Here is a 114714-nt window from a genome sequence, read left to right as displayed (position 1 = left end):
ACTTCACCTTCGACACGCTGCTGCAACAGGAGGGCTTCCTGCTGCGCTACATGGGCTTCGTCGAGGTGATGGCGCCGATCTTCTCGCGCGACGCCCTGAGGCTCTGCCAGGAGTCCTTCCATCACAGCCGGATCGGCTGGGGATTGGACTTCGTGTGGCCGGGCCTGATCGACAACACGGACCGTCGCCGCATCGCGGTGCTGGATGCGACGCCGGTGTGGCACACGCGGCCGGTCCGTGGCGGCGATCTCTACAAGAATCATCCGGACGCGGATCCGCAGGAGGACGAACGCCGCGTGCTGGTGAAGTACGGACGGGAGGCGTCGCGCTTCTACGCGAAGTACCAGTTCTTCGGCGGTGTGCGCGAGGTGCGACCGCCATGGGGACAGCGCCTCGCGCTGGCGCTGCGTGCGTTGAACGCGAAAAGGCGCTGGCGGCGCCGGCGCCGCCAGCTGCTCGAACGCGGCATCGTGACGAGCCGGAGCGGGGAGACCAGCGGGACGGTGTGAATCCGGCAGGCGCATGGCCTCTATCCGTTCCCGCGCGAACCGGAGACCGCCGTCGAGTTGCCGGACCGAGTTGCTGAAGGACTTCAGCGGCGCTACCCCGACTGCCTGGGCGAAGTGGTCCAGCGCGCGCGTGAGCCGCAGGCGACCTATGCACGCGCCGGATGAACCGCGGCGAAGGGGCGGCATGGCCGCCGCCTTCGCTCAAAGGATCAGACGAACATGCCGCCCGATGCTTCCACGCGCTGCGCGTTGATCCAGCCGCTGTCGTCGGACAGCAGCGAGGCGACGACCGGGCCGATGTCGTCCGGAAGGCCGGCGCGGCCGAGCGCCGTGACCGAGGCGATGAAGCCGTTCACTTCCTTGCTGTCGCGCACCGCGCCGCCGCCGAAGTCAGTCTCGATCGCTCCCGGCGCCAGCGTGTTCACGCGGAGGCCGCGGGCGCCGAATTCCTTGGCCATGTAGCGGGTCATCACCTCGACGCCGCCCTTCATCGTCGCGTACGCGCCGTAGCCGGGAATCGTGAATCGCGCCAGGCCGCTGGACACGTTCAGCACGCTGCCGCCGTCGTTGATCAGCGGCAGCAGCGCCTGCGTCAGGAAGAACGGGCCCTTCAGGTGCACGCGCATCAGCTCGTCGAACTGCGCTTCGGTCGTGTCGGCGACCGGCGTGTGCACGCCCATGCCGGCGTTGTTGACCAGATGGTCGAAGCGTTCGCGCTGCCAGTGCTGCTTCAGCGTCTGCTTCAGCGCCTCGGCGAACGCGGGGAAGGCGCCGCTGTCGCCGACGTCCAGCTGCAGTGCCGCGGCCTGCCCGCCGAGGGCGCGGATCTCGTCGACGACCGCCTGCGCCTCGCCCGCCTGGCTGCGGTAGGTCACGATGCTGTCGATGCCGCGGCGCGCCAGATGCACCGCCGCATTGCGGCCCAGGCCGCGGCTGCCGCCGGTGATCAGTGCGATCTTGGGGGTGGATGAAGTCGTCATGGTGGGCTCCTGTGGGGCGTGTGGATCGGATGCAGGCACTTTATTGATCGACGAATGGCGTATAAACCGCCTAAGTCTGATTTGACCGTTCGTCCAAGGTGAACAAATGAACGTCAACGCCGCCCCGGCCGAGTCGCCTGCCTCGCCGCCTTCTCCGGCGCCCTCCATCGACACCCTCCAGGTCTTCGTCCGCGTGGCGGAGCTGGCCAGCTTCACGCAGGCGGCGCAAAGCCTGGGTCTGCCGAAGGCGAGCGCCTCCACCGCCGTCCAGCGGCTGGAGGCCAGCCTGGGCACCCGGCTGTTCCACCGCACGACGCGGCGCGTGCAGCTGACCCAGGACGGCCAGTCCTGCTACGAGCGCTGCAAGGACCTGCTCGCGGACCTCGACGACATGCAGACGATGTTCCAGCCGGCGGCCAGCGGCCTGCGCGGCCGGCTACGGGTCGACATGCCGATGCGGGTGGCGCACGACATCGTCGTGCCGCGCCTGCCCGAGTTCCTCGCGGCGCATCCGGGACTGGAGCTGGAGCTCAGCAGCACCGACCGGCGTGTGGACCTGGTGCGCGAGGGCTTCGACTGCGTGCTGCGCGTCGGGCCGCTGAGCGATTCGAGCCTGGTTGCGCGACCGCTGGGCGGCATGGCGATGGTCAACCTGGCGAGCGCGGAGTACCTGGCGGCCTTCGGGACGCCGCAGTCGCTGGAGGACCTGGCGCGTCATCGGCTGATCCAGTACGCGACGACGCTGGGCCAGCGCTGCCCGGGCTTCGAGTGGTGCGACGCGTCCGGCGCGACGCGCTTCGAGCCCATGGCGGGCGCGCTGACAGTGAGCGACTCGGGCTCGTACACGGCGGCGTGTCTCGCCGGTCTCGGCATCACGCAGGTGCCGCGACACGGCTTCGAGGGGGAGGTGCTGGACGGCCGCCTCGTCGAGGTGCTCCCCCAGTTCCGGCCTGCGCCGATGCCGGTGCATCTGCTGTACGCGCACCGCCGGCAACTGCCTCGGCGCGTCCAGGCCTTCATGCAATGGCTGGCCGACCTGATGGCGCCTCGCCTGTTGCCGCTATCCTCTGCATCTCCGGCTCCGGCCGCCTGACCCCCGTCGCCTCAATTGCGTTCCGACCCCGTCTTGGACCCGCATTCCGCCATCGCCCAACAAGCCCGCGCCGCGCTGCAGGCCGGTGACGCCGTCGCCGCGCAGTCGCCCGGCGAGGAGTGGCTGCTCCTGGCGCTGGAGGAGGGCGACGACGCGCAGCGCGCGCAGGCGCTGCTGCATCTGGCGCGCTGCGACCGCGTGCTGCACCGGCCCGGCGAAGCGCGCGCGCGCAGCGAGCTGGCGGCGCGGCTGTTCCGGCAGCAGGGCGACGCGGTCGGCGAGGCCGGCGCGCTGTCGGTGCTGGCGCACAGCGCCTCCACGGCAGGACACCACGAGGAAGCGATCGAGGCGGCGCTGCTCGGCCTGAGGCTGGCGCAATCGCGCGGCGACGGCGCGGCCCTGGTGGTGGCGTTGCAGGACCTGGGCGCCTGCCACGTGTGGGCGCGCAATTTCGACAAGGCGGCGGAAGTGCTGCGACAAGCCGTCGACGCGGCCAATGCGAGCAAGCCGCGGCTGTCTCCGCTGATCGCCTGCCTGTGGCTGGCGCTGGGGTCACTGCTGGCCTATGCGGGCGAGCGCGAGCAGCGCGGCCAGCTGCCGCCGCTGGGCCCGCTGGAGGGACATCTGATCAATGCGCGTCACCTGCTGTCCGAAGGCGACGCCGAGGCGAATTGCTGGTGGACTTTGATGCAGACGATGGCGCAGATATGGAAGGGCGCGACGGCCTATGCGCAGCCGGAGCTGCAGCAGACGCTGGCGCAGTTGCCGGAGCAGGAGCGTCACTGGTTGGTCGCACTGGCGGGCTGGGTGCAGGCGGAACTGGCCTGGGCGCGCCGCCTGTGGCCGCAGGCGCGGCGCGCGGCGGCGCAGACGGTGACGGCGGCGGACGCGGTGCAGCACGAGCCGCTGGCGCAACTCGGCGAGCTGATCGCCAGCCAGATCGAGGAACAGCAGGGGCAGCCGCAACGCGCGCTGCAGCGGATGCGCGCGTTGCGCGAGCGCGAGGCGCGCGTGCGCATCGCCAGCCTCGCGAGCCGCGAGGCGACGGTGCAATGGCAGCTCGACGCGCGCCGCAGCGAGCGCGACCGCGCGCAGCTCGCGGACGAGGCGCTCCGGCTGGAGAAGCTGTCGATGGAGGATCCGCTGACGGAGCTCGCGAATCGCCGCAGCTTCGAGGATCACGCGCGGGCGCAGCTCGCGGGCAGCGGCGTGGTGAGCCTGGCGCTGATCGACGTCGACCACTTCAAGCAGGTCAACGACCGGCACTCGCACCTGGTCGGCGACCAGGTGCTGAGCGAGATCGCGCGGCTGATGCGACAGCACGTGCGCGAGCACGACGTCGCCGCGCGCCTGGCCGGCGACGAGTTCGTGCTGCTGCTGCGCGGCGCGACCGAGGACATCGCGCAGCAGGCCTGCCTCCGGCTCGACGAGGCGGTGCGCAAGCACGACTGGTCGGCGGTATCGGAGGGCCTGCAGGTGAGCATCAGCATCGGCGCCGCACAGCGCCAGGAGGGCGACACGCTGGAGACGCTGATGGCGCGCAGCGACGCCGCGATGTACGCCGCCAAGCGCGAGCGCAAGAACGCCGCGATGGCGGGCACCTGGCTTACCGACGAGAGCGAAGGCGAGGGCGATTCGCCGGATTGATCATGCGCGTCGACAGCGCGCATTCCGATCAGATACACAAAAACTTGCGTGGCGATTCCGCCGAAAGGAAGCCGTGGGTCGAAGTCGACCCCTCCGATCCGAGCCAAGAATGAAGGCCTCTTCTGCAATTGCCGTTAGGAGGCTTCATGACTCTGCTGATGGACGCTGCGGCTCACAACACGCCGCTGCCCCCACCCAACTTCGCCCGTCCTGGATCGAGTGACGAATGCCTTCGACGTGATTCCGGGGCCGTACTCCATCACGGCCCGGCGTCAGCTCGAAGCAATCAATCGCCTCATCCGTCTTCGTGAGGAGGGGCGTTTCACGCCTCCGCCAGTCGGCGCGGGCAAGGGGCACATGCGCTACGACGCACCTGAACGAATGCTCGCGATCTACTCGAAGCACCGTCAGCTCCTGGAGGAGCCGCGGGGTGGCGGCGATGTCGTGGCGTGGACTCGGGAGACTCGCGATGAAGACCGTGGTCGTTGACTCGAATGTGGCGCTCGGGTGGCTGGCGCTGCGCAAGGACAGTGAGTCGCTCCACCGCTATGCCGGGCGCCTGGCAGAAGCATCGGCGACGAAGGAGGCTCGCCTCATCGCGCCCTATGTCTTCACCGCCGAGTGCGCCTATACGCTGCTGAAGCGGGGACGCGCACAAGGCTGGCCCGAGGAGGAGCTGCAGATGTACGCGGAGCTGCTCGACTTCTATCCGATTGCGATGGACGAGGATGTCATGCCGCTTCCGGAGCAGGTGGAGTTCGCCTTGCAGCACAACGTCCAGGGCTTCGACGCGCTGTACCTGGCGCTCGCGATTGAGAGGAATGCAGCGCTCGCCACGGCGGACAAGGGGCTGCGGGCCGCCGCGGAACTCGCCGGTGTTGAAGTGTTCTGACCCGCAGGGGCCTCAGTGCCCCTGCTCCCTCGCCCGCTTGAGCAGCAACTCCTTTTCGCGCTCGTTCCCGGTCATCGCCGCGGCGCGTTCGAATTCCTCTTTCGCCTCGGCGTTGCGGCCGAGCTTGGACAACAGGTCCGCGCGCACGCTGGGCAGCCAGTGGTACTGCTTCAGCGCGGGCTCCTCCCTCAGGCGGTCGACGATCTCCAGACCGACCGCGGGTCCGAAGGCCATCGACAGCGCCACGGCGCGGTTGAGTTCCACCACCGGCGACGGCTGCCGCAGCGCCAGCGCCTCGTAGAGCGCCGCGATGCGCGGCCACTCGGTGTCCTCGGCGCGGCGCGCCCGCGCGTGGCAGGCCGCGATCGCCGCCTGCAGCGCGTACGGCCCCAGGCCGTGGCCGTCATCGAGTTCAGCCGCCAGGCGATCGGCCGCCTCCAGCGCCGTCAGGCCGCGCTCGATGGCCGCCGCATCCCACGTCGACCGGTCCTGCTCCAGCAGCAGCACCGGCTGTCCCTGCGCATCGACGCGCGCCGGGGTTCGGGAAGACTGCAGCTCCATCAGCGCCAGCAGCCCCAGCACTTCGCCCTCGCGCGGCGCGAGCTTCACCAGCATGCGCGTCAGCCGCAGCGCTTCGTCGCACAGGTCCTGGCGTATCCAGCGCTCGCCGCTGGTCGCGGCGTACCCCTCGTTGAAGATCAGGTAGAGCACTTCCAGCACGGCGGCCAGCCGCTCCGACAGCGCCTCGCCGCGCGGCAGCTCGAACGGCACGTTCGCCTCGCCCAGCGTGCGCTTCGCGCGGACCAGCCGCTGCGCCACCGTCGGCTCCGACTGCAGGTAGGCACGAGCGATTTCGCCCGTCGTCAGGCCAGCCACCATCTTCAGCGTCAAGGCCACGCGCGCTTCCAGGCTCAGCACCGGATGGCAGGCGCAGAACATCAGCCGCAGCACGTCGTCGCCGATCTCGCGCGCCGCGCGATCGTCATCCAGACGCTCGACGAAGTCCGGCACGATCATCGCCTCGCGCGCGTCGAGCTCATGGCCGAGCTGCTCCAGCTTGTCGCCGCTCAGCTTCACATGGCGCAGCCGGTCCAGCGCGCGGTGCTTGGCCGTGGTCATCAGCCAGGCCGCGGGTTTGTCCGGCAGGCCCTGCCGGGGCCAGGTCTCCAGCGCGGCGACCAGCGCGTCCTGCGCCAGCTCCTCCGCCAGCGGCACGTCGCGGGTCAGTCGCGACAGGGCGCCGATGATCTTGGCGGACTCCTGCCGCCAGACGGTCGTGATCGCGCGATGGGTCTCGTCGGTCATGCGCGCGATCGTACGGCCTCGGAGGCGGGGATGCCGCTCCGCATGCCGGGCGATCGCGCCCGTCCGGACTCAGGCGCCTGGGAACTGCGTGATGTCCATGTACATCAGCTCCCAGATGTGCCCGTCCGGATCCGCGTACGCCTGCGAGTACATGAAGCCCATGTCCTGCGGCTCGCGCGGCACGGTGCCGCCGGCAGCCAGGGCCTTGGCGATCAGCTCGTCCACCTGCGCCTTGCTCTCGCAGGACAGGCAGGTCAGCACCTCGGTCGCGGCATGCGCGTCGGAGATCTTCCGCGGCGTGAAGGTCTGGAAGAACTCCTCGACCAGCAACATCGCGTAGATGTCGTCCGAGATGACCATCGACAAGGCCTGCTCGTTGGAGAACTGCGGATTGAACTCGTAGCCCATCGCGGCGTAGAAGCGCTTGCTGCGCTCGACGTCCTTGACGGGCAGGTTCACGAAGATTTGCTTGTGGCGCATGACGAGGCTCCAGAATCGGGTGGGGGGGAATGCGGAGAAGGTCCACATGTCCACGACGATCCGGCCGCGCCGGTTTCGACAGGCCGGCGCGCGGTCCTCGAAAAATCCTCCAGAAGCGCCGGGCGCGCCGGATGTTCAGGAAGCGCCGGCAGCTTCAGGCCTTGGACTCGGTGTAGCAGGGCACCATCGAACGGACCTCCACCGTGCACCACTCCGCCGCCGGGCATTCGCGGGCGATCGCGAGCGCTTCCTCGCGGGTCTTCACGTTCAGCCAGAAGAAGCCGCCGACCATCTCCTTGGCCTCGGCGAACGGGCCGTCGATCGTGGTCATGCGGCCATCGCGCTTCGCCACGCGCGTGGATCCGTTCACCGACTGCAGCGACTGCGCCGCGTGCAGCAGGCCCTTGGCCTGCAACTGGTCTGCATAGGCGGTCATGCGCTCGTAGGACTCGCGGCCCTGCTCCGGCGTGCGCGCCTCTCGCTGCCCGACAGGTTCGTTGATCAGCAGGATGTAGCTCATGCGGGTCTCCGTGGAATGCGTCCGGCGGATTATTGGCCACCCGGCGCTGTCGATCCATCCGTCACGCCGTCGATCCGTCGTCTCCCCCGTCCGGGGGACCCCGGCGTCTCCCTACACTGCGCCGCATGACTCCCGCTCCGTCCCGTCCCCTCTGGCGCGATGCCCGCCGGCTGCGTGCCTCCTGGCATGCCTGGCTGAGCAACGATGCCCGGCCCAGCGGCCCCGCTTGGCTGCAGTGGATCTGGACGGTGCTGTTCTCCTGCGCGCTGGCGGTCGGCTTCACGGTCCTGGGTTTCGTCCTGAACGCCCGCACCGCCCGCTGGACCGATCCCGCGATCTGGGCCTGGTGGTACTGGAAGAACGTCATCGTCTGCCTGACCATCGGCCTGCTCATCCAGACCCTGTTCACCGTCCTCGTGCCGCTCTTCGGCGGCCGTCCCCGCATCCGCGCCTGGGCGAACTGGAAGCGCACGGTGTTCTTCTCCGGCGTGCCGCTGCTGGGCGTGCTGATCGGCTGGGTGCCGGGCATGTGGATGGCGGGACTGGCGGGCTGGGTCCGGTTGGACTGGTCGCAGGGCGGGAAGATCATCGGCATCACGTCCGCGCTGTCGCTGTGCATCACCTTCGTGCTGCATCACTGGTTCGCGTCCAGGAACCGGCAGCTCAACGCCGAGCGCCGCGCCACCGAGGCGCAGTTGCGCCTGCTGCAGGGACAGATCGAGCCGCACTTCCTGTTCAACACGCTGGCCAACGTGCAGTCGCTGATCGACTACGACGCGCCCAAGGCCAAGGAGATGCTGGGCGCGTTCACCGCCTATCTGCGGGCGTCGCTCGGCGGTCTGCGCCGCGAGACCGGGCCTCTGGACGACGAGCTGTCGCTGGCCGCCGCCTACCTGACGGTGCTGCAGACGCGGATGGAAGACCGGCTGCGTGTCGAGATCAGCGCCTCTCCCGAGGCCCGCGTCGTCCCGCTGCCGCCGATGCTGCTGCAGCCGCTGGTCGAGAACGCGGTCCATCACGGCCTCGAACCGAAGATCGAGGGCGGCACCGTGCGCGTCGACGCCGCGTTGACCGGCGGTTTCCTGGTGGTCGAGGTGCGCGACGACGGCGTCGGGCCCGGTGCCTCGCGCCGCGCCGGCAACGGCATCGCGCTCGTCAACCTCCGCGAGCGCCTGATGACGCACTACGGCGACCGCGCGTCGCTGACCCTCGAAGCCGCCGAACCGGGCTGCCGCGTCACGCTGCGCGTGCCGCTGGATGTCTGATCCCGCCGACCGCCGACCGCCGACCGCCGACCGCTACGCCCAGTCAACGATCATGACCGTTCCCACCTCGCCCACCGCTTCCGCCACATTCACCGCGCTGATCGCCGACGACGAACCGCATCTGGCTCGCGCGCTCGCCGCCCAGCTGGGCGTCGTCTGGCCGGATCTCGACATCGTCCACATCGCCCGCAACGGCCAGGAGGCCGCGGAGCAGATCGCGGCGCTTCAGCCGGACCTGGCCTTCCTGGACATCCAGATGCCGGGTCTCACGGGACTGGAGGTCGCCGAAGGCATCGAGGGCGGGACGCGCGTCGTCTTCGTCACCGCCTATGACCAGTACGCGGTGCAGGCCTTCGAGCAGGAGCGATCGATTACGTGCTCAAGCCTGTCGAGGCGGACCGGCTGGCCCGCACCGTCGGACGGATCCGTCGCGCGCTGACGAAGCGGGCGGCGGGCGTGGCCGATGACAGCGGGGACGGCGTGGACGCCCGGCTGCTCGCCGCGCTGCAACGCCTGCATGCGCCGGGCGGGGCGATGTCCAGGCCGGTCGGACCGCTGCGCTGGATACGCGCGACGCAGGGCGACCTGATGCATCAGGTGCCCGTCGACGAGGTGCTCTTCTTCCGCGCCGACGACAAGTACACCTGCGTCCAGACCGCGACGACCGAATACTTGATCCGTACCTCGATCCACGAGCTCGCTGGACAACTCGACGGCGAGCGCTTCTGGCAGGTGCACCGCTCGACGATCGTGAACCTCGACCACGTGACCGGCACGCGGCGCGACGAACTGAGCCGCCTGTTCGTGCGCGTGCGCGGTCATGCGAGCGAGCTGCCCGTGAGCCGGGCCTACGTGCATCTGTTCAAGTCGATGTGAGTCGTCCCGTCCGACGCCTGGGAGCGGCGGGCGTCTCGCAGCGGCGGTGTTCGCCGACTCAGTGGGGGTGCTCAACTCACTGGATGAACGCCCATGTCGCTCAGGAAGCTCCTCCCGGCTGCCACTGGTCTGTGCTTGGCGGCGTATGCCACCGCCTCGCCTGCCGGGGAATTCGGCAAAGAACTGCTCGGCGGGGACGTACCCGGCTGGGCGCTGGGTCATCACAGATGCCAGGCCACGCTGATCTCGCCCCGGATGGCCCTGGCCAACGCACGATGTGTGAAGGCCTATCCGTCGGAGATATTCCTGCACTTGGACGACATGACACGCGCCAAGGGCACGGTGATCGCGCCGGCCACCGTCAGGGGGCCGCACGACGACATCGCCGCGATCGTGCTGGACCAGGCCGTCGACAGGCCGCTGGTCCCCATTCCGTCGTACCGGAGCGAGCAGCAGATGGTCGTCGAGGGGACGCCGCTGACTGTCTATGGACCGCTGAATCGAAGTGCGCCCTTCGACTGGCGTAAGCCCATCATGAAGGCCGAACCTCTGGGCGTGATTCGCTATGACTACTTCAGGGGCGTCGGAGGTCAGGTGCCGTTTGAGCCGGTGGCACCGGCCAGCGTCGCCGACTCCTTCCGGATCTGGAACTATGGCAGGCCGACGAATGCCGTCCTGGCGGACATGTTGGGCCACGCCGACTCGGTGATCGCCATCCCGCCTTGGCTCACCCGCGACGGTGCGATGTACTACTTTCCGCTCGACAACCGGGGCGGCGCCATCCTTGCGGGCAAGGGGGCGGCACAGGGCCTCGTGAGTCTGTCGACCGAATCGCAATTCCACGTCAGGGTCAGCAATTTCTGGCCGCGGGCATACCGGATCATGCTCGATCACGGTTTGCGTGAAGACGCGCTGTCCCTCGCGCTTCGCGTGTTGCATCCTTTCAATGGCGCCGACGGCCACGCCGCAGCGAAGGATTGGCGCGACTCGATGCGTGAATTGCCTCTGGGCAGCATATGGCCCCGCGAGCACAAGGACTCAAGGAAGATCGAGTTCTTCCGACTGGTGAAGGCTTCGCCGGATGGACGTCCGGGCCCGTTGCCACCCGGCTCGCGTGACGGCAACGGATGGGAATACCTGGGCGAGGAACTGCCCAGCCTCGCTTCGGCGACGACCCCGTTTCGTGGCTCGCCGCTGGCAGCGCCGGACGACGGGAAAACGCCGATAGGGACCATGGCCGTCAATGTGCGTCGGGCCGACGGTGGCGTCGAGTACTACCGCCTGCTGGCGATCGGCAACGATGGCAGATTGGCCCCCTTTCCGCGGCCGGGGCAACAGAGCCGTCATTGGGCCTATGCCGGAACCAATCTCACTGCCGTCAACTTGTCCAGGGACATCGACTTCCAGCAGAGCCTGCATCTGGACCAGTCCCGGCCGCCGATCCGAGTCGCGAATGAGGCGTGTGAGGGCGCGCTGATCTCGCGTCGCGCGATCATCACCGCGGCAGACTGCGTCGCGGACGGCGGGCCGACTCGATTCAAGCTGCTGGAGACGGGAGAGATCCTGGTCGGCAAAGGCTTCCGTTCGCAAGCGCCGGCTGACACGACCGGACTTACGGGTCTTGGTCTGGTGGTCCTCGATGATCCCGCATCCTTGAAGGATGGGCAGCGTCCCTATGTGAACAGCTATCAGCTGGAGCGCCAACTCCTGTCCGCCAGCGTTGGCGACAAGCTTCTGCAGCAACGGATGCCCATGACCAAGGAGGATTGGGAACAGCAGCTTGTCCTCTTCAGCTATCGAGCGCGGGCGACGGTCCGATACGGTCGTCAAGTCTTGGCGAACCCCTCCTGGACCTTGCCGCGTGGCAAGGTGATGTTCTTGAAGGGGGTCCGCGAAGAGCAAACCTGGGGTCCGTTCGCGGTCATGCGCGACGGCTTCGAAGGCTCGCCGCGCATGAGCCACCATTGGCCGTGGATCTATCGCACGTTGATGAACGCTGGCGCCCGCGAGGACGCCTTGATCCTGGCCTCGCAGGTGCTGAATCCGTGGCAGGACATCGAGCATGCGCTGAGACTGCCGCTGACGCGTCGGCGGGTTCAGCAATCACGGCTGGGCCACCTGCGTCCGGACCTGCTCGACTGGCAGTCGTTCGATCGGCGTGGCGTCGTCGGGCGGGTCTACGCTTACGACAACCCGTGGACGGCGGAGGTGGAGTTCTTTCGCCTCGCCGCCGACCGCGGTTCGAATGGCTACGGCTACTTCCCGATCGACCGGAAGGACAACGAAGAGTGGGAGTACCTCGGGACGGAATTGCCGTCCTGCGACGTGGTGCTGACGCCGGTCAAGGCCGGGTCCCCCGGAGGCAACGGCTCGGCTGGTGAGCTGTTCGTCCACTGGAGCGACGTCAACAGGCGCCTTGAATACTTTGAGCTCGTGGCTCCCTTTGCGGAAGGCGGATACGAGCCGCCGCCCTCCAATGGCACGGACAGCCGCCATTGGCGATATCGAGGGACGGACTTGCCGACACCGCCAGCCGATGAGGGCGGGCCCGGTGGATGCGCCTGACTTGCGCGCGAGCTGCCCGGCCATTCCTGTTCGCAAGGTCTGCGGATTGAACCTGTGCCTGAGTCGACGGGACGAAGCCTGGGGACTCACGCCGTCACGCAAGCAGGGGCGCCAGAGGTGCTGGGAGAGAGGGGCCGCCGTGGGCGCTGAAGTTCGCCGACTGACGCTCACTTGAAGAACCAGTACCCCACCAGGATCGCGCCGACCAGGCCGACCACGTCGGCCAGCAGCCCGCAGGTCAGCGCGTAGCGGGTCTTCTTGATGTTGACGCTGCCGAAGTAGACGGCGAGCACATAGAAGGTGGTCTCGGTCGAGCCCTGGATGATCGCGGCGAGCTTGCCTTCGAAGCTGTCGACGCCGTAGGTCTTGAGCACGTCCACCATCAGGCCGCGCGCGCCGCTGCCCGACAGCGTCTTCATCAGCCCGACGGGCAGTGCCGGCACGAAGTCCGTCGGCAGGCCCAGCGCGGCCACGCCGGCGGCGATGCCCTGCACGACGAACGCCATGCAGCCCGTGGTGCGGAACACCGAGATCGCCACCAGGATCGCGATCAGGTAGGGAATGATCTGGATGGCGACGCCGAAGCCCTCCTTGGCGCCTTCGACGAAGGACTCGTAGACATTGATGCGACGCCACGCGCCGACGGCGATGAACGTCGCGATGATGCTCAGGATCACGCCGCTGCCCAGCAGGCCGATGTACTGCGACATCACCTCCGGCGGGTAGCTGTGCAGCCAGCCGAACACGGCGGCCATGATCGCGATGAAGCCGCCGACGAACACCAGCACCGGTGCGCTGAACAGGTTGATGCGCTGCACCCAGGCCACCGCGATCAGGCCCGACATGAAGGAGATGAAGGTCGCCACCAGCGTCGGCAGGAAGATGTCCGCCGCGTTGAAGCCGACCAGACCCTGGTCCACCGCCATCGCCTGGCGGATCGCGATGACCGAGGTCGGGATCAGCGTGATGCCGGCGGTGTTCAGCACCAGGAACATGATCATCGCGTTGCTGGCGGTGTCCTTCTGCGGGTTGAGCTCCTGCAGCTCCTTCATCGCTTTCAGGCCCAGCGGCGTGGCGGCGTTGTCCAGCCCGAGCATGTTGGCCGAGAAGTTCATGACCATCGAGCCGCCCGCCGGGTGGCCGCGTGGCACCTCCGGGAAGATGCGGCCAAAGAACGGGCCCATCGCGCGCGCGAACAGCTGGATCACGCCGGCGTTCTCGCCGACCTTCATCAGGCCCAGCCACAGGCTCATCACGCCGACCAGGCCGAGCGAGATGTCGAAGCCGGTCTTGGCCGTGTCGAAGATGCCGGTGAGCACCTGCGTGAAGATGGTCAGGTCCCCCTGGACCAGCCGCGCCAGCGCGACCGCGAAGCCGATCAGGAAGAACCCGATCCAGATGAAGTTGAGCACCATGGGCGCGCATTATTCCGGCCCCGCGCGCGCCGGGCCGCCGCGACTGGGGATTGCGAGCATCACCTTGTGGGGGCGGGTCATAACCGGGGTCGTCCCTTGACGCCATGCTCGACGCTGTTCCCGGAGCTGGCCTGGCTGCGCTTGCTCCGGACACGGGGGGACCGGCACGCGCATGCAACGGCCTCGATCCGCGGTCGGACGCTCGATGTGAGGCGGTGCCGGATGGCGCCGGCCAAGGTCGAGGCCATTGAGGCGAGGGGCGCGTCTTCGAAGAATGGCCTCGCCCTCCAGCCCGGAGGGATTGGAGTGCCACCGATGACTTGCATCTTGAGATCCCCTCCCGATACGCGCCCCGTCCCGGATGCGCGCCTGAGCCGCCGTGACGGCCGACGCTGGCTCGCGGCTGCCGCGCTGAGCGTCCCCGCATGGGTGGCCGCCGCGCCGCAGGCCGATTACCGGATGGCCGCCTGGGCCCTCGGCGTTGAGGACTGTTCCGCGACGCTCATCACCTCGCGCATCGCGTTGACGACGAGCCGATGCGCCGATCGCGCAAAGTTCCCGGTGAGCGGCCTGGCGCTGAGCTTCACGCAACGCCAAACCGGGACTGCCTTTCCCGGACAGGTCGTGATGCATGCCGGGCTGGCGGAACTGCCGCCCAGCGGGCTGGCGTTGATCGCCCTGAACGCGTCGTCGGCCGCCGGCACGACCGGTGCGCCAATTGCGAGCTATGTCCAGGAAGCGGGACTGCTCAAGGACCCCAAGCCAGGCGCCACGCGTGAGCAGGGTCGCCGGCTCTATGCCTTCGCCACTTCGCGCGTCGACGGCTACGCCTGGGTCTACGGCGAAGGCGCGCGGGATCGCAGCTTCGACGACATGCGATTGCCGCTCACCTATCGATCCCTCGCGCGCCTGAAGTCGACCGAGCGGGGACGCTTCCAGCATTCGGGCCTCGATGTGCACTGGGACGACCTGTTGGGGGAGCGGGTGCAACGCGCGCTGCGGGGGTGGAAGGACCCCTCGGCCGACGAGCTGCTGATCCCTTTGGCCGGCACGATCGCGGACGGGATGACCCATCGTCGCCGCCCTCCCCCGATGCCGGGTTGGGGGCAGATGAGCTCGCCGTTCCGGTCCACCGACGAAGGCAGCGGGCTGCTGGCCACGGCCCGGCCGGCCGGCGATCTGGCGGTGGACGGCAAGCTGGTCGGGTTGGCCGGCGGCGGCGGCCTGCTGCACATGCGGCTGAGCGCCCACTGGCCCGCGATCTATCGGGCGATGATCGAGCAGGGATGGCGGGAGGATGCGGCACAGGTGGCCGCGCAGGTGTTGAACCTCAAGGCCTTCGAAGAGGCGCGCACCGGCAAGCCCGGACAGTTCTACTCACTGCCCAACCCGTCGACGGGCGAGGTCGAATTCTTCCGGCTGCGCCGGGTGGAGGCCGACGGCACCTATCCGGCACGACCGTCGCATGGGCAGGCGGACGACTGGTGGGAGTTTCTCGGGACGGAGCTGCCGACCCGCGCGTGGGTGATGAAGCGGCAGGCGGAGGATCGCGCGGCCGCAAAGGCGTCGGGTGTCGCGACGAACTCGCCGCTCACCCCTCTTCCAGGAACCGCTCCCGTACTTCCAGCACCTGCGGCAGCACGCTGATGAACTGCTCGACCAGCGCCGGATCGAAGTGCCGCCCGGCCTGGGCGCGCAGGTGGTCGACCGCCTGCTCGATCGGCCAGGCCGGCTTGTAGGGCCGGATGCTGGTGAGCGCGTCGAAGACGTCGGCGATGGCGACGATGCGGGCTTCCTGCGGAATCGCCTCGCCGGCCAGGCCTTCGGGATAGCCGCTGCCGTCCCACTTCTCATGGTGACCCAGCGCGACGCGGCGCGCCAGGCCCAGCAGCCCGGTCGTCTGGTCGCCGAGGATCTCGGCGCCGATGGCCGGGTGGCGGCGCATCACCGTCCACTCGGCTTCGCTGAGCGGCCCCGGCTTCTGCAGGATCGCGTCGGGAATGCCGAGCTTGCCGACGTCGTGCATCGGCGCCGCATGCAGCAGATCGTCGGCCTCCTGGTCGGTCCAGCCGGCGGCCAGCGCGAGCAGCTGGGCGTAGTGGCTCATGCGCACGACGTGCCAGCCGGTCTCGTTGTCCTTGTACTCGGCCGCGCGGCCCAGGCGCTGCACGATCTGCAGCCGCGTTTCGCGCAGCTCGTCGGCGCGCACCAGCGACAGGTGCGTGCGCACCCGCGCGCGCACGACCGGCGGGCTCACCGGCTTGGCGATGTAGTCGACCGCGCCGGCCTCGAAGCCCTCGGTCTCGTCGCGCGAATCGGCCAGCGCGGTGACGAAGATCACCGGCGTGCGCTTCGTCGCGGGCAAGGACTTCAGCACCCGGCAGACATCGAGACCCGACATGCCCGGCATCATGATGTCGAGCAGGATCAGCTGCGGCGATTCGGTTTTCGCCAGTTCGAGCGCCTTCTGCCCGTCGCGCGCGAACAGCAGCCGGTAGTCGTCCTGCAGCACGTGCCGCAGCACCTGCAGGTTGGCGGGCTCGTCGTCGACGAGGAGCAGCTTGGGGCGATGGTCGGCGGTCACGGTGTCATCCTCGCTCACCCGAGGCCGCGGCGGACGCCGTGCTCAGTTGCGTGCGCAGCGATTGGAGCAGCAGCAGCGCCGCGTCGAAGTCGAAATCATCCAGCGCCTGCGCCAGCGGAGCGACGCGCGCGGCGCCGAGCGCGCCACGCAAGGCGGCCAGCGATTCGTCGTCGAGCTCGCTGCGTTTGAGCGCCGCGGCGAGTCGATCGATCAGCGTCTTCTTCGCGCGCAATTCCTGCGCCACGGCGACCGCGGTCGCGGAGGGCTCCGGCAGGGGCATGGACGCGCTCGCCGCGAAGTCCGACGGCGTGCCGTCGAGCTCCGCCACCGCGTCCAGCGTGTGTTGCAGCGCCAGCGCCAGCGTGTCCACCAGCGCCATCAGGTTCTCTTCCTTGCCGAGCCGCAGCGCCGTCTCGACCGGCTGCGCCGCCGCGAGCAGGTCCGGCATGGCCAGGCTGCCGGCCACGCCGCGCCAGCGGTGCACCAGCCCGCGCATCTCGATCCACTGCCGGCTGTGCGTCAGCTGGTGCAGACGGGCGACGCCTTCGCGCTGTTCCTCGGCGAAACGACGCAGGCCACGCTGCCACGCGGTCACACTGCCCCAGAGGCGCAGACCCTGCTGCCAGTCCAGCGGTCCCGCCGTCGCGCCGGCCATGCGCGCGTCGGTCGAATGACGCGTCGTCGGCGCCGGCCCGGCCAACGCCGGCGAGCGGCCCGGCGTCAGGCCCAGCACGCGGGCGATCTCGGCGAACAGGCGCGCCGGCTCCACGGGCTTGACCGCGAAACCGTCCATGCCGGCGGCGAGGGCCGCCTGACGGTCCTCCTCCAGCACGCTGGCGGTCAGTGCGACGACCGGCGTGTGGCCGCGGCCCTGCGCATGTTCGAAGTTGCGGATCCGGCGCGTCGCGCCGAGACCGTCCAGCCCGGGCATGTGGACGTCCATCAGCACCGCGTCGAAGCGGCCGTCGGAGAAGGCCTTCAGCGCCTGCAGGCCGTCCGAGGCCAGGGTGACCTGATGGCCTTCGCGGCCCAGGATGATCTGCAGCAGCTCGCCGTTCTGCGCGACGTCGTCCGCCACCAGCAGGCGCAACGGCGGCAGCGTGACGGCGACTTCGGTTGCGTCGGCCTCGGCGCGCGCGGCGTCGCCCGCCGCCAGGGGCAGCCAGACGTGGAAGATGCTGCCCTGGCCGACTTCGCTCTCGACGGTGATGCGGCCGCCCATGCGCTCGACCAGCTGGCGCGAGATCGTCGTGCCCAGGCCGGTGCCGCCGAAGCGGCGCGTCGTCGAAGCGTCGGCCTGCGCGAAGGCGTCGAAGATGCGGTCCAGCCGGTCGGCGGCGATGCCGATGCCGGTGTCGATGACGGCCAGGTGGATGTGGCCGCTCTCCTGGCGCATCTGCAGCGTGACCAGGCCGCGTTCGGTGAACTTGATCGCGTTGCCGACCAGGTTCAGCAGCACCTGCTGCACGCGCAGCGGGTCGCCCTTGAAGAAACGTGGCTCCGCGCTCGGGTAGTCGAGGTACAGCGCCAGGTTCTTGCGTTGCGCCAGCAGCTTCAGCGAGTTCAGCGCCTGCTCGCACACCGTGCGCAGCGAGAAGTCGACGACCTCCAGTTCCATCGCGCCCTTGTCCAGCTTGGCGGTGTCCAGGATGTCGTTGAGCAGCGAGAGCAGCGAGCGCGCCGAGCCCCGCACCGTCGTCAGGTGTCGGCGCTGCGAGTCGGTCAGCGTGGTGTCCAGCAGCAGTTCGGTGAAGCCCAGGATGGCGTTCATCGGGGTGCGGATCTCGTGGCTCATGTTGGCCAGGAAAGCGCTCTTGGCCGCGGCGGCGGACTCGGCGCGTTCCTTGGCGTCCTCAAGCTGGCGTTGCAGGCGCTTGGGCTCGGTGATATCGAGGATCACGCCATCGATCCACTGCGCCGCGCCGCGGGCGTCGCGCACCGCGCGGCCGCGCTCGGAGACCCAGCGCTCGCCGGCCTCGCGGGTGTGGACGCGGTACTCGATCGAATAGGGCGCGTCGGCGGCCACGGCCGTTTCGACCGCGGCGTTCACGCGTTCCTGGTCATGGCGATGGATCAGCGCGGCGAAGTGCTGGCGGCAGTCCAGGAAATCCTGCGCGGGCCAGCCGGTCAGTTCCTCGACGGCGTCGTTGATCAGCAGCATCGACCAGTTGTCGTCCATGCGGCAGCGGAAGGTCACGCCGGGGCTGTTGGCGATGACGGTGCGGTACTTGGTCTCGCTGTCGCGCAACGCCTGCTCCATGGTGAGCATGCGGCGGCGTTCGTCCATCAGGTCGGTGTTGAGCCGGCGCAGCGCCAGCAGGCCGTTGGCGCCGGCGGTGATGGCGCTGATCGCCAGCGTCATCACGGTCACGGCGAGCGCGAGCCAGCCGGCGTTCTCGATGCTGCTGTTGCAGGGGCCGTCGCCCAGGCCGACGAAGCGCGCCGCGCCCATCGCCGTGTAATGCATGCCGGCGATGGCGCAGCCCATCACGACGCCGCCGAGCGCGATGGCCCAGTGGCGGGGGATCCTGCCGGCCAGGCCGAATCGGATCCACAGGGCCAGCATCGCCAGCAGCACCGCCACGACGATAGAGGCGCCGAACCAGACCGGGTCGTAGCGCAGGGCGACGCTCATCTCCATCGCCGCCATGCCCATGTAGTGCATGGCGCCGATGCCGGCGCCGACCAGCACGCCGCCGACGATCAGGCGCCAGACCTCCAGCTGATGGCGAGCCAGCAGCGCCAGCGCGACCCAGGACGCCACCAGCGCCGGGGCCATGGACATCGCGGTGATGTGGGCGTCGAAAGCGATCTGGGCACAGAGCTGGAAGGCCAGCATGCCGATGAAGTGCATCGACCAGATGCCGCCGCCCAGGGCCAGCGCGCCGGTGGCGAGCATCAGCTGGCGGCGCCAGCCCTTGGCCGGCTTGGCCATGCCCGCGACCTGCAGCGCCAGCGCCGAGGTCAGCGAGGCGACCGCCAACGACAGCAGCACCAGCGGCCAGTCGTAGCGGCCGGTGAGCAGCAGCGTCGGGGCGCCGTCCCGGAACAGGAAGAACTGCGGCAGGGCCGCGAGGAGTTCGGTCACGGAGGGGGCAGGTCGTGCGCTCGCGCGAACGCAGGACCTGGGCATGGGAGGAGTCCGCCATGGTGCCAAGAAGCGTCGTTCGCCATACGGCACAAATGCGCGGCATCCCGCCCGCAAATGAAAGCGCCCCGCGTGTGCGGGGCGCTAAGTGGCGGATATCGCCCAAACCTGCCCGACCTCCCGGTCGGATCCGGTCTTAGAACGCGGGAACGACCGCGCCCTTGTACTGCGTCTGGATGAAACGCTTGACCGCCTCGGTCTGCAGCGCGGCCGCCAGCTTCTTGACGGCCGGGGCGTTCTGGTTGTCGTCACGCGTGACCAGCCAGTTGGCATACGGCGACTCGCCGCCTTCGATCGCGAGCGCGTCCTTGGACGGATTCAGCTTCGCTTCCAGCGCGTAGTTCGTGTTGATCAGCGCCAGGTCGACCTGCGGCAGGATGCGCGGCAGCGTGGCGGCCTCGATCTCGCGGAACTTCAGCCTCTTCGGGTTGTCGGCGATGTCCTTGGTCGTGGACAGGATGTTGGCCTTGTCCTTCAGCTTGATCACGCCGGCCTTGTCCAGCAGCAGCAGCGCGCGGCCGCCGTTGGTCGGGTCGTTGGGGATCGCGACGGTGCCGCCTTCGGGCAGCGCGGCCAGGCTCTTGTGCTTGGTCGAATAGGCGCCGAAGGGCTCCACATGGACCGCCGCGACAGCGACCAGGTGCGTGCCCTTGCCCTTGTTGAACTCGGTCAGGTAGGGCTTGTGCTGGAAGAAGTTGGCGTCCAGGCGCTTCTCGGCGACCTGCACGTTGGGCTGGACGTAGTCGGTGAAGACCTTGACCTCGAGCTCGACGCCCTGCTTGGCCAGCTCGGGCTTGATCAGGTTGAGGATCTCGGCGTGCGGCACCGCGGTGGCGGCGACGGTCAGCTTCTCGGCGGCGGCGGTGCCGGCGGCCGCCAGCGACAGGGCCGCGACGGCGGCGGTGAACAGCTTCTTCATGGGTAAAACTCCTCTGAGGGACGGTGCCGGAAGCCTGCTTGGGGCGTCCGGCGATGAAAGGGGGAGGCGGGGTTCTGAGCGAGCCAGGCTCGCGGTGTGGCTCGGCGGATGGCGATGGCTATCGGTGGGACACGCGAGCCACGAGCCAGTCGCCGAGCATCTGAAGCAGTTGGACCAGCACCAGCAGCATCACGACGGTCACGACCATGACCTCGGTCTGGAAGCGCTGGTAGCCGAATCGGATGGCCAGGTCGCCCAGACCGCCGCCGCCGATGACGCCGGACATCGCCGTGTAGCCGACCAGCGTGATCGCGGTGACGGTGAGCGCGGAGACGAGGCCCGGGAGCGCTTCGGGCAGCAGTCCCTGCCAGACGATCTGGCGGGTGCTGGCGCCCATGGCGAGACCGGCTTCGACGATGCCGCGATCGACGCCGCGCAGGGCGGTCTCGACGAGGCGCGCCAGGAAGGGCGTCGCGCCGACGACCAGCGGCGGGATCGCGCCGGCCACGCCCAGCGAGGTGCCTGTGACCAGCAGCGTGAACGGGATCAGCACGATCAGCAGGATGACGAAGGGCAGCGAGCGCAGCACGTTGACGACCAGGGACAGCAGCGCGTACACCTTCGGCGATGAGACCAGCCGGTCGCGGTCGAAGAGGTAGAGCGCGATGCCCAGCGGCAGGCCGAGCAGCGTGGTGAACAGCAGCGATCCGCCCAGCATCAGCAGCGTGTCGCCGCCGGCGGTGGCGATCTCGGGCCAGTCGATGGCGCGGAGCGTGTCCAGCAGGGAAGGGGTGGCGGCGAGGCTCATGCGCGCAGCTCGTCGACCTGGACGCCGCGATCGGCCAGCAGTTGGCGCGCGGCGGCACGGTCGCCGCCGCTGACGGTGATCGTCAACTGCCCGTAGGGCTGCTTCTTGATCCGGTCGATGCGGCCGGCCAGGATGCCGAAGTCCAGATTCGCGTGGCGGGCGACCTCGCCCAGCAAGGGCTCGTAGGTGCGTTCGCCGAAGAAGGTCAACCGCCAGAGGCTGCCCGCGACATGCGCGTGGTCATCGCGTTGCTCGCCTTCGTCGACATGTTCCGAGGCCAGGACGAAGCGCTTCGCCGTGCCCGAGCGCGGGTGCAGGAAGACCTGCGCGACCGGCCCCTGTTCGACGATGCGGCCGGCTTCGAGCACGGCGACGCGGTCGCAGACGCGGCGCACGACGTCCATCTCATGCGTGATCAGCACGATGGTCAGCTTGAGCTCGTCGTTGAGCGCCGCCAGCAGATCGAGGATGGACCGCGTGGTCTCGGGATCCAGCGCGCTGGTGGCTTCGTCGCACAGCAGCACCTGCGGGTCGAGCGCCAGCGCACGGGCAATACCGACACGCTGCTTCTGACCGCCGGACAACTGCGCCGGATACTTGTCGGCCTGGTCGGCGAGGCCTACCCGGGCCAGCAACGCCCGCACGCGCGGAGCGATCCGGGCGGCGTCCCAACCGGCGATGCGCAGCGGCCAGGCGACGTTCTGCGCCACGGTGCGCGAACTCAACAGATTGAAGTGCTGGAAGATCATCGCGATCTTCTGGCGGGCGGCGCGCAGGGCGGCGGCGTCCAGCGCCTGCAAGTCCTGACCCCCGACGATCACCTGACCGCTGTCGGGACGCTCCAGCAGGTTGATCACGCGCAGCAGCGTGCTCTTGCCGGCGCCCGAAGCGCCGATGATCCCGAACACCTCGCCCGGTTCGATCTTGAGGTCCACGCGCTGGAGCGCCGGAACACGGCGACCCTCGACGTCATACGATTTGTGCAGGCTTTGAAGTTCGATCACGGGAAGAAGAAGGACGCTAGCGGCAGGTGACACCCGTTGCCGTCATGCGCCTCTTTGGGGCGGAAACCGTGATGCTTAGGGATTACCCGGCGTTTGGCAAGCAATCAATGCTTATATGCATATGCTGGGGTGGGAAATCTGCTGAATTCGTATAACGGGAAGGGCGACTTTCTTACGTCGGCAGAGCGAGCGAGGCCAACTCCCGGACAAGATCCGCAATGTTGTTGCGCAGCGCGGATTCCGTGGCAATGCGCAGCTGCTCGCTCGGGTTCAGGCTGTCGTCGATGCCCGCCTTCTGCGTCGTGCGCAGCGTCCGCTGATACAGCACCTTGCCGCCACCGGCGGCGCGTTCCGTCAGTGTGTAGCGGACGGAGAGGGCGACCTCAGGAAGCACCGGCACGTTGGGCTGCGCCAGCGCCAGGACTTCGACCTTCAGCTGATAGCGCCCCGTGTCGGGGACGTCGGGCATCAGCCCCAGGCGCCGCAACGACTCCTGGTAGGTCTGGTTCAGCGTCATCGCGTTGATCCGGCTGCCCCACCACATCGAGGTCTCCTGGCCGCCGGTGACCGGCAGCAGGTCGATGTTGCGCCGCAGCTGCGGACTGAGCCACGAGCGCAGCTGCAGCGAGTCCATGTCCGTGAGCGAGGACTCCAGCGGACGGGCCGGCGTGCCGCATCCCGCCAGCAGCGCGCAGGCGCACGCCGCGGCAGCCAGCACGGCCAGCGCGGAACGGGAAGGAGCGGGACGACGGTCGATCATGCCGGGCATCTTGCCTCCGCGAACCGGGCATCGATCGCCCGAAGTGGACCGCTTTCGAGGCCCAGTGTCCGGGCCTCACGCCGTTCGAGGGTCAGAGGCGCCGATGCTGCAGCGCCGGCAACTGCTCGCGCACTTGCGCGATGCGCGCGGGATCGACCTTGGCCATCGCCAGCCCTTCGCCCTCGGGCACGCAGGCCAGGACCTCGCCCCACGGGTCGACGATCATGCTGTGGCCCCAGGTGCGGCGGCCGTTCTCATGCGTGCCGCCCTGCGCAGCCGCGATGACGTACGCCTGGTTCTCGACCGCGCGGGCGCGCAGCAGCAATTCCCAATGCGCCTGGCCCGTCGTGAAGGTGAAGGCCGCCGGGACGCTGATGAGGTCGAGCGGACGGTCGCCGCTGAAGCTCATCGCGCGATACAGCTCCGGGAAGCGGAGGTCGTAGCAGATCGAGAGCCCGACGCGCAGCTCAGGTCCATCGGGGATCGCCGCGTCGACCGTCACCGGCGCCGCGCCGGCCTCCAGGACACGAGCCTCGTCGTAGCGCTCGCGGCCGTTGTCGTAGCAGAAGAGGTGGAGCTTGTCGTAGCGCGCGCTGAGCGAGCCGTCCGGCGCGAAGACGCAGGTGGTGTTGCGCACGCGCTGCGCGGGCGGGGTCGCGCCGTCGATCGCCATCGGCAGCGTGCCGCCGAAGATCCACACGCCGTGCTCGCGCGCCGCGCGGCTGAGCGCGCCCTGGATGGGCGCGTCGAGGTCGCCGTGACGCTCGCCGAAGGGCAGCTTGTCGGTGTCCTTGTGGCCCATCAGGCAGAAGTACTCGGGCAGCGAGACCAGCGCGGCGCCCTGCCGGGCGGCTTCGCCTATCCAGTGGCGGGCGCGTTCGAGGTTCTCTTCCAGCCGGGTGCCGGAGACCATCTGGATCGCGGCGACGGTGACCGGCGATCCGGCGGTCGTGGATGGCGTGCTCATGGGGCGGACTCTCCTTGCGCGGTGGCCGTGCTGTTGTAGCTGCCCTGCGGCTGGGCGCGGCGCTGCAACTGCTCGATGCGGGGGTCGGACCAGGTGCCGGTGACGCGGAATTCCTCGCTGCTGGCGGCGGCGAGCGGCTTGCGCAGCAGCCACTGCGCCAGGAAGGCGCCCAGCCCGATGGCGGGATTCACCGCGGCATAGGCGAGCGCGGCGCCGCCGGCGTTGATCTCGGGCAGCACCAGGACGTGCAGGTCCTGGGTCTCGGCGGCGAGGTCGGCGCTGCCTTCCATCAGGACCGCGGCCTGCAGGCCTTTCATGCGGAGGTTGTCGCTGCGCGCCACGCCCTTGCCGATCTTGATGTCGCCGGTGACGTTGTCGAACGCGAAGCCCTCCGAGAACACGTCGCGGAAGTCCAGCATCAGCCGCCGCGGAATGGACTGCAGGCTGAGCACGCCCAGCAGCCGCCCGACACCGGGCTCGGCCTTCAGGAACTGCCCCTTCTCCATCGCGACGTTCAACTGGCCGCCCATGCTGGCGTAGTCGGGCGACAGCGGCGAGCCCTGCCAGGACACCTGCCCGGTGAGCTCGCCCTTGCCGCCGCGCAAGACCTGGCCCTGGCCGAGCCGCTCCATCAGCTTGCCGGCGTCCGCGACCTCCAGCTTCCAGTCGAGTTCGGTCCGGCGCAGCGTCTTGCCGGGCTCGGGCGCCCACTTGCCGGAGGCGCTCAGCGTGGCGTCCGGGCTCTTGAGCAACAGCCGGCCCAGGCGCCAGTCGCGCGCGTCGTTCTGCTGCTGGGCGTCGATCTCGAGCCTGCCCAGCCGCTTGCCGCGCAACTCGAAGTCCTCGACGACGATGTCCAGGGTCGGCACGGAGCGCGGCTGCTTGTCGAGCAACTGCTCGACGCCGTCGACGTCGCTGCGAGGCACGGACAGCCGCGACAGCCGCGCGTAGACCCGGCCCGGCTGGTTGGGTTGCTCAGGCCGGACTTCGATGAGGCCGCTGAGCTGTTGCGCATCCATCGAGACGCGCCATCCCGCGCCGGCGTCATGCGAGATCCCGGCCGTGACGGCGTTCAACGTGCGGCCCGAGAGCTGCAGCGTCTGCGCCTTCAGGGTGAACTGCGACGGTGCATACCCGCCGTCGGCCATGCCGTCGGTCGCGCTGTCGAGCGCCGAACCGTCCTTCGCGCCGGTCAATCCCGGCAGCGCGGTCTGCCAGGCGTCGGCGTTGAACTGCTCGAAGGTGGCGCGCGCCACGACGCCCTGCGGGGGCAGCTCGGGCAATTTCTCGCGCACGGCGACCGCGCCGCGCAGGACCTTGGCCTCGTGCGTCACGTCGCGCTGGTAGAGCGCCTGCACCGGACCGGCCTCGACGCGCAGTTCGTCGCGCTGCGAGCCGGCCGGCGCCGCCACGGCGCGCGTGACGATGCGCAGGGGCCAGGTCTCGTCGACGGTCTTGCGCATCGGCGCCGGCAGGTTCACCGCGATGCCTTGCATCGGGCTGGCGACGGTGACCTCCGTCTGACCGCCCTTGAGCACGCCGAGTTCGAAACGCAGCGAGGTCTGGCCCGTCATCACCGAGGCGACCTGCTGCAGGCCCAGTTCCGGCGCGTTGCGCAGCGCGTCGGCCGTCACCGTGCCCAGCGCGGCGAAGCGCATGGCGCCGTCCGGCTGGCTGCCGCCGTCGAAGGTCGCATCGCCGCCCAGCACGCGCGCCTGGCCGTTGCGGATCTGCAGGCCCTTCTGGTCGAAGCTCACCAGCGCCTTCGCCTGGCCGAGCATCGGGGTGTCGGGCCGAATGCGCACGTCGTTGCCGGTCAGCGTGACCAGGCCCTTCACCGTCGTGTCGTCGATGTGCATCAACGGCAGGCGCAGGTTGAGCTTCAGCGCCAGCGGGCCGGTGGCGGTGGTGTTGTCCAGCACGTGGCTGGTCAGCGCCGCGACCGGCGAGTTCTTCACATAGCGCAGGCCGTCGACCAGCGCGCCGCGCGCCTGGCCGTCGATCTCCAGCACCGGCGCGTGGTGGTACAGGTCGGCGATCGCCCCCTGGACGTTGAAGACCTCCACGCCCATCAACTTCGTCCTGGCGTTGCGGATGCTCATCGAGGCGCGGTCGAAGATCAGTTCGGCGTCCAATTGCTCCATCACGGGCCAGGGCGACTGGAAAGCGGGACGGTCGTCCTCCGCCGGATGGCTGGGCACGTAGGCCAGGGTCAGGTTGCGGACCTGTCCGGCCACGCGGAACTGGCCCTTGCTGCGCGGCGCGTCGAAGGGGAAATCGAGCAGGTCGCCCTGCAGCCGCACCTGGATCTTGTGGACGGTGCCGTCGCGGATGGCGTCGCGGACATACCGCCGCGCCTCGTGGCCCATCGAGGCGGGCAGGTAGCGCAGCACGCGCGGCGCCTTGATTTCCTCGATGCGGCCGGTGAGGTCCAGCCTGCCGGCGTCGTGCGGGCGCTTGCCGTCGCCGCTCTGCCAGGCGCCGTCGATCTCGGCGCGCAGGTCGTCGTTGGCGAAACGGACGCCGTTGAACTGCACCGACCAGCGCGTGCGAGGGGCGTCCGGGGCGGACGCCGCGCTCGCGATCGAGGCGGCCGCGAGCGGGCCGGCGGCGGGCGTGGCGGCCGGCGCGCGCTTGCCGCCGGCTGGTACCGCCGGACGTTGCGCCTGCCAGCGCAGGGTGGCCTGTGCCTGCTTCAGCGGCACGGACGGCTCCTCGAAGACGCCGGGCAGTGTCACTTCGCCGTTGTTGATGGCCAGGGTGGCGGTGCCGCCCTGCTCGTTGGCGTCGAACTGCAGGTCGGCGCCGCTGACGCCGGGCCGGCCGGTGGGCGGCGCGGACCCCGGATCGGCAGGCGGCTCCGGGGTCGCGGCCGTCAGGTGCAGCCCTTGCAGCTGACCCTTGGCGCGGTAGCTGCGCGGCGCGTCCAGCGGGCCGTCCCAATGGAGCTGCAGGGCGTTGAGCAGACCGGCGGGTTTCATGTCGGCGATCTGCTGGCGTTGCGTCTCGGCCAGCGGCAGCCGGGCGAGGATCTGGGCCCCGAGGGTCAGGTCGAGCTGCTGCGCCTGGAAGTCTCCGCCGGTGAGCCCGCCGGTCTTGGGATCGCGCTTGACCTCGAGCGCCCAGTCCGAGCGCGGCCAGTCGAGGCCGTCCCCGGCCTGGAAACCGAGCGCCTGGGCTTCCAGCGACAGCGATTGCGGCGTCTGCTTCAGCACCAGCCGGCCGCCGATCTTGGCGAGCGCGAGCTCCGGCAAGCCCGGCGCGACGCGCAGCTTGACCGCGCGCAGGCCCATGTCCAGGGTCAGGCTGCGCGGCTCGCCTCGGTCGACGTCCAGCCAGGCGCGCAGCGCGCCGTCGCCTTCGTTGAGTTCGAAGGGCAGGTCCACATAACGACGCAGCTCGCTGACATCGGTGCGCGGCAGATGGCCGAAGAGCTGACCGCTCCAGCGCTGGACCGCGCCCGGCCGGTCCAGCAGCGACTGGGTGAACTCGCCGCGCAGCGTGAATCGCTCGCCCCAGCCCGCGGGCGGCGTGGCGTCCAGCCGCAGCCGGTGGCGGCGCAGGCCGTTGCGCAGGACGAGGTTCAGGTCGAAGAGCTCCAGCGGCGGTGCCGCGCGCAGCTCGTCGACCCAGCGGATGCGGCCGTGCAGGATGACGAACTCATGCTGCTCGAAGAACCAGTCGGCGGCGTCGTCGGAAGCCTGGGTGTCCGAGGGGCCGTCGACGCTGAGCCCGGCGATGAAGACCCGGCCCTTGGCGTCGCGGCGCAGCAGCAGCTCGGGGCTGTCCAGCAGCAGTTGCGAGAAGCGCAGTTCGAAGGCCAGCAGCGAGCGCGGCGACAGCGCGGCGCTGACGCGGGGCAGATGCAGCGCTTCGTGACCGGAGGCGTCGACGACCCGCACGTCGCGCAGGTCCAGCTTGGGGATCCAGCCCGAGGAGGTGGCGCTGATGGCGCCTATCCTGACGGGTACCCCCAATGCCTGGGTGGCCTGCTTTTCGAGCTCGGGTCGCCAGTCGTCGATGTGGGGCAGAATCGCCCAATGCAACGCCAGCCAGGCCGCGATCAGCAGGGAAAACACCCCTGCCGAAGCCACACCGAGCCAGAGGGCGCAACGTGCCCACCAGCGTCGTTTCGCGACCGCGGAACCGGAGTCAGGACTGGTGGCGGCGGACGAAGACATGTAAGGGTGGACGGCGGTCGTCGAATCTAGCACAGCCATTCCGGCCATGAGCCAGCGAGAGCATTCTTTACCGATGGATTCAGTTGCCTCGGCAACCTCAGACACGACGGGCGTTCCGACGCCGGCCGCGTCCGCGGACCACAGCCGTTTCGTTCAGCGCATCCGCCGCCGTTACGCGGCTGAATTGTCGTTGCTGCCGCCCGGACTGCCGGACGACGTCACGATGCGCGCCGTCGTGGACCAGCTCCGGCAAGCCGGGCGCCCGCTGCCCGCCGCGCTGCGCGTGATGCGCCAGCTGGTGATGGAGCGGCTGGCCGTGCTCGACGTCGAGCAGGGCGCCCCGATGACCGACGTGACGCAGACGATGACGCACCTGGCGGAGGTGGCGCTGGACATCGGCGTGATCGCCTGCCGCGCCGAACTCGACGCCCAGTACGGCGCGCCGCGCGACGCCGGCGGCCAGGACATCGACTTCTGGGTCGTGGGCATGGGCAAGCTCGGCGGGCGCGAGCTCAACGTCTCGTCGGACATCGACCTGATCTATGTCTACGAGGAGGACGGCCAGACCGAGGGCGGCGCCGGCGGCCAGAAGATCTCCGCCCACGAATACTTCGCCCAGCTGTCGCGGCGCCTGTCGACGCTGATCGGCGACGTGACCGAGGACGGCCAGGTCTTCCGCGTCGACCTCGCGCTGCGGCCGAACGGCAACTCCGGGCCGCCCGCGGTGAGCATGGCGATGCTGGAGGAGTACTTCCTTGTGCAGGGCAGGGAGTGGGAACGCTTCGCCTGGCTGAAGAGCCGCATCGTCGCGCCACGCGAGAGCGTCAAGAGCGGACGCGCGATGCAGCTGCGCAGCCTGGTGACGCCCTTCGTCTACCGGCGATACCTGGATTACGGCGTTTTCGAGGGCCTGCGTCAGCTGCATCGCAAGATCCGCGACGAGGCCCAGCGCCGTGCCGCCGGCCGGCCGGAGCGGGCCAACGACGTCAAGTTGTCGCGCGGCGGCATCCGGGAGATCGAGTTCATCGTCCAGCTGCTGCAGGTGGTGCGCGGCGGACAGTTCCCGGAGATCCGCACCCGGTCGACGCTGAAGGCGCTGACGCGCCTGGCCGCACGCGGGTTGATGAAGCCCGAGACCGCGACGGCGCTGGCCAAGGGGTACGACTTCCTGCGCCGCGTCGAACACCGGATCCAGTACCTGGACGACCAGCAGACGCATTGCCTGCCCGCGGCCGATGAGGACATCGGCTGGATCGCGCGCAGCCTGAACCTGACCTGCAACAGCCACGCCTGTCCGCTGCTGGACTGGCTGATGGAGGTGCGGGAGCTGGTGGCGACCGAATTCGACGCGCTGCTGCATGACGGCGTCGCGCCGGGCGGCAAGGGCAACTGCAGGAACGGCATGTGCGGCGGTCCGCCGCTGCCGATCGACAGCGAGGAGTTCCTCGACAAGCTGCAGCCCGAGCTGGCGGCCAATGTGCGGCGCTGGGCTCAGCAGGCGCGGGTGCAGAACCTGCGCGAGGAATCGCGCCTGCGGCTGGCCAAGCTGGTCGGTCGCGCGGCGCTGGCGGTACGCCAGGGCGAATGCACGATGGACGCGGCCCAGCGCTTCGTGGACTGGATCGAGCCGCTGCTGCGCCGCGAGAGCTACCTCGCCCTGCTGGTCGAGCGGCCCGCCGTACAGGGCCGGCTGCTGAGCCTGCTGGGTCTGGCGCGCTGGCCGATGCGCTACCTGATGCAGCATCCCGGCGTGATCGACGAACTGGCCGACGCGCGGCTGCTGCACGAGCGCTTCGACGGTCCCGCCTTCATCCAGGACCTGCAGGCGCGTCACGACGCGTGGGCCGAACACGGCGAGGCGAGCGAGGACGCGCTGCTGGACAGCGTGCGCCGCGCGCATCACGCGGAGGTCTTCCGGACGCTGGTGCGGGACGTGGAAGGGCAGATCAGCGTCGAGCAGGTCGCCGACGAGCTGTCGCTGCTCGCCGACGCGACGCTGCAGTGCGTGCTCGCCTGGGCGTGGGACCGGCTGAAGCAGAAGCACCGTCCGACGCCGCGCCTGGCGGTGATCGCCTACGGCAAGCTGGGCGGCAAGGAGCTGGGCTACGGCAGCGACCTGGACCTGGTCTTCCTCTTCGACGATGAGGACGAGAACGCGGCCGAGATCTACGGCGCCTTCGTCCGCAAGCTGATCACGTGGCTGACGATCCGCACCGCGGCGGGGGAACTCTTCGACATCGACACGGCGCTGCGTCCCAACGGCAACTCGGGGCTGCTGGTGACCTCGCTGTCGTCGTTTGAAAACTACCAGGGCGGGCGCGGCAGCAACACGGCCTGGACCTGGGAACACCAGGCGATCACGCGAGCGCGATTCTGCGCCGGCGACGCGTCGCTGGCCGAGCGCTTCGAAGCCACGCGCCGCGCGGTGCTCACCGCGCCGCGCGATCCGGCGGCGCTGCGCGAAGAGGTCGTCGCGATGCGCGAGAAGCTGCGCGCCGCCCGCAACGTGCGCGCCGGCTTCTTCGACATGAAGCACAGCCCGGGGGGCATGGTCGACGCCGAGTTTGCGTTGCAGTACCTGATCCTGGCGCACTCCGACCAGCATCCGGAACTGCTGGCCAACGCCGGCAATATCGCGCTGCTGCAGCGCGCCGAGTCCTTCGGCCTGCTGCCGGCCGACGTGGGCCGCCAGGCGGCCGACGCGTACCGCGAACTGCGTCGCGTGCAGCATCGGGCACGCCTGAACGAGCAGACGACCTCGCTGGAGGGCGAGGCCGCCGAGGCGCTCGCGCCGCAGCGCGACGCGGTGCTCGCGCTCTGGCGGGCCGTCTTCGGCTGAGATCGCGGAGCGGAACCGGATGCCGGGACGCGCGTGGCTCCTCGTCGCGATGGCACTGGCCATCGGCTCGCTGGTGGCCTGGGTCCAGGCGCCGCCTGTGCAGACCGCGCTCGAATGGCGACCTGAGCTCGCCGGGCGCGAGCCCTGGCGCGCCATCAGCGCGGCGTGGCTGCACTGGAGCCCGCAGCACCTGATCGCGAACCTCGCCGGCTGCGCGGTGGTCGGCCTGCTCGGCGTGGCCGCGCGCTTGACGGCGCGCGATGCCGTGGCCTGGCTGCTCGCCTGGCCGCTGACGCAATTCGGCCTGTTGATCGAGCCTTCCCTTGAACGCTTCGGCGGCGCGTCCGGCGTGCTGCACGCGGGCGTGGCGGTGGCTGCGATCGGGATGATGCGGATGCGGGCCTCCCACGGGCGGGAGCGCGTGATCGGACTGCTCATCGGCATCGGGCTCATCGTGAAGGTGGCGGCGGAGCGGCCCTTGTCGGCGCCGGCCTTGCGCCACTGGGACGGCTGGAACATCGCGATCGCGCCGCTGGCGCACCTGACGGGACTGATCGCCGGTGTGGCGACGGCGCTGCTGTGTGCGGTGGCCGCGCGGGCCTGGACACGCCGCGCCAGTGGGCGCACCAGCCGCCGGGCATGATCCGACCCCATGCAACGCAAGCAGCATCTCGACAGCACGGCGGTGGTCATCCTTCTGGGCTGCTGCGTGCTGTGGGGCCTGAACCAGGTCGCGGCCAAGGCTGCGCTGACCGAGATCGGCCCGCTGTGGCAGGCCGCGCTGCGCTCCGGGCTCGCCGGCGCGCTGGTCTGGGTCTTCGCCGCGGCGCGCGGCATCGCGCTGTTCCGGCGTGACGGCAGCCTGCCGGGCGGCCTGCTCGCCGGCGTGCTGTTCGCGGCCGAGTTCGCCTGCATCTTCGTCGGCCTGCAGTACACGACGGCGTCGCGGATGGTGGTCTTCCTCTACCTGTCGCCGTTCGTTGTCGCGCTGGGCATGCCCTTGATCTCGCCGGCGGAGCGGCTGACGAAGCGGCAGGCCGTGGGGCTGCTGATCGCCTTCGGCGCGGTGGCGTTCGCGTTCGGCGAGGGGCTCCACGGCACCGGGCAGACGATGCAGTGGCTGGGCGATGCGCTCGGCGTGCTGGCCGCGCTGCTGTGGGGTGGCACGACGCTCGCGATCCGCGCGACCAGGCTGTCCTCCGCGAGCGCGGAGAAGACGCTGCTGTACCAGCTGGCGATCTCCGCGGCCGCGCTGGCGGCCGGCGCGGTCGCGACCGGGGAAGCACTCCCGCTCGCCTGGTCCTGGCGCCTGCTGGGGCTGTTCGGTTTCCAGGCCGTGATCGTGTCGTTCGCGAGCTACCTGCTGTGGTTCTGGCTGATCCGGCACTACCCGGCGACCAAGCTCTCGAGCTTCACGCTGAGCACACCGCTCTTCGGCCTCATCGCCGGCGCGCTGCTGCTCGGCGAGCCGATCACCCCGCGCCTGATGCTCGCCCTCGCGGGGTTGGCGGCGGGGATCGTGATGGTGAATCGCTGAGGCTGGTCAGGATGAGGTGAGGAAGTCAAGGACCGGGTTCCGAGGCCGCGGCGGCTCGTCAAAGTGCCGATTCCCTCCAAATGGGAATGCGGGGACGGTTGAAGTCACCCCTTCGATCCTCGAATGGGGGAAGGGGCTATCGCTTCGCATCACCGTTCGCCGATTCGCCTGCGCGAACGCCGTGACGCTCTCGCAGTCCGACAGTGACTGCCTTGCTGCCGGATGAGGTTCGGGCGCCCGCGTGGCGTTCGACGTTCACGTCGTGAGGTCGCCGGCAGACCTTGTCTGCCAAGGAGGGCGCCCATGTTGTCCAACGTCCAGAACCGCGCCGTCCCGTCGCCGATCGACACGACGCCCGGCGCGCCGCCGAACACGCCGGTGTCGACGCCGTCAGGCGGGCAGGGCGGCGGCGCGGCGACGCAGTTCCCGGGACTGGCGGCGCGTCCGAGCGGTCCTTCGTCCTCCGGTGCCGGTGCTCCGCCGCGCCGATCGAATTCCCTGCCGACGCTGCCTTCGCAACAGACCGCGATGACGGCGTTGCCGTCGGGCAATCCCACGCCGGCTCGCCCGACGCTGAGGCTGGACACCAACATCCCGCCTGCCCAGGCGCAGACAGTCTCGCCCAGTCAGGTGCCCTTGCCAGAGACGCCGGTCTCGCCCAGCAAGGTGCCGCTGCCGGCAACCCCGGTGTCGCCGAGCAAGGTGGCATTGCCGGAGACCCCGGTGTCCCCGAGCAAGATCGCGCTGCCCGACAGTCCCGTGTCGCCGAGCAAGGTGCCCCTGCCCGAGACGCCGGTCTCGCCCAGCAAGGTGGCACTCCCCGAGACACCGGTCTCGCCGAGCAAGGTCCCGTTGCCCGAGTCGCCGGTCTCCGACAGCAAGCCTCAAGTTCCGGAGAGTTCGGTCGCGGCGGGCAAACGTCCCGCGACTTCGCTCGGAGGGCCGGCGCTGCTTGCTCCGAAGCTGCCAACGAAGACGTCCTCCGGCCCGCCGCGACTGAATCTCGCATCGCCGCAGACGACAACGCCCGCACCCACTCCGACCGCGGCCGCAGCGGCAGCGACGGCGACGGCGACGACAACCGCCGCGGCCAGTACGTCGACCACGGCAGTGGCAACGACTGGCACCCCGCCCGCCAACGTCTCCGGCAAGCAGCTCACCGACGCCTTGCTGGCCACGCTCGGACAGCGCGCGACGACTTACGGCGGCGGCCACGCCATCGCCTGGGCGGTGCAGGCGATCACGCTGATGAGCGCCGGCGCGGCGGGCGCGTCCAAGGAGGCGCTCGGCGTGTCGTCCAACGTCCTCGGCGGACTGGCCGCGGCACTGGGCAAGGAGTTCATCGGCGAGCACATGAAGACCAGGCCCTCGCTGGGCGCGACGATCAAGCTTCCCAGCGCCACGACCCTGCAGACCGAAGGCCCGCGTGTCATGGCCGGCTTCAACGACATGTGGACGGCCATCGCCGGCGGCATGAGCGGCGTGGCGATCGCCAGCAAGCTCACCCCCGCGCTGACCGAGGGCTTCAAGGCCAAGGGCATGAGCGAGCCGATGGCCCAGGCGACGGCCATGATGGTCACGGCCGTGGCGCAACGCGCCGTGAGCGCCGGCTTCGATACCGTGTCCGACCTCACCAGCACGGTGATGAAGAGCAGGCTACCCGGTGCCACCGGCGGGACCGCCGTCAACGACAAGGTCGACTACGCGACGATGAAGGCCGGCATGGCCGCGCGGATGATGATCAACTGGGGCCTGACCTTGCCGGTGGGCATTCCCGTGGGCCTGGGCAAGGCGCTGACGGACGGCAACGCGTTCGCCAAGGCGGCGGCCTCCAGCGCGCCGGCCTGGGCCGGACTCAACTTCTGGATCAACGCGAAGATGAACATGGCGCCGATGTTCAAGAAGGACGAGCCGGCGGTCGTCACGCCGCAGCCGCCTATCGCCATGACTGCCATGACGGCAACGACGCCGATGCGCCCCGGGAACGACAACAACGTCTGAGCGCCGGCGCGGCGGGGCCGTTCAGAGCTCGATGATCCCGCGCTTCAGCGCGATCGTGACGGCGTGGGTGCGGTCCTTCGCGGACAGCTTGCCGAGGATGGTCCGCATGTGGACCTTCACCGTTTCCTCGGTCAGGGACAGGTGCTCCGCCACCTCCTTGTTGGCGTGGCCCAGGGCCACCAGTCGCAGCACCTGCGTCTCGCGCAGCGACAGCGCGCGGCTGCCGGCGTGCTGCGCGATGGCGGCCTCGATCGCCGGGGGCACCATCATCCTGCCGGCATGCACGCCGCGGATGGTGTCCAGCAGCTCGGTGCGCATCAGCCCCTTGAGCAGATAACCCACCGCCCCCGCCTTGATCGCGCGCGCCGCCTGGAAGTCGCCGGGGAAGGTCGTCAGGATCACGATGCGCGCCTGCGGGAACTCGCGCCGGATCGCGGTCATCGCCTCGATGCCGTCCATGTCGCGCATGCGCAGGTCCATCAGCGTCACGTCCGGCTGGTGCTGGCGGAAGCGCGACAGCGCCTCCAGGCCGGTGGCGGCCTCGGCCACCATGCGCATGTCGGGCTCGGCGTCGATGACCGTCGTGATGCCGCTGCGCATCAGCGCATGGTCGTCGACAGCCATCACGGTGATGGGGGAGGAAATCGGGGCGGAGTCGTTCACGCGCAAGCAGCGGTCAGGTCGGGCGCGCCGGATCGGCGGCGCGGAAAGGCGAAGCGTAGCGGCAGCCGCCGCTCCGGATCACGCCGCGACCCGATGTCCCTCCCTCGAAAGAGTTAGCCCGCGCGTGTCGCGCCGTCGCCTCGCCTCACCCCCGCGGATCGCCCGTTCCCGGCGCCGCTTCTGATAGTGTTCCGGCCCCATGAGCTTGTCCCGCGTGCTGTCCCTGTCCCTCCGCCGAGCGATCGGCGCGGCACTGCTGATCGCGACGCTGCTGTCGACCGCGGGACCGGTCCTGGCGCTGGACCGCTCGCTGGCCTTGAACCAGTTCCACCACCGCGCCTGGACGGCGGCGGACGGCGTGCCGACGGAAACCTGGAGCATGGCCCAGACGACCGACGGTCTGCTCTGGATGGGCGGACCGAACGGCTTGACGCGATTCGACGGCGTGCGCTTCGAGCGCTTCCTGCCGACGCGGCCGCATGCGTTCCCATCCGGTACCGTCGCGAAGGTGCTGGCGGCGTCCAACGGCGACCTGTGGGCGGCCTTCTTCCCGCGCGGCCTGGTGCGCATCCGCGGCGAGCAGGTCTGGCGGGTGCCGGCGTCCGAGGCGGTCGCGAGCGCGCGCATCCGGTTCATCGCCGAGGATGCCGACGGTGCGATCTGGGCGGGCGGAGCCACGGACCTCTTCCGCTTCGAGGGCGAGCGCTGGGAGCGCATCGGCGCGTCGTGGGGCCTGGAGGGGCGCGCGATCGACGGCCTCGTGGTGGACGGGCGCGGCACCGTCTGGCTCTGCGACAACGATCGCCTGCTCGGCCTGCCGCAGGGGGAGACGCGTTTCCGGACCGTGGGCGACTGCAAGGAGGCGACCAGCCTGCAGGTGCTGCGCGGCGAGGCCTGGCTGGTTTTCGCCGGCGAGATGCGCAAGGTGCCGGCGCTGTCGCGCCTGCCGATCGCGCGGGATCCGCGTCTGTCGACGCGCCGGGGATCGTCGACGGTGGTCGACCGGGACGGCAACCTGTGGACCGTGTTCTGTCCGGCGGGCCTGTGCCGTCGGCGGCTGCCCTGGCCGCTGGAAGGCGACCGCGTGCCGCTGACCGGCGAGTACGAGCGCTTCGCCGCGCCGGAAGGGCTGTCGGGCGACTTCGGGATGATGATCCTCGAGGACGCCGAAGGCAGTCTGTGGGTCGCGACCAAGACCGGCCTGGACCGTTTCCGGCGCGCGCCGCTCGTCGCGGCGCCGATGCCGCGGGCAACCAGCAATTTCGCCCTGGCGGCGGACCCGGGCGGCGGCGTGACGGTGGCCGCGTTCTCGCCGGTGGCATCGACGGTCTGGCGCCTGTCGGGCAACGCCGGCAACGCCGGCGAGGCCGAGCGGCTGCCGGCGCCGGGCGCGCAGGTCACCGCCGCCGGTCGCGACCGGCAGGGACGACTCTGGCTGGTCGGACCGGCCGGGCTCTGGCGCCAGGACGGCAGGCGCTGGCAGGAGATCCCCCGGCCGCCGGGTGTCGGCGAGCGCTGGATCGGCGGCATCGTGCCGTACGGCGACGGCGTGATGGTGTCGTTCCAGCGAGGCGGCGTGCAGACCTGGGACGACGGCCGCTGGTTGCCGTTCTCGCTGCCCGGCGAGCCGGCGCCGCTCGAGGCCTCGGTGGCCTGGTCGGGCGGAGACACCTACTGGTTCGGGCTCAAGGATGGCCAGGTGCTGCGCTGGGGCGACGGCAAGGTGCGCCGGTTCGGCCTGACGCAACCCGGGAACATCGGCGACGTGCTGCACGTCTACGCCGGACGCTCGCGCCCGCTGATCGCGGGCGAGCGCGGCGTGGCCATCCTGTGGGACGGCCGCTTCGTCCCCTTGATGGCGGACGTGCCCGAGGCGCTGGCCGGCGTGTCCGGGATCGCCGAGACGGCGACCGGCGATCTCTGGCTCAACGGGCGCAAGGGCGCGGTCCATGTGCGTCGGGACGCGCTGCGCGCCTACCTCGCCGATCCCTCGCAGCCGCTGAAGATGGAAGTGCTGGACGCGCTGGACGGGCATCCCGGCGGCGCGACCGCGTTCTGGCCGCAGCCGAGCGTGGTGGAGGGCGAAGACGGCCGACTGTGGTTCGCTGGCACGACCGGCGTGGCCTGGCTCGACCCGCAGCGCCTGCGCGGCACGCCGGTGGCGCCGGTGGTGCGGATCACCGGTCTGCGCGCGCACGGCGTCGAGTACACGCCGGGCGCGCCGGTGACGCTGCCGAAGAACACCGAGATGATGGAGTTGCGTTTCTCCGCCGCGAACCTCGCGATGCCCGAGCGGGTGAGCTTCCGCTACCGGCTGGACGGCATCGACACCCGCTGGCGCGAGGCGGGCGTGCGGCGGGAGACGGGCTACAACAGCCTGGGCCCGGGCAGCTACCGTTTCCACATCCTGGCGATCAACGGGGACGGCGTGGTCGCGGACGAGGAGGCCATCCAGGACATCGTCATCCCGGCCGCCTGGTACCAGACGGTGGTGTTTCAGCTGCTGTGCGTGGCCGCGGCGCTCGCGACGATCTGGGCCCTGCACCGGCTGCGGTTGAAGCAGGCCGCGCGGCGGGCCCGCGAGAAGATGCGCACCCGCATGGCCGAGCGCGACCGCATCGCCCGCGAGCTGCACGACACGCTGCTGCAGGGCGTGCAGGGATTGATCCTGAGATTCGAGGCGCACTCGGCGCAACTGCCGGCCGAGCATCCGGTGCGCGCCGCGATCGACGCGGACCTGGTGATGGCCGACGACGTGCTGGACGAAAGCCGCCGTCGGGTGATGTCGCTGCGGGGCTCCGCGCCGCTCGGCGCGAGCCTGCCGCGGGCGCTGGAGGACATCGCGTCGCAGCTGGCGCGGGACTACGACGGCGAGTTCCGGCTCGAGATCGTCGGCCAAGAGCGGCCACTGCGGGCGGAGGTCCGCGACGAGCTGCGCCTGATCTTCGGCGAGGCGCTGCTGAATGCCTTCCGGCATGCCCGGGCCGGCCGGATCACAATGACCTGGCGCTTCGGATGGTGGCGGCTGGGGATCGAATTGCGGGACGACGGCGCCGGCATGCCGGTGGATCTGGCGGCGACCGGCAGGCACGGGCACATGGGGCTCGCGTCGATGCGGGAACGGGCCCAGACGCTGGGCGCGTCGCTCCGGATCGAGAGCGCGCCGGAGAAGGGGACCACCGTCGCGCTGACGATGCGGGCCGCCAAGGCCTACTCGACCTGGCGTGCCCCGCCAGGACCCACTTGAAGAAGGACCTCTGATGAGCTCAAGACTGTTTGCCCTCGCGACCGCCGCGGCGCTCGTGTCCTCGCTGGCGGTGGCGCAGACGCCTGCCGTCGCGCCTGCCTCGCCTGCGTCGCCCCCCGCGATGCCAGTCGTCGCCGCCGCGCCCGGCATCGCCGCGGCGGTCGCCGACGCGACCCGACCGGCCAAGGACGTCCAGCAGGACGCCTCGCGTCGACCGGTGGATCTGGTGGCGTTCTCCAAGGTGAAGCCCGGCGACAAGGTCATCGACGCGGTGCCCGGTGGCGGCTACTGGACGCGGATCTTCTCGACGCTCGTGGGGACGACCGGCAGGGTCTACGCCTACGTGCCGTCCGAGTTCGCGGCGTTCAAGTCCAACCCGCTGGCGACGGCGCGGGCCATCGCGACGGAGCCGGGCCACGGCAATGTCGAGGCGACCTCCAGCCCGCTCGCGGAGCAGCCGCCGGCGCGCATCCACAACACGCTCGACGTGTTCTGGACCTTCGAGAACTATCACGACTTCCACGACAGCTTCATGAAGGGCGCGGACGTCGGCGCCTACAACAAGGCGGTGTTCGCCATGCTGAAGCCCGGCGGCTACTACCTCGTGGCCGATCACTCGGCCGTGGCGGGGTCAGGTCTGAAGCACACCGAGGACCTGCATCGCATCGACCGTGAGACGGTCAAGACGGAGGTGCTGAGAGCCGGCTTCGTGCTCGACGGCGAAACCGACGCGCTGGCCAATCCCGCCGACGACCGCACGCTGAAGGTCTTCGATCCGGCGATCCGCGGGAAGACGGATCGCTTCGTGCTGCGGTTCAGGAAGCCGGCGCAGTAAGCGCGTCCCCGACACGCGCCGGCATGAACGACAAGCTGCTCGCCCTTCGCCTGTTTGAACGCGTGGCCCGCACGGGAAGCTTCTCGGCCGCGGCGCGGGAGCTGGACCTGTCCCAGCCCTCGGTGTCGCGCATCATCGCGGCGCTTGAACAGGACGTCGGTGCTGCCCTCGTCACGCGCACGACGCGCGCACTCACGTTGACGGACGCCGGGGCGGATTACCTGACGCGCATCGAGGCGATCCTGGCGGCGCTCGAAGAGGCCGATCATGTGGCGCGCGGGTCGCTGGAGTTGCGCGGCTCACTGCGCGTCGCCTTGTCGGCGAGTTTTGGCGTCCGGGAGATCGTTCCCTTGTTGCCGGGCTTCCTGGCGCGCCATCCGCTGCTGAACGTCAGCCTGCTGATGAGCGATCAACGGCAGGACACGCTCAAGGAGGGCGTCGACGTCGCGCTGCGGCTCGGCGACCTGGCGGATTCGAGCGCGACCGCGCGGCTCATTGGTCGCACGCATCGGCTGATCGCGGCGGCGCCGGCCTACTTGAAAGCGAACGGCACGCCGACGGCGCCCGCTGAACTTGCGACCCACACGGCCATCTTCGGCCCCGCGGGAACGAGCGCCGCGGGATGGCGGTTCCACAAGGATGGGCGGGACATGACGATCCGCGTTGACAGCCGCCTGAGCGTGTCCGCCAACGAGGGCGCGGTGGCTGCGGCGGTGGCGGGGTTGGGCGTCGTGACGACGTCGCTCTGGGGATGCCGCGCCGAGCTCGCGAGCGGAGCGCTCGTCCAGCTGCTTCCCGACTGGAAGATGAAGGACGTGGAAGTCCACGGCATGTTCACGCCGGGCCGACCGCCGAAGCCGTCGGCCCGGGCCTTCGTCGAGTACCTGATCGCCGAGCTGCCTCGTTGATCGGGCTCGGCGGTCAGGCGCTGATCAGGCGCGTTGGCCGCCGGAGGCCGTGATCCGTTCGCCGGTCACCCAGGCCGAGTCGTCGGAGGCCAGGAACTGGGCGACGCGGGCGATGTCTTCCGGCTGTCCGGGGCGACCGAACGGGATCGTGGCGACGATGGACTTGACGGCCTCTTCCGGCCAGCCGAGGGCGGCGATGCCTTCGGTGATCGTGGCGCCTGGGGCGAGGGTATTGACGCGGATCTTCTTCGGCGCGAGTTCGACCGAGGTCACGCGGGTGATGGCGTCGACGGCGCTCTTGGACGCCGCGTAGACGGCCGAGTTGGGCATGAAGCCGACGCTGGCGATCGAGCTGACGTTGATGATGCTGCCGCCGTTCGGACCGAAGTGCTTCGCGGCTTCCTGCGTCGCGGTGATCACGCCCAGCACGTTGGTGTTGAACTCGCGATGGAACTCCTGCTCGGTGGCTTCCTGGACGGGGCCGAAGGCGTAGACGCCGGCGTTGTTCACGAGGATGTCCAGCGTGCCGAAGGCGCGCTTGGACTCTTCGAACAGGCGGCGGATCTCGGCGGTCTTGGAGAAGTCGGCCTGGATCGCGACGGCCTGGCCGCCGGACTGCTTGATCTCGGCGACCACGGCGTCGGCGGCGTCCTTGCTGGTCGAGTAGTTCACGACGACGGACGCGCCAGCCTTGGCGAACTGCTTGGCGATGCCCGCGCCGATGCCCTTGGAAGCGCCGGTGACGATGGCGACCTTGTTGGTGAGTGTGCTCATGGTTTCAATCTCTGGATGACGGCGCCGGGGTGGCGTCGGGATGAACTTTGGGTCATCGTCCAGTGAATGAGTAGCGGTGTTGGCGACTAAGACTTATTCGTGAACGGCATTCGCAAGCGCTGGGTCGGGACGTTCGTACCTACGGTCTGAACGGCAAGCGCGTTACCAGCGCTGGGGCGCCCGCACCAGCTTGCTCACGTCGTAGCCCTGGCTCGCGACGAGCGCCACGAGCTGCTGATAGTCGGCGTCGGCCATCGCCGGGCGGCGCGACATGATCCAGACATTGTCGCGTTTCTCGCGCCCCACGATGACCGCATCGTAGGCCTCGCTGAGGTGAACGATGCGGTAGTCGGCCTCGAACGGCCAGATGAACTGCACGCCCCAGATGGCCCCGTTGCCGCCGCGCACGAAGCCCTTCGATCGCAGCGTCTTGCGCTCGCCATCGAATCCGTCCTTGTTGTAGTTGTAGGTGATCGCGATCGTCCCGTCGGCGGCGAGCTCGTAATGCTCGACCGCATTCCAGGCATCCTTCTCGATGAAGGTGGGGATGACGCCGATGACGTACCAGTCACCCATGAAGCGTGGGATGTCGACACTCGACATCAACCGCAGCGGTGGCTGCCGTGTGGAGGTGGCGCAGGCGGTGATCGCCAGGACCACGCCTGCGGCGAGCGCGGCCTGCTGCGCGATGCGGAAAACAGGGCGTCGGAAGATCATGGCGTGGACCCGGTAGGCCTCGTGTGGTGGATGATGGGTCTACCCGGCACATGCCGCTCCCGCCTGTGAAGCGGATCCGACAGCGAGTCGCGTGTTTTCCGCTTCATCCCCCCTTTTCTGCAGTCCGTCGCCCCCCGCTGGGGGAGCGCGGTCCGGCTTGCTATGGTGTGCTACATCAGCAACACACCGGCGCTTCCGCGCCCCGCGTCATGCACAGCTGGAACGATCAAGCGCCGATCTATCAGCAGCTCGCCGACCGACTGGCGACGCAGCTGCTCGACGGCGACCCTCCTGAAGGCGAGGCGCTGCCCTCCGTGCGCACCCTCGCCAGCCAGTACCTCATCAACCCGCTGACCGTCAGCCGCGCGCTGCAGGCCCTTGTCGACGAGGGCCTCGTCGAGAGCCGCCGCGGCCTGGGCATGTACGTCCGCGACGGCGCCCGGATCCGGTTGCTGCACACCGAACGCCAGCAGTTCCTCCAGGAGGAATGGCCCCGGTTGCGGGAGAAACTTCGCCGACTGGGCCTCAAGCCCCAGGACCTGAATTGGGAGGACGCATGAAGACGCTCATCGAGGCCAGCCATCTGAGCCTGAATTACGGACGCAAGGCGGCCCTCCAGGACCTGTCCTTCACCATCCCCGCCGGCCGCGTCGTCGGGCTGCTTGGCCACAACGGCGCCGGCAAGACCACGCTGATGAAGACACTCGTCGGACTCAAGCGCGCCGAAGGCGAGCTCCGCGTGCTCGGCCTGGATCCCCATGCGGACCGCGCCCAGCTCCTGACCTCCCTCTGCTACATCCCCGACGTCGCCGTGCTGCCGCGCTGGGCCAAGGTGTCCGAACTGATCCGCCTCATGACCGGCCTGCAGCCCGCCTTCTCGGCCGACCGCGCCCGGCAACTGCTCAAGCGCACCTCGGTCACCGAGAACGACAAGGTCAAGCACCTGTCCAAAGGCATGGTCACCCAGCTGCACCTCGCGCTGATCGCCGCCATCGACGCGAAGCTCATGATCCTCGACGAGCCGACGCTCGGCCTGGACGTGATGTCGCGCAAGAGCTTCTACGAGATGCTCATCGACGAGTGGTGCGACGGCGAGCGCTCGGTGCTCATCTCGACCCACCAGGTCGAGGAAGTCGAGACGCTGCTGTCCGACGTGCTCATGCTCGACGAAGGCAAGCTGGTGCTGAACATCTCGCTGGCGGAGATGGACGAGCGCTTCGTCGCGCTGTCGCATGACCCCGACGCCGCCGAGCTGGTCGCCGCCAACCACCCGCTGCTGCGCTACCGCGTGCAGGGCCGGCCCGCCGCGCTGTTCGACGGCGTCCCGCCCGATGCCGTCGCGCACCTGGGCCAGCGGGTGCGCCCCAGCCTCGTCGACCTCTTCATGGCGCTGACCCGCAAGCCGGAGCGCCAGGCCACCGAGGCCTGACCCGCCCGGTTGCGAATCACGGCGACCCCCAGCGACCCTCTTCAAAGGATCACCCCATGACGCTCTTCAACACGCTGCTCCTGCGCGAGTGGCTGCAATACAAGCGGGCCTGGATCGGCCTGGTGCTGGCGCCCGTGCTGGTGCTGCTGGCCCTGGTGCCGTTCAGCCAGGTCGACGGCATCGACGTGCCCAGTCCCGAACCGGTCGCGCTGATCGCCGGCCTGCTGACCGTCGGCCTGGTGCTGGCCTTGTCCCTGGCCGTGTCCGTCTATCAGCTGATGGGCCTGGCCCGGCGCGACCAGCAGGACCGCTCGATCGAGTTCTGGTCCTCGCTGCCCGGCAGCCATGCGGCCAGCGTCGGCGCGCCCATCGTCGCCCACGGCATCCTGGTCCCCGTCGCCGCCACGCTGCTGGCGCTGGTCGGCGGCGCGATCGTCGGCTCCGCGATGGCGTTCAAGGAATTCGGTTTCGCTGCGCTGCAGCAGACGCAGTGGGGCGCGCTGTTCGCCGCCACGACCTGGCTGGGCCTGCGACTCGCGGTCGGGCTGGTGTTTGCCGCGCTGTGGTTGTCGCCGATCGTGCTCGCGCTGATGGCCGCCTCGGCCTGGCTCAAGCGCTGGGGCGCGCCGCTGCTGGTCATCGGCGTCGCGGCCTTCCTCAACATCTACAAGAACGAGACCGCCGCCGAAGTGCTGCGCAATGCGCTCATCACCCAGGTCGCCGGCGTCGGGCGTTCTTTGGTCCAGAGCGGGACAAGATTGGTCATCGACTCTGACAAAGAAGGTCACCTCAACCTGCAGGACTTCTTCGACATGCTCTACCGCTTCCCGGATTACGCCCGGGAAGGACTCCCCCAGGTCCTGCAGGCCGCCTGGCATCCGCAGTTCATCGGCGGACTCTTCGTCGCCGGTCTGTGTTTCTGGCTGCTGGTCCTGCAGCGCAAGCGCAGCCTCTGAACGCAGACGGAAGTCCCGAACGAAAAAGGCGCTCCCGAGGGAGCGCCTTTCACTTGGTCGGCGACAACTCGTCAGCGACGGTCGAAGACCTTCAGGCGACCGTCGCCGCGGCCGTCGGCGCCAGGACCTGGCGCAGATCGCCTTCGGCATGGTCGAGCCAGGCCATCGCGGCCAGCAGCGCCAGCACGGCGACGGCGGCACCGAGCACCGGCAGCAGCAGGCGGCGCCATCGGTGAGCGGCAATGGGAGGCTGCGCGGGCACCGGCGGCGCGGCGCCGTGGAGACGGGCAGGGGCTTTCATGGCGGAACTCCGGAGAAAGGCAGGATCGCGGGAGATCGCCGCCGGGCTCAGGGCAGCACGGCGCCCAGGCCCCACAGCAGCGTCGGATAGACGGCGCCCCAGGCCACCGCGAGGATCGCGAGGGCCTTGATGCCGACGAAGATCGGCGGGACGTGCTTGGCGGTGACGGCGGGCTTCGACATGGTGCGCTCCTTGAGCTGGCAGCTCATGGAATGCAAACGGCGTGCCAGTCCCGCGCGTTGACGGCATCGACCGTCCAGAACATGACGTTACTCACGCGCTACCGGACTGACATGTGCTCACGCGCTCCGGTCCACCCGCAGCGCCAGCAGCACCGAGGTGTGCGTCTTGATCACGCCCTCGATGTCGCCGATCTCGTCGAGCAGCGCGTCCAGTCGCGCCGTGCTGTCGGCGCGCAGCGTCGCCATGTAGTCGAACTCGCCGCTGACCGATGCCAGCTGGCGCAACTCCGGCAGCCGCGAGAGCAGCTTCACCACCTCGCGTCCGGCGCGCGGCTGCACCGTGATGCCGACGAAGGCCTGCACACCGCGCTCCACCGCCTCGCCGCCCAGCCGCACCGTGTAGCCGGCGATCAGCCCTGCTGACTCCAGCCGGGCGAGCCGCGCCACCACGGTGGTGCGGGCGACGCCCAACTTGCGTGCGAGGTCCGCGGTGCTTTCGCGTGCGTTCGACTGCAGCAGCGCGATCAGGTCGCGATCGGTCTGGTCGCGCAGCGTCGCCGGAGCGGCGGGCTGCGAATCCGACGCCGATGCCGACGCCGATGCCGATGCCGATGCCCGTGGCGATCCGACGGGAGAGGCGGGAGCGGTCTTCCTGGCGTTCATGGGGCGAGGCCTTCGACAGGCTGTGACGGAGTTCTCGGGATAAACCCTTGTTTTCGCCGGAATGAAGGATCCGGCTGACGGATCGTCAGTATGGATGTGTTTTCCGTCGAACTCGCGCTTTCTTTCGTCAGTGCAGGTCGGGACACTGCCCGCATCGCATCTGAAACCTCATCCGCACAGAATCACAAGGAGTACGACATGAAAGTGGCACTGCTGGGCGCCGGACACATCGGCCAGACCATCGCTCGACTGCTGCAGGGCAGCGGCGACTACCAGGTGACCGTGATCGACAAGAACGCCACCGCGCTGCAGCTGCTCGCCGGCCAGGGCCTGGCGACCAGGACCGTCGACACCGAGGACAAGTCCCAGCTCGCCGCCGCGCTGCGCGGCAACGACGTGGTCGTGAACGCGCTGCCGTACCACCTGGCCATCACCGCCGCGCACATGGCGCTGGAAGCCGGCTGCCACTACTTCGACCTGACCGAGGACGTGGCCGCGACCAAGGAGATCAAGCGCATCGCCGAAGGCGCGAAGACCGCGTTCATGCCGCAGTGCGGCCTGGCCCCCGGCTTCATCGGCATCGTCGCGCATCACCTGGCCAAGCGCTTCGATTCGCTGAGCGACGTGAAGATGCGCGTCGGCGCGCTGCCGGCGTTCCCCACCAACGCGCTGAAGTACAACCTGACCTGGTCGGTGGACGGCCTGATCAACGAATACTGCCACCCCTGCGAGGCCATCCACGACGGCGAGGCGATCTCCGCGCTGCCGCTCGAGGGGCTCGAGCACTTCTCGCTCGACGGCACCGAGTACGAGGCCTTCAACACCTCCGGCGGCCTGGGCACGCTGTGCGAGACCTGGGAAGGCAAGGTCCGCAACCTGGACTACAAGACCGTCCGTTATCCGGGTCACCGCGACCTGATGATGTTCCTGCTGGACGACCTGGCGCTGAAGAACGACCAGGAGAAGCTCAAGGACATCATGCGCAAGAGCATGCCGGCGACCATGCAGGACGTGGTGCTGGTCTTCGTGACCGTGTCGGGCATGAAGAACGGCGTGCTGATGCAGGAAGTCTTCGCCCGCAAGATCTTCGCCGAGCGGGAAGGCGAGCAGCCGCTGTCGGCCATCCAGATCACCACCGCCGCCGGCATCTGCGCCGCGGTCGACCTGTTCCGCGAAGGCAAGCTGCCGCAGTCCGGCTTCGTCCGCCAGGAAGAAGTCGCGCTGCCCGACTTCCTGGCCAACCGCTTCGGCAAGGCGTACCAGCAGTCGCGACAAGTCGAGTCGATCGGCTGAACGATCGGCTGATCGCACGACCCGCCTGAACGCCTGAAGGAGAATTCCCCGATGACTTCCACCACCACCGACCTGCTGGCCGCCCTGGGCGTGCCGGCCGCCGCCGTCACCGGCGGCGCCATGACCGTCCGCAGCCCCATCGACGGCGCCGTCATCGGCGCGGTCCACGAGGCCAAGGCCGCCGACATGACTGCCGCGATCGCGAACGCGCAGCAGGCCTTCCTGGCCTGGCGCGCCGTGCCGGCGCCCAGGCGCGGCGAACTGGTCCGCCTGTTCGGCGAAGAACTGCGCGCCAACAAGGCGGCCTTGGCCCGCCTGGTCTCGCTGGAGGCCGGCAAGGTGACCAGCGAGGGCGAAGGCGAAGTGCAGGAGATGATCGACATCTGCGATTTCGCCGTCGGCCTGTCGCGCCAGCTGCACGGCCTGACGATCGCCAGCGAGCGTCCCGGCCACCGCATGATGGAGCAGTACCTGCCGCTGGGCGTGGTGGGCATCATCTCGGCGTTCAATTTCCCCGTCGCGGTGTGGGCGTGGAACTCGGCGCTCGCCCTGGTCTGCGGCGACACCTGTCTCTGGAAGCCCAGCGAGAAGACCCCGCTGACGGCGCTCGCGACGCAGGCGCTGTTCGAGAAGGCGGTCGCCCGTTTTGACGGCGCCCCGAAGTTCCTGTCGCAGGTCCTCATCGGCGGCGCCGCTGTCGGCGAAGCGATGGTCGACGACACGCGCGTCGCGCTGGTCTCCGCGACCGGCTCGACCCGCATGGGCCGCGCCGTCGGCCCGCGCGTCGCGGCGCGCTTCGGCCGCTGCCTGCTGGAGTTGGGCGGCAACAACGCCATCGTCGTCACGCCGAGCGCGGACCTGGACCTCGCCGTGCGCGGCATCCTGTTCGGCGCTTACGGCACGGCCGGCCAGCGTTGCACGACGACGCGACGCGTGATCGCGCATGAATCGATTCATGACGAGCTCGTCGCCCGCCTGGACCGCGCCCGCGCCCAGCTGAAGATCGGCAGCCCGGTCGAGCCCGGCAACCTGATCGGTCCGCTGATCGACAAGGCCGCCTTCGACGCCATGCAATCGGCCCTGGCCGCGGCGCGCGAGCAGGGCGGCGAGGTCAGCGGCGGCGAACGCGCCCTGGCGTCCCAGTACCCGGAAGCCTACTACGCGGTGCCGGCGCTGGTCCGCATGCCGGCGCAGTCGGCCATCGTGAAGCACGAGACCTTCGCGCCCATCCTGTACACGCTGAAGTACAAGACGCTGGACGAGGCGATCGCGCTGCAGAACGACGTGCCGCAGGGGCTGTCCTCGGCGATCTTCACCAACGACATCCGCGAGGCCGAGACCTTCGTCAGCGCCAGCGGCTCCGATTGCGGCATCGCCAACGTGAACATCGGCACCTCGGGCGCGGAGATCGGCGGCGCCTTCGGCGGCGAGAAGGAAACCGGCGGCGGCCGCGAATCCGGCTCCGACGCATGGAAGGCCTACATGCGCCGCACCACCAACACCGTCAACTACTCGCGCGAGCTGCCGTTGGCGCAAGGGGTGAAGTTCGATGTCTGAGCGGAGCGCGGATCTGGAGGCATTGACGACGCTCAACGCGAAGGTCACCGCGGCGAGGGACAGCGGGCTGTTCCAGCTGCTGCGTGGCGCGCTCGGCGACGAGGCCGCCCGCGACGCCTTCGCGCGCGTGCAGGTCGTGCCGGCCTTGCTGCGTCCGGTTGGCGAGCCCCTCTCTCCCCTCTCGCGCATCTCGCGCGCCGAACTGGCGCAGGCGCTGAACATGGCGCTGTTCCTCGACGTGACCGACCGCGTGCCGATGGCGGCCGCTTACGTGGCCGATCTGCAGCGCGACGGGCAGCAACTGGTCTTCGACCACGGCGCGCTGCGCACGGTGGCGTGGCCCTCGGGCGCGCTGCCGCCGGGCGAGGCCGCGATCACGCGCGTGCTGAGACCGCTGGGCTTTGCGATGGCGGCGACCTATCCGCTGCCGCGTCTGAAGATGACCGGCCGCGCCTGGCGCCATGCCGATTTCCCGGAAGACATCGCCCAGTTCTTCGTCTCGGAGCTGCATCCCGAGCAGTTCTCCGGCAGCTTCCAGGGCGCGGTGACGCGCGTGCTGTCGACGTCGCAGGATCCGCTGGCGCCGGCTGACCTGGCCCTGCTGGAGCACCTCGCGCGCGACGGCGAGCTGCCGATCGGGTCCGCCGTGGCGCTGCTGCCCAAGCTGGTGGGTTGTTTCGCCCGGCAGCATGCGCTGTTCGAAGCGGACGACTACCAGCTCCTGCTCACCGAGTCGGCGGAGATGGCCTGGATCGCGACCGAAGGCAACGCCTTCAACCATGCGACCGATCGCGTCGCCGACATCGAAGCCGTCGTCGCGGCGCAGCGCGCACTCGACCGGCCAGTGAAGGACTCGATCGAGACCTCGGCGACCGGTCGTGTGCGCCAGACGGCGTTCAAGGCGGCGCGCGTGATGCGTGAGTTCCTCGATCGCGGCCAGCGCGTGAGGCTCGAAGTCCCGGGCAGCTTCCATGAATTCATCCAGCGCGCGCCGTTCGATGAGTCGGGGGCGCTGGACCTGGCCTTCGACGCGGGCAACGCGACCGGCATCTTCAAGATGACGGCCGGCGCGGCGAAGGACGCCGACACCACCGGCGAGGCGGCGGCGTGCTGAGCTTCCAGGCCGGCGGCTTCCTCGCGGAAGCGATCGCCGTCTGCGGCGAGGCCTTCGTGCAGGTGGGCGCCGACATCGAGACGCGCTATCTGCAGCCCGCGCGATACGCGGCGGGGCGTGCGGCCGCGCTCGTGCGTCCCGGGAGTCGAGACGAAGCGGCGCGCGTTCTGGCGCTCGCGGCGGCCAGCGGACTCCGCGTGGTGGTGCAGGGCGCGCACACCGGGCTGGTCCGCGCAGGCACGCCGGACGACGCGAACGGCGAGGTGCTGCTCAGCACCGAGCGGCTGCGCGAGGTTTTCGAGCTCGACCTGCTCGACCGCACGCTGCGCGTATCGTCGGGCTTCCGCCTGTCCGAGATCAACGAACGACTCGAACCGCACGGTCTCTGGTTCCCGGTCGACCTGAGCGCCGATCCTTCGATCGGCGGCATGGTCGCCCACAACACCGGTGGCACGCGGATGCTGCGTTACGGCGACGTGCGCGCCAACACGCTGGCGCTGGAGGTCGTGCTGGCGGAACCGGCGGGTCAGGTCTTGCGCCTGGGACAGGGCCTGCAGAAGGACAACTCGGCGCTGGCGCTGGGGCAGCTGTTCATCGGCTCGTCGGGCAGCCTGGGGCTGGTCAGCGAGGTCACGATCAAGCTCTCACCGTTGCCGCGTCAGCGCGCCGTGGCCCTGGTGGCGCCCTCATCGCTGGAAGAGGTCTTTCCGCTCTACGCCGACGTGATGCAGCGTTGGGGCGGCCTGGTGTCCGCCTTCGAAGGCATCAGCCGCGCGGCGCTGGAAGCCGGACTCCACGGCCAGGACGTCGCGCGGTGGTTCGAAGGGCAACTGCCGGACTACGCGATGCTCATCGAGCTCAGCAGCGAGCTGCCGGCGGATCAGCTCGCCCTCGACGGCCTGCTGCAGGGCTGGCTCGAAGGCGAATTCGAATCCGGTCGCGTGCGCGATGCGGTGCTCGACGCCGACGAGGCGATCTGGGGCCTGCGCCATCGCATCAGCGAAGGACTGCGCGTGCAGGGCAAGGTGATCGGGCTGGATCTCTCGCTGCCGCGCCGGCACTTCATGGCCTTTCGCGCGCGCGGAGCGGCCTGGCTGGCCGAGCGCTTCCCGCAAGTGCGGCTCGCCGACTTCGGCCACCTCGGCGACGGCGGGATGCACTTCAACATGGTGTGGCCGGCGACTGCCGGGGCGCTCTCGGCGGAGCAAGAGCTGAGCCTGCGCGAGGGCCTGTATGCGCTGGTCGCGGAGCTCGGCGGATCGATCAGCGCGGAGCACGGGGTCGGTCCTCAACTGCAGGCGGCGTACCGCGCGCATTGGGAGCGGGCCGAGCCTGCGATGCTGGATTGGGCGAGGAGAGTACAGGCGTTGTGGGATCCGCACACCCGTCTTGGAAAAGTGAGTTGGGGCGGCTGAATCGCTTGCCTGATTCCAAAACCGTGCTAAAGTCCAATTCTTCGCTGCAGACAGCAGTCAAACGCAATAGCAACGAAGAAAAATCCTGAAAGCCCAGGTGGCGGAATTGGTAGACGCACTAGTTTCAGGTACTAGCGGGTAACTCCGTGGAGGTTCGAGTCCTCTCCTGGGCACCAAATCTGAAAAGCCGGCTTCCAGCCGGCTTTTCTCATTCTGAGGCCCAGGAAGTGATGTCCAGTGGACATCACGGGGGGCTCGAATGGTTTGGACCGGGAGGTCCAAACCGGGGTCGCGCTTGCGTGACCGAGTCCTCTCCTGCGAAGTCAGCGAGTGCTGTGGCAAAGTCGGGCGAGCATTTCGGATCTCTATGCCGCCACGTAAACCCGCCACCATCATCGACGTCGCTCGCGAAGCGGGCGTCTCCATCAAGACGGTATCCCGGGTGTTGAACCAGGAGCCGGGTGTCCATGCCGAAACCCGCGAGGCGGTGCTGAAGGTCGTGGCCGACCTCAAGTACCGGCCGAAGCAATCGGCGCGCAGCCTGGCTGGCGGACGGTCTTTCCTGATCGGTCTGCTGTATTACGACCCGTCGGCGGCCTTCGTCGGCGGTGTGCAGCAGGGGGCGACCTTGCGCTGCCGCGAGGCGGGTTACCACCTCGTCGTCGAATCCCTCCACAACGACGCGCCCGACCTCGCGATGCAGGTCGACCGCATGGTCTCGGCGCTGCGTCCCGACGGCATGATCCTCACGCCTCCGCTCTGCGACAACCCGCAGGTGCTGTCCGCGCTGCGCGAGAGCCAGACCCCGTGCGTGCTGATCTCCCCGGCCGCCGACGAGCCCGACCATCCCAGCGTCCGCATGGACGACGTGCACGCGGCGGAGGAGATCACCAACCTGCTGATCAGCCTCGGTCACACACGCATCGCGATCATCAAGGGCGCGAAGGAGCAGGTCGCGTCCAAGCGCCGCTACCAGGGCTACCTAGCCGCCTTGAAGGCGCACAAGCTGCCGCTGGACAAGGACCTGGTGGTGCAGGGGGACTTCACCTTCGACACCGGTGTCGAGGCCGCCTATCAATTGCTGAGCCGGCGTCAGCGCCCCACCGCAGTCTTCGCGAGCAACGACGACATGGCGCTGGGCGTGCTGGCCGCGGCGCAGCGACTCGGCCTGGCGGTGCCTGGCGACCTCTCGATCGCCGGCTTCGACGACACGCCCGCCGCCGCGCGCGTGTGGCCGCCGCTGACGACGGTGCGTCAGCCGATGGACGACATGGCGCGCGCTGCCGTCGACCTGCTGATCGGCTCGCCGCGTGACGCCGAGCCCGACGCGGAAGCCGAAGCGTCCGCGAAGCCCAGGCACCGCGTCCTGCCGCACGAGCTGGTGGTGCGCGACTCCACGGCGGTGCTCGGCACGAAGGCCGCGCCGCGGCTCAGGAAGGCCTGAGCGACCTCGAGCGACCTCGAGCGACTTTACGCCGCGCGCTTGCCCGTCCGCGCGAGCAGCTGTTCGATCAGCACCCGATGCGGCGGCAGATCCCGCAGCGCATGCGCGCCGAGCTGCGCGATCGTCGCGAACTCCTTCCGCGCCTCCTCGCTGCGCATCAACGCGGCAGCGCCTGTTCCCAGCTGCGTCTTGAATTCCATCCCGTAGAGGACGTACTGCCAACTGGCCGGCAGGTACATCTCGACGTCGGTGATGAAGTCCAGCCGTTGCGGCGGTCGGCAGCGCCACATCGCGAGCTTCTCCTTCAGCGTGTCGGTGAACGACGCGGGATCCGCGTTGTCGCGCCAGAACGCCGTGTCCGTGCGCTGCGTCAGTCCGTAGTGAAGCTTGATGAAGTCGACGATGCGCGCGTAGCGCTCCTTCATGAACGCATTGAAGTGCTTCGCCACCGGCGCAATGTCGCCGTTGAACGGGAACAGCTGTCCGATGAGATAGGCGGCGGTCTCGATGAGCCCGATGCCCGACGATTCCAGCGGTTCCAGGAAACCGCCCGACAGCCCGACCGCCACGCAGTTCTTCACCCACTGCGTCTCGCGGTACCCGACGTCGAGCACGAGCTTGCGCGGCGTCAGCGTGTCCGACGCGGGGCCGATGTATCGGCGCAGCGCCCGCTCCGCCTCCTCGTCGTCGCAATGCCGGCTGCTGTAGACATGGCCGATGCCGCGCCGCTCCTGAAGCCCGATGTCCCAGATCCAGCCGTGGTCCTGCGCGCTCGCGATCGTGTACGACGCGATCGGCGCATCGGGCCGCGCATACGGCACCTGCATGGCCAGCGCGCGGTCGACGAAGAGCACATCGTTCAAGGACTTGAACGGCGAGTCCAGCGCTTCTCCGATCAGCCGCGCACGGAAGCCGCTGCAATCGACGTAGAGCCCGGCCGTCAGGGGGCCGGCCTCCTTCGTGTGCACCGCGGCGATGGCGCCCTGTTCATCGAGGTCGACGCGATCCACGGTCGCGATCACGCGCTTCACGCCGAGCGCCTGCCCGTGCTCCGCGAGCAAGGCGGCGAAGCGCCCGGCGTCGAAGTGATACGCGTAGTTCAGCGGCCCGAGGAAGTCCCCGTCGCTCGCCCGCTTCGGCCCGTGCCTCGCATCCGCGACGGCCTTCTGCAGCGTCACCGCCTCGGCGAATGCGCGTCCCTGGCCGGCCTCGCCCATCAGCCAGTACGGCAGCAGCTCCGGCGCGCCGGGGCGCTGGCTCGGCTGGCTGAACGGATGGAAGTAGTGATCGGCGCCCGCCGCCCCCGGCGGGCGCACCCAGTGCTCGAAGCGGATGCCCTGCTTGTAGGTGGCCGAGCAGGCGTCGAGGAATTCAGCCTCCCGGATGCCGATCGCCGACAGCGTCCCGCGGATCGACGGGAAGGTGCCTTCGCCGACGCCGATGATGCCGATGTCGCTGGACTCCACCAGCGTGATGCGGACGCCGCCGTGCGCGGTGCCGAGCTGCCGCGCGAGGAACGCGGCAGTGAGCCAGCCGGCCGTGCCGCCGCCGACGATGAGGATGTCCTGGATGGGCTGCATGGCTTGTCTCCTGTTGTCTTCTTCGGAACCGCGTCGTGATCGCAGGCGGTCGCGTCAGGATCGCGCCTGCACGGGGTCTGCGATCTACGGGTAAATGATAGTGAGCAAAATGACAACGATGTCAGCCCAAGCGTTGACAACGTTGTCATGCGTTGCCTACGATGCACTCAAATTAGAAGAACACGACCCGGAACAGAGCTTCATCTCGAAAGCCACCCAGGAGACAACATGACTGACCGCCTCATCCGCCGGCCGCGCCTCGGCCTTTCCACGCCCGTCCAGATCGCCGTGCTCGCGCTGCTGGCCGGAGCGTCCCACGCCCAATCGACCGAGGCGCCCGCGCCTGCGCCGCAGGCCGAGAGCAGCAGCTCCGCCTCGACGTCGTCGGCCACTGCCGGCGAGGGCAAGGAAAACAAGGCGCTGCCCCAAGTCGTCGTCACGGCGACCAAACGCGCCACCTCGCTGCAGAAGACGCCTATCGCGGTGACCGCGATCAGCGCGTCCACCATCGACGACGCCCACGTCAAGAGCATGCTCGACGTGTTCAACCTGGTGCCCAGCATGCAGGGCACGGGGCAGGGCGACCACGGCATCGTGAGCATCACGCTGCGCGGCATCGGCAACGACTCCGCCAAGACCGAATACGCCGACCCCGAGGTCGCGCTGTTCGTCGACGGCGTCTTCGCGCCGCGTCCCGAAGGCGCCGCGACCATGCTGTTCGACCTGGACGGCATCGAAGTGCTGCGCGGTCCGCAGGGCACGCTGTGGGGACGCAACTCCACCGTCGGCACCATCAACATGAAGACCGCCAAGCCGGTGTTGAAGGACAACTCCGGCTACGTCGAACTGGGCACCGGCACCTACAACCGCCTGGGTGCCAAGGGCGCCATCAACATTCCCCTGGGCGACACGCTCGCGGCGCGCGTGGCGTTCATCCACGAGCAGCACGACGGCTACGTCGACTACCAGAAGCCGACGCAGTACACGATCGCGCAGCAGCAGGCCGCCTACAACGCGGGCAACACGGCCGGCACCTTCCCGCCGTTCCAGCCGATCAACTACAACCTGTTCACCACCGGCGGACCGAAGTACAACGCGCAGGACCAGACCGCCGCGCGCCTGAGCTTCCTGTGGCAGCCGATCAAGGCCTTCCGCTGGGACGTGTCGGTGGAGCAGTTCGCCGACCGCGGCACGCCGGCGATGAGCCTGATGCAGACGCCGCGCGAAGGCCAGAAGTTCTGGTCCGCGCTGATCGACACGGCGCCGTCGCTCAAGCGCGACTCCACCTCGATCCGCAGCCGCGCCGAATACGACATGGGCGGCATGTCGCTGGCCTACGTCGCGGGCTACACCCACTTCAAGGGATCGGGCACCTACGACCAGGACTTCGGCGTCCAGATGCCGACGAGTTTCACGACCGGCGCGACCCACCAGGAAGACAACACCGTCTGGACCAGCTACCGCAGCCAGAGTCATGAAGTGACGCTGCAGAGCACGGCCAAGCAGACCATCGACTGGGTGCTGGGCCTGTACTACGCGGCCGAGGACAACGGCATCCGCTTCGACATCCCGATCATGAACGGGACGCAGCAGGGCACCGTGAACTGGCAGGGCTCGTTCATCCAGCCCAAGGAGACGGTCGATTCCAAGGCCGCCTTCGGTCAGGCGACCTGGAACCTGACCGACGCCTTCCACGTGACCGGCGGCCTGCGCTACACGCACGACGACCGCAAGAACATCGGCGGGCGCGGCTGGACCTGGAACGGCAACCCGGCGGCGCCGCAGATCCCGCTGAACCCGACGATCGATCCGACCGATCCGGCCAACGGCTACGTCGCGGGCAACATCAACGACGCCCACTACAAGGGCAGCAAGACGACCTGGCTGGCGCGCGCGACCTACGACATCGACAAGAGCTCGATGGCCTACGGCAGCGTGTCCACCGGCTACAAGTCCGGCGGCACCGGCGACGGCGGCCTGCCCTACGGCCCGGAGACGCTCACCAACTACGAAGTCGGCTACAAGACCTCGTTGCTGGACGGCCGCATGACTTTCAACGTCAGCGCGTACCACATGAAGTTCAAGGACTTCCAGTTCAGCGCGCCGGTGATCGTCAACGGCAACCGCCAGTTCGCCTACTCCAACGCGGAGGGTGCCAAGGTGTCCGGCCTCGAACTCGAGACCGCGTGGATGATCACCAACGACGACAAGCTGATGCTGTCGGCCTCGTACACGAAGACCAAGCTCGGCGCGCTGGTGGCCGCGTCCAACGACTACCAGCTGCCGACCTGCTTCGACACGACGCTGGGCGGCAACTGCCTGAACGTCACCGGCAACGAACTGCCGCACGCACCGAAGGTGGCGATCCAGCTGATGTACGAGCACGTCTTCCCGCTCGCCAACGGCGACCAGGTCGCGCCGCGCATCAGCTACCACTACCAGTCGGCCAACTGGCTGTCGGTCTTCAACCTGGGCGACGGCGACCGTCAGAAGGCGTACTCGACGGCGGACATCAGCGTGCGCTACACGTCGAAGAAGAACTGGTACGTCGACGGCTTCGTGCGCAACGTGTCGGACGAGAAGATCAAGACCAGCGCGGGCAGCTCGGTGAGCTTCGCCAATCCGGTGTGGACCGCGCAGTACGCGGCGCCTCGGACCTTCGGCCTGAACGCGGGCTACAACTTCTGACCGCTGTGCCCGATGTCCACCTGACCCGGCGATCGGCAGCGCGTGCGCTGCTGGTGGCCGGGGCGGCCGCCGCGCCCCCCGGCGCCTTTCCTGGAGCGGTGTCGGCGGCGGCCCAGGGGGCCCCGACGCGCGCACCGACCTCGGTGCTGCGCGTCGCCACATTCCCCGACCTCGACCGCGCCGCGATCGCGGCCGCGCCACGGTGGCGCGCGCTGCATCCGGAGGTCGAGCTCAAGTTGCTGTCGATGCAATACGCGGATCACCATCTGTCGATGACGACGGCGTTGGCGACGGGCTCCGGCCTGCCCGACGTGATGGCGATCGACCTGCGCTACATCGGCAAGTTCGCCGGTTCGGGCGGCTTCGTCGACCTGAACCAGGCACCGTTCCACGCCGCCGCGCATGCCGACGACTACGTCCGCTTCGCGATGGCGCAGGGCGTGGGCCCGAACGGCACCCAGGTCGCGATCCCCGCCGACATCGGACCCGGCACGTTGATCTACCGCAGGGACCTGCTCGACAAGGCCGGCGTCAGCGAAGCGGAGATCACCCGCGACTGGGCCTCGTACCTCGCCGCGGGCGAGCGCATCCGCAAGACCACCGGCGCCTACCTGATGGCCGACGCGGCCGATCTGCGTGACATCGCGCTGCGCCAGGGGCTGCAGGACGGCGAAGGCCTCTACTTCGATGCGGAAGGTCGCGTGCTCGTCGAGTCCGCGCGCTTCCGCCATGCCTTCGAGCTCGGCCGCGCCGCGCGCCGCGCGGGCCTGGACGCTCGCGCGATCGCGTGGACCAACGACTGGGCGGCCGGCTTCAAGCAGGGCCGCATCGCGACGCAGATGATGGGCGCCTGGCTCGTCGGCCAGCTGCGCAACTGGATCGCGCCGCAGACGTCCGGACTTTGGCGTTCGGCGCCGCTGCCCGGCGGCGTGCAGGCCGCGTACGGCGGATCGTTCTATGCGATCCCGAAGAAGGCCGCCAACAAGACCGCCGCCTGGGACTTCATCCGGCTGATGACAGCCGACGCGCAGGTGCAGTTGGAATCGCTCAAGGTGCTCGACAGCTTCCCCGCGATGCGCGCCGTCCTGCGCGATCCGGTGATGGACGAGCCGATCGCCTTCCTCGGCGGGCAACGCGCGCGCCAGCTGTGGCGCGAGACCGCGACGCGCATCCCCGCGATCCCCGTGAACCGATTCGATGTCCTGGCCACGACGGTGATCCGCGACGAGTTCGAGCGCGTCATTTCCAAAGGCAAGGCGATCGCGGAAGCCTTGGCCGATGCGCGGTATCTCATCGAGCGCCGCGCTCGCCGTCGCTGAGGGCCCACGCATGAACGCGCGCCCCTCTCCCTCGCTCGCCGCACCGCGCCCGTCCCGGGTGCGGTTGCCGGCGCTGCGGTCGCGTCGACTCGCGCCCTACCTGTTCATCGCGCCGTTTTTCGCGCTGTTCCTGGTGTTCAGCCTGTTCCCGCTGATCTTCTCGATCTACCTGTCGCTGCAGCAGTGGAATCCGGCAGAGGGCCTGCACACGATGCATTGGGTCGGGCTGGAGAACTACGGCTACGCGCTCACCGACCCGTGGTTCTGGGACGCGCTCTACAACACCGCCTGGTTCGCGCTGGTGGCCGGCGTGCCGCAGCATCTGGTCGCGCTGCCGCTGGCGTTCTTCATCCACCGGCGCTTCAAGCGCGGCCGGGACCTGATCGTCGGCGCGTACTTCGTCCCGTACATCACGTCGAGCGTGGCGATCGCGCTGATCTTCACGACGCTGTACTCGAAGGACTACGGCCTGATCAATGCCGCGCTGGCGGAGCTGACGCGCATCCCGTTCATCGGCAGCCCGCTGGCGTCGCTGACGGCGCTGAAGGACGGCGGCATCGACTGGCTGGGCGACGCCGACGTCACGCGGCCCGCCGTGGCCTTCGTCGTGTTCTGGCGCTACCTGGGCTGGAACCTGGTGCTCTACCTGTCGGGCCTGCAGGTCATCGACAAGGACCTCTACGAGGCGGCGACGCTGGACGGCGCCACCGAGTGGCAGCAGTTCTGGCACGTCACGCTGCCGCTGCTCAAACCGATGATGTTCTTCGCGGTGACGCTGACCATCATCGGCAACCTGCAGCTGTTCGAGGAACCCTTCATCCTCGTCGACGGCGAGAAGGGTGTTTCGTCGTCCGTGATGACGACGGCGATCTTCATGTACCGGACGGCGTTCTCGGACGGGGACTTCGGCACCGCCTCGGCGATGTCGTGGCTGATGTTCGTGCTGATCGCCGCGCTGACCTGGCTCAACGCGCGGCTGTTCGGCCGCGACCCGCGGAGCGCCCATGGCAAGCGCTGAACGCCATTCACGGGTCCGGTCGGCGTGGCCGGCGCGGCTGCTCGTGGCCGCGGGCGCAGTGCTGCTCGTGGCGCCGCTGTACTTCACCTTCGTCCTCGCGACGCACGGGCGCACGGAGATCTTCGACAACCCGCCGCCGTTGTGGTTCGGCGACGCGGCGGGCTCGAACCTGAGGCTGCTCGAAGAACGCCTGCCGTTCTGGCGCAACCTCGGCATGAGCCTGTACGTGGCCTCGATGACGACGGTGCTCAACCTGCTGCTGTGCTCGCTCGCCGGCTACGCCTTCGCGATCTACGAGTTCCGCTTCAAGGGCACGCTCTTCGCGATCGTGCTCGGTTCGATGATGCTGCCGGCGTTCATGCACATGATCCCGAGCTTCATGGTGATGGACGCGCTGGGCTGGATCGACGAGCCGCGCGCGCTCTACGTGCCGGCGGCCGCGAGCGCGCTGGGCATCTTCCTGATGCGGCAGTACATCGGCTCAGCCATCCCGCCCGACCTGATCGACGCCGCGCGCATCGACGGCTGTGGCGAGCTGCGCATCTTCTGGAGCATCGTGCTGCCACTGCTGATGCCGGCGCTGGGGACGCTGGGCCTGATCACCTTCATCGCGAGCTGGAACAACTTCGTCGCGCCGCTGGTGGTGATGCGCTCGGCCGAGAACTACACGCTGCCGCTGGCGCTGCGTTCGATGCAGGCGCCCAACAACACCGAATGGGGCGCGCTGATGATCGGCAGCGCCATCGCGATGCTGCCCTTGCTGGTGGCGTACTTCTTCAGCGCCCGGCGGCTGGTCGCCGGGCTCACCTCGGGCGCCGTGCGCGGCTGACCGAACCGACGCCGGAAACGCCATGGCCACGACCGCTCCAGCGAACTCTCCTGCGACATCCGCCGCCGGCGCGATGTCCTCCCCCTCTTCGAATCTTTCGATCCCTACGACCACGACTGCCACCACCATGCACGCGAACGACGCCAACCCCGCCGCAGACACCGCCACCTTCCAATCGCTGATCCAGTCGTTGCCCGCGGATTTCCAATGGGGCTCCGCCACCAGCGCCGCGCAGATCGAGGGCGCGGCCCGTGAGGAAGGGAAGGGCGAGTCGATCTGGGACCGCTTTTGCGCCCAGCCTGGTCGCATCAAGGATGCGTCCAACATCGACGTGGCCTGCGACCACTACCGGCGCTATCCCGAAGACGTGAAGCTGATGAAGTGGCTGGGGCTGGATGCCTACCGCTTCTCGTTCTCGTGGCCGCGGGTGCAGCCGCTGGGACGCGGCGCCTGGAACGAGGCCGGCTTCGCCTTCTACGACCGGCTGATCGACGAGCTGCTCGCCGCCGGCATCAAGCCCAACGCGACGCTGTATCACTGGGACCTGCCGCAGGCGCTGGACGACTCGATCGGCGGGCTGCTGTCGCGCGACGTGGTGCCGCTGTTCGCCGAATACGCCGCCGAGATCGCGCGCCGCTTCGGCGACCGGCTGTCGACGATCGCGACGCTGAACGAGCCGTGGTGCTCGGCGACGCTGGGCTACGAGACCGCGCAGTTCGCGCCCGGCCACACGAATCGCGCGGAGGCCTACCAGGTCTCGCACCACCTGCTGATGATGCATGGCGCGGCGATCCAGTCGATGCGCGCCGTGGGCTCGAAAGCCCAACTCGGCATCGTGCTGAACCACACGCCGTCTTTCCCGGCCGATCCGCTCAGCGAGGACGACCGCCGCGCCGCGCGCATCGACGACGGCACCAACGTGCGCTGGTACATGGACCCGGTGTTCCGCGGCCAGTACCCGGCCGACATCGTCGAGCACCTTGGCGCGGACGCGCCGAAGCTCCAGGACGGCGACCTGGCGCTGATCCAGCAGCCGCTGGACTTCCTCGGCATCAACTTCTACACACGCAGTGTGCTCAACGGGCAGCAGCAGTTCGTGACGCCGCCGGGGGAGCTCGGCTTCACCGACATGGGCTGGGAGATCTACCCGCAGGCGCTGACGCAGCATCTGCTGCGCATCACCCGCGAGTACACGCCGCCGCCCATCGTGATCACCGAGAACGGCATGGCGAACGCGGACCGCATCGTCGACGGCCGCGTGCCCGATGCCGCGCGCATCGCCTACCTGCGCGGCCACCTGGAGGCGCTGGCCCAGGCCGTGGCGCTGGGCGCCGACGTGCGCGGCTATTTCTACTGGAGCCTGCTGGACAACTTCGAGTGGAACTCGGGGTACCTCAAGCGCTTCGGGCTGTTCCACGTCGACTACGCGTCGCAGGAGCGGCTGGCCAAGGACAGCGCGCACTGGTATCGCGATGCGATCGCGGCGTTCAAGGCCGGTCGTTGAAGGGGCGTTGAGCGCGAGACGCTAAACACCGGCCGCGACGACGTCCGCCCTCGGGATCCGCCGGCGGGCTGTGGCAGCATCCGAGGCTTTTGCGGGCAGGCGAAGCGCTTGCCCGGCCAAGCTCTGGAGCATCGGTGAAGGAAGAGAAGGCATGAGACAAGGCGCAAAGACGGCGCCGGCGCGTTTGCTGGCGGATGTGGGCGCGACGCACGTGCGTTTCGCCAGTCAGGGCGGCGCGGCCGATCCGCTGGAACACGTAGCGCGGTATGTCTGCCAGGACTTCGATACGCTCGCGGACGCGATCTTCTATCACCTGCATCGCGAGGGCCTGCGGACGCCGCGCAGCTGCGCGATCGGCATCGCGACGGCGGTCACCGGCGATCACGTCCGGATGACCAACCACCACTGGAGTTTCTCCACGCGGGCGCTGCAGTCCGCGCTGGGCGCGGAGCGGCTGCTGGTGATCAACGACTTCACGGCGCTCGCGCTGGCGCTGCCGACGATCGGGCCGCAGTCGACACGCCAGGTCGGCGGCGGCGCGGCCGTCGTCGGCGCCGCCCGGGGGCTGGTCGGACCAGGAACGGGCCTGGGTGTCTCCGGCCTCCTGCCTTCCGAGGACGGGAACCCGATGGTCGCCGTCGGCGGCGAGGGCGGACATGCGACGCTGTCGTCCTACGATCCGGAGGAGCGCGCCGTGCTCGACCTGCTGCATCGCCGCTTCGGCCACGTGTCGGCGGAACGCGCGGTGTCGGGGCCCGGTCTAGAGAACCTCTACACCGCGTTGGCTGAACTCCGCGGGCTCAAGCTCGCGCCCGGCGAAGGCCGCAGCGCACTGGCCATCACCACGGCCGCCCTCGCGGACGAGCACTTCAGCAGCGACGTCCTCCGCATGTTCTGCGCCCTGCTCGGCGACATCGCCGGTCACGTCGCCCTCACGCTCGGCGCGCGCGGCGGGCTCTACATCGGCGGCGGCATCGTGCCCCGCCTCGGCGAGTGGTTCGATCGCAGCCCGTTCCGGACGCGTTTCGAAACCTGCGGACGACTGACCTCCTACCTGCGCGCCATCCCGACCTTCGTCGTCCATGAGGCGGACCAGGCCCCGCTGCTCGGTGCGAGCCGGGCGCTGGATCGGGAAGTGCTGACCCACTAAGAAAACAGGCCGGGAATCCCGGCCGATCTGCTTGGCGAAGGTCTGATTACCAGATCCGGATGCGGTCCTCGCTGGACTTGAACATCTTGTCGCCCGGCTTGGTCTTGAAGGCCTCGTGGAAGCCATCATGGTTGACGGCGGCACCGTTGGCGCGGAATTCCGGCGGCGAGTGCGGATCGATGGTCAGCAGCTGCAGCTTGCGCTCGTCGCGGGCCTTCTCGCGCCACGCCTGCGACCAGCCCATGAAGAAGCGCTGCTCGCCGGTGTAGCCGTCGATCACCGGCGCCGGCTTGCCGCCCAGCGAGCGCAGATACGCCTTGTAGGCGATCTGCAGGCCGGACAGGTCGGCGATGTTCTCGCCCAGCGTCAGCTTGCCGTTCAGATGCTTGCCGGCGATGGGCTCATAGCCCTCGTACTGGGCGACCAGCTTGTTGCCGATGGCGTCGAAGGCCTTGCGGTCGTCGTCGGTCCACCAGTTGCGCAGCTTGCCGTCGCCGTCGAACTGGCTGCCCTGGTCGTCGAAGCCGTGGCTGATCTCATGCCCGATGACCGCGCCGATGGCGCCGTAGTTCACCGCGTCGTCCGCCTTCGTGTTGTAGAAGGGCGGCTGCAGGATGGCAGCCGGGAAGACGATCTCGTTGAGCGTCGGGTTGTAGTACGCGTTGACCGTCTGCGGCGTCATCAGCCACTCGCGGCGATCGACCGGCTTGCTGGCCTTGGCGGCCTGGCGCTTCCACTCGAAGACCGAGGCGCGCAGGTTGTTGCCCACCGGATCGCCGGCTTTCACCTCCAGCGCGCCGTAGTCGCGCCAGACGTCGGGGTAGCCGATCTTCACCATGTACTTGGACAGCTTGTCCTGCGCCTGCGCCTTGGTCGCCGGCGTCATCCAGCTCAGCTTGTCGATGGACTCCTTGTACGAGGCCAGCAGGTTGTTGACCAGCTGCACCATGCGCGCCTTGTCGGCGGCCGGGAAGTGGCGCTTGACGTAGACCTCGCCGACGGCCTCGCCCAGCGCGCCGTTGACGTTGCCCACGGCCTGCTGCCAGCGCGGCAGCTGGCTCTTCGCGCCGGTCAGCGCCGCGCCGTGGAAAGCGAAGTGCGCGTCGCGGTAGACCTGGGGCAGGGTCGAGGCGTTGGCGTCGAGCGTGCGGAAGGTGAGGTAGAGCTTGAGGTCGTCGAGCGAGGCTTCACCCAGCAGCTTCGCGGCGCCGGTCAGGTAGCTGGGCTGCGAGGCCGAGAGCTTGTCCAGGCCCGGCAGCGAGGCGGCGGTGAAGAAGGCGTTCCAGTCGAAGCCCGGCGCCTTCTGCGCGAGCTCGGCCGGCGTCATCGGGTTGTAGGTCTTCTGCGGATCGCGCAGCTCGACCTTGTCCCATTGCACCTGCGCCAGGCGCTCCTCGAGCGCCAGCACGCGCTGCGCGCTGCCCGCCGGATCGGCGATGCCGGCGGCCTTCGCCAGCGTCTGCAGATAGTCGACATAGGCGCCGCGGGCCTTGCCCAGGCGTTCGTCGTCCTTCTTCAGGTAGTAGTCGCGGTCCGGCAGGCCCAGTCCGCCCTGCCAGGTCTGCAGGCGGTTGATGGTGGGATCCTGGTAGTCGGCCTCGATGCCCAGCGGCACCGGCAGGTCGACAACGCCGGTCTGCGCGCCCAGCCAGGTGGCGAGCTGTTCGCGCGTCTGGATCGCGGCGATGCTGTCCAGCAGCGGCTTGATCGGCGCGAGGCCGGCCTTGTCGATCGCCGCGGTGTTCATGTAGGCGGCGTAGTAGTCGCCGATCTTCTGTTCGACGGTGCCGCCCTTGGCCTTCTTCTTCGAGAGGTCCTCGATGATGGCGCGCGCCCGCTTGTCGGAGAGGTCCGCGAGCAGGTGGAAGGCGCCGTAGGAGGACTTGTCGGCGGGGATCTCCGTGGTGGAGAGCCAGTGGCCGTTGGCGGCGCGGAAGAGGTCGTCCTGCGGGCGGACCGACTTGTCGTAGCCCTTGAGGTCGAGACCCGATTGCGGCGGCGCCGCCATCGCGAAGCTGCCCAGCTGCATCAGCAGGGCAAGGGTGGTGAGGCGGAGGGCAGTCTTCATCGCAAGCAGCTGTTGAGCGCGGGCCGGGCCCGACGAGACCCCCAGCCTATGCCAGAAGACAGGCCCATGACAAAAGGCATGAGCCCGCCTGTGGCGCCCGTCGCACCGGGACTTTCCTGCTTGCCGCAGAGCGGATCAGGTGGCTGGGGAGCGCCCGCCGGCGCCGGCCAGCGCCCCGGCCTTTACCTTTGCTTGACCGGCGGAGGCGGGCGATCGGGTGCTCAAGGTGAGGGCCGCGATGACGAGCGCCGCTCCTGTCCATTCCTGCATCGCCGGGTGCTGGCCCAGCGCGACGCTCATCAGCAGCGCGGACACCGGCACACCGTTCAGGAACAGCGTGCCTCGCGACGCGCCGAGTTGCCGCACGCCGAAGTTGAAGGCCACCACCGCCGCGACCGTGGGCACGGCCGCGATGTAGACGAGGTGCGGCACGACCGGCGTCACGTCGGACCAGGCAGGCGCGGCGATCCAGCCGCCGGCCGTCGCGACGAGCGCGAACGCCACCTGCCACGGCAGTGCCGCGAGGGCGGTGAGACCGGTGTATTCGAGCGGGCTGAGCTCCGGCACCTGGGCCGCGCCGCGCGTGTAGAGGACCCAGCCGACGGTGCCCAGCAGGGTCAGCGCGTCGCCCAGCAGCATGTGCGGCGGACCGTCGGTGCGCCCCAGCACGCCGGAGACCAGCACGACCCCGCTCAGCGCCAGCACCGCCGCGCCGGCCACGGCGATGCCCGGCCGCTGGCCGTCGAGCAGCCAGCGCAGGAGGATCGTCGTCATCGGCATCGTCGCCATCAGGACCGCGCCGTGCGAGGGCAGCGAGAGCTTCAAACCCTCCAGCACGAGGATGCCGAAGAAGCCGTAGCCCAGCACGCCCTGGCGCGTCAGCGTGCCGAAGTGCGCGCGGAGCTTGGCCCAGGGCCGTTCGCCGAAGAAGACGACCAGCAGCGTCATGCCGACGCCCGCGAGCAGGTAGCGCAGCGCCGTGAACCAGATCGGATCGAGGCGGCTCAGCACCGGCTTGCCGACGAGGAAGAGGCTGCCCCACGAGACGGCTGCGAACAGCATCGCGACGGTGGCGGCATAGGGATTGGAGAGGCTCATGGCGGCCTTCGCTTTCGCAGGACTTCGATGGAACGGCAGTCTGGGCGCGGCCGCGCGCACGGTCCATGCGCATCTTTGGAACAGGCGTTTTGAGAATCCGAACGCGGGTCCGACGCCGGCTTGTCAGAATCCGGACCCATGGAGCTGTACCAGCTGAAGAGTTTTCTGGCCGTCGTGGCCGAACGGAACCTGACCCGCGCCGCGGAGAAGGTGTTCACCTCCGTGCCCGCCGTCAGCGCGCAGATCAAGGCGCTGGAGGAGGAGTTGGGCGTCCAGCTGTTCGAGCGCAGCTCGCGCGGCATGACGCTGACGTCCGCCGGCGAGAAGCTGGCCGAGGAGGCCCGTCGCACGCTGGATGCCGCGCAGCGCCTGCGACAGGCGGCCGCGCAGATCCGCGGCGAGGTGCAGGGCGTGCTGCGCATGGGCACGGTCACCGACCCGATCTCGCTGCGGCTCGGGGACGTGATGGTGAAGCTGGCCGAACGCCATCCCGGCATCGCGCTCCAGCTGATGCAACGGTTGTCGCTGCACAGCGTGCAGGCGCTGCGCCGGGGCGACGTGGACTGCGCCTACGTGCTCAACGAAGGCGGCTCCATCGACGGCCTCGACGTGCGCAAGCTCAAGCGGATGGAACTGGTCATCGCGGTGCCTCGCCGCTTCACCGACCGCGAGTGGCCGGTGTCGCGCGACGCGCTGCTCTCGCTGCCTTGGATCGAGACGCCCGCGAACTGCGGCCTGCGTCCCGCCGCCGAGCGGCTGTTCCGCGGGGCCGGCCGCGAACCCGGCCAGGGACTGATGGCCGAGACCGAAGCCGCGGTGCGCGGCATGGTCGCCAGCGGGCTGGGCGCGGCCATCCTCCGCAAGGACCAGGCCGAGGAGGCGGCGCGCGCCGGCGAACTGCGCATCTGGCCGCATTGGCAGGATGAGACCTGGCTGTGCTGGCTGCAGCGCGAAGGCGCCGACGACCCGGCGCTCGCCGCCGTGCGCGAGCTGGTGCTGGAGACCTGGGAGCACTGACCTCCGGACATTTCCCGACCGACCGGTCGGGCTGCGATACTCCGTCGATCACAACGGAGACGGCATCGTGGAGACCCTGCAGATATCGACCGACGCGCGTGGCGTGGCCCGCGTGACGATGAACCGGCCCGAGGTGTTCAACGCCTTCGATGAAGCCATGATCGCGGCCCTCGATGCCGCCTTCGAACGGCTCGGCCAGGACCCCGCCGTGCGCATCGTCGTGCTGGACGGCGCCGGCAAGGCCTTCAGCGCCGGGGCCGATCTCCAATGGATGAAACGCGCGTCGGAGGGGACGCAGGCGTGGAACGTCGAGGACGCGCGCCGCTTTGCCGGCATGCTGGACCGCATCGCGCGCTGCCCGAAACCGACGATCGCGAAGGTCCACGGCGTGGCATTGGGCGGTGGCGTCGGACTGACGCTGGCCTGCGACATCGCGGTCGCCGCCGCCGGGGCGCAGTTCGCGGTCAGCGAAGCCCGTTTCGGCATCCTGCCGTCGGTGATCGGTCCCTACGTGATCAATGCCGTCGGGCCGCGCGAGGCGCGTCGGCTCGCGTTGACGGCCAGCCGCATCCCCGCTGCCGAGGCGCTGCGGATCGGCATGCTGCACGAAGTCGTCCAAAGCGACGCGCCGGACGGCCTCGATGGCGCCGTCGAGCGCTGGATCGCGGAACTGCTGATGAACGGCCCGCGGGCGCAGGCGGAGATCAAGACGCTGTTCGCGCAGCTCGAGGTCGGTCCCGTCAGCGATCAGGTCCGCGAACTGACCGCGCAGACCATCGCCCGGGTGCGCCTGGGCGCGGAGGCGAAGGAGGGCTTCGCGGCCTTCCTCGGCAAGCGGCCCGCGAACTGGGTGCCCCGTCCCGATTGATCCGGGCCGGGAGCAGAACCGGACCGTGCGCCGCAACGTGCGCCGCAATGTGGACCGGAAGGCGAAGAACACGGAGACAGCAATGACGGAATCGACTGGATCGACGGGATCCTGGCGCGTCGGGACGGCACCGGCCGCGCAGGCGACGGTGGCGGTGATCGGGGCAGGCGTGATGGGCGCGGGCATCGCGCAGGTGGCGGCGCAGGCCGGCCATCCGGTCCGTCTGATGGACCTGCGCGAGGGCGCCGCGGCCGCGGCGATCGCGCAGATCGGCAAGGCGCTTGACGGCCTCGTGACCAAGGGCCGGATGGAGGCGGCGGAGCGGGAGGCGGTGGTGGGCCGGCTCTCCCCGGCCGGCGCTACCGCCGACTTGAAAGAGGCGGCACTCGTGATCGAGGTGATCGTCGAGAAGCTCGAACCCAAGCAGGCGCTGCTGCGTGAGCTCGACGCGCTGCTGCCGCCGGACGCGCTGATCGCGTCCAACACGTCGTCCATCAGCATCACCGCGCTGGCCAACGGGATGACGACGCCGCGCCGCCTGGTGGGCATGCACTTCTTCAATCCGGTGCCGCTGATGAAGTTGGTGGAGGTGGTCTGGGGCGCGGAGACGGACCCGTCCGCCGCCGAGGCGATCGAACAGCTGTCCCGCCGCTGGGGCAAGACCCCCGTGCATGCGAAGTCGACGCCGGGCTTCATCGTGAATCGCATCGCTCGACCGTATTACGCCGAGACGCTGGCGCTGCTGCAGGAGCAGGCGGGCTCGCCCGCGCAACTGGACCGCGCGCTGCGGAGCGCCGGCTTCCGCATGGGACCGTGCGAGCTGATGGACCTCATCGGACACGACACCAACTACCTGGTGACGCAGTCGGTGTTCGAGGCCAACTTCGGCGACAAGCGCTATCAGCCGTCGCTGGTGCAGAAGGCCCTCGTGGACGGCGGACGCCTGGGGCGCAAGTCGGGCAAGGGCTTCTACGAGGGTGTGCCCGGCGGGACGCCGTCGACGCCGCCGGTTGATGGCGAGCCCGGCCCGGTCACACTGGCGGGGCAGGGCGCGTTGGTCGAGCGCCTCGGTGCCTGGATGACGACGCGCCGTGTTGCGTTCGAGCGCGACGCAGCGTCGGATTGGAACGGCGTCGCCGTCGAAGGTCTGCAGTTGCACTTCACGCGCGGGCGTTGCGCCGCGCAACTGGCGCATGAGCGCGCGCAGCCCGGTGTGGCGGTGATCGACTGGCCGCTGGCGCCGGATCGCATCGAGGGTCTGGCCATCGCCTTCGCTCCACGCGTCGACGCCGAATCTCGGAAGCAGGCCGAAGCGCTGCTCCGCCGTCTCGGCTGGGAGCCGCTGGTGCTGCGCGACGTACCGGGTCTTGCCGTCGCCCGCACGATCGCAATGCTGGTCAACGAGGGCGCGGACGCGGTCTGGCAAGGCGTCTGCGATGAGGCTGGCGCCGACACGGCAATGACGCTCGGCGTCAACTACCCGGCCGGACCGTTCGAGTGGCTCGCACTGCTCGGCGCGACGACCGTCGTCGATACGCTCGACGGGCTCTTCGCCGCCTATCGCAGCGAGCGCTACCGCATCAGTCCGCTGTTGCAGCACCGCACCTGGGACCGACCGAGCGCGGCCGGCGGGAGCCGGGGGCCCCAGGCCTCATAAGTCCCAGAATCGGCCTGGGGCCCCCGGCTCCCGCCGGCTCGATGCACCGGGCTACGTGCGCCCATGAAAAAAGCGACCCGCGGGTCGCTTTCTCGTTGGCGCTTCCGGACTCGTTCTGGAGCCTCAGAGCAGCATGCGGAGGTGGGCTTGCGCCTGCAGCAGCGGGGGCAGGCAGTGCTCGACCATCTGTTCCATGCTCATGCGCGTGGCATGGACGCTGATGGCCATCGCGGCGACGGTGTCGCCCTTGTAGTTCTTCAGCGGCACGGCGACCGAACGCAGACCTTGTTCCAGCTCCTGGTCGATCAGCGCGTAACCCTGGGCGCGGGCCCGGGCGATCTCGATGCGCAGGCGCTCCGGATGCGTGATCGTGTGCGGGGTCAGCGCCGTCAGTTCCTGACGGGCGATGAAGGCGTCGACCTCCGCCTGCGGCTGCGCCGCCAGCAGCACGCGGCCATTGCCGGTGCAGTAGGCCGGCACGCGGGTGCCCGGTTGCAGCGTCGGGGACACCACGCGACCCGCGCTCGTCGCCGAGATGCAGATCACGTCGTTGCCGTCCAGCACGCCAGCCGACGAGGCTTCCTTCATCGCGTACGCCAGCTTGTGCAGCTCGGGTTCGATGATGCGCGGCAGACGGGCGGAGTGCATGTAGCTCTGGCCCAGGCGCAGGACCTTCGGGGTCAGCGCGAACATCTTGCGGTCCTGCGAGACGAAGCCCAGGTGGGTCAGCGTCAGCAGGTAGCGGCGAGCGGCCGCGCGGGTCAGGCCGGTGCGGCCGGCAACTTCGCTGATGGTCAGTCTGGGGCGCTCCTGATCGAAGGCTTCGATCACGGCCAGACCCTTTTCCAGGCCAGCGACCAGATCGCGCTTCAGCGGACCGGTACGGACTTCAGCATCAGGGGCGGGGACGACCGCTTGGATCGCGGTCAGTTCATCATCAAAGGCTCGTGCAGCAGACATGGCGAAGAGGGAGGACGTGCGTTTGACGCCCAAATCTGCTGGGCGTAAGCAGGTGATGTCCGGAACTATAGGGACAACCCTGTGAAGAATCTTTGCCAGGGCAAATGTTTTATCCGCAAATCGCACGCATATGCATCAAATTGGTGCACTTTCTGCGCAGAACGCCCCACCGCCTGGAGCAGGCAGCGTGAACGGGCGTTCAGCGGGAAAAAGGTGCGCGAAACCGCGGTCGGTGGTCGCTAAGCAAGCGGTCAATAGTCAGACATCATGCTTGTCACCGCATATCGCTACATATATGAGCGGTATGCGCCATCAAACGAAGTCAGTATCACACGCGATGTGCGATTGGCGCCTACGTGGTCCTACGTGCGCCCATGACTATTTCTCTGTCGTCCCCAACTTTTGGCTATAGGTCGCACGTCAGGGTGAAGCCCCGCCAGTGCACGCGCACTGCACCAAAATGAGGTCAGACAACCTGGGCGATTGCTGGATTCCTCAACCCATTCGCGGCGAAGTGTCTTCGCCATGAACAAGGGACAAGATGTCGGGTTCGATCTTCGGTTTCCGGAGGGGTCAAACGCGTTCGACGACGACCGCGATGCCTTGACCCACACCGATGCACATCGTGCACAGCGCGTAGCGGCTCCGGGTCCGGTGGAGTTGGTTGATCGCCGTGGTGATCAGCCGAGCGCCGCTGGCGCCGAGCGGGTGACCCAGCGCGATCGCCCCGCCATGAGGGTTCACGCGAGGATCGTCGTCCTGCAGTCCGAGATCGCGCAGCACCGCCAGACCCTGGGCGGCGAAGGCCTCGTTCAGTTCGATGACGTCCATCTGGTCCAGCGTGAGTCCGACCTGTGCGAGCACCTTGCGCGTCGCCGGCGCGGGACCGATGCCCATGATGCGCGGCGCGACGCCTGCCGTCGCCATGCCCAGCACCCGGGCGCGCGGGGTCAGGCCGTGCCTGGCGATCGCCGCTTCGCTCGCCATCAGCAAGGCACAACTGCCGTCGTTGACGCCGGAGGCATTGCCGGCGGTCACGCTACCGTCCGGCCGGACCACGCCCTTGAGCCGGGCCAGCGCCTCCAGGCTGGTCTCGCGCGGGTGCTCGTCCTGCCGGACGACGACCACGTCGCCCTTCTTCTGGGGAATGGTCACCGGGCAGATCTCGGCGTCGAAGAAGCCGCTGCGCTGCGCGGCCAGGGCCTTGCTCTGCGACGCCAGCGCCATGCGGTCCTGGGCGTCGCGCTCGATGCCGAAATCGACGGCGACGTTCTCGGCGGTCTCCGGCATGGCGTCGACACCGTACTGCGCCTTCATCTTCGGGTTGATGAACCGCCAGCCGATGGTCGTGTCGTAGAGCGCATTGGCGCGCGAGAAGGCCGATTCCGCCTTGGGCATGACGAAGGGGGCGCGGCTCATGCTTTCGACGCCGCCGGCGATCATCAATTGCGCCTCGCCGGCGCGGATCGCCCGGGCGGCGCTGCCGACGGCGTCCATGCCGGAGCCGCAGAGCCGGTTCAGCGTCACCCCGGGCACGGCGATCGGCAGGCCGGCCAGCAGGGCGGACATGCGCGCGACATTGCGGTTGTCCTCGCCGGCCTGATTGGCGCAGCCGTAGATCACGTCGTCGAGGGCTTCCCAGTCGAGCGACGGGTGGCGCGCCATCAGGGCCTGGATGGGCACCGCCCCCAGATCGTCCGCGCGGACCGACGACAGGGCGCCGCCGTATCGCCCGAAAGGGGTGCGCTGCGCATCGCAGATGAAGGCATGCATGAAAAGTCTCCTGTATCTTTATGAGAATGCGAGGTTCGGGGGATCATAGGGTGACGCTGGAAAAACCTGTGACAAGTTGCACGGTCCCCTCGGGATCATGCGCAACGCCGTACGGTTGACGCGCTTTTGATTTAAGTTGCGCCCCTCCGCAGCCGAAGCTGCTGACGAGGGCGCCCGAACCGGGACGCGGAACTACAAGAATGAAGGACAGATCGGCCGATCCGCTCATCGATGTGAACCAGCTGAAAGTGGGGATGTTCATCCATCTCGACCTCGGCTGGATGTCGCATCCGTTTCCGCTCAGCAGCTTCAAGCTGAGCTCGGAAGAGCAGCTGCTGATCCTGCGCCGCCTGGGTCTGAAGCAGGTGCGCTGGAGTCCGGGCAAGAGCGATCTGCCGCTGGAAGCCACGCCGATGCCTGCGCCGCCCGTGGCGGCGGCCGTGGTCGACGACCAGCGCAGCGTCGAGGACGAGGTGCGCGAGCGCCATCGCCGCCTGCTGGCCGAGCAGCGCGATGCGCTGCTGCTGTGCGAGCGCCAGTACGCCGAGGCCGCCACCGCCCTGCGCGACCTGATGGACCTCGTGCCGCGTGAACCGACGGAGGCGCGCGACCGCTCGTCTGCATTGTCCCGCGCGCTGCTGGACAAGATGCTGGTCGAGGGCGACATCAACATCCGTCTGCTCAACGAGGGCGCCGGTGACCGGGGCACCGCGCACGCGCTCAACGTTGCCGTGATCGCGATGCTGCTGGGCCGGGCGTTCGGACTGGGTCGGGACGAGATGCTGGAGCTGGGCCAGGGCGCGCTGCTGCACGACATCGGCAAGCTGGAATTGACGGCCCGTTTCCGCCATCGCGACGACAGCTTCACCGCCGCCGAGGTGGCCGCCTATCAGCAGCACGTCGCCAAGGGTGTGGCGCTGGGGCAGAAGATGGGCGTGGGCGCGGGCCCGCTGCTGATCATCGCGCAGCATCACGAACACGCCGACGGCAGCGGATTCCCGCAGCGCCTGAACGCCGACCGCATGAGCATCGGCGCCCGGATCGTGGCGCTGGTGAACCGCTTCGACGGCCTGTGCAATCCGCTGCTCAGTTCCAAGGCGATGACGCCGCATGAGGCCCTGTCGTTGATGTTCGCGCAGGGCCGCAGCCGTTTCGACGCGACCATGCTCAATGCCTTCATCCGGATGATGGGCGTGTATCCGCCGGGCTCCGCCGTGCAACTGACCGACGACCGCTACGCGCTGGTCGTCGCCGTCAACTCGTCGCGCCCTCTCAAGCCCAGGGTCATGGTCCACGATCCCCGGGTACCGCGCGATGAAGCGCTGGTGCTCAACCTGGAAGAGCTGCCCGACCTCGGCATCCGCCGCAGCGTCAAGCCGCAGCAGTTGCCGCGCGCCTCGCTGGACTACCTCAGCCCGCGCAGCCGCATCGCCTATTTCTTCGAATCCGCCGGCCCGATGTCCATGCCGCCCTCGCCCCCGGGGGAGATGGCGGCGTGAATCTTCCGGTCCGAGCCACCGCCGCGGCCCCCGCGGCGCTCAATGCCGCGTTCCTGCCGCTGATCGACGGCCTGCAGGAGGCGGTCTGGCTGGTGGACGCGCGCACCCATTGCGTCGTGGCGGTCAACCAGGCCTCGCAGCAGCTGCTCGGACTGCAGGCAAAGGATCTGGTGGGCGGCAGCATCGAATCCCTGGCGTCGACGCCGGAGGATGCGCTGTTCTGGATGGATGCCGCGATCGGCCGCCGGGAGAGCCTGCACACCGACACGATGATGCGTCACGCGGACGGTCGCATGCTGTGGATTTCCCGCCGCATCAGCCATGTCGCGCAGGCGCAGGGCGACGGACTGTGGCTGATCGCGATGCGCGATCAGACGCAGCAGCGCCAGCACGACGAGGAGCGCGAGACGCTTCTGGCGGAACTCCGGGCCACGCTGGAATCGACCGCGGACGGCATCCTGGTCACCGACCTGGCCGGCCGGATCCGCAGCTTCAACCAGCGGCTCGCGTCGCTGTGGGGCATTCCGGAGGATCTGCTCAACGACCGAAACGACGACGCCGTGCAGGCGTGGATGAGGCGCAGCGTCGTCGACGGCGCCGCCTACGCGATGCGACTGGGCGCGATCCAGGAGTCGCCGCTGCTGCACACCAGCGACAACCTCAAGCTGATCGACGGGCGCGTCCTCGAGCGCGTCTCGCTGCCTCAGTGGAGCCGGGGCCGGCCGATCGGGCGCGTGTACTCGTTCCGCGACCTCAGCGAGAAGCTGGCCGCGCACCAGCGCATCGAGGAGCTGTCCCACAACGACATGCTGACCGGGCTGCCGAACCGGCGCGCGCTGATGGAACGCGTGGACTACGCGCAGGCGATGGCACGTCGCGAGACGACGCCGTTCGCGCTGCTCAACGTCGATCTCGACCGCTTCAAGCAGATCAACGACACGCTGGGACATTCGTACGGCGACCGCGTGCTGAAGGAAGTCGCGCTTCGGCTGAAGGAATCGCTGCGCGAAGTGGACACCGTCGCACGGCTGGACGGCGACGAGTTCGCGCTGCTGATCCACCAGGCCGACGCCCGCGGCGCCGAGCACGCGGCGCGGCGCGTCCAGGAGGCGATGTCGCGCCCCTTCTGCTTCGACACCTTGAGCTTCACGGTCACCTGCAGCATCGGCATCGCGCTGTTCCCCGGCGACGGCGCCAGCGCCGAGGAACTGCTGGCCAGCGCCGAGCGCGCGATGCACTGGGTCAAGGAGAGCGGCCGCAGCGCGTTCCGCTTCCACCAGCCGCGCAAGGACGTGGACCTGCTGTCGCGCATGCGGCTCGACCATGCGATGCGTCAGGCACTGCAGGAACACGAGTTCCGTCTGCACTTCCAGCCGCAGGTCTCGCTGGAGACCGGCGAGCTGGTGGGCGCCGAAGCGCTGATCCGCTGGCGCGATCCGCTGCGCGGCGACGTGCCGCCCTCCGAGTTCATTCCTGTGGCCGAGGAGAGCGGCTTCATCATCGCGATCGGCCAGTGGGTGCTGCAGCAGGCGGTGGCGCAGGCCTCGGCGTGGCTGCAGAAGGGACTGCGCGTGCCGGTGGCGGTCAACGTGTCGGCCTTGCAGTTCCAGCAGACGCAATTCGTCGAACAGGTCGGCCAGGCGCTTCGCGCCTACGACCTGCCGCCGTCGCTGCTGGAGCTGGAACTCACCGAATCCGTGCTGCTGCGCGACGCCGAGGAAGCGCTGCATCGGATGGAGGCGCTGTCGGAACTCGGCGTGTTGATGTCGATCGACGATTTCGGCACCGGCTATTCGAGCTTGGGGTATCTGAAGCGCTTCCCGATCCAGCGGCTCAAGATCGATCGCAGCTTCGTGCACGGCTTGCCGGGCGACGCGAGCGACGCCGGCATCGTCAACGCCATCGTGCAGATGGGCCGGGCGCTCCACCTGAAGGTCATCGCCGAGGGCGTGGAGACCGACGCGCAACGCGAATTCCTGGCGCGCTGCGGCTGCCACGAATACCAGGGTTTCCTGTGCGCGCCGGCGCTGGAGACGCGCGCGTTCGAGGAGCGCCGGGCGCAGATCGCCGCGCAGGCCGAGGCCGGCAAGTTGGCGCGCGAGCAGGCCGCGGCGGTGCCGCGAGCGGCGCGCGCGTCCGTGCACCTGCTTCGCGGCGCCTGATCCGCGCCGCTCGCGAGGGCGGCACAATGCGTCGATGGGCCGCTGTCGACGGCCGGGAGACACGTGTGCTGTACAAGTTCAAGTCGAAGGCCGGGGCGGACGTCATCATGACGGCCGCTCACGGCGACCAAGCGCTGCAGGCCCTGGGGCGCGGACCGGCGCCGCAAGGCATCTTCCAGGCGTCCGACCTGCCCGCGCTGATCGCGCATGGCGAGGCGGCGATCGCGGAGGAACAACAGGCGCAGGATCGCGCCGCCGAACAGGCGCAGGCCGAAGGCCGCAAACCGCCGCCCAAGGCCGAGGTGTCGCTGCGCCAGCGCCTGTGGCCGTTGCTGGAGCTGATGCGCGCCGCGCAGGGGGCCGGCACCGACGTGGTCTGGGGCGTCTGAGTGGACCCGACGCTGATCCTGGCCATCCGGCACGGCGAAACCGCCTGGAACAGGGAGGGCAGGCTGCAAGGTCACTTGAACCGCCCTCTGAACGCGCTGGGCGAGCGCCAGGCCGAGCGGCTCGGCGCCGCGCTGGCCGACCATCCGATCGACGCGATCTATGCGAGTGACCTGGACCGCGCCGCCGTGACCGCGCGGCATCTGGCGGCGCCGCATGGGCTGGACGTCCGTCTCGACGAACGCCTGCGCGAGCGCGCGTTCGGCATCCACGAGGGCAAGCTGTGGACCGAGATCGAGTCCGGCTTCCCCGAGGACGCCCTGCGCTGGCGGCGACGCGATCCGGATTTCGAGCCACCCGGCGGCGAAAGTCTCACCGCGCTCTACGCGCGCTGCATCGCGGTCGTGTCCGAACTGGCCGCCGCACATGCGGGCCAGACGATTGCGGTCGTCGCGCACGGCGGGGTGTTGGACTGCCTCTACCGCGCCGCCACCCGCATCGACCTTCAGGCGCCGCGCAGCTGGGTCCTGGGCAACACCAGCGTGAACCGGCTGCTGCACTCGCCGCAGGGATTCAGCCTGGTCGGATGGAACGACGATCAACATCTGCAAGGCCTGGCACTGGACGATCCCGGCGTGCCGGGCTTCATTCCGGCCGCGGTCGCGACCGCCCGGGCTTGAGCGCGTGATCGCCGGCTCCCACGAGGGCCGGCGGCCGCCGATATCGACAAGAGCGCCGCATCGAGCGTTCCTCGAGGAGACACATGACCGACGCACAGATCATCGTGCTGGCCACGCCCGTGTTCTTCGCCCTCATCGGGCTCGAATACTGGATCGGCCTGCGCCGCGGCCGCAACACCTATCGCCTCAACGATGCGGTGAGCAGCATCGCGCTGGGCATGCTGAGCCAGGTGGTGGGCGTGATGACCAAGCTCTTCACGCTGGGCATCTACACCTGGGTCTTCGAACGCGCCGCGCTGATGCGGCTGGATGCCGGCGACTGGTGGGTGTGGCTGCTGGGGCTGCTGCTCTACGACTTCCTCTATTACTGGCACCACCGCCTCGGCCACACCACCGCGCTGCTGTGGGCCGCGCACGCCGTCCACCACCAGAGCGAGGACTACAACCTCTCCACCGCGCTGCGGCAGACCGGCAGCGGCTGGCTGGTCGGGTGGGCCTTCTACATGCCGATGGCGATCCTGGGATTCCCGCCGTTGGTGTACGCGGTCGTCGCGCTGGTCGACCTGCTGTACCAGTTCTGGGTGCACACGCAGCAGATCGGCAGGCTGGGCTGGTTCGACCGGTGGTTCTGCTCGCCATCCAATCACCGGGTGCATCACGCCGTCAACGATCCCTATCTTGATCGCAACTACGGCGGAATCCTGGTCATCTGGGATCGGATGTTCGGGAGTTTCCAGGAAGAGCTGGATCAAGAGCCCTGCGTCTACGGCACGCGCGACGCGCTGCAGAGCTGGAACCCGTGGACGGCCAACGTGCAGGTCTACGCCAAGCTGCTGTCCAAGACGCGGCGCACGCCGCGCTGGCGGGACAAGTTGCGCCTGTGGTGGGAGCCGGCGCACTGGGAGCCGGGCATCGGCGCCCGCATAGCGCCCGGATACGACCCGCACACGAGGCCGCTGTTCGACCCGAAGGTCGCGTCCTCGCACGCCTGGGCGGCGGGCGGCATGTTCCTCGTGCTGCTGGTCGCGATCGCACTGTTCCTCTGGCATGCCCACCGGCTCGGCCCGATCGAGCAGATCGCCGTGCTCGCCGCCCTGCTGGCGGGGCAGGTCCTGACGGCCCGGCTGTTATCACCCGCCGGCCCTCTGGTTCACCCCTAACGGGGAACTGTTGCAATTTTGCGTCGGGCGTGATGGGTGCGTGCAACGCACTTCTATACTCCGCACACCTTGCAGTAAAGCCATGAGCCAGACCGGCTGAAACCTCCAACTGGATGAAGGTGGGTATGAAAAAGATTGCATTCGCTGCGGCCATCGCGGCCCTTTCCGCTCCCGTGTTCGCGCAGAGCTCCGTCACGCTCTGGGGTCGCATCAACACCTCGGTGGAAAGCATCAAGACCGGCAACAACGACCGCGTCGCGTCGGTGATCAACAACAACTCCCGCCTGGGTTTCAAGGGCACGGAAGACCTCGGCAGCGGCCTGAAGGCCAGCTTCGCCCTGGAGCACGGCCTGAACTCGGACGACGGCCGCCAGACCAGTTCGGCGTTCTGGAACCGTGAAGCCAGCGTGCAGCTGGCTGGCGATTTCGGCGCTGTCCGCCTGGGCCGCTGGACCCCGGGCTCGTACTACGCCACCGCCGACTACGTGTCGATGCACAACCACGACACCGGCACGTCGGAAGACAAGCTGTACTCGGGCGCAGGCTTCACGCAGACCAACAAGGTCGGCTACTTCACCCCGAACATCAGCGGCTTCAACGGCGAGTTCACGCTGCACGCCGGTGAAGGCGTCGATCCGCGCGGCTACGACGTCGCCCTGAACTACGACCAGGGCCCCGTGCACCTGGGCGCTGGTTACAGCAAGCAAGGCCCGGCCAAGCAGTACGCGATCCGCGGCCTGTATGAATTGGGCGCCTTCACCTTCGGCGGCTACGCGCAGCGCGAAGAGTCGGGCACGCCGCTGGTCGCCGGTGGCAAGGACAGCCGTTGGATCGGCCGTGCCGCTGTGATGTACACGATGGGTCAGTCGGAATTCCACCTGAACGTGGGTGGCACCAAGGCCGGCGCGTACTCGTTCAACAACGGTCGCAACGGTGGCAAGCAGTACACGGTGGCGTACAACTACAACCTGAGCAAGCGCACCAAGGTGTATGCGTTCTACACCGCCGTGGATGCGAATACGCCGGCCAAGCGCGACGACCTGAACTCGTTCGCCCTGGGCGTTCGCCACAACTTCTGATCTCCGGATCACGAAGCACAAAGGCGCTCCTCGGAGCGCCTTTTTCTTTGCCGTTCCGGAGCGTCGGTCAGCTCGCCTGGCCGGGCTCCCCGATCACTCCAGATCGAACAGTTGCCCCGCCTGCTTAGGCGGCGCGACGCCCAGGTGGCGATAAGCCGCCAGCGTAGCGATCCGTCCGCGCGGCGTGCGCTGCAGGAAGCCCTGCTGGATCAGGTAGGGCTCGATCACGTCCTCGATGGTGCCCGGCTCTTCGCCGATCGCCGCGGCGACGTTGTCCAGTCCGACGGGCCCGCCGTCGAAGCGATGCACCACCGCTTCCAGCAGCTTCCGGTCCATCAGGTCGAAGCCCAACGGATCGACGTCCAGCATCGCCAATGCCTTCTCGGCGATGCCGCGGGTGATGGTGCCGTCTGCCTTGACGTCGGCGTAGTCGCGCACGCGGCGCAGCAGCCGGTTGGCGATCCGAGGCGTGCCGCGCGAACGCCGCGCGACTTCCAGCGCGCCCTCCGGATCGATCGGCGCGCCGAGCAGCGACGCCGACCGCGTCACGATGCGGCGCAGCTCGTCGGCGGTGTAGAACTCCAGCCGCGCCACGATGCCGAAGCGGTCGCGCAGCGGGTTGGTCAGCATGCCGGCACGCGTGGTCGCGCCCACCAGCGTGAACGGCTGAAGATCGAGCTTGATCGAGCGGGCCGCCGGGCCTTCGCCGATCATGATGTCGATCTGGTAGTCCTCCAGCGCGGGGTACAGGATTTCCTCGACGACCGGCGACAGCCGGTGGATCTCGTCGATGAACAGCACGTCGTTGCGCTCGAGATTGGTGAGGATGGCGGCCAGGTCCTTGGGCTTCTCCAGCACCGGCCCGCTCGTCTGGCGCAGGTTGACGCCGAGCTCGGCGGCGACGATGTGGCTCAGCGTCGTCTTGCCGAGCCCCGGCGGTCCGAACAGCAGCACATGGTCGAGCGCCTCGCGCCGCTTCTTGGCGGCGCCGATGAAGATCTCCAGCTGCTCGCGCGCCTTCACCTGACCGACGTATTCGTCGAGCAGCTTGGGGCGCAGCGCGCGTTCGATCGCGTCCTCGTTCGGCGACGCGGGCTGGGCGCTGATGAGGCGGGCCTGCTGCGGCGCGGGCGTGAAGTCGTCGGTCTGGATGCTCATGGTCGGAGGGTACGCCGCGCGCGGGGATTCATGACAGGTGCTTCATTGCCAACTTGATGCCTTCGCTGACGCCGATGTCCGCAGGCAGCGTCTTCAGCGCGGAACCGGCTTCCTTCTCGCTGTATCCCAGCGCCACCAGCGCCTGGAGGATGTCGGCCTGGGCGTCGTTGGCCACGGACACCGGCAGCGACAGATCGGGGCTCAGCTTGCCCTTGAGTTCCAGCAGCAGCCGTTCGGCCGTCTTCTTCCCGATGCCCGGGACCTTCACGAGCCGGCCGGCCTCCTGCTTGGAGACGGCCTGGGCCAGATCCCCGACCGACAGGCCCGATAGCAGCGACAGCGCCATCTTGGGCCCGACGCCGCTGATCTTGATGAGCAGGCGGAAGGTGGTGCGTTCCTCGGCGGTGAGGAAGCCGAAGAGCACGTGCGCGTCCTCCCGGATGCTCAGGTGCGTCAGCAGCGAGGCGCGCTCGCCCAGGCCCGGCAGGTTGAAGAAGGTGCTCATCGGCACGTCGACTTCGTAGCCGACGCCCTGCACGTCGATGACAACCTGCGGGGGCGATTTTTCCGCGATGACGCCGGTGAGCTTGCCGATCATGGGCGCGGATTATCCGCGTTCGTCGGCGCTTCGACGTGATTCTGCTGGATGTTTGTCCAGTATTTTCCCGAGGCCGGGTGTCCGCTCCCCGCTCTGGCGCCGGAATCCGTCTCGCAGGACGTTCAGTTCCTGCCGAAAAGCCCCAGGCGCTGCGCTTCCAGCGCCGCCTCGGCGCGCGAACTCACGTTGAGCTTGCGATAGATCTGCTTCACATAGTCGGCGATCGTGTGACGCGACAGGCCCAACTGCACGCCGATCTCCGGCAGCGTGAAGCCCTTGGCGACGCGCAGCAGCACCTCCGTCTCGCGGTCGGTCAGCGAGACCTCGTGCAGCACCTGCGCCGCCTGCGGCCGGCGCTGCGAAGTGAAGTAGGCGATGACCTTGCGCGCGATCGATGGGGACAGCGGCGGTTCGCCCTGGCTGATGCGCTGGAGCTGCTCGACCAGCAGCTCGCGCGACTGTTCCTTCAGCAGATAACCGAAGGCGCCGGCCTGCAGGGCGGGGAAGAGGTGTTCGTCGTCGTCGTGGATGGTGACGATGACGGACTGCACTTCCGGCTGCTTCTCGCGCAGCGCCGAGATCACGTCGACGCCGGAACCGTCCGGCAGGCCCAGGTCCAGCAGCGCCAGCGTGAAACGCTGCGAGTTGACCTGCTGAAGGGCGTCCTGCACCCGCGAGCACTCGGTGACGACCGCGTTGGCGAAGACCTGCTTGACCAGGACCTTGAGCCAGGCGCGGATTTCGGGAATGTCTTCGAGGAGCAGGATGTGGTTCATGGCGCGGATTCTTGCTCAGGAAAGCAGTGCCGGCAGGGAACCCGCCGACTTCGCGCAACAGTACGGCTTTCTCGGGGGGCTGACCATCCTGATCAACGCCGGACTGTGGTGCCGGCGGCAATGGATCACGCGAGATCGCGATCAGAGCGTGATCAAAGTGGGATCGTGAGCCGGATGACGGTGCCCCAGCCGGGTCCGGATTCCACCAGGCACTGGCCGTGCATCTGCTTGGCGCGGGCCTTCATGCTGGCCATGCCGTGTCCCTTGTCCAGGCGACCTTCGAGCTCCAGCGGGATGCCCTGGCCGTTGTCCTGGATCACCACCGAGAAGTAGCCGTCCTGCGCCGAGCAGCTGATCACACAGTGCGTGGCGCCGCTGTGCTTGATGATGTTGCTGACCGACTCGCGCAGGATGCGCGTGGTCTGCACGTAGGCGCGGGCGGGGAAGGTGTGCTCGATGTCCTCGGCAGGGGATTTCCACTCGGCCAGGATGTTCGCCTGGGCCAGGCGGGAGACCACCTCGGCGCGCCAGTCGCCCAGCGCGTCCAGCAGTTGCACCGGCTTGCCGGTCAGGCCGCGCACTGACAGCCGCATCTCTTCCAGCGCCTCGCGGGCGAGCGTCGAGATCCTGTCCGACTCGCTGGTATGCACGATGGTCAGCAGCTTGGCGCCGAGGTCGTCATGCAGGTCGGCGGCGATGCGCTTGCGCTCGCGTTCTGTGACCTGCTCCAGCTTGGTCTCGGCGACCTGTTCGAAATGGCGCTCCAGCTCGGCGATGCGTTCCTGCAGCCGCAGCTCGCCCTGCAGCACGGCGAGCTCGGATTGCGTCAGCGCGCGGGCGAACCCGCGCACGCGATGCAGGCCCAGGCCCAGCAGGCACAGGGGACCGAGGATGCCGGCCAGCCCGCTGCCCGGCAGCGTCCAGGCCGTCAGGATCGCGAGCACGCCGAAGCCGATCAGCACGCAGCTGAGGACAAAGTCGGACTGCGGGTAGCGCTCCTCCAGCGTCGGGAGGAACATGTCCTGCCAGAGATGCCAGAGGTGCCAGGCCATCGCGACCAGGAGCTGGGCGCCCAGCCACCAGAGCGCGAAGGCGGCGATGCGTGTCGCGGGCAAGGGCAGCAGCAGCGCGGCGGGGAAAATCAGTGCCTGGGCCAGCAGCGCGCGATGCATGCGGCGATCGTGTCGTCGCATCCGCCGCATGAGGTAGTGGACCGCGCACCAGAGCAGCCACGGCGCGAGGATCACCGCGATCCCGGTCCGCCACGAGGACAGCGGCGCGAGGCCGATCATGACCACCCATCCCGGCATCAGCACGAGCAGCCAGCCGATGTGCCGTTGCGCGCGGCGCTGCCAGATCAGCAGTCCCAGCACGAAGGCCATCAGCACCAGCGCGGACTGCAGCCCGTAGGCCAGTTGCGGCGCCAACCGCGTCCACAGCGTGGCGAAGGAGCCGGTCGTGATGCCGTCGCCGCCCGCGACCGCCGCGCCCGCGACCTGCGCGAGGCAGACCGGCACGGCCAGTGACAGGATCGCCGCGGCGCCGAACGCCGCGGGCCGGGTGCCTCCCTGCGCCTGCGCGGCGTCCCTCGGGCCGGCGGCGTCTCCTTGTTGTTCCATGGTCCGGTGCATGGGGGGCGATTGTGCAGGCGCGGCAAGCACGCCGCGCACCGGCGCGCGACAATACCGCCCTCAACCCCCCTGAATACGGAGCCTTCTCCGCTTTGAACCTGCGTCACGCCTTCACCCCCGCCGACAACCGGCGCCTGTCGCACCTGTGCGGCCCGCTGGACGATCATCTCCGCCAGATCGAGGCGGCGCTGGACGTGCGCATCACCCACCGTGCCGAGCACTTCAACGTCGAGGGCGAGCGCGCGCAGGCGCGGCGCTCGCTGGTCCTGCTCGAATCGCTTTACGCGCGGGCCGACCGGGCGATTCCCAGCGAGACGCTGCGCCTGGCCATCGTCGAGGCGGCCAACGACCTGGCCACATCGGAGAAGGCGGCGAACGGCGCCGACGGCGGCAACGGCGGCAACGGCGAGGACCCGGACGGCGGTGTCGTGCTGCGCACCCGGCGCGCCGACCTGGCCGGCCGCACCGGCAACCAGCACATCTACCTGCGAAGCATCCTGTCGCACGACATCAGCTTCGGCATCGGTCCGGCGGGCACGGGCAAGACCTTCCTCGCGGTGGCCTGCGCGGTGGACGCGCTGGAACGCTCGACGGTGCAGCGCATCATCCTGACGCGCCCGGCGGTCGAAGCCGGCGAGCGCCTCGGTTTCCTGCCCGGCGACCTGACGCAGAAGGTCGATCCCTACCTGCGCCCGCTCTACGACGCGCTGTACGACCTGATGGGCTTCGATCGCGTGACCAAGGCCTTCGAGAAGGGGCAGCTGGAGATCGCGCCGCTGGCTTTCATGCGGGGACGCACGCTGAATCACGCGTTCGTCATCCTGGACGAGGCGCAGAACACGACGCCCGAGCAGATGAAGATGTTCCTCACCCGGATCGGCTTCGGCAGCAGGTGCGTGGTCACCGGTGACACGAGCCAGATCGACCTGCCGCGCGGCATGCGCAGCGGGCTGGTCGACGCGGAGCAGGTGCTGGACGGGGTCGAGGGCATCGCGATCACGCGCTTCACGCGCGCGGACGTCGTGCGCCACCCGCTGGTCGCGCGCATCGTGCAGGCATACGAGGACCAGACGGAAGCGCTGGCCCGCGAAGAAGCGCGCGCGGAGGAGGAGCACCGCGCCCAGTTCGCCGAAGAACGCGAGGAACGTCGTCTGCGTGCGCTCCGCTTGCGGGAGGAGGCGATGCGCTTTGAAGCGCCTCCCGAGCCTGCCGTGAAGAAGGCGGCGTCGAAGAAGCCGGCAGTGAAGAGGCCCGTCGCGAAGAAGACCGTGGCGACCCAAGCTGTGGCGAAGAAGGTGGCCGCAAAGACGACTGCCAAGTCCACGCGCAAGGGAACTGCCCGATGAGCCGCCCGGAACTGAGCCTTTCGCTGCAATTCGCGGATCCTCGCCACAAGGCGCTGCTGCCGCGGCACAAGGTGATCCGCTGGATGCGCGCGGCGCTGGAGCTTCCGGGCGAGATCACCGTCCGCATCGTCGACGCGGAGGAGGGACAGTCGCTCAACCGCGAATACCGCTCGAAGGATTACGCGACCAACGTGCTGACCTTCGACTACACCCACGAGCCCGTCGTCGCCGCTGACCTGGTGATCTGCGCCGAGGTCGTCGAGCGCGAGGCCAGGGAAATGGGACTGGACATCGCGGCGCACTACGCGCACATGCTGGTCCACGGCACGCTGCACGCGCAGGGCTACGACCACGAGGAAGACGACGAGGCCGAGTGCATGGAAGCCCGTGAGACCGAGGTCATGCTTGGGCTCGGCTTCGCCGATCCGTATGCTGCGGCGAAGGCCAAGCCCGCCAAGGTGAAGCGCTGAGCGCTTCGCCCTGTCTTCCTACTGCTGCGTACCGAGGTAGCGTTTGCGCCAGAAGAAGGCGCCGAGCAGGATCGCAGTGACGACCATGACGCCGACGGCGATCCAGAAGCCGGTGGCCCGGTGGATCAGCGGCAGGGTGTCGAAGTTCATGCCGAAGACGCCGGTGATCAGGTTCAGCGGCAGGAAGATGGCCGTCAGCACGGTCAGCGTCCGCATGATGTTGTTGGTGCGCTCGCCGGTGAGCGAGAAATGCATCTGCACCGACGTCTCCGCCGACGTCTCCAGCCGCCGCACATGGGTCAGCACGCGCTCGACGTGTTCGAGCACGTCGCGCGAACGCACGCGCAGCAGCTCGCGCTCGCGTTCCGCCCGCGCGTCGCCGACGGGCCATTCGCCCAGCGCGTCTATCCATTCCTGCACGGCGCTGCGCTGGTCCTCGCAGAGGTCTTCGAGCCGCGACAGCGTGTCGCGTGCGTGCAGTACCACGGGCCAATCGCGGAAGTGGCCGCGCCGGTCCAGCAGCAGGTTCTGCAGCGTCGTCAGCTGACGGGTGAGCAGCCGGCGCAGGTCCAGATAGCTGTCGACCATGTGGTTGACCATGCGCAGCATCAGTTCGGCCGGGCTGTGGGGCAGCCTCGTGCTGCCGCGCAGGTCGCGGCCCTCCTGCTGCGCGCCGAGCTTGCCGGCGAAGTAGTCCCGCAGCGAGCACTCGCCCGGATGCACGGTGATCAGCACGCGGTCGAAGACGGCGAAACCGACCGGACTGGTGTCGATGGCCTTCAGCGCCTCGTTGACCGCGGCGGCGGTGCGGGGCTCGTCCTCGGACAGATGCTGCTGGCGGCCGGGCATCGTCGCGAGCCGGCGGAACACCATCAGGTCGTAGGCGCTCGTGTAGTCGAAATGGGAGGGCAGTTGCGGATTCATCAGATCCGACACATGCAGATCGAGCAGCTGCGCGCCGGTCCAACGCGTGAGCCGCTGCTGCAGCGAGCCGAGCTGAAGCTCGAATTCCCGCCGCGGCAGGCCGATCCACAGGAAGCCTTCGGGCGGGAGCTCGTCGGGCAGCCCGGCGAGCTCCTCGTAGACCGCGTCGCTCAGGTGGAAGATGCGCATGCGTCGGTCGGGCAGCCCGCGTTCCCTGGCGTCCGGGACGTTCAGGCGCCGGCGCGCAGCAGACGCGCCGCGTCCATCGCGAAGTAGGTCAGGATGCCGTCGGCGCCCGCTCGTTTGAAGGCGAGCAGCGCCTCCAGCATCACGGCGTCGTGGTCCAGCCAGCCGTTCGCGGCGGCGGCCTTGATCATGGCGTACTCGCCGCTGACCTGGTACGCGAAGGTCGGGACCCTGAATTCCTGCTTCACCAGACGCACGATGTCCAGGTACGGCAGCCCGGGCTTGACCATCACCATGTCGGCGCCCTCGGCCAGGTCCAGGCCGACTTCGCGCAGGGCTTCGTCGCTGTTGCCCGGGTCCATCTGGTAGGTCTTCTTGTCTGCCTTGCCGAGGTTGCTGCGCGAGCCCACCGCGTCGCGGAACGGTCCGTAGAAGGCGCTCGCGTACTTCGCGCTGTAGGCCATGATCCGCGTATGGATGTGGCTGTCGGCTTCGAGCGCGGCGCGGATCGCGCCGATGCGGCCGTCCATCATGTCGCTGGGCGCGACGATGTCCACGCCCGCCCGGGCCTGGACCAGCGCCTGCTGCTTGAGCAGCTCGACGGTACGGTCGTTCAGGATGTAGCCCTGCTCGTCGAGCACGCCGTCCTGGCCGTGGCTGGTGTACGGATCGAGCGCGACGTCCGTCAGCACGCCGATGCCGGGCACCTTCTCCTTGAGCGCGCGCACGACGCGCGGGATCAGGCCGTCCGGGTTGGTCGCCTCGATGCCGTCAGGCGTCTTCAGCGCCGGATCGATCGCGGGGAACAGCGCCATCACCGGGATGCCCAGTTCCACGCATTCCTCGGCCACGGGAATCAGCTTGTCCAGGCTCAGGCGGGAGACGCCCGGCATCGACGCGATCGGTTCGACGCGGTGCTCGCCCTCATGGACGAAGACCGGAAAGATGAAATCGCTGGCGTGCAGGCGGTTTTCGCGAACCAGCGCCCGGGTGAAGGCGTCGCGACGCAGCCGACGGGGACGGCTGGCGGGATAGGGAGCGGGAAGTTGCATGATTTCCGGGAAGTACCACCAGGATGAGGGGCCATCCGGTGAAAAGACGTGGATTCCGAAATTCGGCAGATCTGTTAAAGTCGTTCTTGAATGATAGCCGTTAGGCTGTCGTTCCCTGCTTTTCCTCCCTGAGCAGGAGCCTTAACGTGATGACAGCGATAAGGCTTTCCGACCCCGGCTGTGAAGCCGGGGTTTTTTTTCGCGCCATCCATAATGCCGCGATGCTCTGGATCAAAGCGTTTCACATCATTTTCGTCGCCGCGTGGTTTGCCGGCCTGTTCTACCTGCCGCGGATCTTCGTGAACCTGGCCATGGTGCCCGCGGACAGCCACGCCGAGCGTGAACGGCTGTTGATCATGGCACTGAAGCTCTACCGCTTCAGTTCGGGACTGATGGTGCTCGCCCTGGCCTTCGGCCTCGCGCTGTGGCTGTATTACGGCATCGGCCGCGGCCCGGGCAACGGCTGGATGCACGCCAAGCTGGGGCTGGTCGTCGTGGCGATCGGGTATCACCACGTGTGCCGCGCCTTCCTGCGCAAGTTCGAGATGCTTGCCAACCGCCGCAGCCACAAATGGTTCCGCGTGTTCAATGAGGTGTCGGTCCTCCTGTTCGCGGCCATCGTGATCCTGGTCGTCGTCAAACCCTTCTGACCCGGCGATGCATCGGCGCAGCTCCGCCTCCTGGCTGGCCCTGTGTTACGCCGTGCTGGTGGTCTACGCCAGCCTCTACCCGTTCTGGCCCTGGCGCATGCCGCCCAGCCTGCCCTGGCCGGGCTTCGTCGGGCTGCCCTGGCCCCGCTACTGGGGCCGGTTCGACATATGGATCAACGTGGCGGGCTACTGGCCGCTGGGACTGCTGTGCTTCTCGGCGGTGATACGCGGCAGCGGCAGCCTGTTGCGCGCGCTACTGCTGACGGTGGTGGGGCTGCCGCTGCTGTCGTTCTCGATGGAGACGCTGCAGTATTTCCTCCCGGGCCGTGTGCCGTCGCTGGCGGACTTCCTGCTCAACAGCGCCGGCGCCTGGCTCGGCGGCCTGTGCGCGTGGGCGGTCCTGGGACTCGGCGGGCTGGCGCGCTGGAACGGCTGGCGCGAACGCTGGTTCGTGCCGCACAGCGCGGGGGCGCTGGCGCTGCTGGCGATGTGGCCCGTGGGGCTGCTCTACCCGGCGCCGCTGCCGCTGGGCCTCGGCCAGCTCTTTCCGCGCCTGCGCGAGTGGACGGAGCTGCTGCTCGAGAACACGCCCTGGGAACTCGTCCCCAAGGAACTGACCGACGACCTGCCGCTGCCGCCGGGCCTCGAGGCCATCGCGATCGCCATGGGCCTGCTGGCGCCGTGCCTGCTCGCCTTGTCGGTGGCGCGGCCGGGCAAGCGTCGCGCGCTGCTGGTGCTGGGTGCGATCGCGCTGGGCGTGACGACGACGGCCTGGTCGACCGTGCTGAACTTCGGCCCCGATCATGCGTGGGCCTGGTTGACCTCGACGACCGGACCCGGCCTGATCATCGGCGGCGTGCTGGCGCTGCTGGCGGCCTTCATGTCCCGGCGCGCGAACGCGGCCTGGGGCCTGGTCGTGCTGACCGTGCTGATCGCGCTGATGGCCGAGGCGCCGTCCGATCCCTATCTGCTCGAAAGCCTGCAGTTCTGGGAGCAGGGCCGCTTCGTCAACCTCTACGGGCTGGCGCAGTGGGTGGGCTGGCTGTGGCCGTTCGCGGCGCTGGCGTGGCTGCTCTATGGCGTCACGCAAAGCGATCGACAGAGTGATCGGCAGGGCGACGTGAAGAGCGATCCCCCGGGTCCGCCGCCTGCCGGGGAACGAGCCTCCGAAGAGCGGTCCGCCGGGCGCTCTGAAGGACAAGCGGTTCGTGACGGACCGCACGAACGGACGCTCGGTGGAAACCCTGAAACTACAATCGACCGATGAGCTCTGCCAGCTACTACCAACGCCACATCTTCTTCTGCCTGAATCAGCGCGAGAACGAGAACGCCTGCCTTCAGCACAACGCGCAGGAGGCCTTCGACCACTGCAAGAAACGCGTGAAGGCCGAAAAACTGGCCGGCAAGGGCGGCGTGCGCGTGAACAAGGCGGGCTGCCTGGACCGTTGCGCGGGCGGGCCGGTGGCGGTCGTGTACCCGGACGCGGTCTGGTACCAGTTCGTGGACAACAGCGACATCGACGAGATCGTCGAATGCCACCTCAAGCACGGCGAGGTCGTCGAGCGTCTGGTGCTCGACGATTCGGTCGGCCGCTGATCGGGCGCGCGCTCACATGAATGCACAGACCCAGCGCCGGCAGATCGCCGGCCCGGCCGGGGAGATCGAATGCGCCGTCGACGAACCCGCGGTCGACGCCGGCCCGTTGCGCGGCGTGGTCGTGATCTGCCACCCGAATCCCACGCAGGGCGGCACGATGGACAACAAGGTAGTGCAGACGATCGCGCGCGCGTTCGTGCACCTGGGCTACCGCGCGGTGCGCTTCAACTTCCGCGGCATCGGCAAGTCGGCCGGCGCGTGGGACGAAGGCCGCGGCGAGGTCGACGACGCGCTGGCCGTGATCGCCGGGTTCCGCGATCCCGCCCAGCCGCTGGCGCTGGCCGGCTTCTCCTTCGGCGGTTTCGTCGCGTCGCAGGCGGCGCTCAAGCTCGAGCAGCCCGCCGAACGCCTGCTGCTGGTCGGACCGGCCACGAGCCGCTTCGGCGTCGCGACCGTGCCGGCCGATACCGTCGTGATCCACGGCGAACAGGACGATGTGGTGCCCTTGAGCGCCGTCTTCGACTGGGCGCGCCCGCAGGCGCTGCCGGTCATCGTGGTGCCCGGCGTCGGGCACTTCTTCCACGGGCAGTTGCCGCTGCTCAAGACTCTGGTGCTGCGCGGCTGGCATGCCGTCGGCGAAGCGCGCGCCTAAGGATCTCTCCCGAATGAAACGATTCCTCGCCTCCCTCGCTCTCGGCCTGGGCCTGTCCAGTGTCGTGATGACGACCGGCGCGTCCGCCCAGGCGCTGACGCCGCCCGAGATCGCGGCCCGCAATTTCGTCCTGCTGGACCTGACGACCCACCAGACGCTCGCCGAACGCGAGGCCGACACGCCGCAGGACCCCGCGTCGCTGACCAAGCTGATGACGGCCTACGTCGTGTTCGACGCGCTCAAGGCCAAGCGCCTGACGCTGGATCAGACGCTGACGGTGTCCAAGCGCGCGTGGGACGAGCGCAAGGGCGACCCGTCGCTGATGTTCATCGACACGACGATGACGCCCAAGGTCGACGAGTTGATCCGCGGCATGATCATCCAGTCGGGCAACGACGCCTCGGTCGCGCTGGCCGAAGGCGTCGGCGGCACGGTCGAGCAGTTCGTCGCGATGATGAACAAGCAGGCGCAGGCCTGGGGCCTGAAGAACACCTCGTTCAAGAACGTCACCGGCATCACCGAGCCCGGCCACAAGACGAGCGCGCGCGACATCGCGGTCGTCTTCTCGCACGTGATCCAGGACTACCCGGCGTACTACGCCGAGTACTACTCCAAGCGCGAATACACCTTCAACAAGATCCGACAGTCCAACCGCAACATGCTGCTGGGCCGCGATCCCTCGGTGGACGGCGGCAAGACCGGCTACACCGATGCGGCCGGCTACTGCCTGGCGGCCAGCGCGCAGCGCGACGTGCCCAACGGCAAGCGCCGCCTGCTGAGTGTCGTGATGGGCACGGCCTCGAAGGAAGCCCGCGCCACCGAGAGCCAGAAGCTGCTGAACTGGGGTTACTCGGCCTTCGACGCGGTGCGCCTGTTCGACAAGAACCAGCCGATCACCACCGTCAAGGTCTGGAAGGGCGCCGCGCCGGAAGCCAAGCTGGGCGCGGCCGATGCGGTCTTCGTCGCGGTGCCGCGCGGCGAGGGCGGCAAGCTCAAGACCGACATCCAGCGCACCGACCCGCTGGTCGCGCCGCTGGCGCTGAACCAGCGCGTGGGCACGCTGAAGGTGACGACCTCGGGCGGTTCGCCGGTGGCCGAGGTGCCGCTGGTCGTGCAGCAGGAGGTGCCGCTGGCCGGCATCTTCGGCCGTGCCTGGGACGCGATCCGGCTCTGGATCAAGTAAGCCCGCTCGCCTGATCAGTGGGCTGACCGGGCGGCCGAGCGGCAGTCCGATCAGTCAAGGCCCCGCGCTTGCCGGGGTTGGCGGGTCGGGCCGGCGGCGTACAGTCGGTGGCTTCGGCGTGTCCACACTGAGCACACTGCGGGAGCCACCGATGACCATGCCCTGGGCCGATCTTCCCTGCTATCTCAACGGCCACCTGGGCCGGCTCGGCGATGCCCGCGTGCCGGTGATGGACCGGGGCTTCCTCTTCGGCGACGGGGTCTACGAGTCGATCCCTGTCTACGCGGGCCGTCTGTTCCGCGTCGATGATCACCTGGACCGGCTCGGTCGCAGCCTGAAGGCGCTGCGCATCGAGGATCCCTACGAGCGCGAAGCCTGGCTGGACCTGTTTCGCAGTCTGGTGGCGCACCTGCCGGACGTCGAGGACCAGGCCATCTACCTGCAGGTCACGCGAGGCGTCGCCGCGCGGGGTCACGCGATGCCCAAGGATCTCGAGCCGACGGTGCTGGCGTACACGCAGCCGCTGCACGCGTTGACGCCGGAGCAGCGCCATCAGGGCTTGAGCTGCGTGACGGCGCGGGACTTCCGCTGGCAGCGGGGCGACATCAAGAGCATCTCGCTGCTGGGCAATGTGCTGGCGCGTCAGGCCGCCGCCGATCAGGGCGCCGACGAGACCGTGCTGATCCGCGACGGCTACGTGACCGAAGGTTCCAGCAGCAACGTCTGGATCGTCCGCGACGGCGCGCTGCTGACGCCGCCGCCCGGGGAAGCGCTGCTCGAAGGCATTCGCGTGCGGTTGCTCAAGGAGCTCTGCGAGGAACTCGGCATCGCCTTCAACCAGCGTCCGATCGCGGAGACCGAGCTGGGCACCGCCGACGAGATCCTGCTGACCTCCGCGAGCAAGGAAGTTGCGCCGGTCACCCGGCTCGATCACGACGAGGTCGGCCACGGCGCGCTGCGCGGCAAGCCCGGCCCGGTGTACGCCAAGCTCCACGAGGCCTATCAACGGGCCAAGGTCTTGCAAAGCCGCTGACCGACTCCATTTGGATTTCCCATCATGACCAGCTTCAACAACGCCCCGATCCCGCCCGAGCAATCGCTGATCGACTACCCGTCGCAGTTCCCCATCAAGGTGATGGGCGCGCATGTCGAGGGCTTCGTCGAGGCGATCGTGAGCGTGGCGCAGCAGTTCGATCCGGCGTTCGACGCGGCAAGCGTGGAAAAGCGCCCGAGCTCGGGCGGCAAGTACCTCGGCGTGACGATCACGGTCACCGCGACCAGCCGCGAACAGCTCGACGAGCTGTACCGCACGCTCACCACCCACCCGATGGTGAAGGTCGTCCTGTAAACCGGCAACGAGGGACCGGATCAGTGCCGGTCTGGCTGGATCACACGGATCCCGCGTCGGCCGCCAGCGCCGCGTCGACGGCCTTGAGCTTGTACGGCGCGGCCTCGTCGCCGTTGCGCGCCGCGATGTCGTACCAGTAGCGCGCCAGGCGCAGGTCGCGGTCGACACCCAATCCCGACTCGTACATCGACGCGATCAGGTACTGCGCGCCGACGTCGCCGCCCTTCGCGGCCTCACGGTACCACTGCGCCGCCCGCGGGAAGTCCTTGCCCGCGCCCCGACCCAGGTAGAACGCGGTGGCCACGGCCACCTGCGCATCGACGCTGCCGTGTTCCGCCGCCTTCAGGTACCAGGATTGCGCCTGGACCAGGTCGCGCTGACCGTCCTCGCCCTGCTCGTGGAACTGGCCTAGCGCCAGTTCGGCACGGACGAGACCGCGACCTGCCGCACGGACCAGCAACCGGCGGGCGAGCTTGGGATCAGGCTTGGGGACCTCCGCGCGCAGATGCATCATCGCGAGGTTGTAGTCGCCGAGCGCGAGGCCTTGCTGCGACAGCGCGCGGAACTGGCGCTCCGCGCCGGCAAGATCGCCGCGCTCGTACGTGGCCAGCGCCTGGTCCAGGGTGATCGCGGCGCCGGAGCCGGCCGCCTCCGACGACGTCGAAGCGCCGCCCAGCAGCGCGAGGCAGACGGCGAGGGCCGTGAGGTGACGCGGCATGGCGAGGCTCCTGATGCTGAATGTCCCGATGCCGACGATGCTAGGGCCATCGCGGCTAGCATGCCGGGATGCTGATCAAGACCCTGGGCCGTGTGGACTATGCGGCCACGCTGGATGCGATGCGCGCCTTCACCGAGACGCGCGGTCCGGAGACGCCGGACGAGCTCTGGCTGTGCGAATTCGACCCCGTCTACACGCAAGGCCTGGCCGGCCAGGCCGACAACGTCCTCGATCCGCAAGGCATTCCCGTCGTGCAGACCAACCGCGGCGGCCAGGTGACGTACCACGGGCCCGGGCAGGTGGTCGCGTATCCGCTGGTGGACCTGAAGCGGCTGGGGATCTTCGTCAAGGAATACGTGTTCCGCCTGGAGACGGCGGTGATCCAGACGCTGGCGGGCGTCGGCGTGACGGGCCACCGGGTGGCCGGCGCGCCCGGCATCTACGTGCGGCTGGACGACCCCGGGGCGCATGCCGCCCTGACCGGACCGGCCGACCCGGCGGATCCGTTCCGCGGTCTCGGCAAGGTCGCGGCGCTGGGGATCAAGATCAGCCGGCACTGCACGTATCACGGCGTGGCGCTGAATGTCGCGATGGACCTGAAGCCCTTCCTGGGCATCCATCCGTGCGGATACGCAGGGCTTCGGACGGTGGACCTCGGTACACTCGGGGTTTTCACGGACTGGGCCACGGTGGCCCAGCGGTTCGGAGAGCGGCTCGCCGCGCAGCTCCAACCCTGAGGCCCGGCACACGGCAACCGAGAGAACGCCTGATGGCAACCGAGAACGTCACCCACGAAGCCAAGAGCGCGTCCGATTACGACGCGACCGCCAAGCAGAAGGCGCAAGCCAAGACGGCGCGGATCCCGATCAAGATCATTCCGGCGGAACAGCTGAAGAAGCCGGACTGGATCCGGGTGAAGGCCGGTTCGCCGTCGACGCGTTTCTACGAGATCAAGCAGATCCTGCGCGAGCACAAGCTGCACACGGTCTGCGAGGAAGCGTCCTGCCCCAACATCGGCGAGTGCTTCGGCAAGGGCACGGCGACCTTCATGATCATGGGCGACAAGTGCACGCGGCGCTGCCCGTTCTGCGACGTCGGCCACGGCCGGCCGGATCCGCTGGACGTGGACGAGCCGCTGAACCTGGCCAAGACGATCGCGGCGCTGAAGCTGAACTACGTGGTGATCACCAGCGTGGACCGGGACGACCTGCGCGACGGCGGCGCCGGCCACTTCGCCGAATGCATCCGCAAGGTGCGCGAGCTGAGCCCGCGCACGCAGATCGAGGTGCTGGTGCCCGACTTCCGCGGCCGCATGGACCGCGCGCTGGACATCCTGAAGGCGGCGCCACCGGACGTGATGAACCACAACCTGGAAACCGCGCCGCGCCTGTACAAGGAAGCGCGTCCGGGCTCGGACTACCAGTTCAGCCTGAACCTGCTGAAGCGGTTCAAGGAAGCGGTGCCGGGCGTGCCGACCAAGAGCGGCATCATGGTCGGCCTGGGCGAGACCGACGAGGAAATCCTCCAGGTCATGCGCGACATGCGCGCGCACGACATCGACATGCTGACGATCGGGCAATACCTGGCGCCCTCGGGCCATCACCTGCCGGTGCGTCGCTACGTGCACCCGGACACCTTCAAGATGTTCGAGGAAGAGGCCTACAAGATGGGCTTCACGCACGCGGCGGTCGGCGCGATGGTGCGCTCCAGCTACCACGCGGACCAGCAGGCGCATGCCGCGCTGGAGAAGGTGGAAGCGGAGAAGGCGTCGGCGGCTTGATCGCCAGATCGCCTGAGCGATCGACCCCACATGAACGGCCCTTCGGGGCCGTTTTGCATGGAGCGTCGACTTGCCGGATGGCCAGCGTGCGATCGGTGGGAGTGCACCATGACTTCCGTTGGCGCTCCGGCGCCGGCCTACAAACGCCGTCTTCCAGCTGGCTCCAGCGCTCACCGCGCTTTCGACCCCATGCCCAAGAATTCGAGCGTCCTGATGTGCGCACTGGCCGGCGTGATGCTGTGTCTGCCGTTGGTGTCGATGTCGGCGTCGCCGGCCTTGGCGCCAGCCCGTGGCGATCAACAGGCGAAGGCAAGGCTGCCGATCACGGCTGCGAAGAAGAACAGCGCATTCCGCGGCGTCATGACGCTGGCCATCGATCTCACCGACACGCGTCGGCGGATCGTGACGATCCAGCAGCGCATCCCCGTGCAGCGCGCGGGCGAGATGACGCTGCTCTATCCGCAATGGGAGACGGGGAGCCACGCGCCTTCGATTTCCGCGCATCGGCTGGCGGGTCTGGTCATCCAGGCCGACGGCAAGATGCTGCCGTGGCGGCGCGATCCGGCGCGGGTGCACGCCTTCCGCATCGTCGTGCCCGCGGGTGCGCAAGCGCTCGATCTGAGCTTCCAATACCTAGCGCCGCTCAGCCGGGACCCCTCGGCCACGATCGTCGACGGCTTCGTCGGGGTGTACTGGAATCGGATGCTGGTGTACCCGTCGGGCTGGAAGGCCAGCGACCTGACGGTGCAAGCGACGATCAAGCTGCCCGCAGGGATGGTGCCGGCGACCGCGTTGTCCGGCGCGGCCGACGGTGATCGGATCCGTTTCGAACCGGTGTCGCTCGATCGGCTGATCGATTCGCCGGTGTTCTCGTCTCGCCACGTGGTGACGCGTGAGATTGCCGGCGGCGCGCGTCCCGTGCGAGCGAACTGGCTGGCCGCGGATGCCGAGGTGGTCAAGAACGTCGACCGCTTCGACACCAGGATGCAGGCGGTCCAACGCGAGACGGAAGCGATCTTCGGCGTGCCGCCGTTCAAGCACTACGACTACCTGATCGCGCTCGACGACCGCTTGCCCGGCCCCGGCGGCATCGAGCATGCCGACTCGGGCGAGGTCGTGCTGCCCGCGAATCTGTTCTCCGAGCCGGCGGAATCCGCCTCCGTCATCGACGTCATTCCGCACGAGCTCATCCATGCGTGGAACGGCTTGTGGCGCGTGCCGGCCGACATGGCCGTGTCCACGCCGAACGAGCCGTTCACCGGCACGCTGCTGTGGGTCTACGAAGGCCAGACGGAGTTCTGGTCGCGCGTCGTTGCGGCGCGCTCGGGACTGCGTACGGTCGAGCAGACGCTGGACGCGATCGCGCTGGATGCAGCCATCGTCCAGCACCGCCCGGGCCGCCAGTGGAAGTCGCTCGCCGACAGCGCCAACGATCCGCTGATCCAGGACGGGACCGTGTACTGGCGCGACTGGCAGCGGCGTGAGGACTACTACATCGAGGGCGTGCTGTTCTGGCTCGACATCGATGCGCGTCTGCGCCAATGCAGCCACGGCGCCCGGGGCCTGGACGACTTCGCCACGCGCTTCTTCAGCGCGGCGGACCAGAAGCCGGGCGAGCGGCGACGGCCCTATTCGGAAGCCGACGTCGCCGCGACGCTCGACCGCGTCTGCCCCGGACCGTGGGCGGGGACGCTTCGCAGGAAACTCGACGCCCACGATGACGACGGCGTGCTCGACGGCCTCGCCGCGCATGGCTGGCGCCTGATGTTCCGCGATACGCCGACCGAGTACTTCCGCCTGTACGAAGCGAGCGAAGGCGTGCTCGATCTGACGTGGTCGGTAGGCATGACGGTGACGAAGGACGGACGGGTGAAGGCGGCGACGTGGAACGGCCCGGCCTTCCGCGCGGGCATCGTGCCCGGCACGCGCCTGAAGACGGTCAACGACGAACCCTACAGCGCGGAACGCCTCACGACCGCGATCGCCGGGGCCGCCAAGCAAGGCGACCTGCGGCTGGGCATCCAGGTCGACGGGAAGCAGGAGACCGTGACGGTCGGTGCTTCCCAGGGCCTGCGCTATCCGGCGCTGGAACGCATCGAAGGCACGCAGGATTCGCTGTCGACGCTGCTGGCGCCGCGCCGGCCGGTGGCGCAGGGCGGAAAACCACCTGCGGGACGCTGAGCGCGGGCTCTCCACGACGCGAGGGGGCTTCCCTCCTGGACCCCCTCGCATCATTCCGGCCCCACTGAGACTCGCTGGCCTCGGGCCTTGGCGTTCGAACTCAGGCCGGCGTCCAGCGACCGGCGACGTTCTTCAGCAGAAGATTGATCGCCGCGAGCTGGCGGTTGCGCACCGACAGCAACGACGCCTCCGCATTGAAGGCGCTGTTCTGTGCCGTCGTGACGTCCAGGAAGGACACGGTGCCGGCGCGGTACTGGTCCGTCACCAACTCCAGGTTGCGCTGCGCGGCGTCCAGCGCCTCCTGCTGCAGCCGCGCTTCCTCGCGCAGGTGGTCGGTGAGAATCAGGTTGTCCTCGACTTCCTGCAGCGCGGTCAGCACCGTCTGGCGGTAGGTCGAGGTCGCGACCTCGGCGCTGGTGCGCGCCTGCGCGCTCGCCAGCTTGCGCTGGCCGCCGTCGAAGATCGCCTGCGCCAGCGACGGACCCAGCGACCAGAAGAGGTTGGGCGCCGACAGCAGATCGCTGAACGTGCTGTTGCGATAACCGGCGCTGCCCGATAAGGTCAGCGACGGGAAGTACGCCGCGTCCGCGACGCCGATCTGCGAGTACGCCGCCGCCACGCGCCGCTGCGCGGCGGCGATGTCAGGCTGACGCTCCAGCAATTGCGAGGGCAGCATCTCCGGCACCGCAGGCGGCGTTGGCAAGGTCGCGCTCTTCGTCAGATCGAGCGCCGACGGCGGCAGTCCCAGCAGCACCGCGATCGCGTGCTCCAGCTGGCCGCGCGTGGAACGCGTCTCCAGCAGCTGCGCCTCGGCCGAACGCAGTTGCGTCTGAGCCTGCAGCACGTCGCTGCGCGCGGCGACGCCGCTCTGGTAACGCGCCTGCGTCAGGTCGAGGAAGCGCTGATACGACTTCACGCTGCGGTCGTACAAGGCTTCCTGCGCCTCCGCGGTCCGCAGCGAGAAGTAGGTCTGCGCCAGCGTCGCCTGCGCGCTCAGCCGCGCCGCGGCAAGGTCGTCGGCGCTCGCTTGCAGCGAGGCGTTTGCGCCTTCGCTCGCCAGGCGCAGCCGGCCCCAGAGGTCCGGCTCCCAACTCGCGTTCAGCGAGGCCTGCACGCTGTTGGTCGGTCCGCGGTTGATCGAGCCGTTGGTGACGTTGCCGTCCGGACTCTTGCTGCGCGTGCCGGACACGCCGACGGACAAGGTCGGGAACAGCGCCGAGCGGCTGGCCTCGAGCGCGGCGCGCGCGCCGGCGACCTGCGCCACGGCGGCCTTCAGGTTCTCGTTGCCGATCACCAGCCGGTGCTGCAGCTCGTCGAGCACGGGGTCGCCGAACAGCGTCCACCACTGCTCGGGCACCGGCTCGGCCGCGGCGGGGCGCGCCTGCTTCCAGAGCGCGTCCTCCTTGAACTGCGCCGGCGCCGCGACCGGCGCAGGCGGATCGACGCGGGTCACCGCGCAGCCGCCTATCAGGGCGATCCAGGCCGTCATCGCCGTCGCCGTCGCGATCGTCGTGAACGCCGCACTCGGGCGGCGGGGAGCGGATGTCGAAGTCATCGGGGTCTGCATGTCTCAGCCCTGCAGGGTCGGAGCCGCGGGCGGCCCGGGATTCATCGGAGGCGCGGTGCCCGTGCCCTGGGGGGCCTTCGCGGCCCGCCGGGCGGCGCGGCGCTTCATCACGCGCTGGCGCAGCCGCTCCATCGTCACGAAGACGACGGGGGTCGTGTACAGCGTCAGCAGCTGGCTCAGGATCAGGCCGCCGACGATGGCGATGCCCAGCGGCTTGCGCAGCTCGGCGCCGTCGCCGCTCCCGAGCGCCAGCGGCACCGCGCCGAAGATCGCGGCGAAGGTCGTCATCAGGATGGGCCGCAACCGCAGCTTGGCGGCGCGGAAGATCGCCGCGCCCGCCGTCAGGTGCGCGGTCGTGCGCTGCCGCGCGATGGCGAAGTCGATCATCATGATCGCGTTCTTCTTGACGATGCCGATCAGCAGGATCACGCCGATCAACGCGATGATCGAGAACTCCGTGTTGAACATCATCAGCGCCAGCAGCGCGCCCACGCCCGCCGACGGCAGCGTCGACAGGATGGTCACCGGATGCACCAGGCTCTCGTAGAGCATGCCCAGAACCAGGTAGATGGCGATGATGGCCGCGCCGATCAGGACGGGCTGCGACTTCAGCGCGTCCTGGAACGCATTGGCCGTGCCGGCGAAAGTGCCCCGCAGCGAGACCGGCACGCCCAGCTCCGACATCGCGTTGTTGATCGCGTCGGTGGCCTGCGAGAGGGACACGCCTTCGGGCAGGTTGAAGCTGATCGTCGACGCCGGCGAGCCGCTCTGGTGGTTCACCGACAGCGGCGTGTTGGTCGTCTCGAAGCGGCTGAAGGTCGAGAGCGGCACCTGCGCGCCGGAGCTGCTGGTCACGTAGAGCTTGCGCAGCGTCTCCGGCCCCTGCAGGTACTGCGGCGCCAGCTCCATCACCACGCGGTACTGGTTCAGCGGGTTGTAGATGACGCCGACCTGGCGCTGGCCGAAGGCGTTGTTCAGCGTCGTGTCGATGGTGCTCACCGTCACGCCCAGACGCGCCGCCGCGTCGCGGTCGATGACCAGCGAGGTCTGCACGCCCTTGTCCTGCTGGTCGGTGTTGACGTCGGTCAACTCATTCAATTGCGACAGCGCGTTGCGCACCCGCGGCTCCCATTCGCGCAGCACGTCCAGGTCGTCGGCCTGCAGCGTGAACTGGTACTGCGCGTTGGCCTGCCGGCCGCCGATGCGGATGTCCTGCACCGGCACCAGGAACAGGTTGGCGCCGGGCTCGTGCGACATCTTGTCGCGCAGCCGGTTCACCACCTGGTCCGCCGAGACCTTGCGCTCCTTCAGCGGCTTGAGCGTGATGTAGAAGTTGGCGCCGTTGCGCTGCCCGCCGCCGGTGTTGCCGTTGACGTTCTCCACGGCCGGGTCCGACAGGATGATCTCCATGAAGCGGTCGACCCGCTTGCGCATCATCTCGAAGGAGCTGCCCTGGTCGGCCTGCACGCCGCCGATCAGCACGCCGGTGTCCTGCTGCGGGAAGAAGGTCTTGGGGATGATGCCGTAGAGGTGCACGTTCAGCGCGATCACCGCGACCAGCGACAGCAGCGCCACCGGCTGGTGCCGCAGCGTCCACATCAGCGAGCGGCGGTAGCCCCGCGCGAGGCCCCGGTTGAAGCGGCCGGCCACGCGGGCGAACCAGCCCTTGCGCTTCGGCGCGGCGGCCGAGGCGGCGGCACCGGGCTCCGGCTCCTTGCGCGGCTTGAGCACGCGCGAGGCCATCATCGGCGTCGTCGTCAGCGAGACGATCATCGACACCAGAATGGACGCGGACAACACGACCGCGAACTCGCGGAACAGCCGCCCGACGACCCCGCCCATCAGCAGGATGGGGATGAACACCGCCACCAGCGACAGGCTGATCGAGATCACGGTGAAGCCGATCTCGCGCGCGCCGCGCAGCGCGGCGTCGACCGGCGCGAGCCCCTGCTCGATGTAGCGGGTGATGTTCTCGAGCACGACGATCGCGTCGTCGACGACGAAGCCGGTGGCCACCGTCAACGCCATCGCCGACAGGTTGTCCAGGCTGTAGCCGCACAGGTACATCACGCCGAAGGTGCCGGCCAGCGAGACCGGCACCGCGACCGCGGGCAGCAGCGTCGCGCGCCAGCTGCGCAGGAAGAGCAGCACCACGAGGATCACGAGGCCGACGGCGATCGCCATCGCGCGCTGCACCTCGTCCAGCGAGGCGCGGATCGTGGGCGTGCGGTCGCTGATGACCTTGAGGTCGATCGCCGGCGGGATCGAGGCCTGCAGCCGCGGCAGCAGCTCGCGCACGTGCTGCACCGTCTCGATGATGTTGGCGCCCGGCTCCTTCTGGATGAACAGCAGGATCGCCGGCTGGCCGTTGGACGCGCCGTAGTTGCGCACGTCCTGCACCGAGTCGCTCACGTCCGCCACGTCGCGCAGCCGCAGCGCGGCGCCGTCGCGGTAGGACAGCACGACCGGCGCGTACTCGGCCGCGGTGCGCGCCTGGTCGTTGGCGCCGACCTGCCAGTAGCGGCCGGACAGCTCGACCGCGCCCTTGGGCCGGTTGGCGTTGGTGTTGGTGATGGCCTGGCGCACCTGGTCCAGCGAGATGCCGTTGGCCGCCAGCTTGTCCGGGTTGAGCTCGACCCGCACCGCCGGCAGCGCGCCGCCGCCGACGTTGACCTGCCCGACGCCGCCGACCTGCGCCAGCCGCTGCGCCAGCACCGTCGAGGCGGTGTCGTACATCTGGCCGCGCGTCAGCGTCTGCGAGGTCAGCGCCAGGATCATGATCGGCGCGTCGGCCGGGTTGACCTTGCGGTAGGTCGGGTTGCTCGGCATGCCCGTCGGCAGCAGCGTGCGCGCCGCGTTGATCGCGGCCTGCACGTCGCGCGCGGCGCCGTCGATGTCGCGGCTCAGGTCGAACTGCAGCGTGACGTTGCTGGAGCCGAGCGCGGAACGCGAGGTGATCTCGGTGACGCCGGCGATGCTGCCGAGCGCGCGCTCCAGCGGCGTGGCGACCGTCGCGGCCATCGTGTCCGGGCTCGCGCCCGGCAGCGAGGCGGACACCGAGATCGTCGGGAAGTCCACCTGCGGCAAGGGCGCGATCGGCAGGAAGTGATACCCGAGCATCCCCGCCAGCGCGATGCCGATGGTGATCAGCGTCGTCGCAACCGGCCTCGCGATGAACGGCGCGGAGATGTTCATCGCAGGTCTCCGCCCGGCCCCGTCGATCCGACCGGACCGATAGGCCCTGCAGGATCGGCAATCTGGGGCGCATCGGGACCGCGGCGTTCTTCGGCGGCACGCGTCTCGCGCTTCACGCCGCGGCGTTCACGCCAGCGCTGCGCCATGCGCGCGAAGCCGAGGTAGATCACCGGCGTGGTGAACAGCGTCAGCAGCTGGCTCACGATCAGGCCGCCCACCATCGTCACGCCCAGCGGATGCCGCAGCTCATGGCCGACGCCGGTGCCCAGCATCAGCGGCAGCGCGCCCAGCAGCGCGGCCATCGTCGTCATCAGGATCGGACGGAAACGCAGCAGCGAGGCCTGGTGGATCGCGGCGCGCGGTTCGAGTCCCTGTTCCCGTTCGGCCTCGAGCGCGAAGTCGATCATCATGATCGCGTTCTTCTTGACGATGCCGATCAGCAGCACGATGCCGATGATCGCGATGATCCCGAGGTCCAGCCCGCCGAGCAGCAGCGCCAGCAGCGCACCGACCCCGGCCGAGGGCAGCGTCGACAGGATGGTGACCGGGTGGATGTAGCTCTCGTAGAGCACGCCCAGCACGATGTACATCGTGACCACCGCCGCCAGGATCAGGAAGAGCGTGCTCGACAGCGAATTGCTGAAGGCTTCCGCCGCGCCCTGGAAGCTGGTCTCGACGCTGATGGGCAGGTCGAGGCTGGCCTGCTCGGTCTTGATCGCCTTGACGGCGTCGCCCAGCGCGACGCCGGGCGGCAGGTTGAACGAGATCGTCGCCGCCGGGAACTGCGCGACGTGATTGATCGCCAGCGCGGCGGGACGCTCGACGATCTGCGCGACCGAGCTCAGCGGCACCTGCACCGAGGTCGTCGACGTCGTGCCGGTCGCGCTGGTCGTCGTCGTGCTGCCGGGCACGTACAGACCTTCGAGCGCGCGCGGTCCGCTGCGGAATTCCGGCGCCGCCTCCAGCACGACGCGGTACTGGCTGGACTGCGTGTAGATCGTCGAGATCAGCCGCTGGCCGAAGGCGTTGTAGAGCGCGGTGTCGATCGCCGCGATCGTCACGCCGAGCCGGCCCGCCGCCTCGCGATCGATCTGCACCCAGGCCTGCAGGCCCTGGTTCTGCAGGTCGCTCGCGACGTCGGCCAGCTGCGGCAGCGCCTTGAGCCGCTCCAGCAACTGGTCGTTGGCCTTCTGCAGGTCGGCGGAGTCCGGCGAGCTCAGCAGGAACTGGTACTGGGTCTTGGACACGCGGTCCTCGATCGTCAGGTCCTGCACCGGCTGCATGTAGGCGGTGATGCCCGGCACCTGCCGGTTGGCGTCGCCGAGTCGCGCGATGATCTCCGTCGCCGACGCATGACGCGACGAGAACGGCTTCAACGTGATCTGCATGCGGCCGGTGTTCAGCGACGCGTTGGCGCCGTCGACGCCGATGAAGGACGCGATATGGTCGACGTCCGGGTCCTTCAGGAAGACCTCGGCCAGTTTCTGCTGGCGCTCGCTCATCGCGTCGAAGGAGGTGCTCTGCGTCGCTTCGGTGATGACCTGCAGCAGGCCGGTGTCCTGCACCGGGAAAAAGCCCTTGGGCACGACCACGTACAGCAGCGCCGTCAGCGCCAGCGTCGCGGCGAAGCCCAGCAGCGTCAGCACCGGGCGGTCCAGCACCCAGTCCAGCCCGCGGCCGTAGGCATGGATCATGGCCTCGAACTTCTCGCCGAACCAGGTGCCCAGGCGCGAGTGTTTCTGCTCGACCTCGGGCTTGAGCAGGCGCGCGCTCATCATCGGCGTCAGCGTCAGCGAGACGAAGGCCGAGATCAGGATGGACACCGCCAGCGTGATCGCGAACTCATGGAACAGCCGGCCGACGACGTCGCCCATGAACAGCAGGGGGATCAGCACCGCGATCAGCGAGACCGTCAGCGAGATGATGGTGAAGCCGATCTGCTTCGAGCCCTTGATGGCCGCCTCCATCGGCGAGTCGCCTTCCTCGACGTAGCGGGCGATGTTCTCGATCATCACGATCGCGTCGTCGACGACGAAGCCGGTCGAGATGGTCAGCGCCATCAACGTCAGGTTGTTGATCGAGAAGCCGGCCAGGTACATCACGCCGAAGGTCCCGATCAGCGAGAGCGGCACCGCGACGCTGGGGATCAGGGTGGCGCTGCCGCTGCGCAGGAACAGGAAGATCACCGCGACGACCAGCACGATTGCGAGCAGCAGTTCGATCTCCGTGTCGTCGACCGAAGCGCGGATCGTCGTCGTGCGGTCGGACAGGATCTGCACGTCGACGGACGCCGGCAGCGTCCCCTGCAGCTTGGGCAGCAGCGCCTTCACGCGGTCGACGGTCTGGATCACGTTGGCGCCGGGCTGGCGCTGCACGTTCAGGATCACGCCGGGCGTGGTGTCGGCCCAGGCCGCCAGACGCAGGTTCTCGGCGTCGTCGACGATCTCCGCGACGTCGCTGAGCCGCAGCGGGTTGCCGTTCTTCCAGGCAATGATCAGGTTCTGGTACTCGGCGGCGGAGCGCAGCTGGTCGTTGGCGTCGATCGTCGACGCGCGCTGCGAGCCGTCGAAGCTGCCCTTGGCCTGGTTCACGTTGGCCGAGGCGATGGCGCTGCGCACGTCGTCCAGCGACAGGCCCAGCGCCGCGAGCGCGCGCGGATTCGCCTGGATGCGCACGGCGGGTCGACGGCCTCCGGCGATGCTCACCAGGCCTACGCCGTCCACTTGAGACAGCTTGGGCGCGAGGCGGTTTTCGACCAGGTCATGGACCTTGATCACCGGCAGCGACGGTGAGGTCACCGCGATCGTCATCACCGGCGCGTCGGCCGGATTGACCTTGCTGTAGACCGGCGGCATCGGCAGGTCGCTGGGCAGCAGGTTGCTGCCGGCGTTGATCGCGGCCTGCACCTCCTGCTCGGCGACGTCCAGCGACAGGCCGAGCGAGAAACGCAGCGTGATCACCGAGGCGCCGCCCGAGCTCGATGAGGTCATCTGGCTCAGGCCCGGCATCTGTCCGAACTGGCGCTCCAGCGGCGCGGTGACGGTGGTCGAGATGACGTCGGGGCTCGCGCCCGGGTAGAGCGTCGTGACCTGGATGGTCGGGTAGTCGACCTCCGGCAGCGCCGACAGCGGCAGCAGCCGGTAGGCCAGCAGGCCGGCCAGCAGGATGGCCAGCATCAGCAGCGAGGTCGCGACCGGCCGCTCGATGAAGGGACGGGACGGGTTCATGGCCATGGCCGGGCTCAATCAGTTGCCGGCGGCGGACGCCCGACGGCCTTCGCCGCGCGCGCCGGAGGCGGCACCGCCCGGCGCGCTCGCGCCGCGGGCGCGGCGCGGCGCGGCGTTGGCGCCGGCGCGCTGCTTCGGATCGGCGGCGATGACCTCGACCTTCGCGCCTTCGCGCAGCCGGTCGACGCCGTCGATGACGACGCGATCGCCAGGCTCGATCTTGCCGTCCACGGCCATCCAGTCGCCGTCGACCGCGCCGGTCTGCACGACGCGCGTGGAGACGGCGTTGTCCGCGCCCACGACATAGACGTAGAAGCCCTGCGAGCCGCGCAGCACCGCGGCGGCCGGGACGGCCAGACGGTTCTGCTCGGTCGCGAGCTGCAGCTTCACGCTGACCGACTGGTTGGGATAGAGCGCATCGTCGTCGTTCGGGAACAGCGCCTTCAGCTTGATCGTGTCGGTGGCGATGTCGATCGCGTTGTCGGCGGTCGCGAGCTTGCCGGCGGCCAGGCGCGTTTTCCCGTCGCGGCTCCAGGCCTCAACCGTCATGGGCGTCTTGCCCTTCAGCCCGGCGCTTACTTGCGGCAGCAGCGCCGAAGGCACCGCGAAGGTCAGCGCGATCGGGCGCGTCTGCGTGATGCTGACGATGCCGTTGGTGTCGCCGGTCTGCACGACGTTGCCGATGTCTGCCTGCTTCAGGCCGACGCGGCCCGAGATCGGCGCCTGCACGCGGCTGTAGGTGACCTGCAGCCGCGCGCTGTCGACGGCGGCCTGGTCGGCCTTGACGGTGCCGACAAGCTGATTGACCGTGGCCTGTTGCGTGTCGACCTGCTGGCGCGCGATCGCGTCCTTGGCGAGCAGGTCCTGGTAGCGCTGCAGGTCGATGCGGGCGTTGTCCAGCGTGGCCTTGTCGCGGGCGAGCTGGCCTTCGGCCTGACCGAGCGAGGCCTGGAAGGCGCGCGGATCGATCTGCGCGAGCGTCTGGCCGGCCTTGACCTGCTGGCCTTCGGTGAAGTGGATCTGCTGCAGCACGCCGCTGACCTGCGCGCGCACGACGGCGGTGTTGGAGGCGCTGATCGTGCCGATGGCGGCCGCAGTGTGGCGGATGTCCTGCAGCCGCGCGGGCATCACCGACACCGGCTGCACGCGGTTGGCGGCGAAGCGGCCGCCGCGACCGCCACCTGGACCGCCGGGACCGCCCGGGCCTCCGGCACCCGCGGGACCGCTCGCCGCGGAGGCGGGACCGCCCGCCGCGCCGTCGGCGCCGCGGCCCTTCCACCACCACCAGCCGCCGGCCGCAACGGCCAGCACGACCACGCCGAGGATCCAGGGCGTCGCCCGGCCCTGCTGTCGCCGAAGCGTCGATGCGCTGGAGAGGGGGGAGATGACGGTCCCCGGCACGCCGGGCAGGTTCTTGTTCGTGTTCATTCGGGCGGGCGATGCTTGCTATGTCGCTACCCTAGTATCTGGCGACAGCAGGCTGGTGTGCCCGAGGAAAAGAATCGCAAAGCGTCGGGGCTAACCCGCCCATCCCCGGGAATGAGTGCGGGGACCGGCCATGAAAAATGCCGCTCGAAAGCGGCATGGTCCGTGGGGGCGCGGAGGGCTCAGCCCTCGGCGAGCAGCTTCTCGATCGTGCCGTGCAGCGCCGCGAAGTCGGGCTCGCCGACGAAGCGCTTGACGATCTCGCCGCGCTTGTTGATCAGGAAGGTCGTCGGCGTGAGCTGCACCTTGCCGAAGCTGCGGGCGATCTCGCCGGTGCTGTCCATCGCGACGCCGAAGGGCAGGTTGCGGGTCTCGGCGTAGTTGGCGACGTAGGCCGGCGGGTCGTAGCTCATGGCCACCGCCAGCGTGTCGAAGCCCTTGTCCTTGTACTTCTGGTGCGTCGCGATGACCTGCGGCATTTCCTTGACGCAGGTGGTGCAGGAAGTCGCCCAGAAGTTGACCAGCATGACCTTGCCCGGCCAGGCCTGGACAGAGGCGTGCTTGGAGCCGTCGAGCAGCACGTAGTTCACCTGCGGGGCAGGTTCGGGCTTCAAGCCCTCATAGGCGAGGCCGGCGCCGATACCGAGGGCGGCGACCAGCAGCAGGAGTCCGGACCAGCGAGGCAGCTTCATGGGGCCGGAGTGTATGCCCGGGGCTGTTCGCCCATCACTTTGGTGGGGCTTAAGTCAGGAGCCTGTCAGGGCGCCCGTCGGGCCCGCGCGACGGGCGGGGTCCCGGCGCGTCAGAGTGCCTTGGACAGCTCGAAGAGCAGCACCGACGGCAGGGCATCCTGCAGGTTCTGACGCGAGATCCGCGCCATGTGATCCGCAGTGGCGGTGGAGAGCTGCGTCTGCTGCTCGCCGTCCAGCACCTCGATGAAGCTGAAGCTGGGCACCTCGCCGACGATGTCGGCGCGCAGTCGGTCGAAGTCGGCGTCGCGCAGGGACTGCTCGAAGGCGATGCCGTGCGGCAGGCCTTCCTCGCAGAACTGCAGCGCCTCGTCCATCGAACCGACGGCATCGATGATCAGTCCCATGTGGCGCACGGCGCCTTGGATCTCCTGACGCACCTCGCGGCGCGGCGAGACGATCAGCAGGTGGCAGCCCGCCAGCGGCTTGGAGTTGTGCGAGGGCGTGGGTTCGTCCAGCTCGGGCCGGCCCGGCCGCGCGGGCGGTGCCAGTTCTTGCTGGACGCCGGGCTCGTCGCCGGCCACGTGCGGGAACTCCAGCGTCAGCATCGTGATGCCGGCCTCGTCCTCGCGCAGCGGCAGCGCGCCCAGGGTCAACGCGGTCTGCTCGATCAGGCGCCAGTGAAGGGAGTTCAACGACTCCGGCGGCGCGTTGATCGCCGAGGACGGCGCGCTGCCCAGGTCCAGCGACCGGTGCGCGAAACGGCACATCAGTCGCGCCTTGGCGGGCCACGGCGTCAGGTCCAGCCGCATCTCCAGCGACGAATGCGTGTTGGCGAGCGCCCAGTCCATCACCGCGTTCAGCAGCGAGAACAGCAGCGATGCGTCGGTATGAACCTCGATCGGCTGCAGCAGCTGCCGGATCTGGATGCCCCGAGCCTGCGTCTCCCGGCTGCGCTGCGTCAGCACGCCGCGCAGCACCTGCGTCAGCGGCACGCGCTCCCGCGACAAGCGCAGCCGCCCGGACGCCAGTCGCGCCAACTGCTGACTCACCATGCCCGCCTCGCGCGCCTGCGCCACCGAGTCTCGCAATGCCCGCAAGCCCTGGCGATCGATCTGGCCCGTGCTGATCAAGGTGTGGATCCGCTCCAGCGCCGCACTCAACGGGCCGGCAATCTCGGCACCGAGCTGCTGGACGATTTCGCCCCACTGCGAATCGCTCGGGGGCTGCGCCATGTCATTGGCGGCCAACGGCGCGGCAATGGAAGGGGGCGGGCGGGACATGCTCTCTCGTTCTTGTAAGCCTCCGGCGGCATGCCGGGGCAGGGGAGGCGCCATGGTTCCGTGCGGCCCCAAGCGAGGCCATCCCGTGAGTCGGGGGCAATCGCCCCCCTGGGTGGATGGCGTGAAATGGCTCACGATTGCCCGGGGATTCGGGGCGGATGGCGGACGGGCATCGCCTGCTTTTGCCAAGCGTTGGCCGCCAAGTCATGGGGCCCCGGAGTCAAGCTCCCAAACCTCACGACTGGCCGTCCCCAACCACCGCCGTGCTTCAACGGATTCGCGACCGAGGCGGTCGTCAGGCCCCTTTGGCCTGGCGCTCTGCGAGCATCAGGAGACGTTCGGTCAATTCCTTCGGCGCGGACACCATCACCTGATGACCCGTCGGGATCTCGAAAAGCTCCCAGCCGGGCTGGGCGCGGGCGCGCTCGCGTGCGGCAGCGATCGTGAGGAGCGCAGGACGGTTGCAGTCGATGAAGGTGCGCGGGCGCTTCAGCCACGCGGCCTGGTCGAAGTCGAGCGGACTGTCATAGACGCCGCCGGGCTGCGGACGCTGGCAGCGCATCATCCAGTCGAAGTCGTCCGGCTTCAGGCCCATGCCGTTCGGCTCGGTCACCGGCAGATGGCCGAACTTCGAGATCGACTCACGGCGCTGGGTCTGCGTCTCCGGCGTGTGGCGGCTGGACCAGGATTCGCCCGGCTCCGGCACCACGGCGTCCAGGTAGACCAGCCGCGCGATGCGGTCCGGCATCTGGTCCGCGACGCCCGTGATCACCATGCCGCTGTAGCTGTGCCCGACGAGGAGGACGTCGCTCAGTTCCTCGCACTCGATGACCGCCTTCACGTCGTCGATGTGCGTCTGCAGGCGGATGTCCGCATGCGGCTGGTGGGCGCGTTCCCCGACGCCGCTCAAGGTCACCGGGAAGAGTTGATGTCCCGCCGCCCGCAGCGGTCCGAGCACCCGCTTCCACGCCCAGGCGCCCAGCCAGGCGCCGTGCACGAGCACGATGTTCACGCCCTTGCCGGCGGACGCCCGACCCTGCTTCTCATCCGTGCTGCTCATGCAATGACCCCTTCTTCCCGCCATGCGGCGATTGCGTCGGGGCCGTGTCCGAGCTCCGCAAGCACCTCGTCCGTGTGCTGCCCCATGAGCGGCGGGGGCAATCGGTAGGCCACGGGCGTCTCCGACAACTTCATCGGACTGGCGACGACCCGCAGCGCATCGCTGTGCGGATGCGGCATCGAAACCACCATCCCGCGGTGCTGGACCTGCGGGTCGTCGAAGACCTCGGAGAGGTCGTTGATGGCGCCGCCCGGCACCTTGGCGGCTTCCATGGCATCCAGCCAGTGCTGTCTCGGTCTCTCCGCGACGCGGGCGGCCAGTTGCGGGACCAGTTCGTCACGATGCCGGACCCGCTGCGAATTGGTCGCGTAGCGCGGGTCGCGCGGGAGTTCCGGCAAGCCCAGGAGCTCGCAGAACTTGACGAACTGGCCGTCGTTGCCGACGGCAACGATCAGATGGCCGTCGCTGGCCTGGAAGACCTGGTACGGCACGATGTTCTGATGGGCGTTGCCCATGCGACGCGGCGCCTTGCCGGTCGTCAGGTAGTTGGCGCCGAGGTTGGCCAGCATCGCGACCTGGGTGTCGAGCAGGGCCATGTCGACCACCTGACCGTGGCCGGTGGCGTCGCGGTGGCGCAGCGCGGCAAGGATGGCGACCGTCGCGTACATGCCGGTGAAGAGGTCCGCCACCGCCACGCCGACCTTCTGCGGACCGCCGCCGGGCAGCGCGTCGGCCTCGCCGGTGACGCTCATCAGGCCGCCCAGGCCCTGGACCGCGTAGTCGTAGCCGGCGCGGTCCCGATAGGGGCCGGTCTGCCCGAAGCCGGTCACCGAGCAGAACACCAGTCGCGGATTGATCTCCAGCAGCGCAGCGGCGTCGAGTCCGTACCGGGTCAGGTCGCCAACCTTGTAGTTCTCGACCAGCACATCTGCCCGCCGCGCCAGTTCCCGGATCAAGTCCTGACCCCGCGGACTGGCGATGTCGATCGCGACCGAGCGCTTGTTGCGATTGGCGCCGAGGTAGTAGGCCGCCTCGGCGGTGTCCTGGCCGTCCCGGTCCTTTAGATAGGGAGGCCCCCATCCGCGGGTGTCATCCCCACCGGGATGGCCGCCCTTCGGGGGGCGCTCGACCTTGATCACGTCGGCGCCGAGGTCGGCCAGCGTCTGCGTGCACCAGGGCCCCGCCAGGACGCGGGAGAGATCCAGCACGCGCACGCCCTTGAGGGCCATGGCGGAGGGCGTGGGGGAGTTCGCTTCGCTCATCGGGCCATTGTGACCCCTCCATAATCGTCCGATGCGCCCCTCGACCTGGCTTGTTTCCATCCTCCTCCCGCTGGTGCTGGCCGCTGGCTGCAGTCCGGCGTTGAACTGGCGCAAGGTCAGTCCGGAAGGCGCTCAGGTGCAGCTGATGTTCCCCTGCAAGCCGGATCGCGAGGAACGGACGCAGCCCGGACCTTCCGGACAGGGCGTGTCCGTGCGCTCGATGAGCTGCAAGGCCCGCGGCGCCCAGTTCTCCCTGACCTGGACCGATCTCGGCGACGCCGGGGCCACCTCCGCCGCGATGCGGCGGATGCACCAGGGCATCGCCCGGCAGATGGCGCCGCAGGCGTCGGCGCCGCTCGGCGTCCGGGGCATCGCGTCCGATCCGGAGGCGTTCCAGCAGGTCTTCGAGGCCCGTGAGGGACAGCCTCGCCAGCAGGTGCGGCAGGCGGTGTTCTCGCGCGGCGCGCGTCTGTATCAGGTGCTGATGCAAGGCGAACGACTGGATCCGGAGGCCTGGGATGTGTTTCTCGGGTCGATCGAACTGCCGCCCTGAGAGGGGGGCAGGGGAGCAAGCGTAAGAGGTAGAGGGGGCGGGGCATCCTCCCCACGATTGCGGGTTTGTGCGAGCCACGCCCGCTCCATGCTGCGGCGCACGATAATGCTGGTCATGTCCGGCCTGCTGTTGATTGCTCACGCCCCGCTGGCCACCGCGCTGAAGCAGGTGGCCGAGCACACGTTCCCGCATTGCTCGCTGCAGTTGAGGGTGCTGGACGTGACGCCGGAAATGAGCGCCGACGACGTCGAGTCGCAGGCGCGCGCGCTGATCGACGCTTCCGGACACCAGCAGACTCTGGTGCTGACCGATGTCTACGGCGCCACGCCGACGAATGCCGCGCTGCGTCTGCAGGGCGAGCAGGTGAAGGTGCTGACCGGCGTCAACGTGCCGATGCTGTGGCGCTCGCTGTGCTACGCCGGCGAAGGCCTGGAGGCGCTGGTCCAGCGCGCCAGCCAGGGCGGCACGCAGGGCATCCTGTGCGACGCGACGGTGCCCTGTGCTTCCAACAATTCCTCGTCCCGAACTTCCTGCCCATGATCAAGTCGACCCTCACCATCAGCAACAAGCTCGGCCTGCATGCCCGGGCATCGGCGAAGTTGACGAAGTTGGCGGGGGGATTCAAGGCGGAGGTTTTCATGACCCGCAACGGCCGCCGCGTGAATGCCAAGAGCATCATGGGCGTCATGATGCTGGCTGCGGGCATCGGCGCGGAAGTCGAGCTGGAGACCTCCGGCGAGGACGAGCAGGCCGCGCATGACGCGATCACGGCCCTGGTCAACGACAAGTTCGGCGAAGGCCAGTAACCGCAAGGCCGGCCCTTCGCCGGGAGGGCTCAACGTCCCAGGAAGTGCTTCCGGTACCGCGCTGGCAGATCCGCGATGCGCATGATCATCGGCAGGTCGGCGGTATTGAAGTCCGGGTCCCAGGCCGGACGGCCCAGGATGCGCGCGCCGACCCGCAGGTAACCCTTGATCAGCGGCGGCGGTTCGACCGCCAGGTCCTGGCGCAACTCGTCGACCGGCAGCGGCAGGCGCGGGCGCACCTGCCAGGCGATGTCGGCCATGTGGCTGGCGTCCAGCTGGCGCCACAGGCTCGCGGCGTAGTGACCGCCGTCCCGCATGCTGATGCTCGCGCAGCCGATCATCGTGTCGAGGTCGTTGCGGACCATGAATTCGGTGAGTGCACCCCACAACGCCATGATGGCGCCGCCGTTGCGGTGGTCCGGATGGACGCAGGAGCGGCCCAGTTCGACCATGCGCGGGCGCAGCGAACGCAGGCGGGTCAGGTCGAATTCGGTTTCGCTGTACAGGCCGCCGGCGCGGCGGGCCGCCTCCGGCGTGAGCACGCGGTAGGTGCCGATCACCTCGCCGGGCTGGCCATGCTTGTCGAGCGTGCGCACCAGCAGGTGCTCGCAGAACGGGTCGAAGAGGTCGACGTCGTGCCCGGCGGGCGCGCCGGCCGGCACGCTCAAGCGCGCGCCCATCTCGTCGACGAAGACCCGATACCTCAGGCGCTGGGCTTGGCGGACTTCATCTTCCGTGCGTGCCCAGCCCACGTGGAAGCGAACGCGCGCAGCATCGACAGCGATTTCCGGCGAGCTGGCTGGAAGTGACCTCCGAGGCGCTTCGGCGGGGCGCAGATCGGAGAAGGGCAGGGTAGGCAGCGGCAGATCCCTCATGGCAAAGCCTCGCTGAAGTGATGGGCGCGATGCTGAGCGGGTGGGGTGACGCGTCGGTGACTTTCAAGTGAACGAACCGTGACAGTCGCGTGGTGGTCACGGGGTTTGGTACCCGCTGCTAAAGTCGGCGCATGAGTTTCCAGGTCTTCGGCATTCCCGTTTCTCGCGGCGTGGCGATCGGCCGCGCCGTGCTGGTCGCCTCCAGCCGCGTCGACGTCGCGCACTACTTCATCGCCTCCTCCGATGCGGAGCAGGAGTACGCCCGACTGGTCCGGGGACGCGACGTCGTCACGCGGGAACTGCAGGGCCTGAAGGCGGAACTGCCCGAGGACGCTCCCCATGAGCTCGACGCGCTGCTCGACGTCCACCTGCTCCTGTTGAATGACGAGGCCCTCGTCGACACGGCCCGCGACTGGATCGTCGATCGGCACTACAACGCCGAATGGGCGCTGTCGGCCCAACTGGAAGTGCTGGCGCGCCAGTTCGACGAGATGGAAGACGACTACCTGCGCGAGCGCAAGGCAGATCTGGAGCAGGTCGTCGAACGCGTCCTGTCGGCCCTCGCGGCCGAGTTGGACGACGCGCCGGCCGGTGGTCCTGCGGCGGTCGTGGCCCGGGACTTCGCCGGAGAGGATCCTCTGCTGCTGGTGGCTGCGGACATCGCGCCCGCAGACATGATCCAGTTCAAGCGCAGCGTCTTCCAGGGATTCATCACCGATATTGGCGGGAAGACCTCGCATACAGCCATCGTGGCGCGCAGCATGGCCATCCCTGCCGTGGTGGGGACGCGGGAAGCTTCCCGGTTGATCCGCCAGGACGACTGGGTCATCATCGATGGCGATGCCGGCACGGTCATCGTCAATCCTTCGCCGATCGTGCTGGAGGAATACCGCTTCCGGCAACGGCAGTCAGAGCTCGAGAACGCGCGCCTCGCGCGCCTGCGCCATACGCCGGCCATCACGATGGACGGCCAGCGCATCGAACTGCACGCCAATATCGAGTTGCCCGGCGACACCGTGGCGGCGCTGGCGTCCGGCGCCACCGGCGTCGGGTTGTTCCGCAGCGAATTCCTGTTCATGAACCGCGACGGCGACCTGCCCAGCGAGGAAGAGCAGTTCATTGCCTATAAGAGTGCGGTCGAAGCGATGGCGGGACTGCCGGTGACGATCCGGACCGTCGACATCGGCGCCGACAAGCCGCTGGACAGGATGTCGGTGAATGAACTGCGGCATGAACATGTGCTCAATCCCGCCATGGGCCTTCGGGCGATCCGCTGGAGCCTGGCGGAGCCGAGCATGTTCCGGCAGCAGTTGCGCGCCATCTATCGCGCAAGCGCCTTCGGCAGGGTGAAGCTGCTGATTCCGATGGTGGCCCATCTGGGAGAGATCCGTCAGGTCCAGGAGGCCGTCAAGCGCGTGAAGGCTCAACTCGACGAGTCGGCCCAGGCGTATGGAGAGATTGAACTCGGGGTGATGGTGGAGGTTCCGGCCGCCGCGATCATGCTGCCGCAATTGCTCAAGCATGTGGACTTCGTGTCGATCGGCACCAACGACCTGATTCAGTACACCCTGGCCATTGACCGGGCCGACGAGGCGGTGGCCCATCTGTATGACCCGTGGCATCCCGCTGTGCTGCATCTGCTCGCGGATTCCATCCGCCAAGCCCGCGCGGCCGGAAAAGAAGTCAGCGTCTGTGGTGAGATGGCCGGCGATGCCGCCTTCACCGATCTGCTGTTGGGCATGGGTCTGACCAGCTTCTCCATGCATCCGTCGCAGATCCCCTCCGTCAAGCAGCGGGTGCTTCGGGCGGACGTGCCTCGACTGGCAGCTGTGCTCCCCCGCATCCTGGACAGCGATGAGCCAGCGAAGGTCGCGTTGGAGGTCCTCGCGCCCCAATCCCGCATGCATTGACCGGCGCCGCAGCCGGCCCCGGGCGCTCGAACACCGCACGTTCAATGAAAGCGCTATGACAGGAGTTGCGCGAGTGAAAAAACTCGTGCTAGACTAGCGGTCTTCGCTGTTCACGACATTGTTTTGAACGGCGGCCTCGGAGGATATGCCGAGGTGCCGAATGAATAATCAGCAAAAGCCGGTTTTCATTTGGCGGCGAGATTCTCGCAGTCGACGATGAAAATAATTTCTCTGACTGCTTGACGGGTTCGAAAGAAATCGTTCATAATCTCGCTTCTGCGCTGCTGACGACAAGTTGGCAACGCGACGAAGCAAGTCAAGTCG

At 68.9% G+C, this 114714-nt stretch carries 93 protein-coding genes, 1 tRNA gene and 2 pseudogenes (1 of these 96 only partly in view); 56 read left to right on the top strand and 40 right to left on the bottom strand.

The window, feature by feature from the left end; translation table 11 throughout:
- Positions 1–509, top strand: the 3' portion of a protein-coding gene (locus PV762_RS20215) for a DUF707 domain-containing protein (RefSeq protein ID WP_421036793.1). It extends 367 nt beyond the left edge of the window; the window shows 509 of its 876 coding nt (coding positions 368–876); the start codon falls outside the window, past its left edge; its stop codon occupies positions 507–509.
- A gap of 209 nt (positions 510–718) precedes the next feature.
- Here PV762_RS20215 and PV762_RS20210 read toward each other — a convergent pair whose 3' ends face one another.
- Positions 719–1489: an SDR family NAD(P)-dependent oxidoreductase gene (locus tag PV762_RS20210; RefSeq protein WP_421036792.1), complete on the bottom strand. Its 771-nt coding sequence runs from the start codon at positions 1487–1489 to the stop codon at positions 719–721.
- Between the two features lie 106 nt (positions 1490–1595).
- Here PV762_RS20210 and PV762_RS20205 point away from each other — a divergent pair, with 106 nt between their 5' ends.
- The 3 genes from PV762_RS20205 (at position 1596) to PV762_RS20195 (ending at position 5121) form a co-directional block, all read left to right on the top strand.
- Positions 1596–2582 (top strand): LysR family transcriptional regulator, encoded by a 987-nt coding sequence (locus PV762_RS20205; RefSeq protein WP_421036791.1) that lies wholly within the window; start codon positions 1596–1598, stop codon positions 2580–2582.
- A 33-nt stretch (positions 2583–2615) separates the two neighbouring features.
- Positions 2616–4229 (top strand): GGDEF domain-containing protein, encoded by a 1614-nt coding sequence (locus PV762_RS20200; protein WP_421036790.1) that lies wholly within the window; start codon positions 2616–2618, stop codon positions 4227–4229.
- A 469-nt stretch (positions 4230–4698) separates the two neighbouring features.
- Positions 4699–5121 (top strand): type II toxin-antitoxin system VapC family toxin, encoded by a 423-nt coding sequence (locus PV762_RS20195; RefSeq protein ID WP_421036789.1) that lies wholly within the window; start codon positions 4699–4701, stop codon positions 5119–5121.
- Between the two features lie 12 nt (positions 5122–5133).
- Here the strand turns inward: PV762_RS20195 and PV762_RS20190 are convergent, their stop codons facing one another.
- The 3 genes from PV762_RS20190 to PV762_RS20180 all read right to left on the bottom strand — a co-directional run bounded on the left by PV762_RS20190 (position 5134) and on the right by PV762_RS20180 (position 7426).
- Positions 5134–6426, bottom strand: a complete 1293-nt coding sequence (locus PV762_RS20190; protein ID WP_421036788.1) for an RNA polymerase sigma factor — start codon at positions 6424–6426, stop codon at positions 5134–5136.
- A 69-nt stretch (positions 6427–6495) separates the two neighbouring features.
- Entirely contained in the window at positions 6496–6906 is a 411-nt protein-coding gene (locus PV762_RS20185) for a VOC family protein (protein ID WP_421036787.1), read from the bottom strand.
- Between the two features lie 154 nt (positions 6907–7060).
- Entirely contained in the window at positions 7061–7426 is a 366-nt protein-coding gene (locus tag PV762_RS20180) for a YciI family protein (protein ID WP_421036786.1), read from the bottom strand.
- Between the two features lie 125 nt (positions 7427–7551).
- On the opposite strand from PV762_RS20180, the gene PV762_RS20175 reads away from it, so the two are divergent.
- The 3 genes and pseudogenes from PV762_RS20175 to PV762_RS20165 all read left to right on the top strand — a co-directional run bounded on the left by PV762_RS20175 (position 7552) and on the right by PV762_RS20165 (position 12132).
- A complete protein-coding gene (locus PV762_RS20175) occupies positions 7552–8691 on the top strand; it encodes a sensor histidine kinase (RefSeq protein ID WP_421036785.1) in 1140 nt (379 codons plus the stop codon).
- A 52-nt stretch (positions 8692–8743) separates the two neighbouring features.
- Positions 8744–9567: pseudogene (locus PV762_RS20170) on the top strand (LytR/AlgR family response regulator transcription factor).
- Positions 9568–9660: 93 nt separating this feature from the next.
- Complete coding sequence (locus PV762_RS20165; protein ID WP_421036784.1) at positions 9661–12132, top strand: hypothetical protein; 2472 nt, start codon at positions 9661–9663, stop codon at positions 12130–12132.
- Positions 12133–12299: 167 nt separating this feature from the next.
- Here the strand turns inward: PV762_RS20165 and PV762_RS20160 are convergent, their stop codons facing one another.
- Positions 12300–13547, bottom strand: coding sequence for a nucleoside recognition domain-containing protein (locus PV762_RS20160; RefSeq protein WP_421036783.1), 1248 nt, complete (start codon positions 13545–13547; stop codon positions 12300–12302).
- Between the two features lie 222 nt (positions 13548–13769).
- Between PV762_RS20160 and PV762_RS20155 the strand changes: the two genes are divergently transcribed.
- Positions 13770–15194: a hypothetical protein gene (locus tag PV762_RS20155; RefSeq protein ID WP_421036782.1), complete on the top strand. Its 1425-nt coding sequence runs from the start codon at positions 13770–13772 to the stop codon at positions 15192–15194.
- On the opposite strand, the gene PV762_RS20150 is transcribed toward PV762_RS20155, so the two are convergent.
- From PV762_RS20150 to PV762_RS20115, 8 genes are all read right to left on the bottom strand, one after another.
- Complete coding sequence (locus tag PV762_RS20150; RefSeq protein ID WP_421036781.1) at positions 15139–16131, bottom strand: HD domain-containing phosphohydrolase; 993 nt, start codon at positions 16129–16131, stop codon at positions 15139–15141. The genes PV762_RS20155 and PV762_RS20150 overlap by 56 nt on opposite strands.
- Before the next feature lie 4 nt (positions 16132–16135).
- Complete coding sequence (locus PV762_RS20145) at positions 16136–19219, bottom strand: MHYT domain-containing protein (protein ID WP_421036780.1); 3084 nt, start codon at positions 19217–19219, stop codon at positions 16136–16138.
- Between the two features lie 196 nt (positions 19220–19415).
- On the bottom strand, positions 19416–20198 hold the full coding sequence (locus PV762_RS20140; RefSeq protein WP_421036779.1) for a MetQ/NlpA family ABC transporter substrate-binding protein: 783 nt from the start codon (positions 20196–20198) through the stop codon (positions 19416–19418).
- Positions 20199–20316: 118 nt separating this feature from the next.
- Positions 20317–21006, bottom strand: a complete 690-nt coding sequence (locus tag PV762_RS20135; RefSeq protein ID WP_421036778.1) for a methionine ABC transporter permease — start codon at positions 21004–21006, stop codon at positions 20317–20319.
- The gene (locus tag PV762_RS20130; RefSeq protein ID WP_421036777.1) at positions 21003–22010 is read right to left on the bottom strand and encodes a methionine ABC transporter ATP-binding protein; all 1008 of its coding nucleotides are present in this window, start codon (positions 22008–22010) and stop codon (positions 21003–21005) included. Before PV762_RS20130 ends, PV762_RS20135 begins: the two co-directional genes overlap by 4 nt.
- Before the next feature lie 172 nt (positions 22011–22182).
- Positions 22183–22770: a hypothetical protein gene (locus PV762_RS20125; RefSeq protein ID WP_421036776.1), complete on the bottom strand. Its 588-nt coding sequence runs from the start codon at positions 22768–22770 to the stop codon at positions 22183–22185.
- Positions 22771–22861: 91 nt separating this feature from the next.
- Positions 22862–23737: a carbon-nitrogen hydrolase family protein gene (locus PV762_RS20120; RefSeq protein ID WP_421036775.1), complete on the bottom strand. Its 876-nt coding sequence runs from the start codon at positions 23735–23737 to the stop codon at positions 22862–22864.
- On the bottom strand, positions 23734–27816 hold the full coding sequence (locus PV762_RS20115; protein WP_421036774.1) for a YhdP family protein: 4083 nt from the start codon (positions 27814–27816) through the stop codon (positions 23734–23736). The genes PV762_RS20120 and PV762_RS20115 overlap by 4 nt, the downstream gene beginning before the upstream one ends.
- A 175-nt stretch (positions 27817–27991) precedes the next feature.
- Here PV762_RS20115 and glnE point away from each other — a divergent pair, with 175 nt between their 5' ends.
- The 4 genes from glnE (at position 27992) to PV762_RS20095 (ending at position 34295) form a co-directional block, all read left to right on the top strand.
- Positions 27992–30757 carry a bifunctional [glutamate--ammonia ligase]-adenylyl-L-tyrosine phosphorylase/[glutamate--ammonia-ligase] adenylyltransferase gene (glnE, locus tag PV762_RS20110; protein ID WP_421036773.1) on the top strand — a complete coding sequence of 922 codons (2766 nt, stop codon included), beginning with the start codon at positions 27992–27994 and terminating at the stop codon, positions 30755–30757.
- Positions 30758–30776: 19 nt separating this feature from the next.
- Positions 30777–31400: a rhombosortase gene (gene rrtA / locus PV762_RS20105; RefSeq protein ID WP_421036772.1), complete on the top strand. Its 624-nt coding sequence runs from the start codon at positions 30777–30779 to the stop codon at positions 31398–31400.
- Positions 31401–31409: 9 nt separating this feature from the next.
- On the top strand, positions 31410–32294 hold the full coding sequence (locus PV762_RS20100) for a DMT family transporter (protein ID WP_421036771.1): 885 nt from the start codon (positions 31410–31412) through the stop codon (positions 32292–32294).
- A 303-nt stretch (positions 32295–32597) separates the two neighbouring features.
- Positions 32598–34295: a hypothetical protein gene (locus PV762_RS20095; RefSeq protein ID WP_421036770.1), complete on the top strand. Its 1698-nt coding sequence runs from the start codon at positions 32598–32600 to the stop codon at positions 34293–34295.
- A gap of 21 nt (positions 34296–34316) precedes the next feature.
- On the opposite strand, the gene PV762_RS20090 is transcribed toward PV762_RS20095, so the two are convergent.
- Complete coding sequence (locus tag PV762_RS20090) at positions 34317–34919, bottom strand: response regulator (RefSeq protein WP_421036833.1); 603 nt, start codon at positions 34917–34919, stop codon at positions 34317–34319.
- Between the two features lie 238 nt (positions 34920–35157).
- Here PV762_RS20090 and PV762_RS20085 point away from each other — a divergent pair, with 238 nt between their 5' ends.
- The 3 genes from PV762_RS20085 to PV762_RS20075 are packed head-to-tail and all read left to right on the top strand — an operon-like array spanning position 35158 to position 39948.
- Positions 35158–38205: an ATP-binding protein gene (locus PV762_RS20085; RefSeq protein WP_421036769.1), complete on the top strand. Its 3048-nt coding sequence runs from the start codon at positions 35158–35160 to the stop codon at positions 38203–38205.
- 13 nt (positions 38206–38218) lie between these two features.
- Complete coding sequence (locus PV762_RS20080; protein ID WP_421036768.1) at positions 38219–39040, top strand: class I SAM-dependent methyltransferase; 822 nt, start codon at positions 38219–38221, stop codon at positions 39038–39040.
- A 23-nt stretch (positions 39041–39063) separates the two neighbouring features.
- On the top strand, positions 39064–39948 hold the full coding sequence (locus PV762_RS20075) for a LysR family transcriptional regulator (RefSeq protein ID WP_421036767.1): 885 nt from the start codon (positions 39064–39066) through the stop codon (positions 39946–39948).
- A gap of 24 nt (positions 39949–39972) precedes the next feature.
- Here PV762_RS20075 and PV762_RS20070 read toward each other — a convergent pair whose 3' ends face one another.
- Both PV762_RS20070 and PV762_RS20065 read right to left on the bottom strand, forming a co-directional pair.
- Positions 39973–40722: an SDR family NAD(P)-dependent oxidoreductase gene (locus tag PV762_RS20070; protein ID WP_421036766.1), complete on the bottom strand. Its 750-nt coding sequence runs from the start codon at positions 40720–40722 to the stop codon at positions 39973–39975.
- 162 nt (positions 40723–40884) lie between these two features.
- A complete protein-coding gene (locus PV762_RS20065) occupies positions 40885–41439 on the bottom strand; it encodes a lipocalin family protein (protein ID WP_421036765.1) in 555 nt (184 codons plus the stop codon).
- A 209-nt stretch (positions 41440–41648) separates the two neighbouring features.
- Between PV762_RS20065 and PV762_RS20060 the strand changes: the two genes are divergently transcribed.
- The 3 genes from PV762_RS20060 to PV762_RS20050 are packed head-to-tail and all read left to right on the top strand — an operon-like array spanning position 41649 to position 43824.
- On the top strand, positions 41649–41999 hold the full coding sequence (locus tag PV762_RS20060) for a GntR family transcriptional regulator (protein ID WP_421036764.1): 351 nt from the start codon (positions 41649–41651) through the stop codon (positions 41997–41999).
- The gene (locus PV762_RS20055; RefSeq protein ID WP_421036763.1) at positions 41996–42868 is read left to right on the top strand and encodes an ABC transporter ATP-binding protein; all 873 of its coding nucleotides are present in this window, start codon (positions 41996–41998) and stop codon (positions 42866–42868) included. The genes PV762_RS20060 and PV762_RS20055 overlap by 4 nt, the downstream gene beginning before the upstream one ends.
- Before the next feature lie 56 nt (positions 42869–42924).
- Positions 42925–43824 carry a hypothetical protein gene (locus PV762_RS20050; RefSeq protein WP_421036762.1) on the top strand — a complete coding sequence of 300 codons (900 nt, stop codon included), beginning with the start codon at positions 42925–42927 and terminating at the stop codon, positions 43822–43824.
- A gap of 91 nt (positions 43825–43915) precedes the next feature.
- Here the strand turns inward: PV762_RS20050 and PV762_RS20045 are convergent, their stop codons facing one another.
- The 3 genes from PV762_RS20045 to PV762_RS20035 all read right to left on the bottom strand — a co-directional run bounded on the left by PV762_RS20045 (position 43916) and on the right by PV762_RS20035 (position 44970).
- Positions 43916–44125, bottom strand: a complete 210-nt coding sequence (locus PV762_RS20045; RefSeq protein WP_421036761.1) for a hypothetical protein — start codon at positions 44123–44125, stop codon at positions 43916–43918.
- Between the two features lie 47 nt (positions 44126–44172).
- Positions 44173–44307, bottom strand: coding sequence for a hypothetical protein (locus tag PV762_RS20040; RefSeq protein WP_421036760.1), 135 nt, complete (start codon positions 44305–44307; stop codon positions 44173–44175).
- Between the two features lie 117 nt (positions 44308–44424).
- Positions 44425–44970: an Lrp/AsnC family transcriptional regulator gene (locus PV762_RS20035; RefSeq protein ID WP_421036759.1), complete on the bottom strand. Its 546-nt coding sequence runs from the start codon at positions 44968–44970 to the stop codon at positions 44425–44427.
- Positions 44971–45168: 198 nt separating this feature from the next.
- Here PV762_RS20035 and PV762_RS20030 point away from each other — a divergent pair, with 198 nt between their 5' ends.
- From PV762_RS20030 to PV762_RS20005, 6 genes are all read left to right on the top strand, one after another.
- A complete protein-coding gene (locus PV762_RS20030) occupies positions 45169–46263 on the top strand; it encodes a saccharopine dehydrogenase NADP-binding domain-containing protein (protein WP_421036758.1) in 1095 nt (364 codons plus the stop codon).
- 51 nt (positions 46264–46314) lie between these two features.
- Complete coding sequence (locus PV762_RS20025) at positions 46315–47820, top strand: aldehyde dehydrogenase family protein (RefSeq protein ID WP_421036757.1); 1506 nt, start codon at positions 46315–46317, stop codon at positions 47818–47820.
- Positions 47813–48934 (top strand): 2-oxoadipate dioxygenase/decarboxylase family protein, encoded by a 1122-nt coding sequence (locus PV762_RS20020; RefSeq protein WP_421036756.1) that lies wholly within the window; start codon positions 47813–47815, stop codon positions 48932–48934. Before PV762_RS20025 ends, PV762_RS20020 begins: the two co-directional genes overlap by 8 nt.
- Positions 48928–50349 (top strand): FAD-binding oxidoreductase, encoded by a 1422-nt coding sequence (locus PV762_RS20015; protein ID WP_421036755.1) that lies wholly within the window; start codon positions 48928–48930, stop codon positions 50347–50349. Before PV762_RS20020 ends, PV762_RS20015 begins: the two co-directional genes overlap by 7 nt.
- A 91-nt stretch (positions 50350–50440) precedes the next feature.
- Positions 50441–50525 (top strand) — tRNA-Leu (locus PV762_RS20010).
- A 191-nt stretch (positions 50526–50716) separates the two neighbouring features.
- Complete coding sequence (locus PV762_RS20005) at positions 50717–51793, top strand: LacI family DNA-binding transcriptional regulator (protein ID WP_421036754.1); 1077 nt, start codon at positions 50717–50719, stop codon at positions 51791–51793.
- Between the two features lie 26 nt (positions 51794–51819).
- On the opposite strand, the gene PV762_RS20000 is transcribed toward PV762_RS20005, so the two are convergent.
- Positions 51820–53373: a tryptophan halogenase family protein gene (locus tag PV762_RS20000; RefSeq protein ID WP_421036753.1), complete on the bottom strand. Its 1554-nt coding sequence runs from the start codon at positions 53371–53373 to the stop codon at positions 51820–51822.
- A gap of 228 nt (positions 53374–53601) precedes the next feature.
- Here PV762_RS20000 and PV762_RS19995 point away from each other — a divergent pair, with 228 nt between their 5' ends.
- The 6 genes from PV762_RS19995 to glk all read left to right on the top strand — a co-directional run bounded on the left by PV762_RS19995 (position 53602) and on the right by glk (position 61881).
- Positions 53602–56061, top strand: a complete 2460-nt coding sequence (locus PV762_RS19995; protein ID WP_421036752.1) for a TonB-dependent receptor — start codon at positions 53602–53604, stop codon at positions 56059–56061.
- A gap of 5 nt (positions 56062–56066) precedes the next feature.
- Positions 56067–57380 (top strand): ABC transporter substrate-binding protein, encoded by a 1314-nt coding sequence (locus tag PV762_RS19990; protein WP_421036751.1) that lies wholly within the window; start codon positions 56067–56069, stop codon positions 57378–57380.
- Between the two features lie 10 nt (positions 57381–57390).
- Positions 57391–58398, top strand: coding sequence for a carbohydrate ABC transporter permease (locus PV762_RS19985; protein ID WP_421036750.1), 1008 nt, complete (start codon positions 57391–57393; stop codon positions 58396–58398).
- Positions 58385–59227 (top strand): carbohydrate ABC transporter permease, encoded by an 843-nt coding sequence (locus PV762_RS19980; RefSeq protein ID WP_421036749.1) that lies wholly within the window; start codon positions 58385–58387, stop codon positions 59225–59227. The genes PV762_RS19985 and PV762_RS19980 overlap by 14 nt, the downstream gene beginning before the upstream one ends.
- 127 nt (positions 59228–59354) lie before the next feature.
- Positions 59355–60731 (top strand): GH1 family beta-glucosidase, encoded by a 1377-nt coding sequence (locus PV762_RS19975; RefSeq protein WP_421036748.1) that lies wholly within the window; start codon positions 59355–59357, stop codon positions 60729–60731.
- A 151-nt stretch (positions 60732–60882) separates the two neighbouring features.
- Positions 60883–61881 carry a glucokinase gene (gene glk / locus PV762_RS19970; RefSeq protein WP_421036747.1) on the top strand — a complete coding sequence of 333 codons (999 nt, stop codon included), beginning with the start codon at positions 60883–60885 and terminating at the stop codon, positions 61879–61881.
- Between the two features lie 46 nt (positions 61882–61927).
- Here the strand turns inward: glk and PV762_RS19965 are convergent, their stop codons facing one another.
- The gene (locus PV762_RS19965) at positions 61928–63949 is read right to left on the bottom strand and encodes a M13 family metallopeptidase (protein WP_421036746.1); all 2022 of its coding nucleotides are present in this window, start codon (positions 63947–63949) and stop codon (positions 61928–61930) included.
- 135 nt (positions 63950–64084) lie between these two features.
- Positions 64085–65047, bottom strand: a complete 963-nt coding sequence (locus PV762_RS19960; protein WP_421036745.1) for a DMT family transporter — start codon at positions 65045–65047, stop codon at positions 64085–64087.
- A 138-nt stretch (positions 65048–65185) separates the two neighbouring features.
- Between PV762_RS19960 and PV762_RS19955 the strand changes: the two genes are divergently transcribed.
- The 3 genes from PV762_RS19955 to PV762_RS19945 all read left to right on the top strand — a co-directional run bounded on the left by PV762_RS19955 (position 65186) and on the right by PV762_RS19945 (position 68589).
- On the top strand, positions 65186–66064 hold the full coding sequence (locus PV762_RS19955; protein ID WP_421036744.1) for a LysR family transcriptional regulator: 879 nt from the start codon (positions 65186–65188) through the stop codon (positions 66062–66064).
- A gap of 67 nt (positions 66065–66131) precedes the next feature.
- A complete protein-coding gene (locus PV762_RS19950; RefSeq protein WP_421036743.1) occupies positions 66132–66932 on the top strand; it encodes an enoyl-CoA hydratase-related protein in 801 nt (266 codons plus the stop codon).
- 82 nt (positions 66933–67014) lie between these two features.
- Entirely contained in the window at positions 67015–68589 is a 1575-nt protein-coding gene (locus PV762_RS19945) for a 3-hydroxyacyl-CoA dehydrogenase (protein ID WP_421036742.1), read from the top strand.
- A 123-nt stretch (positions 68590–68712) separates the two neighbouring features.
- Here PV762_RS19945 and PV762_RS19940 read toward each other — a convergent pair whose 3' ends face one another.
- Positions 68713–69549, bottom strand: coding sequence for an IclR family transcriptional regulator domain-containing protein (locus PV762_RS19940; RefSeq protein ID WP_088407692.1), 837 nt, complete (start codon positions 69547–69549; stop codon positions 68713–68715).
- 573 nt (positions 69550–70122) lie between these two features.
- Positions 70123–71322, bottom strand: a complete 1200-nt coding sequence (pcaF, locus tag PV762_RS19935; RefSeq protein ID WP_421036741.1) for a 3-oxoadipyl-CoA thiolase — start codon at positions 71320–71322, stop codon at positions 70123–70125.
- 200 nt (positions 71323–71522) lie between these two features.
- On the opposite strand from pcaF, the gene PV762_RS19930 reads away from it, so the two are divergent.
- The 6 genes from PV762_RS19930 (at position 71523) to PV762_RS19905 (ending at position 78289) form a co-directional block, all read left to right on the top strand.
- The gene (locus PV762_RS19930; protein ID WP_421036740.1) at positions 71523–72821 is read left to right on the top strand and encodes an HD-GYP domain-containing protein; all 1299 of its coding nucleotides are present in this window, start codon (positions 71523–71525) and stop codon (positions 72819–72821) included.
- On the top strand, positions 72818–74983 hold the full coding sequence (locus PV762_RS19925) for a putative bifunctional diguanylate cyclase/phosphodiesterase (RefSeq protein WP_421036739.1): 2166 nt from the start codon (positions 72818–72820) through the stop codon (positions 74981–74983). The genes PV762_RS19930 and PV762_RS19925 overlap by 4 nt, the downstream gene beginning before the upstream one ends.
- A gap of 65 nt (positions 74984–75048) precedes the next feature.
- A complete protein-coding gene (locus tag PV762_RS19920) occupies positions 75049–75372 on the top strand; it encodes a DUF1840 domain-containing protein (protein ID WP_421036738.1) in 324 nt (107 codons plus the stop codon).
- On the top strand, positions 75373–76050 hold the full coding sequence (locus tag PV762_RS19915; protein WP_421036737.1) for a histidine phosphatase family protein: 678 nt from the start codon (positions 75373–75375) through the stop codon (positions 76048–76050).
- Between the two features lie 83 nt (positions 76051–76133).
- The gene (locus PV762_RS19910; protein ID WP_421036736.1) at positions 76134–77210 is read left to right on the top strand and encodes a sterol desaturase family protein; all 1077 of its coding nucleotides are present in this window, start codon (positions 76134–76136) and stop codon (positions 77208–77210) included.
- A gap of 125 nt (positions 77211–77335) precedes the next feature.
- A complete protein-coding gene (locus PV762_RS19905) occupies positions 77336–78289 on the top strand; it encodes a porin (protein ID WP_421036735.1) in 954 nt (317 codons plus the stop codon).
- A gap of 93 nt (positions 78290–78382) precedes the next feature.
- Here PV762_RS19905 and ruvB read toward each other — a convergent pair whose 3' ends face one another.
- The 3 genes from ruvB to PV762_RS19890 form a co-directional block, all read right to left on the bottom strand.
- Entirely contained in the window at positions 78383–79447 is a 1065-nt protein-coding gene (ruvB, locus tag PV762_RS19900; RefSeq protein ID WP_421036734.1) for a Holliday junction branch migration DNA helicase RuvB, read from the bottom strand.
- A gap of 28 nt (positions 79448–79475) precedes the next feature.
- Complete coding sequence (gene ruvA / locus PV762_RS19895; RefSeq protein ID WP_421036733.1) at positions 79476–80045, bottom strand: Holliday junction branch migration protein RuvA; 570 nt, start codon at positions 80043–80045, stop codon at positions 79476–79478.
- 122 nt (positions 80046–80167) lie between these two features.
- Positions 80168–80821: a response regulator gene (locus PV762_RS19890; RefSeq protein ID WP_067069232.1), complete on the bottom strand. Its 654-nt coding sequence runs from the start codon at positions 80819–80821 to the stop codon at positions 80168–80170.
- Between PV762_RS19890 and PV762_RS19885 the strand changes: the two genes are divergently transcribed.
- Complete coding sequence (locus tag PV762_RS19885; protein ID WP_421036732.1) at positions 80820–80990, top strand: hypothetical protein; 171 nt, start codon at positions 80820–80822, stop codon at positions 80988–80990. The genes PV762_RS19890 and PV762_RS19885 overlap by 2 nt on opposite strands.
- Here the strand turns inward: PV762_RS19885 and PV762_RS19880 are convergent.
- Complete coding sequence (locus PV762_RS19880) at positions 80974–82440, bottom strand: sensor histidine kinase (RefSeq protein ID WP_421036731.1); 1467 nt, start codon at positions 82438–82440, stop codon at positions 80974–80976. The genes PV762_RS19885 and PV762_RS19880 overlap by 17 nt on opposite strands.
- 104 nt (positions 82441–82544) lie before the next feature.
- On the opposite strand from PV762_RS19880, the pseudogene PV762_RS19875 reads away from it, so the two are divergent.
- Positions 82545–83522: pseudogene (locus PV762_RS19875) on the top strand (PhoH family protein); the annotation flags it as partial.
- A gap of 272 nt (positions 83523–83794) precedes the next feature.
- Positions 83795–84268: an rRNA maturation RNase YbeY gene (gene ybeY / locus PV762_RS19870; RefSeq protein ID WP_421036730.1), complete on the top strand. Its 474-nt coding sequence runs from the start codon at positions 83795–83797 to the stop codon at positions 84266–84268.
- Between the two features lie 18 nt (positions 84269–84286).
- Here ybeY and PV762_RS19865 read toward each other — a convergent pair whose 3' ends face one another.
- Both PV762_RS19865 and hemB read right to left on the bottom strand, forming a co-directional pair.
- Positions 84287–85381: a magnesium transporter CorA family protein gene (locus PV762_RS19865; RefSeq protein WP_421036729.1), complete on the bottom strand. Its 1095-nt coding sequence runs from the start codon at positions 85379–85381 to the stop codon at positions 84287–84289.
- Positions 85382–85422: 41 nt separating this feature from the next.
- The gene (gene hemB, locus PV762_RS19860; RefSeq protein WP_421036728.1) at positions 85423–86430 is read right to left on the bottom strand and encodes a porphobilinogen synthase; all 1008 of its coding nucleotides are present in this window, start codon (positions 86428–86430) and stop codon (positions 85423–85425) included.
- 221 nt (positions 86431–86651) lie between these two features.
- Between hemB and PV762_RS19855 the strand changes: the two genes are divergently transcribed.
- The 7 genes from PV762_RS19855 (at position 86652) to PV762_RS19825 (ending at position 91859) form a co-directional block, all read left to right on the top strand.
- A complete protein-coding gene (locus PV762_RS19855; RefSeq protein ID WP_421036832.1) occupies positions 86652–87080 on the top strand; it encodes a CopD family protein in 429 nt (142 codons plus the stop codon).
- Positions 87081–87087: 7 nt separating this feature from the next.
- On the top strand, positions 87088–88347 hold the full coding sequence (locus PV762_RS19850) for a VanZ family protein (protein ID WP_421036727.1): 1260 nt from the start codon (positions 87088–87090) through the stop codon (positions 88345–88347).
- On the top strand, positions 88344–88676 hold the full coding sequence (locus PV762_RS19845; protein ID WP_421036726.1) for a (2Fe-2S) ferredoxin domain-containing protein: 333 nt from the start codon (positions 88344–88346) through the stop codon (positions 88674–88676). The genes PV762_RS19850 and PV762_RS19845 overlap by 4 nt, the downstream gene beginning before the upstream one ends.
- 16 nt (positions 88677–88692) lie before the next feature.
- A complete protein-coding gene (locus tag PV762_RS19840) occupies positions 88693–89328 on the top strand; it encodes an alpha/beta hydrolase (protein ID WP_421036725.1) in 636 nt (211 codons plus the stop codon).
- 13 nt (positions 89329–89341) lie between these two features.
- Positions 89342–90511 carry a D-alanyl-D-alanine carboxypeptidase family protein gene (locus PV762_RS19835; RefSeq protein WP_421036724.1) on the top strand — a complete coding sequence of 390 codons (1170 nt, stop codon included), beginning with the start codon at positions 89342–89344 and terminating at the stop codon, positions 90509–90511.
- 151 nt (positions 90512–90662) lie between these two features.
- The gene (locus PV762_RS19830) at positions 90663–91544 is read left to right on the top strand and encodes a D-amino acid aminotransferase (RefSeq protein WP_421036723.1); all 882 of its coding nucleotides are present in this window, start codon (positions 90663–90665) and stop codon (positions 91542–91544) included.
- A gap of 24 nt (positions 91545–91568) precedes the next feature.
- Complete coding sequence (locus tag PV762_RS19825; protein WP_421036722.1) at positions 91569–91859, top strand: DUF493 family protein; 291 nt, start codon at positions 91569–91571, stop codon at positions 91857–91859.
- Positions 91860–91899: 40 nt separating this feature from the next.
- On the opposite strand, the gene PV762_RS19820 is transcribed toward PV762_RS19825, so the two are convergent.
- A complete protein-coding gene (locus PV762_RS19820; protein ID WP_421036721.1) occupies positions 91900–92577 on the bottom strand; it encodes a tetratricopeptide repeat protein in 678 nt (225 codons plus the stop codon).
- A gap of 68 nt (positions 92578–92645) precedes the next feature.
- Here PV762_RS19820 and lipB point away from each other — a divergent pair, with 68 nt between their 5' ends.
- The 3 genes from lipB (at position 92646) to PV762_RS19805 (ending at position 96538) form a co-directional block, all read left to right on the top strand.
- On the top strand, positions 92646–93314 hold the full coding sequence (gene lipB / locus PV762_RS19815) for a lipoyl(octanoyl) transferase LipB (RefSeq protein ID WP_421036720.1): 669 nt from the start codon (positions 92646–92648) through the stop codon (positions 93312–93314).
- 32 nt (positions 93315–93346) lie between these two features.
- Positions 93347–94357 (top strand): lipoyl synthase, encoded by a 1011-nt coding sequence (lipA, locus tag PV762_RS19810; protein ID WP_421036719.1) that lies wholly within the window; start codon positions 93347–93349, stop codon positions 94355–94357.
- Between the two features lie 213 nt (positions 94358–94570).
- Positions 94571–96538, top strand: a complete 1968-nt coding sequence (locus PV762_RS19805; RefSeq protein ID WP_421036718.1) for a hypothetical protein — start codon at positions 94571–94573, stop codon at positions 96536–96538.
- Between the two features lie 100 nt (positions 96539–96638).
- Here the strand turns inward: PV762_RS19805 and PV762_RS19800 are convergent, their stop codons facing one another.
- The 8 genes from PV762_RS19800 to PV762_RS19765 all read right to left on the bottom strand — a co-directional run bounded on the left by PV762_RS19800 (position 96639) and on the right by PV762_RS19765 (position 110246).
- Positions 96639–98093: an efflux transporter outer membrane subunit gene (locus PV762_RS19800; RefSeq protein WP_421036717.1), complete on the bottom strand. Its 1455-nt coding sequence runs from the start codon at positions 98091–98093 to the stop codon at positions 96639–96641.
- 15 nt (positions 98094–98108) lie between these two features.
- Entirely contained in the window at positions 98109–101300 is a 3192-nt protein-coding gene (locus PV762_RS19795; RefSeq protein ID WP_421036716.1) for a multidrug efflux RND transporter permease subunit, read from the bottom strand.
- Positions 101297–104527 carry an MdtB/MuxB family multidrug efflux RND transporter permease subunit gene (locus tag PV762_RS19790; protein WP_421036831.1) on the bottom strand — a complete coding sequence of 1077 codons (3231 nt, stop codon included), beginning with the start codon at positions 104525–104527 and terminating at the stop codon, positions 101297–101299. The genes PV762_RS19795 and PV762_RS19790 overlap by 4 nt, the downstream gene beginning before the upstream one ends.
- Positions 104528–104545: 18 nt before the next feature.
- Positions 104546–105955 (bottom strand): MdtA/MuxA family multidrug efflux RND transporter periplasmic adaptor subunit, encoded by a 1410-nt coding sequence (locus PV762_RS19785; RefSeq protein WP_421036715.1) that lies wholly within the window; start codon positions 105953–105955, stop codon positions 104546–104548.
- A 179-nt stretch (positions 105956–106134) separates the two neighbouring features.
- Positions 106135–106644: a TlpA family protein disulfide reductase gene (locus PV762_RS19780; protein WP_421036714.1), complete on the bottom strand. Its 510-nt coding sequence runs from the start codon at positions 106642–106644 to the stop codon at positions 106135–106137.
- Positions 106645–106754: 110 nt separating this feature from the next.
- A complete protein-coding gene (locus PV762_RS19775) occupies positions 106755–107924 on the bottom strand; it encodes a hypothetical protein (protein WP_421036713.1) in 1170 nt (389 codons plus the stop codon).
- A 295-nt stretch (positions 107925–108219) separates the two neighbouring features.
- Positions 108220–108984 (bottom strand): alpha/beta fold hydrolase, encoded by a 765-nt coding sequence (locus PV762_RS19770; protein WP_421036712.1) that lies wholly within the window; start codon positions 108982–108984, stop codon positions 108220–108222.
- Positions 108981–110246 (bottom strand): CaiB/BaiF CoA transferase family protein, encoded by a 1266-nt coding sequence (locus PV762_RS19765; protein ID WP_421036711.1) that lies wholly within the window; start codon positions 110244–110246, stop codon positions 108981–108983. The genes PV762_RS19770 and PV762_RS19765 overlap by 4 nt, the downstream gene beginning before the upstream one ends.
- Positions 110247–110277: 31 nt before the next feature.
- Between PV762_RS19765 and PV762_RS19760 the strand changes: the two genes are divergently transcribed.
- The 3 genes from PV762_RS19760 to PV762_RS19750 all read left to right on the top strand — a co-directional run bounded on the left by PV762_RS19760 (position 110278) and on the right by PV762_RS19750 (position 111605).
- Positions 110278–110799 carry a hypothetical protein gene (locus PV762_RS19760; protein ID WP_421036710.1) on the top strand — a complete coding sequence of 174 codons (522 nt, stop codon included), beginning with the start codon at positions 110278–110280 and terminating at the stop codon, positions 110797–110799.
- 114 nt (positions 110800–110913) lie between these two features.
- Positions 110914–111339 carry a PTS sugar transporter subunit IIA gene (locus PV762_RS19755; RefSeq protein ID WP_421036709.1) on the top strand — a complete coding sequence of 142 codons (426 nt, stop codon included), beginning with the start codon at positions 110914–110916 and terminating at the stop codon, positions 111337–111339.
- Positions 111336–111605, top strand: coding sequence for an HPr family phosphocarrier protein (locus tag PV762_RS19750; RefSeq protein ID WP_088407723.1), 270 nt, complete (start codon positions 111336–111338; stop codon positions 111603–111605). The genes PV762_RS19755 and PV762_RS19750 overlap by 4 nt, the downstream gene beginning before the upstream one ends.
- A gap of 29 nt (positions 111606–111634) precedes the next feature.
- Here the strand turns inward: PV762_RS19750 and PV762_RS19745 are convergent, their stop codons facing one another.
- Complete coding sequence (locus PV762_RS19745; RefSeq protein ID WP_421036708.1) at positions 111635–112480, bottom strand: GNAT family N-acetyltransferase; 846 nt, start codon at positions 112478–112480, stop codon at positions 111635–111637.
- A 131-nt stretch (positions 112481–112611) separates the two neighbouring features.
- Between PV762_RS19745 and ptsP the strand changes: the two genes are divergently transcribed.
- Complete coding sequence (gene ptsP, locus PV762_RS19740; RefSeq protein WP_421036707.1) at positions 112612–114390, top strand: phosphoenolpyruvate--protein phosphotransferase; 1779 nt, start codon at positions 112612–112614, stop codon at positions 114388–114390.
- The last annotated feature ends 324 nt before the right edge of the window (positions 114391–114714 follow it).

The sequence above is a fragment of the Mitsuaria sp. CC2 genome, assembly GCF_048957715.1.
Lineage (GTDB): Bacteria > Pseudomonadota > Gammaproteobacteria > Burkholderiales > Burkholderiaceae_C > Roseateles.
Note: the sequence above shows the minus strand (reverse complement) of the source record. Positions and strands in the feature narration are given on the sequence as shown.

Bases quoted from the DNA above. Each gene is read 5' to 3' on its own strand.
- ruvB (WP_421036734.1), bottom strand. From the start codon at position 79,447: ATGAGCATCCAGACCGACGACTTCACGCCCGCGCCGCAGCAGGCCCGC.
- PV762_RS19755 (WP_421036709.1), top strand. From the start codon at position 110,914: ATGTCCGGCCTGCTGTTGATTGCTCACGCCCCGCTGGCCACCGCGCTG.
- PV762_RS19985 (WP_421036750.1), top strand. From the start codon at position 57,391: ATGAACGCGCGCCCCTCTCCCTCGCTCGCCGCACCGCGCCCGTCCCGG.
- PV762_RS20075 (WP_421036767.1), top strand. From the start codon at position 39,064: ATGAACGACAAGCTGCTCGCCCTTCGCCTGTTTGAACGCGTGGCCCGC.
- PV762_RS19930 (WP_421036740.1), top strand. From the start codon at position 71,523: ATGAAGGACAGATCGGCCGATCCGCTCATCGATGTGAACCAGCTGAAA.
- PV762_RS19785 (WP_421036715.1), bottom strand. From the start codon at position 105,955: ATGAACACGAACAAGAACCTGCCCGGCGTGCCGGGGACCGTCATCTCC.
- pcaF (WP_421036741.1), bottom strand. From the start codon at position 71,322: ATGCATGCCTTCATCTGCGATGCGCAGCGCACCCCTTTCGGGCGATAC.
- ptsP (WP_421036707.1), top strand. From the start codon at position 112,612: ATGAGTTTCCAGGTCTTCGGCATTCCCGTTTCTCGCGGCGTGGCGATC.
- PV762_RS19890 (WP_067069232.1), bottom strand. From the start codon at position 80,821: ATGAACCACATCCTGCTCCTCGAAGACATTCCCGAAATCCGCGCCTGG.
- PV762_RS19855 (WP_421036832.1), top strand. From the start codon at position 86,652: ATGCTCTGGATCAAAGCGTTTCACATCATTTTCGTCGCCGCGTGGTTT.
- PV762_RS20180 (WP_421036786.1), bottom strand. From the start codon at position 7,426: ATGAGCTACATCCTGCTGATCAACGAACCTGTCGGGCAGCGAGAGGCG.
- PV762_RS20070 (WP_421036766.1), bottom strand. From the start codon at position 40,722: ATGAGCACACTCACCAACAAGGTCGCCATCGTCACCGGCGCTTCCAAG.
- PV762_RS20025 (WP_421036757.1), top strand. From the start codon at position 46,315: ATGACTTCCACCACCACCGACCTGCTGGCCGCCCTGGGCGTGCCGGCC.
- PV762_RS20160 (WP_421036783.1), bottom strand. From the start codon at position 13,547: ATGGTGCTCAACTTCATCTGGATCGGGTTCTTCCTGATCGGCTTCGCG.
- PV762_RS20005 (WP_421036754.1), top strand. From the start codon at position 50,717: ATGCCGCCACGTAAACCCGCCACCATCATCGACGTCGCTCGCGAAGCG.
- PV762_RS19975 (WP_421036748.1), top strand. From the start codon at position 59,355: ATGCACGCGAACGACGCCAACCCCGCCGCAGACACCGCCACCTTCCAA.
- ybeY (WP_421036730.1), top strand. From the start codon at position 83,795: ATGAGCCGCCCGGAACTGAGCCTTTCGCTGCAATTCGCGGATCCTCGC.
- PV762_RS19795 (WP_421036716.1), bottom strand. From the start codon at position 101,300: ATGAACATCTCCGCGCCGTTCATCGCGAGGCCGGTTGCGACGACGCTG.
- lipB (WP_421036720.1), top strand. From the start codon at position 92,646: ATGCTGATCAAGACCCTGGGCCGTGTGGACTATGCGGCCACGCTGGAT.
- hemB (WP_421036728.1), bottom strand. From the start codon at position 86,430: ATGCAACTTCCCGCTCCCTATCCCGCCAGCCGTCCCCGTCGGCTGCGT.
- PV762_RS20185 (WP_421036787.1), bottom strand. From the start codon at position 6,906: ATGCGCCACAAGCAAATCTTCGTGAACCTGCCCGTCAAGGACGTCGAG.
- PV762_RS20065 (WP_421036765.1), bottom strand. From the start codon at position 41,439: ATGATCTTCCGACGCCCTGTTTTCCGCATCGCGCAGCAGGCCGCGCTC.
- PV762_RS19830 (WP_421036723.1), top strand. From the start codon at position 90,663: ATGACCATGCCCTGGGCCGATCTTCCCTGCTATCTCAACGGCCACCTG.
- PV762_RS20050 (WP_421036762.1), top strand. From the start codon at position 42,925: ATGACGCTCTTCAACACGCTGCTCCTGCGCGAGTGGCTGCAATACAAG.
- PV762_RS19980 (WP_421036749.1), top strand. From the start codon at position 58,385: ATGGCAAGCGCTGAACGCCATTCACGGGTCCGGTCGGCGTGGCCGGCG.
- PV762_RS19910 (WP_421036736.1), top strand. From the start codon at position 76,134: ATGACCGACGCACAGATCATCGTGCTGGCCACGCCCGTGTTCTTCGCC.
- PV762_RS20040 (WP_421036760.1), bottom strand. From the start codon at position 44,307: ATGTCGAAGCCCGCCGTCACCGCCAAGCACGTCCCGCCGATCTTCGTC.
- PV762_RS19850 (WP_421036727.1), top strand. From the start codon at position 87,088: ATGCATCGGCGCAGCTCCGCCTCCTGGCTGGCCCTGTGTTACGCCGTG.
- PV762_RS20210 (WP_421036792.1), bottom strand. From the start codon at position 1,489: ATGACGACTTCATCCACCCCCAAGATCGCACTGATCACCGGCGGCAGC.
- PV762_RS19780 (WP_421036714.1), bottom strand. From the start codon at position 106,644: ATGAAGCTGCCTCGCTGGTCCGGACTCCTGCTGCTGGTCGCCGCCCTC.
- PV762_RS20090 (WP_421036833.1), bottom strand. From the start codon at position 34,919: ATGGCTGTCGACGACCATGCGCTGATGCGCAGCGGCATCACGACGGTC.
- PV762_RS19820 (WP_421036721.1), bottom strand. From the start codon at position 92,577: ATGCCGCGTCACCTCACGGCCCTCGCCGTCTGCCTCGCGCTGCTGGGC.
- PV762_RS20085 (WP_421036769.1), top strand. From the start codon at position 35,158: ATGAGCTTGTCCCGCGTGCTGTCCCTGTCCCTCCGCCGAGCGATCGGC.
- glk (WP_421036747.1), top strand. From the start codon at position 60,883: ATGAGACAAGGCGCAAAGACGGCGCCGGCGCGTTTGCTGGCGGATGTG.
- PV762_RS19765 (WP_421036711.1), bottom strand. From the start codon at position 110,246: ATGAGCGAAGCGAACTCCCCCACGCCCTCCGCCATGGCCCTCAAGGGC.
- PV762_RS19865 (WP_421036729.1), bottom strand. From the start codon at position 85,381: ATGCGCATCTTCCACCTGAGCGACGCGGTCTACGAGGAGCTCGCCGGG.
- PV762_RS20140 (WP_421036779.1), bottom strand. From the start codon at position 20,198: ATGAAGAAGCTGTTCACCGCCGCCGTCGCGGCCCTGTCGCTGGCGGCC.
- PV762_RS19945 (WP_421036742.1), top strand. From the start codon at position 67,015: ATGACGGAATCGACTGGATCGACGGGATCCTGGCGCGTCGGGACGGCA.
- PV762_RS20020 (WP_421036756.1), top strand. From the start codon at position 47,813: ATGTCTGAGCGGAGCGCGGATCTGGAGGCATTGACGACGCTCAACGCG.
- PV762_RS19905 (WP_421036735.1), top strand. From the start codon at position 77,336: ATGAAAAAGATTGCATTCGCTGCGGCCATCGCGGCCCTTTCCGCTCCC.
- PV762_RS20055 (WP_421036763.1), top strand. From the start codon at position 41,996: ATGAAGACGCTCATCGAGGCCAGCCATCTGAGCCTGAATTACGGACGC.
- PV762_RS20030 (WP_421036758.1), top strand. From the start codon at position 45,169: ATGAAAGTGGCACTGCTGGGCGCCGGACACATCGGCCAGACCATCGCT.
- ruvA (WP_421036733.1), bottom strand. From the start codon at position 80,045: ATGATCGGCAAGCTCACCGGCGTCATCGCGGAAAAATCGCCCCCGCAG.
- PV762_RS19955 (WP_421036744.1), top strand. From the start codon at position 65,186: ATGGAGCTGTACCAGCTGAAGAGTTTTCTGGCCGTCGTGGCCGAACGG.
- PV762_RS19745 (WP_421036708.1), bottom strand. From the start codon at position 112,480: ATGAGGGATCTGCCGCTGCCTACCCTGCCCTTCTCCGATCTGCGCCCC.
- PV762_RS20045 (WP_421036761.1), bottom strand. From the start codon at position 44,125: ATGAAAGCCCCTGCCCGTCTCCACGGCGCCGCGCCGCCGGTGCCCGCG.
- PV762_RS19960 (WP_421036745.1), bottom strand. From the start codon at position 65,047: ATGAGCCTCTCCAATCCCTATGCCGCCACCGTCGCGATGCTGTTCGCA.
- PV762_RS20175 (WP_421036785.1), top strand. From the start codon at position 7,552: ATGACTCCCGCTCCGTCCCGTCCCCTCTGGCGCGATGCCCGCCGGCTG.
- PV762_RS19880 (WP_421036731.1), bottom strand. From the start codon at position 82,440: ATGGAACAACAAGGAGACGCCGCCGGCCCGAGGGACGCCGCGCAGGCG.
- rrtA (WP_421036772.1), top strand. From the start codon at position 30,777: ATGCCGGGACGCGCGTGGCTCCTCGTCGCGATGGCACTGGCCATCGGC.
- PV762_RS20095 (WP_421036770.1), top strand. From the start codon at position 32,598: ATGTTGTCCAACGTCCAGAACCGCGCCGTCCCGTCGCCGATCGACACG.
- PV762_RS19940 (WP_088407692.1), bottom strand. From the start codon at position 69,549: ATGTCTGCTGCACGAGCCTTTGATGATGAACTGACCGCGATCCAAGCG.
- PV762_RS19845 (WP_421036726.1), top strand. From the start codon at position 88,344: ATGAGCTCTGCCAGCTACTACCAACGCCACATCTTCTTCTGCCTGAAT.
- PV762_RS20125 (WP_421036776.1), bottom strand. From the start codon at position 22,770: ATGATCGACCGTCGTCCCGCTCCTTCCCGTTCCGCGCTGGCCGTGCTG.
- PV762_RS20190 (WP_421036788.1), bottom strand. From the start codon at position 6,426: ATGACCGACGAGACCCATCGCGCGATCACGACCGTCTGGCGGCAGGAG.
- PV762_RS20205 (WP_421036791.1), top strand. From the start codon at position 1,596: ATGAACGTCAACGCCGCCCCGGCCGAGTCGCCTGCCTCGCCGCCTTCT.
- PV762_RS20195 (WP_421036789.1), top strand. From the start codon at position 4,699: ATGAAGACCGTGGTCGTTGACTCGAATGTGGCGCTCGGGTGGCTGGCG.
- PV762_RS19825 (WP_421036722.1), top strand. From the start codon at position 91,569: ATGACCAGCTTCAACAACGCCCCGATCCCGCCCGAGCAATCGCTGATC.
- lipA (WP_421036719.1), top strand. From the start codon at position 93,347: ATGGCAACCGAGAACGTCACCCACGAAGCCAAGAGCGCGTCCGATTAC.
- PV762_RS19840 (WP_421036725.1), top strand. From the start codon at position 88,693: ATGAATGCACAGACCCAGCGCCGGCAGATCGCCGGCCCGGCCGGGGAG.
- PV762_RS20155 (WP_421036782.1), top strand. From the start codon at position 13,770: ATGGCGCCGGCCAAGGTCGAGGCCATTGAGGCGAGGGGCGCGTCTTCG.
- PV762_RS19760 (WP_421036710.1), top strand. From the start codon at position 110,278: ATGCGCCCCTCGACCTGGCTTGTTTCCATCCTCCTCCCGCTGGTGCTG.
- PV762_RS20100 (WP_421036771.1), top strand. From the start codon at position 31,410: ATGCAACGCAAGCAGCATCTCGACAGCACGGCGGTGGTCATCCTTCTG.
- PV762_RS20080 (WP_421036768.1), top strand. From the start codon at position 38,219: ATGAGCTCAAGACTGTTTGCCCTCGCGACCGCCGCGGCGCTCGTGTCC.
- PV762_RS19770 (WP_421036712.1), bottom strand. From the start codon at position 108,984: ATGAGCAGCACGGATGAGAAGCAGGGTCGGGCGTCCGCCGGCAAGGGC.
- PV762_RS19995 (WP_421036752.1), top strand. From the start codon at position 53,602: ATGACTGACCGCCTCATCCGCCGGCCGCGCCTCGGCCTTTCCACGCCC.
- PV762_RS20165 (WP_421036784.1), top strand. From the start codon at position 9,661: ATGTCGCTCAGGAAGCTCCTCCCGGCTGCCACTGGTCTGTGCTTGGCG.
- PV762_RS20000 (WP_421036753.1), bottom strand. From the start codon at position 53,373: ATGCAGCCCATCCAGGACATCCTCATCGTCGGCGGCGGCACGGCCGGC.
- PV762_RS19965 (WP_421036746.1), bottom strand. From the start codon at position 63,949: ATGAAGACTGCCCTCCGCCTCACCACCCTTGCCCTGCTGATGCAGCTG.
- PV762_RS20035 (WP_421036759.1), bottom strand. From the start codon at position 44,970: ATGAACGCCAGGAAGACCGCTCCCGCCTCTCCCGTCGGATCGCCACGG.
- PV762_RS19805 (WP_421036718.1), top strand. From the start codon at position 94,571: ATGTGCGCACTGGCCGGCGTGATGCTGTGTCTGCCGTTGGTGTCGATG.
- PV762_RS20135 (WP_421036778.1), bottom strand. From the start codon at position 21,006: ATGAGCCTCGCCGCCACCCCTTCCCTGCTGGACACGCTCCGCGCCATC.
- PV762_RS19775 (WP_421036713.1), bottom strand. From the start codon at position 107,924: ATGTCCCGCCCGCCCCCTTCCATTGCCGCGCCGTTGGCCGCCAATGAC.
- PV762_RS19750 (WP_088407723.1), top strand. From the start codon at position 111,336: ATGATCAAGTCGACCCTCACCATCAGCAACAAGCTCGGCCTGCATGCC.
- PV762_RS19885 (WP_421036732.1), top strand. From the start codon at position 80,820: ATGGCGCGGATTCTTGCTCAGGAAAGCAGTGCCGGCAGGGAACCCGCC.
- PV762_RS20060 (WP_421036764.1), top strand. From the start codon at position 41,649: ATGCACAGCTGGAACGATCAAGCGCCGATCTATCAGCAGCTCGCCGAC.
- PV762_RS19835 (WP_421036724.1), top strand. From the start codon at position 89,342: ATGAAACGATTCCTCGCCTCCCTCGCTCTCGGCCTGGGCCTGTCCAGT.
- PV762_RS19790 (WP_421036831.1), bottom strand. From the start codon at position 104,527: ATGAACCCGTCCCGTCCCTTCATCGAGCGGCCGGTCGCGACCTCGCTG.
- glnE (WP_421036773.1), top strand. From the start codon at position 27,992: ATGGATTCAGTTGCCTCGGCAACCTCAGACACGACGGGCGTTCCGACG.
- PV762_RS19800 (WP_421036717.1), bottom strand. From the start codon at position 98,093: ATGACTTCGACATCCGCTCCCCGCCGCCCGAGTGCGGCGTTCACGACG.
- PV762_RS20120 (WP_421036775.1), bottom strand. From the start codon at position 23,737: ATGAGCACGCCATCCACGACCGCCGGATCGCCGGTCACCGTCGCCGCG.